Raw genomic sequence first — 115,343 nt, forward strand, 5'->3', positions numbered from 1 at the left:
GCTGTGTTGGTGATAGTCCAGTCCGACGTGATAGGTTATTTTCGACATTGCTCGTTGCTCCGAGTGAAATCAGGGGAAGTTAGATATCACTTGGTTTTACTCTGCAGCGAGCATTTCATCCCCATCTACGTTAGTTATGATCCCACGATGCTTAGTGAGTGAGGCCAGAACCATCGTAGAGCTCACCATGTCGGCCACGACGGGCATCTGGGTCCACAACACTTAAAGTTCGGTGACCGCCCTTAGGATTTTGGCAGTCACCGACGATCTTGCCGATCACGGCCAACATCCGCAATCGTAGACTGGCCAGCAGTACTATGGTTGAGGGCACGGCGATGTTGGCGATGACATGCGTGGCCTCTTTAAGACGAAGTCGATCCTCGCAAAGTATCGAAGGACCTCTAAATTGAACATTCGCAGTGGTGGTATCGCTGGCTGCCCTTGGTCACGACTGTAATACTATTCCAACTCGGGAGCGAAACTTTCTCACGGGATCAATTCCAAGGCATCCAACAGGGGATGCTCGTTGGATAGCAATTGATTGCAGTACTCAACATCCCGCAGACCGAGATCCTCAAACCAGCCACAACCGTCCCGAAGCATTCTTATAACTCCAGACCGCCAACCTAAGAAAGAACTCGGACGCCTGATGTAATTCCACCCACCACAATACAGAAGACTAATTCAGCAGTCTCCTACGGCGTCGGAAAGCTCTCTTGCTGTTAGCTGACCGTAGGTGCGCTATCGTGCTGCGACGGCTGATGGCTTGAAATCCCTTCCGGGATAGAGAACGACCTGTGTCTAGCTGACAAGCTTTTGCTTCAGGCTACGAATAATCTGGGCTAGCTCATTCGCTTGATGATGGCCCGGCAAAAATCGGGCAGATCATCCGGACGCCGGCTGCTGATGTGGTGTCCATCGACGACCACAGCGGCATCTTCGTAGCTCGCTCCAGCGTTGACCAAATCGTCTTTGATCCCAGGCGAACCGGTCACGCGAACGCCACGATAAACACCTGCTGAAATAGGAATCCAGCCGCCGTGACAGATGGCCGCGATCGGTTTGAGTGCGGTGTCGAAGTTACGCACCAGCGCAAGGACCAAGGGATCACGTCGAAGCTTGTCCGGCATGAACCCGCCGGGCACGACCAATGCATCGAAGTCGGTTTCGGAAACCTCTTCAAAGGCTTTGTCGCTGATGCAAGGGTACCCGTGTTTTCCGTTGTACAGCGTGTTGGCCTGGGGGCCCGCAACGACGGTGGTTGCACCGGCTTCTTCGAGTCTGAGCTTTGGATACCACAATTCCAAATCTTCGTAGATTTCCCCCGTGAAAAGGAGAACACGTTTTCCGCTCAGCGGCATCGATTCGTTACGATTCATCGTAGATCCATTGTTGTGGGGAAAGTAATGACGTCTTTGAAGAAGGTAGCCTTCGCTTCGAGCAATTCCACTTATCCTCGATGGACTCTCGTCGTCCAGGTGAAACCTAGCAGCAGGTTGTGCCAGGTTTTACCCCGGCCACGTACTTATGGAAAACGCTCAGTGCTTTGTCGCAGGTCCATTTTAGGGTAGTGGATCTTCAACGGCGTGTCGATTTAGTCCGCGTTGCGATCGACACCTCAGCATGTCGCGTCAAAATATCGACCACAACATTGTACGCCGTTACCGTGTACCGTGTCTCAGGTCACGAGTCGCTTGTACGAAATCACAGTCCATCAAGTCCCCGGTGACGTGAATCAAGTGGTGGTCGAAGCGTTCAATCCGTCGAACGACTTGCTCGGCACAGCAAGCTTGGAACTCTCGAACGGTGCGACTCCAACGACGGTAATCAATAGCCCAGGAACTGCGAAATGAATCGATTCACGACACTCTTACTAGTCTCTGCTTTTGCCAGTTGTGACCCTGTTTTTGGGCAGCAAGAGCCGCTTCGGGTTGATGCCGGCTTCTCGGGAAAAGTGGCCGAGGCGATGGTGCTTCGCGATTCGATCAAGAATGGAGCGTTCGAATATGAACTAGAAATATCTCCTCCAGGTGCTACTCAGGTTCAGCAGAAAACGACTGGGAGCTATTATTTTGATTATGAGTCGGAGCGGTCGCTTCATTTGTTGTCAGTTGCAACTCGACAGGAGGGGACCGGCGAAATTGAAACCAGAAGAGGCGTTGGACTTCAGACTCGCGAGACCACTGCGATCCAGGAGCCAGAGAGTACCAAGCTACGCGTGAAAGGTACCGTGCCTGGGCAGAATTACCGAGTCATGATGCCCTTTGAATTTCGAGCATTCGGTTACGCCTTTTTCGGCAACTACCGCAATCGCCATTCCTTTGAAGAAGTTCTGTCATCCTATCTGGTCTGGCATGATCCCCAGATTGTTTCCCAGGAATCCGGTGTAATCCACTACGATGCTGGGGAAGTTAAGTTTTCGATGGAGACCGAGAAAGACTATTGGCTCTCGTCGCATGAGTTCATTCGAAACCGATACGAAATGGTCGATGGAACATCCGATGGAAAAAACTCAACGAAAAACTTGACGACGATACGTTTACCGTCGACAGAGTCGGAATATATCCGTTGCGATGGAACAGGTTCTCCCGAGGGTGACTTCTTGACGGAATCCTTTGATACAGAGGAGATCGACTGTGTTTTGTTTAGATATTGCAAAGCGGATTGTGAGATTCTCTCGGCCGTCGTCGATCCGTCCGCGCCTATTCTAACCCGCTTGGCCGTTTGCAAGTCAAGTAGCCAAACCCCCTTCCCCTCTCTTCCCTTCCGGTCAACGCCATTGAAGACAGCCTCCATTCTACGTCGGGACAAAGCATTAGGACTCTTCGGTTTAGATGGCTTCGCTGCCCCGCTCGCCGGTTCGAATTCGGATGCAGTCGTCCATGGGCAGGACAAAGATCTTGCCGTCGCCAATCTCGCCGGTGTGTCCGCCTTGCAGAATCGCGTCGACCGTCGGTTTGACGAACTCTTCGTTGACCGCAATCTGTAGTTGAACTTTTCGTAGCAGATTGACGCTGAATTCGTGACCTCGATAAACCCCCGTTTGGCCCTTTTGGCGACCGAATCCTTGACAATCCATCACGGTCAAACGAAACACGTCGACCTTGGTGAGTGCCTCTTTGACCGCTTCGAGTTTGCTCGGTTGAATGATGGCGATGATCAGCTTCACGGGACTACTTCGTGCAGGGGAGATCGGAGTGACGACGCATTTTAGTCGTCAGCCTCGCCCCCGGTTAGGGGTTGTCGGTTTGAGCGGGTCGGGAGTAACCAAAAAAGAGCCGGCCTGCTTCTTGCGAAGCGGGCCGGCTCGATCGAGACCCTCTTGGTTGCCACAGGTTGGAAGAAAAACCCCGACCCGTGCCGAATGAGGCGGACATTCGTCACGGGTCATTGGGGCTTCTTCTGGCCCAGGCAAGAGCCAAGAAGTCAACGTTTTGCAAGTTCCTCAAACGTGGAGTTGGGTCCGTTTTTCTCACCGGGCTGCTCCGCCAGAACACAGCCTTGAGATCCTATCTCGTGTGAATCTGGCGGAGCTGCGGTGGTAGTTCGTTCCTCAGCTGAAAAGCCAATCGACTAAGCGATCGCTCCCCCTGAGATTGCGTCGGATGGGTAGGCGTGCATGCCATGCTCCGAAATATCCAAACCGGCTGCTTCTTCTTCTGGCGAAACCCGGAGGAAGCCGATCGCCTTGAGCAAAAAGAATAGCCCACCCATTGTGATGAAGGCCCATGCACAAATCACCAACGTTGCGAAGGCCTGGATTCCGATAAAGGCTCCCACGGATTCCACCCCATCAGGCAGGTCGCCAAAGATCCCGGTGGCGATACCACCCCAAACACCACACAAGCCGTGGACCGGCCATGCACCGACCGGGTCGTCGATGTGAAGCTTATCGAGTAAGACAATCCCGATGACCACCAACGCTCCACCAATCGCACCAATCACAATCGATTCAACTTGGCTGACGCGGTCACAGTTTGCAGTGATCGCAACCAAACCACCGAGGACACCGTTGAGGGCCATGGTGAGGTCCGGTTTGCCGAACAAAGTCCAACCGGTAAGCAAGGCAACGATGGCACCAGCGGCGGCGGAGATCGTTGTCGTGACAGCAATGTAAGTGGTCGCCTCTGCGTTTGCAGCACCCGAGTAAGTCAGTTGGCTACCTGGATTGAAACCGTACCAACCCACCCACAGAATGAACACGCCAAGTGCGGCAAAGGCGATGTTGTGCCCCGGCAAGGGAACGCTTTTTCCATCCGCGGTATAGCGTCCAAGCCTCGGTCCAAGTGCAATGGCACCGGCAAGACCTGCGAAACCCCCAACCGCGTGGACGACGACACTGCCGGCGAAGTCTTGGAATCCCATCGCGTCAAGGAAGCCACCTCCCCATTTCCAGGAACCGCTAATCGGATAGATCAAGCCGGTTAACAATGCACTGTAGATCAAGTAAGCACCAAACTTCATTCGGCCAGCAACTGCACCCGAGACAATCGTCGCTGCGGTCGCCGCGAAAGCAACTTGGAATAAGAAATCAGCAGAGTTCGACGCGTAAGCGCCATCAGAGTAGGCGGGAGCCGATGCCCAGACTTCTTCGCCGTTCACTTCTTCAATCTGAGCATCACGAGAGATGAAGGACCCAGGCGATCCCAAATAGCCCTCCGCGATCCAAGACCCCGGATACATCAGTGCGTAGCCAATCAGCAGAAAGAGCAGCACGCCAACGGCGAGGTCCATCACGTTCTTGGCAAGAATGTTGACGGTGTTTTTGGCAGAGTTCATTCCGACTTCGACCATCGCGAAGCCTGCTTGCATGAACAGAACCAAAACCGCACAGACGAACATGATTAAGGTGTTGATCGCATAATCGTTTGAGTCGTCGTAAGAGAGGTCGGAGACCTTGTCGCCGGCATTCCAGCCGACCGGTGCCGCGTCCTCCGCAGCATCGACTGCGCCCGCGTCGGTTGCCTCCGCAACCTCCGTGACTGCCGCTGGCTCGTCCTGAGCCGAAGCGACCGACGCGAGCGTCAAGCCGACTCCCATCATCCCCAAACACACGAACACGGTGAGCACTGGAGCTCGAAAATGTTGTAACATCGACATCGCCTACTTTCTTCTTTTGAGAGGTGAAACCATTTGGATTGGTGAATTGCGACAGCTGCAAAACGCCAAAAATTTTGAAGCGGCGGACGCTTCTGGTTTCTCACCATCAACTCCTGCCCGGGCCATTTTTCATTGCTCGCGAGCTAATCGCTGAAGAAACAGGATCCGCCGTTCTATGTTTTGCTGGTGAGCAATCGCCGGGCCAAATCAGCGGAAGACGGCTTGATTGATGTCGTAAACGGTTCCGACAAAAGGCTTTAAGATATTGAGGAATTTGCGTTTCGTCGCTGCAACCGGCCCAATGCGCATGACGTGAGCCTCGTGCTTAAGCATCTAGCACAGGCATTGCCTAGTTAGCGGGCATCGCAATTGTGGATTTCGATCCGACCTGGAATGAGACGTTCACCGATGCACAGAACGGCATAGCGATCGCTCCGAAGGACTTCGCCCACCCAAAGGGAGAGAGAAGCGATACGACACGACCTTCGACGGAGGGGGGACTCCTTCGGGGTAAGACGAAAAAAGACGAGCCCCCGCTTACGCAAGAGGCCCGCCTTTTCAGGATCGTCGTCGTTTCGTATCGGAAACTAATAGGTAATCACGGTGTCGATGCCAAACGTGGTCTGGGTGTTGGCGTTGTCCTGAAGTAGCGGGTCCCCAATCGCTGCAAGCCAGTCGCGATTCCCGTAAACCCAGTCATAGCGGATTTCAGGGCGGACAACCACATTCGCATGCGGTCGAACATTGACCCCCAGTGTGAGTGCGTAGACATCGAAATCTTCGCTGGCTGGGTCATACCCTGCTGCGACGATCGCTGCAGCGTCAGCGGGATTCGCAGCATCGGGGTCTGCGTAGCCACGACTGTCCGCTTGAACCTGCCACCATTCCATGCGGGCTCCGATGGAGATGCAGTCGTTGATTTCTCGGATCAAGTACTGGTTGATTCCAAAGGTATCGCGAACAGTCTGCTCATCCCGATCGTCGCTGGTCAGCAAGTCGGTTTGAAAAACGTATTGCAATTTGTCCGTCAGCGCGATGTCGGCAACGACCGAATGCATGTAGCCTTGTTCAAAAGCATCGAGGTTATTGGCGAACACACCGCCAACCGCCGAATAGGTCAACGTCACGTCGTCGTTGAGCGATAAAGAGGCACCACCCAAGAACGCGTCACCATTGTCTTCAAAGCCACTGTCCCAGCCCAGTACATAGCCACCGAACAGCTCTAACTTTTCCATTCCCGAATAGGTCGCTAACGCACCGGTATGGGTGAACGGTTCGCTGTTGTACATCGTGTAGGCGTGGCTATAGAAGAAGTTTCCGGTCGCTTGGACCACTTCCCATCCGATGATCGTATAAAAGTGGCCTGCCTTGACCGACCAATCGCCATAGCCCGCTTCCATGTATAGTTGTGGGATCGCGTGACCATAGTCGGGTCCGTTGTCCCATTGGTTATCCCAATGGTTGTTGTCGATTCCGAATGCTTGCGTATCGGGACCGTCTGTACCGTAAAGGTAATCGATGCGGCCACCGATGTCGAAACCGCACGAGGTATCGATTGCTTTTTCCGCATACAGCCACGCTTGATGGACCTGTGCTTCGTTGGCACGATTGTTGAACAACGGCAAGGATTTATTGTTGTAGCCAACACTGACCCAACCGCCAACGGAGAAGTTTCCGCATTCGCCGAACAACATGCACGGGTCGCCCAAGTTGCACTCGCAAGCGCTGTCAAAAATGCTGCCACAATCGTCTTCGCATCCGACTTCGCAACCCTCCATGCAGCCCGTGCCAAAGCTGGTATCGGCGACGCCACAGTTGCACGCACCTGCGCAACCGCAAACCGATTCGCCGACTTCAAGGTAACCGACCTGAGCGATTGGGTTGGCGGTGTTCGCGTCGCCTACGTCGTAAACGTTCTGTCCTTCGGCGGCAAAGCCAGTGCCAGCGCAAAGCATGGCGAGTAGTGCCAGGTAGTTCTGTTTCATTTTCGCGGACTCCCCCATCCGTAAACCTTGTCCGATCACGATGCAACCATGCAATGTGATACGGTGTTTTGCAAGCAATCGAACCCTTTGACGAAAAGGTTCGTGGTTTTGCCAATCATCGCCGCTGGCTGTCGCGCTATGCTCCAGCCGCACAACGGGTCCTGATCGCCTAGCTGGATTTATCGGCACCACCGGAAGCGAAAGTTGAGGCTCAGCCGTCCCGAATCGAGTATCGGTTAAACCAACCTTCATCATTTGGTAAGATCTGACGGTCAGGCAGGTCGGGTGGGGCTTTGGTGGCGATTCCGTTAGGCTGCCAGCGAGTAAATCGACGTCCGCCCTGGTAACTCGGTGCGCGAGGAATCATACTTGCAGGGCGTCCGGCACCGACAGAATGCCCGGTCGGTGTAGGGATTTTCGCCACCCAGTTGCCCCAAACCTCTCGTTATTCACGTAAACGCGAACATGCCGGAAAAACGAATCGTCATCACCGGTGCGGGAGTTGTATCGCCGATTGGAATTGGGCACGCCGATTTTTTTGATGCGGTTTTGCGTGGGGATTCGGGGATCCGGTCGCTCGAAGACCGGGATGACGACGGGCCGACGCCGCCGGACGAATCGAACGATCCTGGGATTTGGATCGGAGCCCCGGTGATTGGTTTCGATGCAAAACGCTTTGTGAAGCCGCGCAAGGCGATTAAGGTGATGTGCCGCGAAATCCAGTTGTCGTTTGCAGCATCGATGATGGCGGTTGACGACGCGGGGCTGTCGGGCGATTTACCGGCTTCCAGCGACGGTCCAATCCGGCCAGATCAAATCGGTACGGTTTTTGGCAGTGAAATGCTGTTCGGCCCCCCCACAGAGCTGGTGGATGCCTTTATCGATTGCATCTCTGAGAACGGTAGCGTCATTGAATCGCAGTTCGGTGCCGCCGCGATGCGCAAAGTGATGCCGCTGTGGATGTTGAAGTACCTTCCCAATATGCCGGCCTGCCATGTCGGCATCGCGTTGAATGCGCACGGGCCAAACAACACCCTTGTCCTCGGTGACACATCGGCCCCAGCGGCGATGATGGAAGCGATTTCGTGCATTCAGCGGGGCACCGCGACTTGGGTGATGTCAGGCGGTTGCGGGACGCGGATCAACACCACTCGGATGAATTACCGCAACGATTTGCCAACGGCGGATGTCTCGGATCCGATCTCGGCGTCGTCACGCCCCTACGATCAAGCGTCCGCAGGTGTCGTTGGCGGCGAAGCCGCAGTTTCGTTTGTCTTGGAATCGATGGAGACGGCGAGATGCCGCGGTGCAAACCCGTTGGCGGAAGTGGTGGCGATGGCGTCCCGGTTTGTTGCTTCGGGAGGCATGTCCTTGGCGAAACGTTCCAACCTGAATCACCCCAGCGGCATTCGCGGTTCGGCTCAAGCGATCGAATTGGCGGTCGGCGAGGCCATCCGCAAAGCTAACCTTGCTACGGCGGATATCGGGTTTGTCGTCAGCCATGCGATGGGCGATCCGCTGATGGATGAGCAAGAACGCCGTGCGTTGGAGCGCTGCTTGCCGGGGGTTCCTCTGGTGACACCGATCGGTTTGGTCGGACACTGTGGCGCGGCAAGCGGGTCGATTGAAGTCTTGGTGGCGGTCGTGGCGCTTTCTCGAAAGGTCGTACCGCCCTCGATCGTGTTGCCCGAAGCAGGAGCCGCGACCGTCGAGCGGCGTGACGCCCAACCGCTCACTCACGACCACGTTCTTTGCATCAGCCACACGTCCGAAGGGAATGCGATCGCGACGGTGCTCGGCCGAGCGGCTTTGCCGAGTTGAATGCATTTTGGGCGATGAACGCAACGGAGTCGGGGAGCCCGTCGCTTAGCTTCCCTGTTTCGGGCTCGCTTTGGCTTTTGCGGATCCCCAACGGTGTGGACGGCCTAGCAAACGCTCTAAGTCCGCGAAGAATTCCGGGTAGGTTTTCGACGTACAAGAAGGGTCTTCGATCCGAACGGCATCCAGCTTGAGCCCCGCTAGCGACAAACTCATCGCCATGCGGTGGTCATGATAGGTCTTCAAATCGGCCCCCTGCCAACCGGAATCCTGTTGTGGCGGCGTGATCGAGAGCCCATCGTCATGTTCGCTGATCTGGGCGCCAAGCTTGCGAAGCTCACAGGCAAGGTCGCCGATTCGGTCGGTTTCCTTGAATCGGTTGTGAGCGACCCCGCGCACTCGCGTCGGTCCATCGGCGAACAAGGCGACGACGGCTAAGGTTTGGACGGTATCACTGATCGCGTTCATGTCGACGTCGACGCCGCGTAGTGGTTTGCCGACGACCGTGATCGAGTCTGCTTCGTGCAAGACCTCGCAGCCCATCTTTTCAAGCACGTCCACAAACCCAACGTCCCCCTGGATCGCACGGCGAGACAAACCGTTGACCGTGACTCGTCCGCCACTGATCGCTGCGGCAGCCCAAAAGTAGCTTGCCGCCGAAGCGTCCGGCTCGATGCAGTAGTCGCAACCTCGATAGCCGAATCCGCTGGGTTGGGGGAGAGCGGAAATCTCAAACGCAATCGTTTCCCCTTCGGACAATCCCTCGCTCACTACGGTCACGTTGGCGCCGAACGATCTCATGACGTCGACCGTCATGTCGACGTAGGGACGCGATACCAATTCGCCATCGACGACAATCCGCGTTCCGGCGTCGACGGTTGGTTTCGCGGCTCCGATTGGGCGAATCGGGGCCGCCATCATCAGGCCACTCAGGTATTGGCTGCTAACGGATCCCGCAACATGCAGTTGGCCCGGCTTCCAGCCGCCTGAATCGATGTGCACGGGGGGACACCCACCTGGCGATTCGGCACGAATCGATCCGTCCAAGATCGGTTGGATCGCTTGGACCAAGTCGCCGATCGGCCGTTGGTGCATACGCGGAACGCCGGTCAACCGATAGTTGCCACCAAACGCAGACAAGGCTGCCGTCAGAAATCGGACGGTCGTCCCGCTGTTGGCGATGAACAGCGACGCTGTCGCAGGCTTGGATTTCGCAGCAGGAAAGAAAGGCTCTTGTGGGTTTGCAACCTCAATGGTTTTACCCGCGTCATCGACGCGAACCTCCATGCCGATCTTTTGAAGCGCTTCGATCATCACTTCGGTGTCTTCGCTGCGAAGGGCACCGGTAAGTCGCGAGCGTCCCGCAGCGAACGCTGCGCAGATCAGAGCTCGATTGGTCAAGCTCTTGCTACCCGGTGGCGTGATCGAACCCAGCACGGGGCCGCCCGGGACGACTTGGACGTAGGAATCCTGGGCGTCGGAGTTTGAAACGCGGTTTCCCGCGGGAGCCTGATTCATAAATCGGTTCGTTCAGGTAGGATCGAGGGAGGGCAATCGATTAGGTGACCACCCCCGTTTGAGCCGGTACATACAATGCCGCCACGATCATAAAACCGAGCGTTGCGGTGTGAATCAGCCAGGCATCATCGCAATGAATCACCGTTCGAAGCGTGGCCAGCGTCATCACGGCTAGTACGGTAAAAAACTGTCGTTCCGCCCATTTGGCCCAACAGCCATAGCTGACTTTGCTTAAAAACAGAACCGACATGGCCACCATTGGCAAGATGATAGCATCTACGATTCGGAGCAACTGGAGTAGATCGGTCATGAGAAGAGAGTTCCGAGAAGAATCCTTGGGGTGAGCCGCACAGCGGCGTCCATTGCCGCTGGTCGCTTTTCTCATCTTCGGATCGCACAACGATAGGTGAACTTGAGCGATTCTTGAAATTTTTCGAGAAATGGATTCCTTCACCGATGCGAGCTAGGCGGCCAAATTCGAACCCACGTCGGTGCGGTAGGCCGACCAAGCCGGCAAAAACCCGGCTAACAAGGCCAATGCAATCACCAAGGGCAGCACCGCCAATTCGTAGGTGCTGGTCGTGAACATCGTCGCTTGCACGCCGGTTTGCTCTTCGATGTAGCCGCTCGCACACCAAATCGCAAAGTGGGCCAGGAACCAGCCCAACACACCACCGATCAGCGCAATGATAAGACTCTCAGCCAAGATGATCGTCGTCACGGTATCGCGGCGAGCCCCGAGCGCCCGCATCACGGCGATGTCGCGTCGGCGGTCGTTCATCGAGTTATAAATTGCCACCAAGACTCCGACGGCTGCCACGACACAGGTGATCAAGGTGATCGCCAAGAGCGCCTTGAGCAGCGGCCCCACGATCGCGGTCATCAGCTTTGCGATCTCGCCGACGGGTGCCGCAGCTTGTGCTTGCAGCCCTTCATTGATCTTGTTCTGCATCCCGGGTGCAAACATTAAGTTGCCATTGCGGACCAGGATGGACGTGACTTCACGTTGCGGAATTGAAAGCGGTTTGTGTTCGGGGTCGAGCTGTTTCCAATCGTCGTTCTCGACGATCACTTCGTCGCCGGTCAGCGGTTTGGAATGGTTGTTGAGTAAATAGAAACCTTCGAGGTTCACAAAGGTCGCTCGATCGTTGGGGGTTCCGGTCGGGTCAAGGATTCCCACAATTTTGAAACCCTGTCCGTGCCCTTTTCCTTCGGGATCACCGTGCGTTGGATAGAAGACATCCCCGGCGTGCATTCCCATTTCCGAAGCGACTCGCGAACCGAGCACGGCTTCGAAGTAGCCGTTTTCTTGAGTGAATGCTTTGAACGCGCGGCCTTCTTTGAAGGTAAACGGTTCATCGACGTTGGGGCCATGACGCAGCTTTTCAAAGAAATCGGTTGTGGTGCCAACCGCGCGGAATTCCCCGTAGTAATCGCCAAGGGCCAGCGGGATCGCGTAGCCGCCGGCCACGAATCCCACGTACTCGCCGTCACGCTCGCCCAGCTTTGGGTCGCCACCATAGCGGCGAACCATCTCGGCTCGTTCCGGTTTGGAGAAAAATTCCATGTACTCGGTGAACGGCAAGTTCTCGATCGGCTGGCTCAAGTAGTAAACACTGTTGAGCGTTAATTGTAGCGCGCTACCTTTGGGGCCAACGACCAGGTTGTACCCAACGGATGCATTTCGAGAAAACGCTTCGCTGATGATGCCGAAGATCGAAAGGACTAACACGACCAACCCGACACCGAGTGCCAACGACAGCGTGGTCAGCGAACTCGACAAGGAACGGTGACAGAAGTTGCGCCAAGCGATTTGGATCAAGGACATCGGTAGAAGCGGGTGCGTAGGGGGAAGGGGTTTTGAAGGAACGGCTTGAAAGGTTCTCGCGTCCGTTCGCCAAGGGCTTACATCGGATGTGCGAACGCATGGTTGATCTCGTCCAGCTTCTCGATTCGATGGAAACGCTCGGCCACCTCCATGCTGTGAGTCACCATCAACATCGCGAGCTTCTCGTCGATACACGATTGTCGGATTAAATTGAGGACCGCTTCGGCGCTAACCGGGTCGACGTTCGCGGTGGGTTCATCGGCGAGCAGCAATTTTGGTTTTGCCGCCAGTGCTCGGGCGATCGCCACGCGTTGTTGCTGACCGACGCTCAGCTGAGCCGGGCGGTAGTGGGCACGGTCGGCCAGCCCGACCCGGTCGAGCAACTCCAACGCACGGTGGGAATCATGGCGCCCGTGTCCAAACGTCATCCCGAGTCGGACATTTTCGATGGCAGTGAAGGCGGGTAGCAGATTGAAGGTCTGAAAAACGTAACCAATGGTCGAAGCGCGAAATCGGTCACGACCTTGTTCGCTTAGCATCGTCAAGTCCGTTCCCGCCAATCGGATCGAACCGCTGTCGGGTGTGAGCAACCCTGCGATCAGGTGCAACAGCGTTGTCTTTCCCCCACCGCTTTCGCCAATCAATGCAACCTGTTCACCCGATGCGATGGCAAAGTTGGCGACGTCCAAAACCTTCAACCGACCGCCGCCGGGTTGATCGAATGTCTTGACCAGATCGGTGATCTTTAACGTCATGTTGGAGCTTTCCAAGGTCATGGGTTGTTCTTTCTCGGCAGGGGGCAACCGGGGGGGAGCGTTTAGCGACGCCGCATGGCTCGTTGCAGTCCACGTTCGGTATCGCGTTTTTTCAACGTCTCGCGTTTGTCGAAGATCTTCTTTCCTTTGGCCAGCCCCATGACACACTTGGCGATGCCTCGAGCGTTGAAATAGACCCTTAGCGGCACAAGGGTCAAACCCCGCTGCAGCGCCGCACCGGCGAACTTGTCGAACTCACGCGCATGGACCAGCAATTTTCGTGGGCGCCGCGGGTCATGATTCCACATGCCGGCGTTGTTGTAATGAGCGATATCGGAACCGATCAGCCATAATTCGCCAGATTTCACACGAATGTAGGCTTCATCAAGCGACATTTTGCCTTCGCGCATCGATTTCACCTCGCTGCCGATCAACATCAATCCACACTCGACAGAATCGAGGATTTCGTAACGGTGGCGAGCTTTTCGGTTTTCGGTGACGATCGTGAAGCCCGTGTCCGCCTTTTTTCCCGAAGTCGACTTTTTCGATTTTTTGTTCTTTGCCATGGACCCTGTTTTTTCTTTGCATCAAGCCGGGAATTGTAACGCGAAGGGAGGTTCTAGCGCAGACGGGCGGAGCGGCTTCATTACAATGCGATGGTTGTTACCGTTTGGTTCATTCGTTTCGCTCGCATTTCACCCCCCATCCTATGGCTTTTCGCTTACCTGTTGTCGCTGAACCCGAAATGCCTGCCGGAGCGGACCTCAGTGCTTCGGGACGTTTGCCCCGCTGGCTGCGTCGCCCGGTTCCGCGCGGGAATTCCAACCACATGACCAGCGGGCTGCTCGATGAATTGAAACTGGAAACGGTCTGTGACAACGCCAAGTGCCCCAACCGGATGGAGTGTTACAGCCAGCAAACGGCAACCTTCATGATTTTGGGCAACGTTTGCACCCGTCCGTGCGGGTTTTGTGCCGTTCACCGGGGCCGTCCGGAAATGCCGGAATCGGATGAACCGAGTCGAGTGGCCGAAGCTGCCGCTCGATTGGGGTTGAAGCATGTGGTGATTACCAGCGTCACGCGAGACGATTTGCCCGATGGTGGTGCCGAGCATTTTTATCAATGTGTGGTGGCCGTGCGTGAGCAGACCGGGGCGACGACCGAAGTGCTGACGCCCGATTTTATTCACTGCAAAGAATCGCTCGAGCGAGTGATCGAGGCGGAGCCAGACGTGTTCAACCATAATATGGAAACCGTACCGCGGCTGTATCGCCGGGTTCGCGGGCCCAAGAGTGATTATCGTTGGACACTCGAAATGATGCGGCAGGTCAAGCGATACAATGCAGAGGTGGCGACCAAGAGCGGTTTGATGTTAGGGCTGGGCGAGCAGCGTGGTGAATTGCTCGAGGCGTTCGCCGATCTACGCGAGCATGGCGTCGATTTCTTGACGCTCGGTCAATACCTGCAACCGGGCGACAAGTACTTGCCGGTGGTCAGATACCTTCCGCCCGAAGAGTTTGAGGAGCTCGGCGAGATCGCACGCAGCATGGGCTTCAAGCAGGTGGCCAGTGGGCCGTTTGTACGCAGCAGCTACCACGCGCGTGAAATGGCGGAAAACAAGTAGCCGCGGCGAAACCCCTTCACGAAACGAACAGCGAGCAGACCTGGGCGACGTCCGACAAGTCATCGAGAACGACGTGCGGGTTTTCGGCCTCGAGTGCTTGGCGGTCGTAACGGCCGGTGCAAACGCCAATGGTTCGGGCACCGATCGCGTGGCCGCAGCGGATATCCGCTGGTGTGTCGCCAATCACCATCACCTGTTCGGTTGCCTCATCCCCGAAAGCGTCCCGGATGGTTGCCATTGCCCTGCGGGCCAAATCGTCGCGATGGCAATCGTGGTCGCCGCCGACGATCCAGCGAAAATAGCGGCTCAGACCGAAATGGCTGAGCTTGAAAGTAGCGCTTTCATGCAGATTCCCCGTCATTACGCTGACGCAAACACGGGAATCGTCGGCAATGGCGCGGAGCACGTCCATCACGCCGGGAAGTACCTCGCCACCACGTTCGGTGAGCACCGCCGGCAAAAAGGACAAGTAGCGCTGCTGCAATCGTTGGCGGTTCGAATCGCTGGGCGGCAGTTGGTTGCGAATCAACAACTCGTTGAGGATTTGCCGATCGGTCCGCCCGCAAAACGGGATATCGACCCGGGCGGCGTCAAGCTGGAACTCGTCTTCGAGCGCCGATTCCAACGCTCCACGGCCTCCTTCGTTGGTGCGCAGCAGGGTGCCGTCGATGTCAAACAGCAGGGTTCGGATGGTTTGGGTCGGAGAAAGCACGTTTCGGTCAGTTGTGGGGAGTAACAATCATGCGGTCTTTGGAATAGTTTAGAGGTCCGAGTCAAGTCTGTACCTGACCGATCGGTCGGCAACGGACGACGGTTTTCGCCGCGATCGATCGCTCGCCAATGGGGGCATCGCCGCCCCACGCATCTTTCCCGCAACCAGCACATCCTATGACCGCATCGGTTTTCGAACAACACGAAATGGCCCCCATCGACAACGATTCTGCTGACCGTGATTCTGCCGGCGATGATTCCGCCGTGCCCGGCGTTGATAAGAGTGGGACGCGGGTGCGAGAGATGTTTCGTCAAATCGCCCCTCGATACGATGCGATGAACCACCTGTTGTCGCTCAGCATCGACCGCTATTGGCGCTGGCGAGCGGTGCGGCGGTTGCGGATGGAGCCGAACCATCCCGTGCTCGATACATGTACGGGAACGGGTGACTTGGCGATCGCGATCGCCAAAAAGGCACCGCCGTCGGTGCACGTCATGGGCAGCGATTTTTGCACCGCGATGCTGGAAATCGCCTGCCAAAAACGGCGGCCAGGGAAAAGCAGCGAAAACATCGAGTTCATCGAAGCCGATTCGCAAGCGTTGCCCTTTCCTGAAAATACGTTCCAGTGCGTGACCGTCGCGTTCGGATTGCGGAATGTGACCGATACCGATCAGGGGTTACGTGAGATGGTGCGAGTTTGCACCGCTGGCGGCCAGGTGGTGGTCTTGGAATTCTCCCAGCCACGGATGATCGGTTTGCGGCAGCTCTACGGTTTCTACTTTCGCATCATCTTGCCGCGAATTGGTCAATGGTTCGCTCGCAATGACAAATCGGCCTACAAGTACCTGCCCGAGTCGGTGGGCCAGTTTCCTGATGGACAGACGCTCGCCGATCGGATGACAGCCGCTGGGATGGTGCAGGTTCGCTTCACCCCGATGACCTTCGGAGTGGCCACGATTTACGAGGGGAAGAAACCCTCAGTGCGGAACGAGTTGATGAAACAGGGGCAGCCTTGATGTCGGACTTGAATCAAGATTACCCCGTTGTCTTGGCGATGACCGGCGCAAGTGGCGCGATCTACGGGGTTCGCTTGCTGCAGCTCCTCAGCCGCAGCGGGACCGAGGTCCATTTGACGATCAGCCCGAGTGGTGCGGCGGTGATTCGACAGGAATTGGATCTTGAGGTGGATCTCAACGACGCCGACTTGCTGCCGCTTCTTCGCTATGTGCCAAAATGGTCGAATCCGACCGGTGTATCGATGTTGGCGGGTGATTTGCCGGCGGGCGATTTGGCGGCACAGCGTGCGAACATCCACTACCACCGTTACAACGACTATTTCACACCGATCGCCAGCGGTTCGTTTCGCACTTCGGCAATGGTGGTTTGTCCCTGCAGCGGCAGCACGCTGAGTGGGATCGCCCATGCCTCGGCATCGAATTTGATCCAACGAGCGGCGGAGGTTCATTTGAAAGAGCATCGACGGTTGGTGCTGGTGCCGCGGGAAACGCCACTGAGTGTGATGCAGCTGGAGAACATGCAACGAGTTGCGGCGGCCGGAGCGGTGATGTTGCCGGCGATGCCGGGCTGGTATCACGGTGTCGATTCGCTTGATTCGCTCGTCGATTTTATCGTCAGCCGGATTTTGGATCAGATCGGTGTCGACAATTCCCTAATCGGCCGCTGGGGCGAAGCATGAGCACGCGAGATTGGCTTGGGCTGATTCGATTCAGTCACACTCTTTTTGCGCTGCCGTTTGCTGCTTTCGCGGCGGTGATGGCGTTTACCACGCCGCTCGCATCCGCAGACCGGCCGGTATTTCGTGTGCAAGATGCTGTCGGGATTCTGTTCTGCATGGTGTTTGCTCGTAGCGCGGCGATGGCGTTCAATCGTTTGGTGGATCATCGGATCGATGCCGAAAATCCTCGAACGGCCCAGCGGCATTTGCCGGCTGGTTTGTTATCGCGAAACAGCGTGATGGTTTTCACCGTTTTGTGTTCGATCGGCTTTGTTGCTTCCACGCTGTTATTCTGGCCAAACGCGTTGCCACTTGCCGGATCGATTCCCGTGCTGGTTTTTTTGTTTGGCTATAGTTTGGCGAAACGATTTACCGCGGCGTCGCACCTTTGGCTTGGTGTTGCACTGAGTCTGGCGCCGATTTGTGCTTGGGTCGCGGTACGCGGAAACGAAGTGTTGACGAATCCCAGCGATTTGCTGGCCCCCGTTTTGTTGGCGGCGGCGGTAGCGGCTTGGGTGACCGGGTTCGATATCATTTACGCTTGCCAAGACGCTGAGTTTGACACCAAGCTGGGCCTGCACAGTGTACCGGCTCGGTTTGGAGTGGGTGGCGCCTTGCAGATGGCTGCGGTTTGTCATGTGGTGATGCTTGCCTTGTTGGCGTTGTTGCCATGGGTGGCGGGATCCTCGGGGCTGGGCACTTTGTTTTGGATCACGTTGGTGGTCATCACGGTGATGGTCCTGTGGCAACACGCGTTGGTGCGTCCGCACGACTTGGGCCGCGTGAACCAGGCCTTCTTTAATACCAATGCGGCGATTAGTTTGACGTTACTGATTGCAGGCACAGTTGATTGTTTGTGGGTATGAATCGAATGAATCAAGAAACAAAAGCTCGTTTTCGAGAAATCCGAGACAAGGTCGAAGCCGAACAGCGGTTGTCGCTTGAGGATGGGATTTTTCTCTATGATCCCGGGGTCCGGCTTCAAGAAATTGGTGAGCTCGCGAATTGGGTTCGCGAGCGGAAGAACGGAAACGTTGGGTACTACAACATCAACACCCATTTGAATCCGACCAACGTTTGCGTCTATCGATGTCGCTTTTGTGCCTTTCGAAGTGATCTGCGTGACCCCAAGGGCTACGCGATGACCGATGAACAGGTGCTGGATCGAGGACGCGAAGCGACCGAGAACGGCTGCACGGAAATGCACATTGTCGGCGGGCTGCATCACCAAAAAACGTACCACTGGTACCGGAATATAATCGAGCTGTTGCACACGAATTACCCGCAGATTCACTTGAAAGGCTGGACCGCGGTGGAGATCAATTGGTTTGAGTTTCAGACCAAGCAATCGGTCCGCTGGGTGTTGGAAGATTTGATCTCCGTTGGTTTAGGCAGCATGCCGGGTGGAGGGGCTGAGATCTTCCACCCCGAAGTTCGCGACCAATTGTGTGAACACAAAGCGAATACGCACGCATGGCTTGATATTCATCGAACGGCTCACCAAATCGGGCTGCGAACCAACTGCACGATGCTGTATGGGCATGTGGAAAAAGCGTTTCATCGGATCGATCATTTGATCCGGTTGCGTGAACTGCAAGACGAAACCGGAGGCTTCCAAGTCTTCATCCCGTTGGCCTTTCATCCCGAAAATACGAAGTTGTCGGACATCAGGAAACCTTCGGCGCTGATGGATCTGCGGACGATCGCCATCAGCCGGTTGATGCTCGATAACATCCAACACATCAAAGCGTACTGGATCATGTTAGGCGTCGAGACGGCGCAAACGGCCTTGGCCTACGGAGCCGATGATCTTGATGGTACGGTGCGTCACGAGTTGATTTACCACGATGCTGGCGCAACGACACCGGAATGCCTGTCGATTGATAAGATCCGTGGATTGATCAGTGAAGCGGGACGCGAACCCGTTGAAAGAGACACCATCTATCGACGGGTGCACCGTGATTCAAACGATTTCACGAAATGGAACAGCGGCGCTTCGGTCGACGCACAAGCTGCGACGACTACATGAATTGCGTGTTGTCGGTGTGAACGACCATCGCACCGGGCTGCGCCGAATTGGTGCGATAGTAGTCCGGGGCCCAGCGACCCAGTTCCACAAACATGGCGATCACGGCAATCAGCAGAAAGATCACGCTCAGCAGCAGCATGACGGTGTAAACACTCGCTGGCTGTTTGCGACTCTTGGCGGGCTCAGTCGAGGGTAGTGTCGACACGGTCGTTCTCCTGGATGGTTCCTTGACTGTAATCCGGCAAAATCGCGGCGACCGAGTGGTCGGGTTCTACCTTCAGCACTTCCAACTTGCCCACATAGCGACCTTGACGCGTCACTTCGAGCCGGTGACCTTTCCGTAGTCCGTCGTCGTAACCGATGGAAACTTCGACAAGTTTCTTGGGACGATTGATCACAAGAACTGTGCCGTTGCGGTCGGGTGGGGCACCGCCAATGGGCTCGTTGATGTCGATCCCTTTTGCATCGGTGACTTCCTTGTAACGCGTGACCTGGGCCATCAACTGATCGTTGCGATCTTGTTGAATCTGAACGATGCCACGGAGCTTGTTCATGTCGTTGGTCAACTTCAACGTCTGGGTGAACAGTTCATCGCGGTCTTGTTGTTCTTTGCGAATTTGGTCCCGGAGCCGAGCGGTTTCCGAGGTCAACTCTTCCAACTGTTGAGCACGACTGCGATCGGTCTGCGTCAGCACCGTGTTTTGTGCTTCCAATTGTTGAACGCTCGACTCGCTGTTCTGCAATTGGCTTTCGAGTTGATCAAGCTGGGTTTGTAACGCAGCCAGCGCCGTCCGCCGAGCGGCTTGTTCGCGACTCAGCGCTGCACGCGTTCGTTCCGTGGTGTCGCGAAGTTGTTGATTCGTTGATTCGGTGGTCCGAATTTGTGCTTTCAGTCCCGTAGGTCCCATGACCACATCGCGCCAGTTGCGGTGGGATGCATTGACCGCAAGAGCCAACACCATGAAGGTCAAGCTTAGGATCAGGATGATGACTGAGAACGACTTCCCAAGTAGGGTCATTGCGAAGATTCCGTATTACGTTCCGGCCGACAAGAGACGATTGAAGTTTCCGTCGGTCAGGAGCGAGCGATTAACCAAAAACCAGTAAAAGGTCGCCCTTGCCGACAGTATTTGCCTGTTCAGACGAGATTGCCTCACTTAACACGCTATTGAAGTATAGTTAGCGGCGAAATCGAATGTCAACGAATTCATAGGGAAAACCCTGAATCCGAGCTGTGATTGTAAGCGGTGGCCGATTGTACCGGTCGTTTGACGTCTTTGGGTTGCTCGGAACCCATCTCGGCTCCGCCAGAAAAGCACGAAGCCTGGCTCAGTACTCGCCTTTGATCATCCGAATCGATTGCAGGAACTGGTCCATTGTGGGGGTTCGCTCTTCCACCTTTGGCTGAAGTGCCGCCATGATGGCTCGGGCGAGTTTCGGGTCGATGTTGGGGCAATACTGCAACAAATCCTTCGGGGGCGAGGTGTCGTGGTAGAGCGCGGCGCGGCCATTGACCTCATCCCCTTGCCAAGGGTGCTTGAAACTACAAAGGCAATAACAGGTGATCCCGAAGGAAAAAATGTCGACGCGCTGGTCCGTGTGCCGTCGTCGAACGATTTCCGGCGACATGTACAACGGGGTGCCGGTGCGGTTCCCCGGTGCCATGAACGGTGGGGTGGCGGGGATGGTCAGTCCAAAGTCGATCAGCTTGACCCCGCTGATGTCGGGCAGACAAATATAATTGCGCGGACAGATATCTCGATGAATGAAACCGCGAGAATGAACATATTTGAGCGCTTCGCCCATTTCGCGAATGAGCATCAACCTTCGGCCCTCGACCAAGCTCTCCTGCTTTTTGACGATAATGTGCTGTAGACTGGGGCCTTCGATGTATTCCATCACCAAGATCGGCTGGCCCTTGGTCGTCAGGCCGGCTTCGTAGGTTTTGACGATGTGGGCGTGGGACATCCCCATCGCGATTTCCCCTTCGCTCGGCTTGTTCAAGCGTTTGAAGCGGCTCTCGAACAGCTCCATCTTTTCGATGTCGAGCAATTTGACGCCGACGATCCGGTCTTGTTCCCGATCGCGAGCGACGAAGAAGCTACTCATCGTTCCGATCGCGCTGGTGCGCATCCGTTCGAATCTCGCTTCCACGTTGATTCGGCTTGTCGCTTTGGCTGCGGATGCCCCCGAACCGAGCCTCGCTTTAATCGAATCGAAAAGACCCATTGGAATGATGCAACCTCGAAAAAAAACGTTTCAAAGGGGGACCCACCCCCTCTAAACAGCACGACCTCTAAAAGAGAGGGGTCCTTCAGGAAGACCTGCCGAAAGAAACCTACTTTCCACAATAGTCGATGGCGCGAGCAATCTCGGTTTTTAGGCTCTTTCTCGGAACGATCCGGTCGATGTATCCATGTTCCAGCAAGAATTCGCTCGTCTGGAACCCCTCGGGCAGCTCAATCCCGATCGTTGCCTTAATTGTTCGCGGGCCGGCAAATCCGATCAATGCTTTGGGTTCTGCAAAAACCAGGTCGCCGAGCGACGCGAAGCTGGCAGCGACGCCTCCCATGGTCGGATTGGTCAGCACGCTAACAAACAACCCGCAGGCTTCGTCGTAGCGGGCCAGCGCCGCGGTCACCTTGGCCATTTGCATCAGCGACAAGATTCCCTCGTGCATTCGAGCCCCTCCACCGCTGGCGCTAATGATGATCAGAGGCAGCTCCTGTTCGGTCGCAAATTCGACCAAGCGAGTCAGCCGTTCCCCCACGACCGATCCCATACTGCCCATGATGAAGGCACTGTCGGTGACGGCGAACGCAACGCGACGGGCACGGATCATGCCGGTTCCCGTGACCACCGCATCGGTTAAGCCTGTGCGTTTTTGTTCACCCACTAAACGCTCAGAGTATTTCCGTCGATCGGCGAATTCCAGCGGGTCGGTCGAACGGAGGTGCTCGTTCATGGGTTCGAAGGTGCCATCGTCGAGCACCTGCGCGATTCGCTCGTGGGCAGAAACGTAGAAGTGGTACTCGCATTTTGGACAGACATTCAAACGCTGCTCGACCTCTTTTTTATAGACCGAAGCGGAACAGCCTGGACATTTGACCCACAAACCTTCGGGGACGCCGCGTTTCTTGGATTGGCTCATGGGTGTCGAAGTCTCAGCAAGAACGGGGGATTGGGAATGGACGGTTGCCATCGGAGCGGACAGGGGCGACATGGGAAATCGAGGAAAATCGGAATACCGAATGTACTTTATCGAGTTGGCTCGATCGATGCCGCCTCAAATTTTGGCGCTCTGGCGGGGCTACGGCAACAGCTCGGCTGCGACGGCATCGGCGAATAGCAGCCCTGACGGGGTCAATCGAATCCGGTCTTCAGATCGCTCGAGCCAGCCGACCGTGATCGCTTGCTCGATTTCCGCGGCACACTCGCTCCACAGATTGACCCCTGTGTCTCGGCCGATCTCGGTCAAGTCGATCCCATCGATCATGCGGACGCCAAACGCAGCTCGCTCGCGAGCCGATTGCCGCTGCGTCAAGGTTTCGGTTTCTGCGACGGGACTTTCACCTCGTTCCATCCGGTTCAAGTAGGTCGTGGTGCTGCGGTGGTTCACTTCGCGTCGTCCCTCCGAAAACCTCGCTGCGCCGGGGCCCGCTGCGAACCAACCGCGGCCTAGCCAATACGCCATGTTGTGGCGACTGTGAAATCCGGGCAACGCAAAATTGGAAATCTCGTATTGGGCCATGCCCGACTCGGCGGTCAGATGTCGCGTCGATTCGTACATCTTGATTTCCGTTGTTTCACTGACGCTCTTGATTTGGCCGTGCATCCGAGCGTTCCAAAACGGCGTTCCCTTTTCAAAGGTCAAGGCGTAGGCCGACAGATGTTGGACCGGTAAATCCAACACAGTCCGCAAATCGGCTTGCCAATCCCGCAACGTTTCCCCCGGCGCGGCAAAGATCAAATCGATCGAAACGTTGCCAATCACCTCGGCCGCCTGTTCGACCGCGCGAGTCGCTTGTGTGGCAGAGTGGTTACGTTCGAAACGCTTCAGTTTTGCTGTCTGAAACGACTGCACCCCGAGACTGATTCGGTTGACGCCGTACTCCGACAGCACGCGAAGCTTTTCTGTATCCACGTCCTCGGGGTTTGCTTCGGACGTCCATTCGACCGCATCGTCAAAGCGGAAACGTCGCTGCAGGATCTCGAGCAATCGTGCGAGCCGATCGTTTGGCAGATGAGTTGGCGTTCCTCCGCCGAGATACAACGTGTCGACGACGGGGCGATCGAGCGGGGCCAATTCTCGATCGATTGCGTCAAGGAATCGATCGATCAGATCCTCTCGACCGGCGATCACGCTGAAATTGCAGTACCCACAACGATGACGGCAAAAGGGGACATGCACATAGGCAGATCGAGGAATCGGCCAATCGCGGTCGGGTATCGTCAAAGCCAAAGCCTCATGCGACCTTGCATCAGATCCGGCAGCACTTTGCTGACCATTCGTTTCACCTGATTCGTATTGTACCGCGTACTCAAATGCGCCGCGATGATCAATTCATTTTTGAATCGGTCGGCACGTTTGCGGTAGTCGTCGACATGCATGTGCCCATGTTTGTGGATCTTGTCCTTGCGATGCTCCGGTGCAACGAAAGTCATCTCGGTGACCAATACATTTGCCTCATAGAACACGGGATTTTCGTCGAGTCCTGGAGGGGAGGTGTCGCCCGTGTACGCGAACACTGGGACGCGAGTCTCTTGGGTGATCTCGGTCCCCGAGAGTTTCAGATCGCGCAGCTTGTCGCCGTCAAGGCCAACAAATTCAGGTTTTAGTTTGTGCCGTCGTTGGTGCACAACAAACCCAAGCGATTCGATCGTGTGACGCGTCGGCAGTGCCGTCACGACATATTCGCGGCTGATCGACGTTTCGTCGCCTGGTAGCAAGCCGATCAATTCACAGGGCATCGCTCCGCGATCGAGTCGCCGGAACATCTGTAACATGTCCCAGGCGGTATCGACTGCGGAATCGGGTAGATAGATGACTGGGGGATCCATCTTCATCATTCGTCGCCGCGACACGTATGCCGGCAATGCAGCGATGTGATCGAGGTGGGTATGCGAGATAAACAGCGTCGACGTGCCCATGAAGTCCCAGGGCTGAATGCCGCAGTCGAACAAGACCTTGAGTTCGTTGACTCGCCAACACGTTTGCACCGCGGCACGCGAGTAGCCTTCGATCGTCAGACCGTCGTGGTGATGAGAGAGGACGGGAGCGTTTTCAACCATGGAGCGAAACAGGGGGGGATGGACGGGCGATGCGAAGCAGGAAAGGTCGACGGGGCGCGTTGCCAGCGGATGAAGATATCGCGAAGTCACGGTTTGCTGTACCAGACTGCCGCTATCGCATTCGAACCGGCATGTTGCTCGATTCGATTTTGGCCGCACCGTAGTTGTCGACTTCGTTGACATTCAATTGGTCGGAATAGTTCGCCGTCCGCACGACGACGACCTCGCCATGCTCGTCCTGCTCCACCGCCGCGCCGTGGTGCCGGGTCAATTCCAAGGTGGCCAAGAACCAACCGATGAGCGAAGATTTATGAATCCCGCCGGTGACCAAATCCATCAGCGGTACGCGTTCGTGGTCCCGCAAGGAATCGTGGATGCGTTGCATGTAAACGTGAATCGGAGTGTCGTCGTACACGACTTCGGTTACCGGTGGCCCCGCGGATTCTCGCATGATCCGGCCAAACGCACTGACCAAGTCCCAAATTTCCAAATCGACGATCGGTTGGTCGCCCGGATCGATCCGCCGGTTGGGCAAATCGTCACTCATCCGCTCGTATCGCTGCTGCCAGCGCTGCCCCATTTCATCCAAGACTTCGGCCGCATCCCGGATTTCTTTGTACTGCAGCAATCGCTCAATCAATTCCGACTGAGGATCGAGGAGCTCTTCTTCGTCCGATTCCTCGACCACTTTGGGCAGCACCGACAAGCTTTTCATCTCGACCAACGTGCTGGCGAGGTCCAAGAAATCACCGACGTCGCCCAGATCGAGCTCTTTCAAAATGTCCAAATACTCCAGGTATTGATCGACGATCTTCGCCAGCGACATCTCCGCCAGCGACACTTCTTGGCGCCGAACGAGGTAAAGCAGTAGGTCGATTGGACCTCGATAGGCAGGCAATTCAATGCGAAAACTCATCCGTCGGTGCTGCTTTGGGAATAGGGCCAGGGGGAGAGAACGGGTCGCCAGCGGTAGTATAGACCAAAAATCGCTTGAACCTGGAAGCGGAAAGGGTGGTCATGGTGTTGATTGCAAAACCACTTCCTCGGTCGTGCGACGGCTCTGCCAAGCGGTCGAAACGACCCGCCGACGGCCTCCGAGGGCCATCGTCCATCGACCCCATGGCGGTCGATGGACCGATTCCGTGGTCGCGATATCGCCCGATTCCCGCAAAAAACGACTCCAAACGACTCGATTGGTCCGCAGCGGGCCTTGTTGGGGGTTTGTTCGAAAATTATCATGCTCCGCTTGCCCCATGCGGCGTCCGTCTCCCTTTTTCAAGTAATCGACATCCAAATTCGATGAGCAATCCCAATCAAGGGCCAGGGCCCAACCCACCGCAGGTGTCCAATCAACGGCATGTGCTCTGTGCGCTGGTGCAGAACGTCCCGGGCGTTCTTGCCCACATCTCCGGCATGCTCGCTTCGCGCGGATTCAATATTGATTCGCTGGCGGTCGGTGAGACCGAGGATCCGAATCTGTCTCGCATGACCTTTGTCGTGGTGGGCGATGTTCATGTGCTCGATCAAGTCGGCAAGCAGCTCGAAAAGATCGTCACGGTCGTGCGAGTGCTCGACGTCAGCAGCCGCGATTTTGTGGAACGGGATTTGTTGCTGTTGAAGGTCAAAGCGCCCGCCGGAACGGTTCGCTCGGAAATCCGCGAATTGGTCGATATTTTTCGCGGCAAGATTGTCGACGTCGGTCCCGACGAGGTGATGATCGAAATCAGTGGTCGAGAGAATAAGGTCCAAGCGTTTATCGAACGCATGCGACCCTATGGAATCACCGAACTCTGCCGCACGGGCCGCATCGCGATGGTACGAAGCGAAAACCGAATGCCCAGCATCAACGACCTTGCTGCGGGCCTTGCTTCCGCGTAACGGCTCTGGCACCGATCCGAAACCTCATTTCACAACCCATTTCAAAACTCAATTCAACCGAAAGACGGTATCCCAACGATGGCTGCAACAATTTACTACGAAAACGATGCAGACCTTTCCCACCTGAAAGGCAAAACGATTGCGATCCTCGGCTATGGCTCGCAAGGTCATGCTCAGGCTCAGAACCTGCGTGACAGCGGCTGCGAGGTCGTGATCGGTCAGCGTCCTGGATCGGCCAACTACGATTTGGCCGTTTCGCATGGTTTCAAACCGATGCCCATCGCCGATGCCGTGAAAGCGGCCGATGTGATCAATGTTCTGCTTCCCGATGAAGTGCAAGCGGATATCTATCGCGACCATATCCGCGACAACCTGAAAAAGGGCGACATCTTGATGTGCTCGCACGGCTTCAATATTCATTTTGGCCAGATCGAGCCACCGAAGGGAATCGACACCTTGTTGGTCGCGCCCAAAGGTCCGGGTCACCTGGTTCGCAGTGAATACGAAAAGGGGGGAGGCGTGCCGTGTTTGATCGCTTTGGGGGAAGGAGCCTCCGAAAAGACCAAGCAGGTCGGGTTGGCTTATGCCAAAGGCATTGGCGGAACTCGCGGTGGTGTGATCGAAACAACGTTTGCCGAGGAAACCGAAACCGACTTGTTTGGCGAACAGGTCGTCCTTTGCGGTGGTGTCAGCGAGTTGGTCAAAGCGGGTTTTGAAACGTTGGTCGAAGCAGGCTATCAGCCGGAAATGGCCTACTTCGAGTGCATGCACGAGCTGAAGCTGATCGTCGATCTGCTCTACCAAGGTGGCTTGAGCTACATGCGTTACAGCATCAGCAACACCGCCGAGTATGGCGATTATGTTAGTGGTCCGCGGATCATCACGCCGGAAACGAAGCTGGAGATGAAGCGTATCTTGACCGAGATTCAAACGGGCGAGTTCGCACGCAAGTGGATTTCCGAAAACCGCGCCGGTGCTCCCTTCTTCAAAGCGACCCGTCGTCGCGAACGACTCCATGGTGTCGAGCAGATCGGATTGGGACTGCGACGCATGATGACGTGGATCGACGAAAAGGAAGTCTAATTGTCTTCAAGCCGCCCAAGGCCTATGGAAAAATCGCCGATCGGTGTTGCGCCGATCGTTGTTGAGCACCTGACGAGGCTACAAACGGAAGCGGTTGAGCGTTGGCATCGCGAACCGATCGACGATCCCTACTCGGGATTCGAGTCGCTCGTCTGCCAACAACACCAGCAAAATTTTCGTTTGTGGCACGCAGAAGATGAGGCACGCGATCGGTTGGCCACAGACAGGCAGCTTGCCAAGGTCAAGCGATCGATTGATGGTTTGAATCAAGCTCGCAACGACTTGATCGAAAAGCTCGACGATGCAATCACTGCCATGCTTCACGAAGGTGGCGTGTCGGTTGACGAGCAAGCGTCGATCAATACCGAAACTCCGGGCAGTGTGATCGATCGGCTCTCGATCATGTCACTCCGGCGTTTTCACTATCGGGAACAACTTGATCGAGACGACGTGGATGCCGACCATCGACAAACGGTGACAAATCGGGTCACGCTTTGCGAGCAGCAACACCATGATCTCGCCCATTCGTTGCAAGAATTGCTCGATGACCTGTTTGCGGGTCGAAAACGTCACAAAACGTATCGGCAAATGAAGATGTACAACGACCCGTCACTGAATCCCGCGATTTATCGGTCCCGTCAGGCTGGCTCTTTAGATGTCAGACGACTCTGACAGCATACCTGATTCGTAGCACGGAAGGTGTTTTTTCATTGACGTTCTACATCATTTTGATTGCGTTTTTCTCCTTGTTCGGAACTGCGGAATCTGTCGCAAAGACAATCTTTTTGAGTAGCTCTGGCAATGATGCTGACAGCGGCGCGGATGAAGAACACCCGGTCTTAACTCTTCACCGGGCGAAGCAACTCTGCGCAAGTTCTTGCGACCCATCATTTGAAATCTTGTTGAAAGGTGGGGAGACATTTACCTACTTCAAAGCAGTAACCGTCACCCTCTATAACAGTGATGAAACGACCTTCGCTTTTGTTTGGGATATCGATAAGCCGCTTAAAATATCGACGTACGGATCGGAAGATAAGGCACGCCTTTCTGGCGCAGGTTATTTTCATCACAGCGGGGGACCCGGACAGGCTATCCTGATTGTTGAGCCCAGCAGCAAAGATGTATTGATCGAGAATCTCCTTTTTGAGATGTGGGAACTTGGAACGATCATGACCTTCAATACGGAAAACGTGCACATTCGGAATGTAAAGATCGACAAGGTTGGCCCCTACTATTTTCCTGAAGAACAAACCTCCGGGATCTTTTGCGCTGGAGTTCTTTATCCGAAAAACTCAACACGCATCCTTATTGAGGATGTCGTGATGACAAACTGCCACAACAATTATGAGCAAGTTGGCGAGTTGCATGGTTTTTATTGTACGCGCTTAAACCATTCGGAAATACGGAATTGTTTTCTGCAAAATATCAGTGGATCGCCATTCAAGTTCCGACGGAAAGACGCCAATAATTGCTACATCCATGGCAATCAATGCTATTACACGGGTGTCTCGACGCAGACACCAAATCAGGTCCAGTTCGGCTTCTTGCGATACAGCGGCGATCCAGGCGGCAATTGCCCTTATGCGTTGACATTTGAGAATAATATCTTTCACTATCCTTACTGCTGGATTGGAAAAGAAGATCCTCAAACTTGTATGGCTGTCCGATCGACAATTAGTAATGTTGATTCATGCGGAAGCGACGCATCCGAAAATCCCGACAGGGTGAGATGGATCAACAATGATTTCGAGTTTCATTGGAAGATGTCCAAGTACTGGACCGGGCCGGACGTCAACAAGGACGAATGATGCGTTCACCAGAATGCTGATCGTGGACGTTCGTTGCGCTCTCCTTGGACTCCGCCTCCACATTCTTTGAACACGGTTCACTGGGCTATTCGGAGACAGGCACAAACGGCCGTTTCGATGGGCTTGAACTGAAATGCGAGGGCTGGCGGGTCGAAGCACTCGAAATGGAACGAATCGAATCCAGCTACTTCGGCGATCCGTCTCGATTCCCAGATGGGACCGCAACCTTTGACTGTGCGCTGTTGATGCGAGATACTATCCATGCATGGCACGGACGCCCCGATCTGTGCTGCAGTGCAACCGGAGTGTAACATGGAAAAGCACCTGAGGAAGACATGTGGGGCTGGCTCGCTGCGCACGATCACGTTTTCCTCCTGCCCGTTTATCGTGCTCATTGAACCGTCGCGCCACGTCTCCAATCAGGCCGAATCATGAAATACCTCGTTCATCAACTGCGTCCCTTCCTTCTTTGTGCGGTTCTGGCTTCGATTGCCAATCATGCCATCAATCAAGATGTCAAGGCTGCCGGATCTGACCTGGCCTTGCTGCTCTCGCCGAACCGCGATTACGCAGTGGTAAGTGCCGTGCGAAGGCTCTTTTGTCGCAGCAGAACATTGCGATGCTTGAAGCCAATCCCGAGAAACAAGAATATCTGAAACGGCTGCGTGATGATGCAGCGATTAACATCAAGACCACTCGTACCTGGCTGAATCTTGCGCATGCTATTGCGATTGCGGATGTCCCCCGTGATCTTGCCGCTTATGATGACGTGAAGTTGAGGGTCAAGTCGGTGAAGGTGAACGAAGCCAAATAGAGCAAAACACCACTGTCAACGTTTCGTGGGTCATTTCAAAGGTCACCGTATCGCTTGACCTGACGCCGTCGGGCGTAGGATGAGTGTCGATTTCGCTGGGGCTTGGATCTTCACTTCCAGGCATTCTCCCCACCACGGATGATCGACCTTATTGACGCTTTGCATCGTAACGCCTTTGCTGAAGATTGGCTGGAGTGTCAATCCTGGTAAGTTCCACGTTTCACCCAAGACCTGCTCCTCATCGATCCGTGGCGCTGCAACGTAAAACAGCATCGGATCCTTGGATTCTCCGGTCCGCTCGATCTGCAGCGATTGTCCCACAATCGCTGGTGCCACGTGTTCGGTTGTTCCGTGCATCATCAACCAACCGATTTCTGACCCGACCTTCCAATGGATCGTCGCGGGGAAGTGTTGCTCCCAGCGGCGTTCGAGCTGCATGGCTCCCATCATCAAGTTCTTGTCGATCCATGCGGTCACGATTCCGCGACTACAAACACGCTCCAAGGCTCGCGGTCCGCCACGGAATTCCGCCAACCGGGGCAGAACCTCAGCGGGCACGACGGGCTTGAGGATCGCGATGACCGGCGAGTAGCTCCGTTCCTCGCTCTTGCGACCGGGTCCCTGGGGAAGAGGAGCAAGCTGCTGTTCTCCGAGGGCCATGCCAATCCAAATGCCCGTGATGGCCACGTATTCCGACATGTCCATACCATAGGAACGAACGAACGGCCCGCACATATTTCTCATCTCGGCATGATAGAATTCACCAACATCGTGCCAGAGGTCAGCCTCCATCTGTGCACCCATGGAACGCATCGAGTCCCAACATGCATGCTTACGCCACATCCCCAGCGCCATGAAGTTGACGCCGTAGTAGGTCGGCGAGTTGTATTCGTCAAAGGTCTTGTGTTGATAGTAGCTCTCGAAAATCGCCGCCGCATTCTTGCGTGCAAGTGATTGCAAATCGTCGCGATGCTCGTGCGTGCCAACGTAGTCCATCAGAAAGGCACTCATGATGGCGATATTCGTGTAGCCGGTTCCGACATTCCTTTGTTTCGCTCCCTGCGCTGCGCGAAGCAACGCCTGTCGAATCTCCTGCACCAGATCCGTGGGCAGTTGGTCACCGAATTCTTCGAGCGTCAAAATCAGTGAGCAGCCAACGAACTCGCGCCAGTTGTAGTCCACCTTTGTTTCGTTCAACCGTGTTCTCCAAACACCGTGCTTCGCGTTGCCGGGTCCATCGGTGTGCTGCAGCTTGACAAGCTCTCGCAGAATGGCAATCGCCGTCGCCCGGTCGTGTTTTTGATTCCGCCAGAGCAATCCCAGCGCAACATACGAGGCCCCACGCGTCCCACTCTGGGCGTACGCAGTACCATTCGACGTCGCCGTCGTTTTCGGTAGCGCATCCTCAACCTGCTGGCGGATAAACGGGTTCTCTGGCCATGGCGGGGCGGCTTCGCTTGTGTTGGTAACAAGGGTCTGCGTCGCGAGCAAACAGAGAATGAGCAGAAATGGAGGTCGCATGGGATGATCCAAAATCGTGGGGTCAACAAACCAAAATCGCAGTGATGGTCAATGATATCCGAATATTTGGTGGATTGACGTGGGCTCGGTTTGTGCACGGCAGTCGACAGCAAGCGTCGTTTGCATCGGCTGGGGCGACGTCAACAACGGCAGACGATTGGTGAGCAACGACCGGGAGCATTAATCATTGACCGAGAACGCCGCTGGCTTGGAGTGCCACGAGGGCTCGCTGGATCGCTGCGTCAAATTCCTTCTGATTTTCGGCGGCGGCCGCTTCTTGGAACCTTTCGGCCAAACTCATGTAGCTGGCGTCCTTGAAACCACGTGCCATGCTGGTCCCCACGATGCGTCCCTCCAGGGCAGCTTTGGAAAGCGATTGAACCTCCTTGGCCTTCGCTCGCTGCGCCGTAGGTATCGTCAACAGGCTTTCCGCAAGAGGCCGCGGCATCCATCGCCCGTTGATGCGAACCAGCGGAAACGTCTTCCGCTGACCCGTTGGATAGACCAGGGTCAATGTCCCACCCTCTGCCTCCTCCGTAATGACGAAGCGATCCCAGAATGACTGCAGTTGTTCCGCTGGAGCCAACGCAAGGAGCGTCGCGACGTGTGTGCCGACGCGGTCGCAACGGTGACGAAAAGCGGCATCAAATCCGTCTCCTCGGATCTCGTCATCGATACTGCCAACCAATTGGGTGAACTCATGGAGCAAGTCGGTGGCGGGCTCGTAGACCCTCGCGAAAGCATCAACGTTCGGCTGATCCTCAAGCAGCATCTGGACGACCGGATTGTTTAGCACAAAGGCTCGACGCTTGCGCAGTGCAGCGACCAATTCCTTGAGGAAATGCGCCTGCCCCAGCCCCTTTGAACTGACCTGATCCAGGACCTTGAGGGCGTCGCGATGCTCCTGACTAGCAAGGTAATCGCGAAAGTCATCCGGGACCCAGTCCCAAAAGGCCTGCAAATTGCCACGCGTGGCCTGCTGCTGCAGGTAATCGAGTGTTTCCTGGGGCGAGAGTCCTTGTGGAAATTTGGAATTCGTGTCTGTCGATCCCTCGTAATGTGACAGGTCCATCGTCGTGACGGTGGGTTGGGGCGTCACTGCCAAGTTCGCCGGAACGGGTTTTGCCGAAGAGTTTGTGGCTGGCTTCGTCTTGTTGGTCACGGAGGACACGGACGAAGGCGCAGCCGGATCCGTGAGGCTTCCAGGAATCACCGCGGTGTCGTCTTCCCATCGCAACTGATCGGCCGTCCGCCACTCGTCGGGTGAAGAGTCCCATCCGTCATAATCAAACCGAAATCGCTCGCCATCAACCTCTTCGATTACGCCTTTCCACCAAGAATTGCCCCATTTGATTTTCACGCGATCACCGACCTTAGGCAGCACGGGCGCTGTAGCAACTTTCGGCTTCGCTCGCTGTTCTCGGTACCATGCGACCGAATGCTCCTGGTCCTCGTCTGAGAACAACGCATAGGGCACCTCAACAACGTCTCCGTCGCTTTTCCGAAGCTTGATCTTAGGACCTGCTTCGCTGCGTTCAACGCCCACGATGGTGGCGCTGAGCGAAAAAAAACCTGAGCGATCGCGCCAAACACGCATCGCCCCGTCCTCTGCCAGCAACGTCGGAGAGGACACCAGACACAAAACCAAGACAAGCTTGGGGCAAACAGAAGGATTCATTTTTTCGAGTCGAAAGGAAACGAAGGAGCGCTTGACTAGCTGAAACGAGGGAAAACCACCTGAGCGGCGAGGTCGGGCATTCTTGAATGGCAAAACCCTCAGCGCCGCCGGGTGATCCTGTCATCAGTCTCGATGAATGACCGTTGGATTGCAACCTGTATCCTCTCGCGACCCGTATTGCGTCAAAAGACGCAGGCAGTAGGGGCGTTCATTTTGTAAGATGGAAATCGAACGCTCCGAGACCATGGATCCCCTGACGGTTCCGTTGCCAATCTAACGGGTCCGCAGTGCCCAACAGGAACCTACCATGCAAACCACCACGCGATTACTGATTGTCTGCTTTTCGATTCATTGTTGTGCCACCAACTTGTTTGCACAGGCGAAGGATTTCTCTGCGGTTCGTGCCGGTGTCTTCTTTGACAATCCGCTGCGGACCTGGGATGGATTCGGATTCAACTATGTCGAAACAGCACATTCCTATGACATGTCGAAATTCAACCAGGAGTACGGCGGATTCAGCCTGCTCGATGAACAGGAAAAGCAGGAGATCGTTCAATTGGTCTTTGGCGAGGAGGGTTTAAAGGTTGGCTTGGTGAAGATGTTTTTGGGCGCCAATCACCAGCAGGAACCCGGTGGGTCCTATGACCATGAATCAACCACAAGGAATATGCGCTATTTCGTCAAGGAAGGGCTGAAGCTTACTCGGCAGCGTGGAGACGATTTGCAGATCATCACGACCCTGTACGGGCCTCCCGGTTTCATGACGCTTCAGAAGGCCAATCGAGGACGCGACCTTGATCCCAAGTTCAAGAAGGAACTCGCGCTCTACATGATCGACTGGGTCAAGTTCCTCAGGGAAGAGGAACAATTGCCAGTGAAGTATTTGTCCTTACACAACGAAGGCGAGGACTGGCATCGTTGGAACCACGAAGGACTGACCGAACGGCGCAATCATGATTACAACCTTTACTGGCCCGTTGAACAAATCAACGAGTTCCTAAAGTTTATGCCCGCGTTGTTGAAGGAACATGGATTGGATGACGTCGGCATGACACCGGGGGAACCATCGAATTGGTATCGCTTTGCCGCTTGGGGATTGGCGCACGGAATCGCCAAAGACACCGATGCAGTCAACGGGCTGGGTTTAATCACGTCTCATGGGTTTTATCGTGGTGCGTACGGACATTGGTTCGGAGAACACAACAGCGTGACCAACGACTTGCTGCGAGAACAGCGTCCTGGCTTGCACTCCTGGGTTACATCCACCAGTTGGTCAGCGATGGACGCCAGTTTCGTCAAAGAGATTCATGGCAATATTTATACCTCGAAGGTCAACGCAATCATCCCTTGGGCAGGCATTCAACGTCCGACCCACTGGGTTGGCGGTGACCCGAACCCGGGTTCTGCAATTAAAGTGGATGAAGACGGCAACTACGAGGTGCGCAAAGGATACTACTTCTATAAACAGGTATCGCGTGCCGGTCAGCCCGGTATGGGCGTGGCCGAAACGTTTGCAATGAACTCCGCAGTCGCCGTGATTGGCTTCAGCCGCGAACAAACTGACAACGCCGATGCATTTGTTGTCGCGAACTTGAGCAAGGGAACGAAAAACGTGTCGGTTCAAATATCGGGAACGGATTCGAAGTCGTTTTCGGCCTTCATCACCACAAGCGGCGACGAGAACTTCAGCCCAGCCGGAAACTACGAGGTTCGTAACGGGGCGGTATTTGTGGAAGTTCCGTCGGGAGCCGTCATCACTTTCTTGGGACAGTAGCGGATCAGCAGGCTTCAAATCACCCTTCAAGTGTCGTCATACCATCGACGTATCCCTTGATGACATGACCTACACGCAGTCCAGTGAATATGACGCACATGGCAACGTCGTCAAACAAGTGGATGGCAACGGAAATGTGACGCTGTACGAGTACGACCTCTACGATCGTCCGACAAAACGCATCGAAGCTGCGGGGAAACTCGATGCAACGACCGAGTATGCCTATGCGTATGGGGAAATGTCGGTTGATGCTGCGGTTCCGTTCGATTCGTCGTACACCTACCGTTACGAAAAGAATTCAGCTGGCAATGTTTCGCTGTTGGTGGAAAACAAGTTTGGCCAACCGATGATGGTGGTAGATGAAATCGGACGGCTGACGAGGTATCACGTCAACGCGGCTCAGCAAATGGTCGGCATCACGATGCCCAACGGTGGGAATATTGTCTTCAACGTCGATGGACGCGGACGGCAAATCAGAAAAACCGGACCGACGACGGAAGAAATCGTGACGGTCTATGATGACGCAAACCGCCAAATCAAAACGATCGTAACCAATCCAGCGACAGGCGATCAGGTTTCCACAGCCGTTTACAACTTGTTCGACACGATTGCCGAGACGTCAAACCCCCTTGGAGTCGTGACACGCTTCGAACATGACGCCGCCAATCATCCGATTCGTGTGATTGAAAATGTCGAGGGAGAGGCAAAGCGAACGACCGAGCATGAATTGGACGAGCGCGGGCGAGTGATCCACACAACCGTTAACCAACTGGCGAGCACGGACAACGAGTACTTCCCCAGCGGGCGACTCAAATCGGTAACCAATGGACGAGCGGCCTCGGTTACAATGGTCTATGACGAACGGGGACTGCTGGTCACGCAAACGGATGCAGGAGGCGGAATCACTCACCATGTCTATGACGGTAACGGAAACCGCATCGCAACTGTCGACCCCCGTGCGGAAGGCGATCGTGACAATGCGGTGTTCCGACAAACGTACGAGTACGACGAGTTGAACCGGTTGATCACCAGCATCAATCCGCTCGGTGAGACAACTCGATACGAGTACGATTTGCTGGGCAATCAAACACGGATCATCGATCCGCGATCGACCGAGGATACGCCGATCGAGACGCAGTTCGAGTATGACCGAATCAACCGTCTAACGAAGACGACCAACGCACAAGGTCGCTCCACCCGCTACGAGTATGACTTAAGTGACAACGCGACGAAGATCACCCGACAGCGACTGACACTTGAGGGAATTGTCAACGATGTCACGGAGTACGTATACGACCTCAGCAGCCGATTGCAGGAAGCGAGCGATGCTGCGGGATACGTGACCACGTACCAATACGACGCGACGGGCAACATGACCAGTATCATCGATCAACGTGGCTCGGCGGCGCGAACCGATTTCACTCATGACAAGTTGAATCGAGTGGTCAAACAGACGATGGCGGCTGGATCGACGATCGCAGCGTCAACGCAAACGATCTACCACCCATTGGGAATGGTCCAAGAGACGATCGATCCAATGGGCCAACGCGTCGTCACCACGTTCGATTCGCTGCTGCGCCCCGAAACAACGATTATCGCGAAAGACTCGACGAAGCCAGCCGTGACGACGTACGAATACGACGTAGTGGGAAACTTGATTTCGCTGAGCGATCCACGGGGCGACTTCTACAAGCGATCGTTTGAACACGACAAGATGAATCGCCAAATCAAAGAATCAGGGAACTCGGGAACCGTGGCTTCACCGAAACCCTACGAAATCGTTACGGAATACAACGACGTGGGGCAGCCCGTTCGGCAAACCGATCCGCGCGGTGGTGGTTTAGAAACAAGAATGGACTATGACGCCGCTGGACGTTTGACCGTGCAATACGACGCATTGGACCAAGAAACTCGCTACCAGTACGATGCAGCGGGTAACACGACGCGAATCGATACCCCTTCGCTCGATGGAGTCAGCACCGCAGCGCTGGAATTCCAATACGATGCTCTCGGTAATCGTACGTCGATGCGAGACGCTTTGGGCAACACGACCTGCTTCGTGACGGACGACAGCGGTAACGTGTTGCTGACGGTGGATCCACGAGCGAACTTGACGACCTGTAACATCGATGATCGCGACAACGCATTCGCAACACAGATGTTCTATGACGCACTGGGTCGGCGAATTGCGGTGGTGGATACAGGCGGCTATCGCGCAGAAACGGAATATGACGCACTTGGTAACATCACAAAGCAAATCGACCCAAGAACCTTTGACGCAGCGACACCCGGCGAATTTGTTACCGAATATGTCTATGATCCACTGGGGCGGCTGACCGAAACGCATTCGCCGATTGGCATGATGGGCAGCGACGAAATCGCGATTGAAAAATTCAGCTACGACTTGGCGGACAATTTAGTCCGTTACGAAGATCCGCGTGGACCAGAGTATGCGACGACGTATGAATACGACCCGCTCTACAATCGAACGGTCAGTCGACAAAATGTCGTTGTCGCGACGACGGGACCGACGGTGCTTGAGACGATTTCGGAGTACGACTTGGTGGGCAACCTTGTCCGTTCCGTCGATCCACGCGGTGCGTTTCATGCTGTTGAGTTTGAATACGATGGCGGCAATCGCTTGGTCGCGATGATCGAACCGACCGGGACCGAAGCGGACCCGGGGCCGCTTGCAATCACTCGCTATGAGTTCGACGAAGCAGGCAACCTGATCGCCGAACAAGACCCACGGGGTGAGTACTATACGGTTCGTAGGGTGGTCGATCCGCTTGGGCGAGTCGAATCGCAATCGGTTCCTCGAGGCTCAGCCGATCAACCGCTCGCCGCCGCCGTTACCACTTATCAGTATTTCCCCGGCGGAACAATCAAAGCGATTCACAATCCTCGTGAAAACGCTGGCGAAGACATTCGGGCAACGGTATTCAGCTACGACGTCGCCGGCCGTCAAATCTCGATGATCGACTCACTCGGTGCGGTCACGCAGTACGAATTGGACGCGATTGGAAATGCACTTACCATCACCGAAGTCGGCGAGGGTGCGACGCCGACGCGTACCACGCAAATGGAATACGACCGCTTGAATCGCATGACCAAGGTGATCGATGCGACTGGATTAGAAACGATCACCGAATATGACGCGCTCGGAAACGCAGTCCGCGTCACGGGGCCACTTTCCAATGCCAATGGGCCATCGGTGATCGAGCGAGTTTACGATGGTCGGTCGATGGTTCGCAGCGAGACGAATGCGGAAGGTGACACCACGACTTACGAATATGACTTCGCAGGAAATCGAATTGCAATCGGGGATCCTCGCGGCGATTGGGCCGACACAACGATGGAATATGACGGAGCGAACCGGATGATTGCCACTCACTATGCAACCGGTTCTGCAGCCGACCCCGGTCAACTGGTGACGACTCGAATGGAATACGACGGAATCGGCAATGTCACTCGTGTCATTGACCCACGCGGTGACGACTTTGCAACGGAAACGGTCTTTGACCATCGCGGTCTTCCCATCGAAGTACGCTACAGCGCGGGTCGCGAGGAGAACCCAACAATCGAAGTCGACCGGTTTGAGTACGATCTTGCCGGAAACCTCGTTCGCAGCATCGACCCTCGCGGTGACGACTATGCTACGGCGCACACGGTCAATGCCGCTGGACAGATCACTTCGACGACGTATGCCGTGTTGGCAGCGAGCGGCCCGTCACACCTTACCGAAACGTTCGCCTACGACGCCGAAGGAAATCGGACTCTGCATATCGGTATTGGCGGCAACGATTACATCACTCGGCACGCGTACGATGCGGTTGGCCGTGTCACATCGACCACCGACGCAATCGGGGAACAAACGTCTTACCGTTACGATCGGTATGGCAACGTCTTGGCGGTCACCGATGTCTATGGCACCACGAACAACACCTACGATGCTTTGAATCGTCTACAAACAACCACCAACGCTGAAAATGAAACGACCGTTTATGAGTACTCGGGCACGGGACTTGAAGTCACCACAAGGGATCCGCTCGGTCGTACGTCGCAAACCATTCGCGACCGGTTGGGCCGTGTCGTCGAGTCCATCGATGCCGCCGGGCAGTCGAGTTTCCAAGAATACGATGCCGTCGGGAACGTTGTCCGAATCATTGACCGTAACGGTGTCGTTAGCGAATCGATCTATGACGCGAGGAAGATGCCTCTCTCGGTCACTCGAGCCGTCGACACCCCGCAAGAAATCACAACGCGATACGAATACGATTCACTCGGGCGACAAGTTGCGCAAATCGATCCGCGAGGCGACTACTATCGAACCGAGACGGTTTACGATGCTCGTAATCGCATGATCGAGCAGCGTCGACACGCCGGAACACCCACGACCCCCGGCATCGGATCACCGGACGCAGAAGAGGATTGGATCGTTGAAAAGTATGAATACGATTCCGTGGGACATTTGATCGCCATGACTCCCGCTCGTGGAGATTTCTATACCGTTTACACCGAAGTCGATGGGCTTGGCAGGGTAACCCAGATCACTCAGCAAGTTGGCACACCCGCCAATCCGGCGGAAGCGGTCCAAAAGTTTCAGTACAACAACGCCGGCCAGAAAGTTCGCGTTGTCGATGCACTCGGCCATGTGATTACTCGGGATTACGACCTCGTCGGTCGAATGGTTTCCGAAACCGTCGAGCGTGAGGGTGCAGACGACCTGGTTACCCATTGGAATTATCTCGATACTGATGCGGGGTATCGAATCGAACAGGTCGATGCGGCAGGCAATTTGTCCTTGGCGACCGACTACGACAAGGTTCAACGGGTGGTGACGATTCAGCCGCGATCGGGGGAAACCGAAAATCGCAGCTACGACGATGCCGGCAATCTGGTGACCGCAACCGTCGGCGATATCCGACGTGAGTTCGAATACAACGAACTGAACCGCCTGGCACGCGAATCGGATGGGCAGGATCACAACTACACCTATAGCTATGACGCTGTTGGAAATCTGTTGACCAAACAAGATGCTCGACAAAGCAATCCTGTGGTCTACGTCTACGACGCATTGAACTTGCAGCGATCGATTCGACAGTCCGACGGTGGTTTGACACAGCTCGAATACGACAAGGCTGGCAACCTGAGTCGAGTGATGGACGCGGAAGGAAACGTGACGAGTTTTGAATTTGATGCGATGCACCGAATGGTTAACGACACCAACAAATTCGGCAGTCGCACTTACACGTATGATCCGGCCGGGAATCCAACGCGTTACGTGGACCGCAATGGACGTGTGACCGTTCGCCACTACGATGGAAATTCGCGTCTCCTGCAAGAAGATTGGCTTGATGCAACTGGAAGCACCACCAACAGCTTGTCGTTTACCTACGACGTGCTGGGGCGGATGACAAACGCTTCAAGGGGAGAGGCATCGAACACGTTTGCCTTTGCCGATGATGCGACTTCGCAAGTCACTGCCGTCACAACGTCGATCGCCGTTGGCGTCGCCCCGTTGGCGATCAACTACGAAAGAAACAAACTTGGCCAGACGACGAGCTTCACTGCGTCATTGGGATCGCAAGATGGCATCATTCAGGAAGCATACGCCTACGGTACCACCGATGATCGTTTGGTTGAAATCGAGCAAACCGGTACAGCGGTGAACCGCAAGCGAGTTGAGTTTGAGTACCACGATGGCGTTTCGGTCTATAAAGAGATTCGCCGGTACGGAAGCGATGATGCGAGGGTCTTGACGACCACCACATTGCTGAACGACCGGCAATTGATTGACCAAATCCAACACCGTTCGGCGACGACTGGGACGATCAATCAATACCGTTATACCTACGACGCTGACGCGCGCATTACATCGATTGCAGATGAATACGGCCGCGCCACTTACCAATACGACGCGAGTGGTCGGTTGATCTCCGTATCGAACACCGATCCACAAATGGCGGATGAATCCTTCACGCTTGATGACGTCGGGAACCGCACTGCGAGCAGTGAGCACGGGGATGGCTACAGTTATGTCGAGCAAAATCGTTTAGCCAGCGACGGCATGTTTTACTACGACTATGATGCCGAAGGAAATTTGATAACTCAGACGGCGATCGAAACCGGTGAGGTCATGCACTACCAATGGGACCACCGCAATCGGTTGCTCGCCTCGATCACCGAAGACGCCAACGGCAATCTGGTCGAAGTCGTCGAGATCGGCTACGACGCTCTGAATCGACGTGTCTGGAAACGCGTGGATCCGGATGGCGTGGGGAATAAGCCTGTCACATGGCGCGGCTATCTTTACAACGCAGATGATGTGCTGTTCGAGGTCGTTGACGTTGGCGGATTGGGCGTCGGAGCCGGTCCGGTGGTCGATGTGGTTTACTTGCATGGAGCGTCCGGGGACACGCCATTGGCACAAGACCACCAAGGCAGCACGACTTGGTTGTTGCCCGATCATCTCGGCACGGTCCGTGATTTGGTCGGTGCCGATGGTCAACGATTGGATCACCTTCGCTATTCGGCCTATGGGGCGATTGTCTCGCGGCTCGATCCCAACGTCTTCAATCGCTACTTCTTCACGGGCCACAGCTACGAACCGGAACTCGGCTGGTACAACTTCCGCGCCCGATACTATGACCCAACGAACGGACGCTTTGTGAGTATCGATCCGATCGGATTGTCCGCCGGCGATCCGAACCAATACCGCTATGCCATGTCGGATCCAATCAACATGGCCGATCCGACCGGACTATCGGGAATCCCATCGGCGATGGCCAACCCTTACTTCGACCAAATGAGGTCGGTTCGCGATGCGGTGACCGATAGCCGGTTGGCGTTTGAGAAGAACATGTCGGTTGGCAACTTCAATGTCATGACGTTTGCGATGGGGACGATCAGTAGTACCAATATTGCAGTCGAAGCACTCGCGACCATTGCAGCGACGGTTGCGTTGTCGACCAACCCGGTGACCGCCCCTTACATGGTCTACTACACGGCATACGCCACCGGGAAAACGGCCTATGGCCTCGTCAAGCAAAGTCAGCAGCCAGGACGTGAGGGATTTGAACTTTGGGACGGCGTGAAATTGCTGCTGACGGTTGGCGCGTCTGCGATTGGACCCACTGTTGGCACCTACGCCAGTGTTGCGCTCAACTCGGCTGACGTCTATGTTGCGCTCGCCTATGAGAAAAACCTCAATGCAATGGACAGTCGGCTGATGGGATCGACGACGGGATTGATTGGCGACGTCGCTTCCTATCACGCAACGACCGGCTTAAGTACGACCTCGAAAGGTGTCAAGGGCGACTTCGCAGTCATGAAGGCGGAATGGTCAGGAACCGTTGGCCAGGTCCGAGACGGAACGATCCCGTATTTGTTAGGAGTTGGGAAAAACCTCAAAGGCCTCGCTTCGGATGTGACTCGATTGCAGCAGTACCAAGCGGATGTCCAAACCTATCGACAATCGCTCGCTGGCAACGCCGACGCGATTGCGATCCGCAATCAGATCAAGCCGCCCGATTTCCAAACGAATACGTTCAAGCAATTTGCCCGACTGATCGATGCCGCACAAGCCGCAAAGCTAGGATGGCACGGCAGCTTGGATCATCAAATCCGCTCGGTTGCCGTGAATCGGATCGGAGAACGGGGCGAGTTGTCGATGAAAATGTTGCAAAAAGACATCGCGAAAAATCCTGAGCTGGCGGAGATGACCCCCGCACTGGTCAAGATGGAACAAGATCTGATCTCGGCAGCAACGTCAGCCAAATGGGATTACCCGCTGGATTTGAACACGCAAGGAAACCGCGCATGCAATGCTGGCCGCGCTTTCATCGACGAAATCCGAGGCACTGGTTACACCTCTCGAATTGAAGCGACACAGAATCGAGTGATTCAATTCAACGCCGAACACAACCCGGTGTACCGCAAACTGATTGGCCAAATGGTCGATGCCGAAATCAATCGTAGCGGTGCCATGTTGACATCAACAGCGAAGGCTTCCCTTCGCGAGCAAGCGATCGCCTTGCATGCATCGACGCTGATTCGGGTCAACAATCCCGCTGCGCCAACCCTGTCTGCGCCGTTTTCCCATTTGGGCATCAAAAACAAGCTGCCAAAGATGATCAATCGTGTGAAGGGAGAAGTTCTCAATCGCATGTATCCCACCTTGGAAAAAGCGATCGCTCAACACGAAGCACTGAAATTCTACATCAAGACAGGCGATACAACGCAGCAGACCAAGAACATGGAGTCGCTGTTGCGAAGCCATGTGGGAACGTTGCAGAAACAGCGGGCTGGGTTGCGAGCGTATGAACGGGGGATGAAGGAATTGTTCCCAAGTGGACGACAACCGATGGATGTCGTTGGCTACACGCGCTACCAGCAAGCCCAGGCGATGAAGAAAATTCTCACCGATCATCCCTACTCGTTCGAGGGGCCGTTCAACCACTTAGCGGACCGGCTGATCACCGCTGCACCTTCTGAATTCGCTGAGATTCTGGATCTTCCTTTCACGACTCGGCAAGATGTCCAGGATCTTGCCGACGTTGCTCGTGCCATCAATAACGGCAAGCTCGAGGTTCCAGGTATCAACAAAGGTGGAGTCGTCGCGCTGATGCTGCAAGGAACAGCCGGTGCGACGTTGAGCCAGATCGCATTTCGTGCGGACTTCATCAAAGACGTTTACTCGGGGAATTTCCAGCGACTACACGGCACCCTGCAAAAACCCTTGGAGGCATGGAGGACGCTAGCCGATATCACCAAGAGTCCGATGATGGAAGGGACCACGGATGTCGATATGGGACTCATCGTCAAGGGCGGTGGCAATAACCTGCTGAGCGTCTTCAAAGAAGCTCAGGTGACGTTTCCCAACGGCAAAATTCAGCGACTTCCCGGCGGAGACGCAATTAGTGCCATCGTCAAGTATTCGGATCCACAATCTTTCATCGGCAGAACCGCTCGCAAGACCGGTGTTGAAGTGCCGGTGGAATGGTATGTGTACCAAAATCAAGAACTGGCACAGATCGCCGACGCCGCTGCGGCACGAAGCACGCCGATCGATCGCGGTGGCATTAGCGTGATCACCAATGGCAATTCATTCGATGTCGTTGCCCACTACTCGCCTCACCTGGACCCTGCTGCGCAACTAGGTGGAGCCTCACGCACAATCCTCAGCGGTATGATGCACTCGGCAGTGGTCCAGTCGTCGACATCGCGAAGCATCGTCACGGCGAACGAGCTTGGACCTGCACTGATCGAAGCGATGAGCCGTTGGCACTCGACCGACTTGGACCTCCCCGAACCCACGATCCATTTGCGAGTCGAATCGCTTGGTGGCACGCGGCTTGGATACACGACGCTTGACAGAATCGATCAGAACGGTCATCCGATCGAAGCGACCATCGTCATTGATGACGACGCCGCCGGCCATGGTTGGTTCGTTGACCCAACACCATCGAGCGATACCGAGTTTTTGGTCGACACAGACGGAATCATGAAAGCCAGCGAGGATCCAGCGATTGGCCGCTTTGACGTCTTGTCGGTCATGCAACATGAACTGGGGCACCTCTACGGCTTCACGGAGTCCTTTGATGGGTTCGATTTGAATCAAGCGTCCAATCGCCAAGGCAGGCAATATGTCGCCACATCGACCGAGACGCTATGGTTGGATCCGAGCGGTAGCGAATTGGATTCCAGCCGACACGCGTCGTTGCTGATGGCCGGATCGATCCAGCTCGGGGTGCGCAAAACGCCGTCCCCCGCGGAAGTCGATTCGATCGCCGCGGCGCTAGATTCAAGTCAATTCGGATTCGCGAGCCTAGCGGTTGATGGCGACTTGACTGCGGCGGTGATTGGTTTCACCCCCATTCGCGAAGCCTTATTGGCCGCCAATGATGGCATCTCGCATGGGGTGACCAATGGAAGGTTCACGCAAACCCATCCCGATGCAGCCGATTTCGGTTGGACGATGGTCGGCGATATTCGAGTTGCGGACAACCAAGCAACGATCAGCGAAAGTGTTGGCATGATCAGCGACCTGTCGCAAACGTTCGTTGTGCCGCAAGGTACCCGCTCCGTCTCATTTACGCTCGGCGGCATCACCTTGGATGTCGGCCAAGGCGATCATCCCAGCGAGGCGTTCGAAGTTGCGATTCTATCCACAAATACAATCCAATCGATCAGCGATGAAATGGTTGGACTTGCAGGTGGTGACGCGATACTGAACATCGCACCCGATGGCACGACTCGGTTTGCCTCGGGCGTCACTGTGGAGGGAATCACGGACAGTGGCGACAAGATCACGGATCTGGCCGCTCCGATTCGTGTGACAGCAGCACTGCCCGAGTTCATATCCGAAACGGCCGTCACTGTATTCTATGATCTGATCGGATTCGGTGAAGACACCAGTCGTACACAGGTCAGCAATGTCTTGCTTGAAAGCACGAACACGCTGACATGGCACAATGCCGACCTGTCGGTCGATGTAAGCGGCGACGGCAAAATCAGTCCCTACGACGCACTGCTGATCATCAACGAGCTAACCGACCGTCGCTACAGTCATCACCTAACAGGCACCCTTGTTACCGTCACATCCACCGTTCACCCACCACCCTACTTCGATGTTACTAATGATGGGAAGCTCACGGCCGAGGATGCCGTGCGAGTGATCAATGCATTGTCAATGGTGCCACCGCCGCTCCTTGCTGGATGGCAGAACCCGAGGCTACATGAAGACATCAATGACGACGGGAAAGTGACTGCCGGCGATGCGTTACTCCTCATCAACGAGCTTGTCGATCGCTACTTTAGCGATCCCGAAACGGGCAAGCTTTGCGAGATTGATGCGACGCACCATCCCGCGCCCTACTACGATTGCAACGGCGATGGAAAACTCACTGCCGTTGACGCGCTGATGACGATCAACTACCTCAGCCGTCAGCAAACAGGCGAAACGGAGCAAGCCGTCACGGAGGGGCTCATCAACCTTCTCAGCCAACAGCAACGAGAGACAGCATTCTAAGCACGTCATCATCGGCGTTGTAGGCAACAAGTTGAATATCTGGATCTCGGCTTTGTGGTAACATCGACGACGGTTTGTGTGCAAATCTAGGGCCAGGGATCGGCCAGAAGCCGTGTTGCTCGACGGCATCGACTGTAACGCTCCCTGACTTGGTGTTGCGGTGCCAAAACCTCGCATCGCATGTCCAATTCAAAACTCTTGAAATTTTCTTGGGAATAGAACTCGTTTTTGATCGTAGTAGTGGGCAGAGACGGCAAGTTGCCGTGGGCTTTCCAAAACGGCAGACCTGAAATGGACCACATCGCAACGTTATCGAACGAGGATCTGAAAGATCTGGGAAACCAGGGATTCACGTTGGCGCTGCGATTGCTAAGTCATCGAGAAGATGCAGCGGATGCGGTTCAAGACGCGATGCACCAGTTGTTCCGCAAGCATGCTTCGTTCGATTCGGGACGCGGATCCCTCAAGTCTTGGTTCTTACGGATCGTCAAGAACCGCTGCATGGACATGCGACGCAAGGCACAGCCCGTTTCCGCTGGATCAGATTTTGACCCACTCGATCGTTCTTCGGGGTTGCCCCAAGACAACCTCGTTAAGAAGGAAGGGGTGGACATTGTCCGCGACGCATTAAACCAACTTTCCGAAGAATCGCGAGAGATCTTATTGTTACGAGATTTTCATGGACTCCGCTATGCAGAGATTGCGGACGTGCTCGGTATTTCGCCGGGCACCGTCATGTCACGGCTGCATCGTTCGAGAGAAAAGTTGCGAGAACAGATTTCCCACACAGGGGGACGAGACAAGCATGTCCAGTTGTAACCAAATCAACGAACGCCTCTCCGGCTTCCTGGATGGTGAATTGACTCAGGGCGATCACCAACGCGTTGAGGTGCATTTACGTTCCTGCGAAAGCTGTCGAGAAGAGCTGGCGGCAATGAAAGAAATCAAAGCGGCTGTTTCGAATGGTTATGTTGTATCCGAACTGGATCACGAAAGATGGGAGAAGATGATGAATGACCGACCTGCACGTTTGAGCCGTGGAATCGGCTGGACGCTGTTGATCTCTGGGATCGCTTGGATCTTGAGCCTAGCGATCTGGGAGTTCGCAATCGATAACGATGTACCCCTTCACATCAAATTGCCCATCAGTGCGATTTGGTTCGGCGTCCTGTTTCTATTCCTGTCGGTTGCGCGGCAGCGGATCATTTCCTATAAGACGGACAAATACAACGAGGTAAAGATCTAATGAATGTGGTAACAACCGAACAAGTTGCCGGTCGAACCATCACGGAATCTCTGGGGCTTGTCCGTGGCAACACGATACGCGCTCGGCATATCGGAAACGATATCATCGCAGGATTCCGCAACATCGTCGGTGGCGAAATTCACGAGTATGCCAAGCTGATGGGCGAAGCTCGTGAACAGGCGATCGATCGGATGGTTGCCGAAGCAAAGGAACTCGGCGCCGATGCGGTCGTCAACGTTCGCTTCTCGACTTCGGTCATTATGGGCGGAGCAGCGGAGATGCTCGCCTACGGAACGGCCGTGAAGCTGGATGAAGCGGACCACTGATCTGGTGCATTTTTGTAAATGATGTGGGAGCTGATCGGAGAAGGGGGCAGGTACGAATAGCCAAGTGGGCTGAAGGGTGCTTCGCACTATTCGTGCCTGCCCCCTTTACCTTGCGTTTGAGACCGATGTCCTACCTAAAAATACTCTAAAACGGGAACGTCTCGTCGAGTTCGGATGCTGCCAATTCCACCAAGAAACTTGACAAGCGATCCACCATGACTTGCATCAGCATTTCTCCCTTTTGGGCGGATGCGGGATGCGGGTTTCCACAACCGGTGTTGGTTGTCAACAAATGCCATGGACGCGAAAGGTTGACCCAGCCTCGCTGGATTGCACGAAGCCGCGCTGGTTTGACCGATCCCTCGTCGGCCGCCAACGAACCGTCGTCGTTCCTGCGGACCAAGTGACCAAAATAGGCCAATCCGAGGGACGTTTCCATCTCTCCGGCGTGGTCACCTGGATCGTCAAAGATCTCTGGCTGCACATCTGCGGTGAGTTCCCGAAACCAATTGCAGAGGAAGAGATGCGATGAGGTTTGCCCCATCAGTTCACGAATCAGCGGTTTGAATTCATTGCCACCATGGCCATTGAGCAGGACCACCTTTTTGATGCCATGTCTCGATAGCGATTCGACCAAGTCGCGAATCACCAAGCCGATGGTGCTGGGGTTCACGTTCATGGCCAAGGCACACTTCGCCATGTTGGTCTCGGTACCATACGGAAGAGTTGGCAACATGAAGACCTTTGCGTCTTGCTTCCAGGCAGCCTCGCAAGCCAGCGTTGCAATCGCATCGGCCTCGAACGTGTCCGTTCCGTAGGGCAGATGCAGATTGTGCGGCTCGGTCGCTCCGAACGGCAAGACCGCGACTTCGTACTTCACCTGCGAAACGTTCGCGTAATTGGTTTCGGCTAAGATCCATGGTCGCATGAGCAGGTTCTCGCTCGTTTTTGAGTAGGGTAGCAGCCAGAAAGGTCCAAAGCCAACTATTTGACGACTAGGTTCACCAACCGTCCTGGGACGACGATTTGTTTGATGATCGTCTTGCCTTCGATCAACGCCGCAACCTTTTCGTCTGCCAGTGCGATTTTGGCCAAGTCGTCTTTGCTGATATCGGGAGGTACGTTGATTTTGGCCTTGATCTTCCCGTTGATTTGAACGGGGACTTCGATGCTGCTTTCGACTAACGCCGACTCGTCCCAGACTGGCCAAGCTTGCTTCGAGATGGAACCCTCTTGGCCTAACAACTGCCAGAGCTCTTCGCACAAATGGGGAGCAAACGGTGAGAGGAGTTTAAGAAAGGTCAGCATCGCTGTTTTGGGGCGTTTTTCGCTTCGCGTAAAGAAATTGGTGCATTCCATCATCTTGGCGATCGCCGTGTTGAAACTGAGTGATTCGCAGTCTTCGGTGACCTTGCGGATCGTTTGATGCAGCACTCGTAATTGGTCTTGGTCGCAGGGCTCCTCCACGATCGCGTCGACGACCGTCAACTCGTCTGCGTCTTGATCGATGATCATGCGCCACACTCGGTCGAGGAAGTTGCGCACGCCACCAACACCTGTCATGGCCCACGGCTTCGTCGCTTCCAAGGGCCCCATGAACATTTCATAGAGCCGCAGCGCATCCGCACCGTATTCACGGACGACCAAGTCAGGGTTCACGACATTGCCTCGGCTCTTGGACATCTTGTGAGCACGGCTGTCGACTTTGATCTGCTTTTTGGACTTCAGCACAAAGCCTTCGCCTTGCTTTTCCACGTCGTCTTCGTCGACCACGACCGATTCAACGGGTTGTCCGTTGACACTGACATGACCTCCTTCACGATCACGACGCACATCGGTTGAAGACACCGGTTCACCATCGCCATCGACATAGCCGGAAAATTCGACTTCGCCAAGAATCATGCCTTGGTTGATCAAACGGCCGAACGGTTCTGGCGTGCTGACGTGACCACGATCATAGAGCACTTTGTGCCAAAACCGCGAATACAGCAAATGCAGCACGGCGTGTTCGGCGCCTCCGACATACAAATCGACGGGCATCCATTGCTTTTCTTTTTCCGGATCGACGAAGCACTGATCGTTGTTGGGATCAATGTAGCGCAGGTAATACCAACACGATCCGGCCCACTGGGGCATTGTGTTGGTTTCGCGGCGATAACGTACGCCGTCAATCGTGACGTACAACCAATCGTCATCAGCTTTGGCAAGTGGCGGTTCGGGGCGACCGTGTGGCTTGAAATCTTCAAGCTCCGGAAGGCGTACGGGCAAATCGGCTGGATCAACTGCACGTTTCAGCCCCGTCGCGTTCCCATTCGCATCAAGCTCGTGCAGGATCGGGAAGGGCTCGCCCCAGAATCGCTGGCGACTGAACAACCAATCACGCAGTTTGTAATTGACCGCTTCGGCCCCCATCCCCGCTTGCGCAAGCGACGCGGTGACGCTCGCTTTGACCTCGGCCGTAGTCTTTCCGTCAAACTCCGCGCTGTTGATCGCTTTGCCCTCGGCGACAAAGCACACATCCCCGGCGAGAATCGCCTCACGGTTGGGATGGTCGACCGCTGGGTCAACGACGGGGATCACCTTCAAATCATATTGCTTGGCGAATTCAAAGTCGCGTTCATCATGAGCAGGCACCGCCATGATCGCTCCGGTGCCATAGCCCGCAAGCACGTAATCGGCGACCCAAATCGGGATCGGTTGTTGATTGACGGGGTTGATCGCATGCGATCCGGTGAAGACACCTGTTTTTTGCCGATCGCCTTCGGTCCGTTCGCGGTCAGATTTGAAGGATGCCTTTTCACAATACGCTTTGACTTCGTCGGCTTGCTCCGCCGTAGCCAAACGCTTGATCAGCGGATGCTCTGGGGAGACCACCATGTAGGTTGCTCCGAAAAGCGTGTCGGGCCGTGTCGTGTAGACACGTAGCGCCGAGTCAATCACGGTGTTAGGCATTCCCGATGCTGTGCGGCTTGTTTTCCAAGACTCAAACTCGGACAGATCGCCGAGAAAAAAATCGACTTCTGCGCCGGTGCTGCGACCGATCCAATCTTGTTGAAGCTTTTTGATTCCGGTTGGCCAATCGAGGTCATCCAGCCCATCAAGCAGGCGCTCGGCGTAGGAGGTGATTCGTAACATCCATTGTCTTAACGGAATGCGTTTGACCGGATGGCTACCTCGTTCGCTCTTGCCGTCTTGGACTTCTTCGTTGGCCAGCACCGTGCCGAGAGCAGGGCACCAGTTGACCAACGCATCGTCTTGATAGGCCAAGCGGTGTGAATCGCGATAGCCTTCGACCGCCGTGCGGCCTGCGCTCTGAACGTCTTCGGGAATCGGCAACTCGGAGATCGGCCGACCCTTCTGAACCTCGTTGTCGAACCACGTATCGTAAAGGACCGTGAAAATCCACTGGGTCCAGCGAAAGTAGGCTTCGTCCGTCGTCGCCAAAACGCGGGTCCAGTCATAGCTGAACCCGAGCATTTTGAGTTGCCGCGTAAACGTGTCGATGTTTCGCTGAGTTTGGATTCGCGGGTGTTCGCCGGTGCTGATCGCATGTTCTTCGGCCGGCAAGCCGAAAGCGTCAAAACCCATCGGATGCAGCACCGATTCACCTCGCATCCGAGCAAACCGGGAAACGATATCGGTCGCCGTATAGCCTTCGGGATGCCCGACATGCAGCCCATCACCGCTGGGGTAGGGAAACATGTCCAAAACGTAGCGTTTCTTGCCCGTGGGGACCTCGGGAGTGGCGAAGGTGCGGTTTTCGTCCCAGAAAGCTTGCCAGCGAGGTTCGATTTCGGCAGGATTGTATCGGGGCATGGCGAGGATCGCTTTGGCGAAATAGTATTTGGAAAGGGGTTGTGAAGTGGCAGATTCTAGGAAAAGGAGGGGCTGACCTAAAGGAGTCACGCGGACGACTACGGTTGACTCGTTGGTGGATGGAACGCTACAGGTCGTTCATCATGCAAATCCTCCGCACGATTGTCGATTTTCTTCGGTTGCCCTTGGCGCCTCTTTCGTGTGCGCTCGTTGTTTTGTTGCTCAGTGGCTGCGGCGTGCGCGCTCCGATCCATTTTTGGCAGCCTCCGATCGTTCAATCCGCGGTCGGTAAACGGGTGGCCGTCTCCAAAGTGGCGGGGCCAGAGGAGATCGCCGACCGAATCCACGAAAGACTACTGGCCTCCCCCCCCAATGATACCGGCCGGCAACTGAAACTGGTCAATACCGAAAAATTGCAAGCAAAGACCGCGATTCAGCTGGTGTCGGCCATCGACGATCAGACCAGCGACGTGGCATTGGCATCGGTCGCCCGTCGTGAAGGCTATGACTACATGCTTCGCGGCGAGGTTCTGACCCAGCGCGACTATGGGCAAAAAAAAGACTCAATCGACCGGCTGATCATGTCTTGGCGTTTAACCTCGATGGACAACCAAAACCCCTCAAGCGGCCGGCCCGTTGTGATTGACGAGCAGTTCGCGATCGAACGATATCCCGACTTGGTCTTGATGCCCGATCCGACCGATCGGCTGGTAACGGCTGCGGTCCGCGAAACTTACCGGCTGATTACCCCGTCGATCGAACGAGAAAAAGTGCCCTTAGCGGTGCCAAGGTGGATGCCGGGCAGCCAAGCGGTTCGCCGCGGGAATGCGGCAGCACGAACCGGCGATTGGGCTGGGGCAGAGCAGATTTGGAAGCAAGTGGCCGAGCAGCACCCGATGCAGTCCGCGGCGGTTCACAACTTGGCCTTGGCCGCGGCCGCGGCTCAAGATTTCTCGCAAGCTAAAAAACTCGCTCGTCAAGCGATTCGCCAACATCCAACGCCGATGTATCAAAAGACGATGGTATGGATCGAACAAAAACAGCGTGATTACCACGAGGCCTTCAACCTGCCCGACCCACCCGAAGGGTGGTTTGTAACGCGGCGGTAAGCATCGCGTGAACAACAAGTGACGACTTTGGTAGTGGACGAGGCCACGAGTCCCGTGTTGCAGGACTCGTGGCCTCGTCCACTTCTATGAAATGTTTGCTGCTGTCAAGTGACTGTTGTGTTGGGGTGGTTGTTGATTGAGTTTGCGTTTAAACGATCCGGTTCCCCATTCTTCTATCCGAGCTCTGATGGCCCAAGTCCCCGACGAGAGAATTAAACTTAAGTTCTAGTCCTTCAATAATATGTGCGTCTTGCATCAACGCATTATCGACGAAATAGGTGTTTTTCTCCTATAGCAGTTCGATACTTTATTTGCGGACGGTCCCCTAGAAGGAAGTCACTGCTCATTTACTCACCTTCAAATTTGCAAGTATTGGCTCAACAAGAGTGATGGAATCAGAAAAGCAAAGTACGAGATTTGAGATCATCGCCAAAGGAATCACCATTTGGGTGATCATCATCCTTGCCGAGATCATTCACGGCATCCTTCGAGCGATCATCCTTGTCCCAAATGTCGGTGAGTTTCGATCCAACCAGATCGGTGTTTTCACGGGTTCCGCCATCATCCTTGCAATCGCCTACTTCACCATCCGCTGGATCGGAGCCAAGAGCCGCTTGGAACTACTCATGGTGGGAGCCATCTGGCTCTTTTTTACCGTGACGTTCGAGTTGTGTTTTGGACGACTCGTTGTGGGATTATCGTGGGAACGGCTGGGTGCTGACTACAACGTGCTGAATGGTGGGTTGATGCCAATCGGACTCTTGGTTCTGTTCTTCAGCCCGATGATTACAGTGAAGCTTCGTGACGTTAGAAAGTGATTAACATCATTCGCCGGGATCGTCTTGACTGTTTTTAACCGCAGTTTCGTAAACCGTAACTGCCGCTTTTGCCATCAAGTGCATGGTTTGCCGTGATGGTACCAGCACAGAAGCGTTCAACGAAACGATGATCGCAAATTCCGAACGCCGCAAGGCCGCCCGAGTGCCGCCTTGCCGTTCTGCCTTGCTAGGCAAACAAGGATCACAAACGACGAACTGAATCTCGTGTTGGTCTGCCAATCTTTTAAGTTACTAGAAGCCTCGCTGTCACCCAGCGAGGCTTTTTTGTTTATCGTATGTGAACCCCGTGCAAGCCGAGAAGCGATTGGCAACGACTTAGGATTGTTTTGGCTTTTGATCATCGACCAGTCTTAACACCATTGTTTCTCAAGCTATTTTGAATGCAGCAATACCTCTGCGATTTCTCGCACACGATTCATTGTAATGCCTTTGCGTTGCTCGACATCAGACTAACCAGCGATAGATCGTAGTGACCACTGACCGCGGGGTGGTCGATGATGCTGCTGGGGGTTATTGCTCATGGTGTTGCTTATCCGTGGGAAGCAGATGGTTTGTAAATACAAGGCCCTAGAAGCTTTCACTCACTTGGATAGACTGGAACATTCAATTCAGCCGGAAGAGTTCATGATAACCGATTCACAGAACCAACAAACGATTGCTCTATCTGACATTGGCATGAAATCGCCTCTCAGGAAGCAATTGGCTGCGGTTTGGAAAGAGGGCAACTTCACCAAGTCAGCTATCGCCTTCCTCACTAAAGGGGGCATGGACTTTTTCAAGAATAAATGCCTCCGTAGCCAATTGGTATTGCTGGAGGTCGCTTGATCACGAGAAAAACAAAGTGCAAGCCGGAAATGCGCAAGGCACCATTTGATTCGCTCGTTTTCGATATACTTTTCTCGTCGCATCAGGCAGGCAGACCAGAAGATCGAAGGAAAGGCAATCGGAAGTTCCAATGCTGTGTCCGCAACCCAATGGCTGAAAATGGATTGCCCAGAACTGCAACACCCCACCTCGAACAGGAATAGAACAATGAAACCATTCCATCTGATCCTTGCTGTTTCAATTGCCGCCGTATCATTTGCTTCTTCAACGACTCTCGCAGAGGAGCCGCCTGAGATGTCTGAACCATCGTTCGTTGTTCATCCCATTGGGCATTTCAAGAGTACTGATGGCCAGACTCGAATCGTCGTTGATAAGAAGTTCCAAGCTGGTTTGCTGGGACTGGGCGGCTATTCCCATATCCAAGTTTTTTGGTGGTTCAGCAACAATGATACGCCTGAGAAAAGAGCGATCCTCCAGGTTCATCCGAGAGGCAACAAAGACAATCCGCTTACCGGTGTGTTTGCAACTCGATCCCCTTTTCGACCGAATCTCATCGCCTTAACCCTCTGTAAAATCTTGTCGATCAAAGACAATGTGATCGAGATCGAGAAAACCGATGCCTTCGATGGCACACCCATCCTAGACATCAAACCGTTCATACCCGGTTACGACACGGTAGAAAACGCCAAGGTCGCTGAGTGGCTGGGGACGACTGGAAGCTAACGGATTCATGTTCACTTCGTCACTACGCCACGATACATGAACCCATGAGTCTTTGGCGTCTGGGCCATATAAAAACTGTCGATCTGAACGGAAGTGAATGGTTGAGTCGAGAACAGTTCAGGTACGTCTAGCGTCAACGTGCAACCATCGCCGAAAAATCGCTGAAGTCCATTCAACCGTCTTTGCCAACGTGAAACCTTTTCGTCGGGGCTGATTTGCATCCGACTGAATGACCTTTGGGATCTTGCCGTCATACTCGACTTCCAGTGTCAACCCGCTCTCCGTCGCGCGGACCGCCATGATACTTCGCACATCTTCGATCAAGCGGTAAGGTTCGAAACGTCCGATCACTTCTTCGCGACGCGAACGAGCGATTTCGAGCGAGCGGTCATCGATTTCCAGCAAGATCCCATCCTTGTCAATAACGCCGACAAACTCCTCAACATGTGCGGCATACCGCAACCGTTCCGCCGCAATCTCACGGGGACGACAAACGTGATCGGCAACGCCAGTCGTGGCGGCACTGCGCGGCATGCTGTCGAACTTCGCCGAGGCGGAATCTTGGGCGAACGTCAGCCCTCCGGCGTCACTGATCGCCTTCAGCCCAACGGTGCCATCGCTTCCGGACCCAGAAAGCACGATGCCAACAGCACGCCCAGCCTGATCTTCGGCTAGCGAATGAAAAAAATGGTCAACTGCGGTGAGCGGACTCTCATCGGTGTCGGGCACGACGGGCCGAACGGCACCATTCTTTATTTCAAGGAACTGTCTAGCAGGAGCGATGTAAACGCAGCCCGGTTTCAATTTTCTTCGACCGGCGATTTCGATCACTCTCGTTTCGGTCGCCGTACGGAGCAATTCACGAAGCAGCGAACTACTGGATGGATCAAGGTGCTGAACAAACACCAACGCCAAGCCTTCACATCGTCCAAGATGTTGCAACAGTTCTCCGAACGCATCAAGCCCTCCCGCAGAGGCACCGACGCCTACGATCAGCGGAGCACCTTTGGGTCCGTTTGCTTAAGATTTCTTTCCCGGCATGGGCCGCTCGGTGGTTGTGAAAGGATGGAAACAAATGAGTTTGGGCCTGACGGTTGGCCGTGACTCTCTTGTGTCATCAGTATATCGAGTTAACAGTCGGTCGGTAGTTGGGACGCACGCCGATCGACAGCGCAGTTGGAACGGGTACTGCACCGCAAACGGGACACGATGTCGCACTGGGGCTAACGCGCGGCGAGCGGCCATTTTCGGGGAGGGGAGGGTTGAGGTAGAATCGTGCCTTCATCGGTCACCCAAAAAAACCGCGAGTGACGCCGGAAAACTTTAGCATTTTTGTCCAGCAACTTGATTAGATTGGAGCTAGGGTTGTTGGACAAGGACTTGCCCCACCACGCAACAGATCACGATTTGAAGAGCCTAACAGGATGGCGCCACTTGAAGAGCGGATGGGTGCACCAGCGTCTTGCCGCTCACAATTGGAAATCCGATAGTTGTTTCTCGCACGATGCCGACTGTGATTGTTGTGAAAGAGAAGAGAATGAGTAAGCGATGCCCTCCCTGTGGAAAAAAACTTACTAAGTCCCAACGCAATTGGTACGAGTTACCCATCGCGGTATTGTGGCTGCGTCCTTGGCGATGTCCCCATTGCTTTACTCGATATTGGCGATTTTTTTGACGATCGCGATCCGTTGGCAAAGTTGTCGGCTTTCCTTTGCAGCTTTGTGTTTCTCGGGATCAAGCAATCTCCAGCAAGATCAACTTGCAGCCGAAGCGTAGGTTCGCAAGAAGCCGGGGTCGCTGAGTGGTTGGGGAAATCTGCAAGATAAGCGATTCAATGTTCACTTCGTCGCCGCTCCGCGGCACCTCAGGCTTTGGCGTCTCGTCCCTGTAGAAGCTGATCATGATCACTCAATTGCTCTTGCTGTGGTTGTCGATCGGAATCACACGGACGAGAATCGTCTGAATCCGATCCAGAGTTTCTCAGAAAGTTGCAACCATGCCGTTTCGAATAACCGGGAAGTACGATCTCGTCATCTGTGACATCGACGGCTGTCTGTCGCCGGAGTCACACGCCCCAATCAACATTTCGGGACTGGGGAAGATTGCCGAAGAGTTTCAGAAGCGGAACTGGCCGATTCGAGTCTCGATGACGTGGCTCTATATCAATTGCGATCTAGAGCACATCAGTAAGGCGACGGCGATCGATCGATTGATGATTCAGACGGGGATTCAACCGGAACGAACAGCAGGGATCGGCGATACGATGGGTGATCGGTTTATCGCTGAGCGTGTTTCGTGGTTCGGATGTCCAGCGAATTCTGAAGCCGAAATCACCAAGGCAGCCGCCTATGTTTCGCCACACGAGGAAGTTGAAGGCGTACTGGACATTCTTCATCAATTAGTTCACTGAGACGAAATTGACGCCTCAAACAGTACCGCTTTGGAGTGCTCGTCCGAGGCCATAACGCCACCGAACATGTCCAGTGTTCCCCAGTTGGCTGCTGAAGCAAGTGTGCCTTGGATTTCCTCAACCGGGCAAGGCCAGACGTTTTTGAAGCGTTCAACACGATCTGGGTTGCTGTCGTGTTTTGGATGGTCAGGATCATTCCTTGAGGGTGGTGTTTCTGAAAAGTGTCGATTTTTCCCTACCTCTCCGTCAGACAGTACAACTTCGTCAGCGTCCGAATCAACAATCGTCCGCCAACCACACTCGGAGTCGCCATGCAAAACTCATCAAGTGGGTTGGTATTCAAAATTTCAAATTTGTCACCGGCCTTGATCACATAGGTCCGTCCTTCTTCGCTCAGGCAAAAGATTTTGCCGTTGTATGCCCAGGGCGACGAAGTAAACGAACCGCCCGGTGAAAATCGGTGCTTCCCGTAAACCTCGTCCCCTGTTTTGGCGTTGTGGCACGTCATGAAGCCCTGGTCATAGACCGTGTAGAGATAGTCGCCGTACACGAGTTGGGAGGTGTTGTAGGCTGACGCGGTTGGTTGATACCACTCGATGAACTCGTTTGCTGCAAAATTGCTCTCCGGCTTCAAATCGCCAGCCGCTCCTGGACGTATCGCGAACGTAGGTCGGTGCGAATCGCCAACGTATCCCGAGGCAAGGTAACACATACCATGCGCGGCGAAGGGCGACGGAATGACCAAGATGGACATGTCGCCATCAAATTCCCAAAGTAAGTCGCCGTCCAGAGAATAGCTGCGGTTCATCCGGTTGCCCGGCACAACGATCTCGGTCCGTTGGTCGTTTCCCCAGACCAGGGGCGTGGCCCACGAATGGGTTTCGTTGCGTTTCGTCCGCCATTTTTGTTCGCCTGTTTTCGCATCGAATGAGGCGATCCAGGAATCTTCCAGGTTGTCATAGACAACGAAAACTTGTCCGTCATGCACAACTGGCGATGCCGCTGCACCATAATCCATGTTTGTCTTTTTCGGTTCAATCGGGTTCGACCAAAGCAGTGTTCCGTCGAGGTCGTAGCAATACAAGCCAACGTCGCCGAACAAGACGTATAGCCGCTCGCCATCGCTGGTAGGGGTCTCAGCCGCATAGGAACTCTTCGGGTGTCGCGGCACGACCGGACGCCCCGCCTTCGCTTCGTGTTTCCAGAGTTCTTTGCCATCGGTCAGGTCATAACAATAAACCATCCAGTGATGAATTCCTTTCGCCGGATCACGGACGCCTTGACCCAAATACAATCCCGCCTTCGGCTTGACGTTCTCTTCGTCCGCAACCACCGACGAAACAAACACGCGGTCGCCAACGACGATCGGACTTCCCCATCCCTGTCCAGGAACGTCGCTTGACCAAGCGACGTTCTTGGTTCTGCTCCACTGCGACGGCAGTCGAGGATCGTCACTCGCGACACCGGTTGCGTCGTCGCCCCGAAAACGAGTGAAATCATCCGCCAAACCAACGGAGACAGTTGCAATGCACAGGATCAGGGCAAGTGGCAAAACTCGCCAATCGCGATGCGATCCAGGGCCAGTGAATCGTCCACAGGCCCTCGCGTGACCATCTACATCGAAATACATTGATTGTCTCTAATCAGGGGTTTCAAGACGCAGTCGCAATGGCAGCAGGCTGGCCATATCGTTCGCTGGTCCTTTGTTCGATTGTATCCGCTGCGTAGCCTTTGTGCAGCATTCGGTTGGCAGTGCCGGGTTGCCAGCGACTTACCGATGCCTCGGCTGAGTTACGGGTTGGCATTCTCGCTTGATTAGGCGATAACCACGATAGACTCTTGCCAAACTGGCTAGAACCTTCTGCACGTATGAAAGGATCCCTACGATGAAACTGAACGACTTTTACAACGAAGTGTCCCGTCGAGTTGACACCGAGAAAACCGCGATCTCGGCTGCGGAAACGAAGCGAGTCTTGAGCGAGGCCTTTCTGGTGCTTGCCGCAATGGATGCGACCGAGTCCGCCGAGACGATCTCGAAAGGATTGGTGACGGCCAAAAAGAAACTGTCGAAATAAGGCGGTTGGATAGCAAGGGTCATGTCTACCTTGTCAGAAAGATGGAACCGAAGCAGATCGCTTCGGTGATCGGGGAACGGATGCTCCGACAGCCGACGTTTCAACTAGGCGTTCGTACTGTGTGCACGCCAACGATGCCTCCGACACGAGATCAATCAATCATTCAATCAACGACTTTCGCGATCGTCGCTCTCTGCCTTGCCAACACCGTGTTAGCAGCAGGCAATTCCGACCCACGCTCGGACTTGTTGCTTGACCCAACCGAGTTGGCCAAGTCACCGGATACCTACCTTGTGTTGGATGCTCGGCCACAGGAAGACTACGAGCAATCCCATATTCCCGATGCAGTTTGGGTCGATCACGAAACCTGGAAAGATGCCTTCGGGATGGGAGACGATGCAACGGCTTGGTCCAAACGCATTGGCAATCTTGGGATCGGCCCCGAGTCTCAGGTTGTTGTCTATGATGATCATTCGAGCAAGAACGCTGCTCGAATTTGCAAGTCTGCCGACGAACTCAGCGAACTGTTCGCGTTGGCAGGAGTCGATCCGCAACGACCGACTGCAACCCATTGCCAATCAGGCGGACGAGCATCCGTGATGGCTTTCGGACTTGAACTGATGGGCATGAGGAACGTCAGCATTTACTACGCTGGTTGGAACGATTGGGGAAACGCCAAAGAGACGCCGGTGATCGAAAAGAAGCAGAAGTCGCCTGGGTTGTCGCCGAAGTAGTGTCCAGATGCCATTCCAGCTTTTCCAAAAGGCAGAGTTTGCCTGATTGGCGAATGCCGTTCACGATTCAGGTTTCTGGTTGGAAATGATCCGCTAACTCCAGCACAAGGCCGCTCACGGGGTATTGTTTAATATCAACAGCGAGTACAACTTTGCAGCGATCGAAGAAACAACAAAGGGAGGGGCAAGTGCTTGATCCACCAAGTTTTTTAGCCGGGCGACGACTGGCCCGTCGCCACGACCATTTCTGTGTTCCTTTTTCAATCCGAATCTGGTTTTGATGTTAGCCTAACGATACGAAAAGGAGATCGGCTAACACCGGCATCAGCGAAGTTCGTTCGACGTGGATGATCGCTATGCGTGAACGCCGCGAGGCCGTAATAGTGCCGCCTCGCCGTTCTGCCCTGCTGAGGAAAGACTGATCACGACCGAAGAACCGAATTCCGTGTTGGTCCGCTAACCTTCCATGCTTAGAAAAGCCTCGCTGCCAAGCAGCGAGGCTTTTTTCGTTTCTGCTCTCTGAGGTTCCGCGTTTCGTCACGGAACAACCTTTCATCAAACGTACGACCTCCTCAATAGGAGCTGCCGTTCCAAGCCGAAGGGCAAAACCCGATTTCCCCTTGGCAATCATCCCGTTTGCATTTCTTTCTCCACATGAAGACAATCGTTGGAAAAGATCTTTTCAGATTACCTTGAAATTCGCATCCAACAAGTTCATCGGAATCAACACCACATCGAATGGGATCAATGAATAGCAACCATCAACGATTGGGCCGCCGATCTGTGCTGCAAAACGGAACGTTAATCATGGCGACAGCGGCAGTCGCTCCTTCCACGCTAATTGCCGAGGAAATCGACTCGACATTAAAAATTGGACTTCTCACCGATTTGCACTTTGCGGACAAGCCACCGGCGGGGACTCGACACTATCGCGAAACCCTAAACAAGCTCGAAGAAGCGGCATTGCAGTTCGAACAGGACAAACCTGCATTTGTTGTCGAGCTGGGGGACTTGATCGACGCTGCCGATTCCGTTGAAACCGAGCTGCGTTATTTGAGCACGATTGATCGGCCGTTTTCGGCCATCGCACGGGACCGACATTATGTGCTGGGGAATCATTGCGTTGACACCCTCCGTAAGGAAGAGTTCCTTGGCAGCGTCGGTCAGGAAAAGTCGTACTATTCCTTTGATCGAGGCGGCGTTCACTTTGTCGTTCTCGACTCTTGTTTTCGCAGCGATGGCCAACCGTATGGACGCAAAAATTCGGTCTGGACCGATGCCAATGTCCCGGCTGCTGAGCTTGAGTGGTTGGAAGCGGACTTGAAGTCCGCCTGCAATCGAGTGATCGTTTTCGCGCATCAGCGACTCGATGTGACCAGTCACCATGGAGTCAAGAACGGTGCTGAGGTGCGCCGGGTGCTCGAAGCTTCAAACAAAGTATTGGCGGTATTCCAAGGACACAGTCACCAGAACGACGTGAAGGACATCGGAGGGATTCACTACTGCACGTTGGTCGCCATGGTCGAAGGCTCTGGAGCCGACAACAACGGCTATTCGACCCTCAGTCTGAAGGCAAACGGGACGATTTCAGTGCAAGGTTTTCGCCAACAAGCAACCTACGGTTGGGAATCATGACGGCAAGCTACAGTTGAAGGTCGCCTGTGCTGTCACCGCCACGACCAGCCAACAGAATGGGCGATGTAAAAAGCGTTGAACCGTTGGTGTCAAACCCTTCGCCACCCGCTCCGTCGGATGGAACTTCCAACCGTGGATCAACCTCGATACCAACCACGTCCCGTACTGCATTGAGGTATTCGGTTTGCGTGAGCCGCCGACACATCACATACCCCGCGTACCATGATGTCGTTTCGTCCGTTGCCAACTGAGTGCACAAGTCTTGGCTGGGGCGTGAATCAAGCCATGCATGAAAGACCGCGAGATCCAAGCCGCCATCGGCGTCGTCACCCGTGTGACAATCGATGCACCGATCGCGGAGGATGGGCATGATTTTCTGGTCAAATTCCGTCTGCCAATTCTTCATCGCAAGATCCTCGGCAGACAGCAGCGGAGAGCAAGGCAGCAAAAGAGCAAGGCCGATCCACGTCAAACGCGAGCTAACGAGATTCCGGTACATGTGAAGCTGCGGGCAAGGAGGGGCAGCTTTCGGAGGCGAGCGAATGACACGATTGTAACCCTGTCAGGGCTGGCCAAGGAAATCCATTTCCCAGGTTTCCTCAAGCTTCTCGAAATCGCGACGAAGAAGAAAATCATCTTCCTCGGCCATCTGTTCGAGTTTGCGGACAAGCAAACGAGTTCGCTTGGCAAGCGGGTGCTCGATCAAGAAAACCATCGCTTGATGCTTTTCGCTGAATCGATCGCTCTCCAGTAGGGTCATCACTTCGTTCAGTTCCAACCGCGTTGGTTTGCGTTGGGCCTCTCGCGAAAGTCGCTCTTGTTCACGGCGGTGGGCGGCTTCCACCCGGTCGGCCTTCTGGGTTTCTTGTCGATCGGCGGCTTGTTGTGCACGGTCATAGAATGCTTGCAGTTCGTCGGCTTGGGCTAAGTGGTAATCCAACTTGACCTTTGCGATTTCAAGCTTGTCTTGTACGTTTACGCGAAACTGGCCAATTAAGTTGAGTGACGTTGGTTTCATCGTTTCTCGATCGACGACCCATTCTGCTTGCCCAGCACCATCGAAAGGCAACTTCACCGCTGCGGATTGTAATTGATACATCTTCGCAACCAGCAACTCGTCTGCTCGCCGGCTCATGACTTTGTACTTGATCGTTTGCGTTGCGGGGATCAGATCGAAGCGTTCGTAGCGCCGCACCGGAATCATGTTCGCCATCATCTGCTGATGCCTCTGCATCGACTGCTCGAGCCATTTCTCGCCAGGCCGCTTGGGTTCATTCGTTTCCGGCTCGGACTCATCAGGCGACGGCTCCTCTTTCACGAGGATCGAACCGACAGGAACCGCACGGGTCACCTCCCAGGCAGGCTTCCCTGTGATCTCGAGAGGTTCAAAAACGATTGTTCTCAGATCGCCAAAGTAGAAGGGCAGCGCCGCGGGTGATGCGTCGTTGTCCTGTTCGATTTGGCCGCTACTTGATAACCAGAAAGTGGACTCTTGGGACTTCAGGCCGGGAAAATCGTAGTCTCGATCCCGACGTCCCTTCTCGATGGCGTAACGATCTCTCAGATCAAAGCTTCTCGAGGCTCGTTCCCGTGCCCGAATCTCAATGGAATCCTCATGATCCGAGCTGTTCATTTGGCCCTTGAACTTGAGCAGCATGGAATCGCCTGCCCGTTGCAAGACCTCGTATTCGACGACGCCATTGTAATAGTAAAGATGGGCGTCGTAGTTAATTTCGCCGTGAAGCCGATAGCCAAAGGTCTCACCAACGGGAAAGTCGTACTGCAACTCGGTACGCTGAGCGATTGCGGGCTGCAGCATCCCCAGCGACGCCAACACGATCAATAATGTTGACGACGTTTTCACAGGCATACTCCTCGCAACAAACCGAAACCATCGCGATCGACCATGCCCGCCTGCTTATCGTGGCGGCGTGCGTATCGCTTCTGAGACCAGGATATGGGGTGTGTTGACACCACGCAAGTAAGTTTGTGTGCCGTGGATCTGAATCTCGCTATTGAGGTGCATTCTCAAATTCACTCCGGGGGCCGGAGTTGCATAGGCCACCGTGCGGCCGCGGTTGTCGGTGATGGCAAACGGTGGGCTGTCCTTCCGCGACGAATAGACTTGAACCAAGAATCCCGATTCTGTCGCGCCGCTTGGACTCGGCAACGTACCGAGCGACGGAGTTTGGCCAAGCGTTGGTTGAGCGATTGCCGCAGCGGCGGTCGGATTCATCGACACCGGCGATGTAGGAATCGGAAGCGATCCCCCATTTTGAACGACGGTGTGACCGTCACGCCGCTCGGCGATGCGCTGGTATTGCTCAACCCGTTCGGCAAGCAATTTCGCTCGGCCGGCAATCAGGGGATCGGCACTTGTCGTAGCCACTCTGCGGGTTGCTTCGGCGATGGGGGCGACCTCCGCAGCCGAAGCACTCGCTGCCATCAATCGCGAAAACATTAAACTCAACTGTTCGGCATCGGCCCCTTGGACGCCGTCATGGACCTTGGCGACCGCGTCCGCCGAGACGTAGCGAGTGGTTTGGGGGAGGTAGTTCGCGATGGGGGCGTTGGTTTGTAACGAAGCGGGAGGGCGGATGGGTTGTGTGATCGGTTGCTCGGCCGAAACCTGGACCACCGATGCGGAGGAGAGGGCAGGGCTTCGATCTCGTGAGGATCCAACCACCCAGTTCTCTTCGGCTGCGGTCATCGATTGGCTCGGTGCGGTCGGTCCACCACGGTCGGTTGTATCGATGTCCGACAATCGCGGGCGACCCATGAATTCAACGGCGGCCATCGCGCTGTTTTGAAGATTCGCAGCAAGGTTTGCACCTTGGCCAGAAACCTTGTCACGCCATGTCTGGCTTACGCCGCTGCCGATTGGGGCGTCGGGTCCCTCATACCTCGAAGGGGCTCCACGACGAGGATCCTGTAGTTGAGGGGGCTCGTCAAAGGAAACGGGGGAAAGCGTTGAATTTCGCTCGGTCCGACGAGAGGATTCTTGCCGAGGTGGACGGGATCCGTCGTCGTGACCCACATCATTTGTGGCAACATCGGCAACCGAAGCCCTTGATGGATCGCGGCCATCGAAACCGTCGCGAGCCGTCGTGGCACCAGCCGGTAAGAATTCCGTTTGCGTGTCACGGGGTGAGGGGGCCGATTGTGAGCGACGCACCCTTGCAACCAGCTCTTCAGCACTCTCGGCGACTTGAGTGTTGTGTACCCAGCGAAACTCGCCACTCGGTGGTACGATGCGATACCACAACCGTGGCCCGTCGGCGCCCTCCCGCTCGCTGCGGCCAATCACGGTCAAGGGTTCTCCTTGGGCCAGTTGAACTTGCCATCGAAAGGAGCGAGCACGGCCAAGATGAGTCCCAATCCAGGCAACCGTTCGGTCTTCGGTGACAACGGCGGATTCGCCGTCGCTGGCGATTTCGACCGCGTCCGCCGGAACCCAACAAAAACTGTTTTCCGGCGGCCGAACGCCCAACCACCCATCAGCGGTTTCAACGTAAACCTCCAATTCTTGTCCGTAGCGAAGCGGATCGGTTCGATAGTATTCGTCCGCAGGCCCGCATCGTGTGTACGTGTGCTCTTGAGCGATAAACACGACATACGGTTCGGTCGCCATGCTTCCATCATTTCCAAACGCCGGTTTCGTGGCGTGAGAAAACACCGTTGCAATGACCGCAACGACGCTTAGCAGACGAGCAGTTTTTCCTAGTCCCATGGGGAAATCTCTTTCAACGAATCCAAAATTCCGGCAGTTAGACCTCGTGGTAGCGTGGTAACGATTTTCGCCTCTCGGAAACAAGAGGAATCTCGATTTGATTGCAAAACGGGCGATCGCCGTCACCAACCGGTGTTCCAAACCGAGTCCCAGGCAGATATAGTGGAACGAGAAAGAAGAAACCCTCCCCCACCTTTTTCGCACGCAGCTTTCTGTGCGACTTTCCGTCTCTCAAGGAACCCCTGCCATGAGACGAAATCGATGCTTCGTCGTCGTCACGCTCGTCCTGTTTGCCCTCCCGGTTGTTGCAGAACCGAAACCGAATGACCGGCCGCCAAACGACCGTTCACCCGTCGATTTGGTCGTTGCTGCGGATTCGCGGACGGTGTACATCAGTGATCGAACCGCCGGATGTGTGGTCGTCGTCGATTTGGAATCCCAGCACACCATTGGCGAAATCCCCCTACGAGGCAAACCACAAGGGCTTGCGTTGTCCGAATCGGGGGACACGTTGTATGTAAGCGAACACGGCGCCGGGACCGTCGCCGTGATTGATGTGACAACGCATCAGGTGAGCTCGCGAATCGAGGTCGGGAAGTGGCCGACGGATGTGGCGTTGTTGCCGAGTCGTAACCGTCTTTACGTCACCAACCAAGACAACCATCGCGTCTCGATCGTCGAACTCGATACAGCCCCCGCGACTCCATCAAGCGAAGTTGCTGCGATACGTGAACCGTACCGCGTGGCCGTGGCTCCTAACCAAAAACAGGTCGTCGTCGTTAATCAATTGCCACTCGGCGCTGGCACCGACCATGACTTGGCAGCCGAGGTCAGTATCGTCAACGTGGACGGGGATGCCGACGAAGCAAACGTCGTCCACGTCAAATTGCCAGCTGGCTCCTCTTCGGCAAAGGGCATCTGCGTCAGCCCCGACAGCCAATGGGCTTATGTCGTTCACAATCTCGGACGTTTCAATTTACCGGTCACGCAACTCGAACGCGGCTGGGTCAATACGACCGCGTTGTCAATCATCGACATCGCTGCCGCAAAGCGGAAGGTAACCGTGCTACTTGATGACTTGATGCAAGGTGCACCGGACCCCGACAGCGTCGTCGTTTCTGAGGATGGATCTCAATTATGGATTAGCCATAGCGGCGTCCACGAGGTTTCCTGTGTCGAAATTGGGAAGCTTCATCAACTACTTTCCGGTGAATTGCCTGCAGATCTCGCTGCAATGCGTGACGGGAACCAACCCAACGTCTGGGTGCGAATCAAGGAGACCCCGGCGCGGTTGAGCGATCTGGAAAATGATTTGACGGCACTCTACCTTGCTGGAATTATCCATCGTTATCCAACCGGTGGCATTGGGCCACGTGGCATCGCACTGTCGCCGGACCAGTCCAAACTGTTCGTAGCCAATTACTTTTCGGGAACTGTGGGGGTGTTGGATACAACGACGGGACAACTGCAGGCGACGATTGCTTTGGGGGATAGCAAGGAGCCTGATTTGGCGCGCCAAGGTGAAGTCGTTTTTCATGACGCTCGGTTGGCGTTCCAGCGATGGCTCAGTTGTGCGAGTTGCCATCCGAACGACGGACGCACCGACGCGCTGCGGTGGGACTTCATGCGAGATGGTATCGGCAACGCCAAAGACACCCCCAGTTTGATTCTCGTCCGTGAAACTTCGCCGCTCAATCGTCGTGCAACGCGACAAACGGTTCGCGAATGCGCGCGGACCGGCGTGATGGTCAGCCATCGAATCATGCCAACCGATCATGAAGTCGATGCCCTGACCGCCTACATGAACTCGCTCGACCCAGCGGTGAATCCAAACTTAACCGTTTCGGGATCGCTGGACGAAGCAGCGGAGCGGGGAAAAGAACTGTTTTTTGGTCGAGCCAGTTGTCAACACTGCCACCCGGGCCCTACGTTTACCGACCGACAATCTCACAACATCGCAACCGCCAGCGCGCACGAGGACGATGGGCTCTACGATACGCCGAGTTTAGTGGAACTGTACCGCACGGCCCCCTACCTGCATGACGGACGCGCGGTCACGGTGAAGGATGTCTTTCGGGTTCATGATCCCAGCGGTGTCCATGGAAAAGCGGAAGCGTTGAGTGATTCGGAGCTTGACGATTTGGTGGCTTTCTTAATGTCGCTTTAGGCGCCAACACTCGCCAGCGGAATTTTCGTTGCGCCCGCTGACGCTGCAGCAGATGCGTCGACGTGCTACACTGTTTCGGCAGCGTCGACCACAAGGATCCACGCTGCAACCTTTTTCTTCTCTGCATAGCTCGCCTTTCGCGATTCTCGGGTGTTATCCAATGACGCAGTACAAAGTGGTCGGGATCAATTTTGACCATTTCCATATGGGTGACTTGCTTCGGATGGCGTTTAATCATCCGCAGGTGGATCTCGTCGCAATCTGTGATGAGCAGCCGACCCGAATGGCCGACGCGATCAAGGCGTTTTCCATTTCGGGGGAGCAGGTTTACACGGATTATCGCAAGTGTCTGGATACGACGAAACCTGACTTGTGCATCCTCTGTCCCGCGGCCGCAGAACATGGAGACTGGGTTGAGCGAGTTGCCCCGTTCGGCTGCGACATCCTCGTTGAGAAACCGTTTGCGGCCACCTTGGGGGAAGCCGATCGAATGATTGCTGCGGTCCATGCGACCGGTCGGCGTTTGGCGATCAATTGGCCATTGGCATGGGTGGAATCGCACTGCACGGCGAAACGAATCCTCGATGAAGGCACGATCGGAGAGGTCATCGAGTTTCATCACTATGGCGGCAATCGAGGTCCGCTATGGCATGTGGCAGACAAAGTCGAACGGACGGCCGAGCAAGTGGCGCAAGAAAAACCGGCCAGTTGGTTCTACAAAGCCAGTGCCGGCGGTGGATCGTTGCTCGACTATGCAGGTTACGGCACGACACTTGGCACATGGTACATGAAGGGGCGCAAACCGATCGAAGTGACATGTGTCGTCGACCAACCAGCGGGCTTAGAGGTCGATGAACACAGTGTCATTGTATGCCGCTACAGCACCGGGCTTTCGAAAGTGGAAACGCGATGGGGGACCTTTACCGACCCCTGGACGCATCAACCACAACCGAAGTGTGGATTCGTGATTGTGGGTACAGAAGGAACGATTTCTAGCGAAGATTACGCCGATTCGATTCGCGTCCAAACGCGATCCTGCCCCGAAGGAAGGGATCTGCCTGCGGATGCGTTGGCGGCCCCCCATCGCGACCCGATTGAGTACATGGTTGATGTGATGCATCGCGACGGGCAGGTCGAAGGCATCTTGAGTATCGAGATCAGCCGCATTGGGCAGCAAATCGTTGACTCCGCGGTGTTAAGCGCCCAACAGAAAAGTACGGTACCGTTGGTGGAATAGGGCTGGAAAGACGCCGATCGATCCTCCGCTTTCACAAAGCAGAAAAAGAGCCATGAGTAGCGACGAACGCAACTACGACTTGAAGCCGACGGCTTCCCATCCGATGCCACCCCGAGCGTTGTCGTACCAGCCGCCGCGGCCCAAACAGCGGCATCGGATTGGATTGATTGGGTGCGGAGGGATTTCCGAGTCGCACTTGAAGGCTTACCAGCACGCGGGGCTCGAGGTTGTTGCGTTTTCGGATCTCGATTTTGCCAAGGCGTCGGCCCGACGCGATGCGTTTTATCCATCGGGCAAAGTCTACCCCGACTACCAGTCCCTGCTCGACACGGCCGATGTGGACGTGGTCGATGTCGCCACGCCGGTCGAGCCACGGGTGAAAATCATCGAAGCAGCACTTCAGCATGGCAAGCACGTTTTAAGCCAGAAGCCCTTTGTACGGGACCTTGCCGAGGGATTGCGTTTGGCCGACTTGGCCGATGCATCCGGTTGTCGCTTAGCGGTCAACCAGAATGGCCGTTGGGCGCCCCACTTTTCGTTTATCCGCAACGCGGCTGCCATGGGATGGGTCGGTGACGTGGTATCGATCAACGTCGATATTCACTGGGATCACAATTGGATCCAAGGGACCCCCTTCAACGAAATGCAACACGTTGTGCTGGAGGATTTTGCAATTCATTGGTTCGACTTTGTTGCCTCCATCGTCGCGGGTGTTGCCGAGGATGTGTACGCAACGGCCATGCAATCTGCCTCTCAAACGGCCAAACCGCCACTGCTCGGTACCGCGATTCTGCGTTACATGCGAACCCTCGCTGTTTTGAACTTCGATGCCGACACGAAATACGGCGTGGAAGATCGAACGGTTGTGCGAGGCACCCAAGGAACGATGGTGAGCGCCGGGCCCAGTTTGACAGATCAGTCGGTCAAGGTCTTTACGGCCGAAGGATGGTTCCAGCCACCTCTCGAAGGCAACTGGTTTCAAGAGGGCTTTATCGGCACGATGTCCGAACTGCTTTGCGCCATCGAAGAGGACCGCCCACCGCTTCATGACGCACGTGACAACTTGCGCGGTTTAAGCATGTGCTTCGCCGCAGTGGACAGCGCCAATTCGGGAGAGCGAGTCTCGATTCAAGCTTAGCAACGCGCGGACAATAAGTGAGTGGAATGCCGCTCAGCCTTGGACATCCGACAGATATTTCTCGCACGATGTTAAGCGTTAAAATCGATATGCGGCGGTGACGGGGTTGGCGGATCATGACCCTCTTCGTCAACGGCGTCGGGAGAGACTTCGTTTTCTGGTGGATCTTTGGAACGCTCAAAGGTATCGTACATTTGTCGTCCATCGCCGCCACGATCGCTCGTTTGTTCCCCCGCATCGATTGCGCTCGATTCGGACGACTTGCCGGCCGGTTGCTTCGTGATCGCCTGTTTGCTGGCTGCATCGGCGGCTTTGGCATCAGCCTCTCCACCTCGAGCGGCCGCCCGAGCGGTGCCTGCAATCGAAGCGGCTGCAGCATTGGGTTGAACATTCATCGACGATTCTCCCATTGGCAAAAACGATGAAGCGATCGGTCAATTAAACCAAGTTTTGATCCCTTGTGTTGGCTTTTCCGCCGTATTTTGTCGTGCGTTCATCCCAGGCAACAGCAATTCCAAAGTCTCGCTGACGCCTTCAAACGCGCGGCGTTCGATGGTGGGGGCGTGCACGGGGCCTTTCACATCGATGGTCCAGAACGTGTATTTCTCGCCTCGCAGCGGCCGGATCACTTTCGTAAAGACGTTCTGTGGGCTGACGCCCGTATCGAACGTCAGATTCAATTCACGTCGCCCATCGAGCGTCCCCGCACCTTGCAACGCCACCCAATCGCCCCATAACGTCAAGTCATTGAAGGTGATCAAGTCACCGAACATCGTGAATTCCACAGTCCCGTCGGTAAACGCCACATCCTCGCTCGGCGTGATCCGCAGTTGGTTCAGCACCTGCATGATCAAGGGCAATTGATAAATGTTTGCACCGGTCACTTTGGCCGAACCGGATCCCTTCAAGAAATCCATCGTCCCAAGGCTTCCGGCAAACCTAGCTTGACCGCTGAGTGAACCCGTGAAGTCGCTATCCGAATGGCCCAGGTCGGCGAGCAGGGTTGGTACCGAGGCATCGTGGACCGCCATATCCACATCAAAACTGCCGGTCGACAATTGCAGATTCCCCTGCATCCCAATCGATCCATCAAACACCCGGCCTTGAATCAGCGGTTGATCTTGAATCAACTGCTGCTCGGTCGTCAGATTCTCGGGGTTTGCGGTGACTCCGAAGGTCAAGAGTTCATTGACAACATGAAACGGTCCACGAATCTGAGTGATTTGCAGATCGTTGACATGCATCGAGTCGATCTGGATGTCACCCGATGCGCGGATTCCCTGTTCATCACGACTGCCATTGACACGGATTTCACCACGAAGTGAATGCACCGGCCCAACATCGGCAATTCGGTTTCCTTCAAGTTGAAGTGAGACATTCCAGTCGAAATTGGGTTCTGGGTGTCGTGCATCGGGCAACGTCAACCGAGTTGCGCCGCGGAGGCTGATGGCGCCTCGTAATTGCAGTCGCCGCATCGCTTCACGCATCGTGATGGGCAGTGCATCGATCAACTCCGCATCGGGATTCAAACGACTTCCCTCTTTGAGGTTCAACGTTAACTCCCAGCGTCCACTGTTTCCTCGCACGCAATACCCATCCGCCGCCAAACGCGATGCAGCATGTTGTCCGCTAAGGGAATCAATCGTGACCTGGGTTCCATCGTAGCGCACGGTCCCACCCGCGATATCGATCCGGTAGGGCAAGGAGCAAGGACGCAGACTGAGCGTTCGGTGGCTGACCGTCGTGCTATACAGTTGCCGGGCGGTCAAGTCGATCCCGAGCTCATCACCACTCTGGGCTTGGGTCAAATGGATTTCTGCCTGATCTAAGATGCCGCTTGGAGCTACTGAGTCCCAGGTCTGTTGAGCAGCGGATGGCAAGGAAGACCGAAGTGCTTCGTCCATGGGAATCGCTGAAGCCGTGAAATCAAGCGTCAATTGAGCAGGGACCTCGTTGAGCGAACCCGAATTCGCGAATCGAAGCAGATTCGGTTCCGAGGATGGCAAGGGAATCCGATAGACCCCTCCACAGTGGACCTCTCCCGAGTTCGCGCTCATCCCATGAAAGTCAACTAATCGGACAAGGTTTCCGTCCACGTCGATTTTGCCTTCGACGTTGTACAACGGGTAGGCAAATTTCTCGTAGCGTAGTTGTCCATCGATAATTCGCAGGTCGATTTTTCGTGTGGCGTGACCATTGACGTCGGTGCCAAACACGACACTGGCCAAATGCACGGCACCCTTTGGACGTAGCGTTCGCACGAACGATTCAAGTTTCGATTGCGTTTCCCCGCGATGCGTCATCGCCTTGATCAGCGTGCCGTCGATGGTCACAGGGCCGTCTGCAGCCGCGACAAATGTCTTCTCGTTCGTAATGCCGGGACGGATCGGCAGCTGAAATTCGCAGTGAAGACGATGATTGTCAATCCAGCCGGTCAATCGGCTGCTGGTCGCAATTCCTGCTTGGATCTCAATCTGACCGATGACTTGACGCACGGGGTATGGAAACTTCTCGTAGCGGACATCGACCCCATTGCAAATGACCGTTCCACTCGCGTCCCATTTCCCACCGCGACACGTGACGTTGCCATCCGCATTGATGCGTCCCACGGGCCGCAGTTTGTCCCATGCTTCTCGAAGCTTTGAGGGTAAAGTCGCCGCAAAGGACTCGTCGATCAAAAAACCGACCGTGTCCACTTCAAGATCTGCATCACAAGGAAATTCGTATCCATGGACTCGACCGCTCACCCCCACGATCGCATCCCCAAACTTGATCTGTGATTCTTCGATCAAAAGGGATTGAGGCGTCGCGGTGACAACGCCCTGAATCTGGGAAACGCTGCGAGGCAGTTTGGGGTGAGCGAATTGCCCATCGTGAATGGTCGATCGGACTCGATAGTTGATTGGCAAACCCGGCGATTGAAAAACGGCAATCGTGGCGTCACCGGAACAATCAAGTCCACGGACCTCTTGCAGCGATTGTTGCAGCGTCGCGGGCAACGCGTCAAACAATTCGGTGTGAATTCGAAAACCGCGAACGGCACAGCGAATGTCATTCGCGCCAGCGGAGGTTTCGATCTCTGTATGGAATGCGTCGGCAAATTCGGCAAAGCCCTTGATCGAAATCGTTCGATCGACCGTTCCGTCGATCCGTTGTTGGTTGCGAACCGCAAGTACCGAAATCTGGGCCGTGACGGGACGCCGGTTAGCGACGTGGCTAAACAGGTTGATCTTGGCCCGGTAGACATCGATCACCGGGCACTCCGGGCCAAATTGTGGCAGCGGTATCAGCTTCGCAAGGGAAGGTGTTCCGTCCTCGCTTAAGGTCAGGTTTGCCTCGACTCCCGACAGCGCCACACGACGGGTCGTGAGCGGAACCTCTTTGTCGAACAACTTCTCGGGGTGGACGTTGGCAAAAACCACCATCCGCTCGATTCGTATCATTCGCCTTAGGGACATAGAGGAAGCAGATGGATCGCTGATCCGAATGTCGTCAAACACGATCCCAACATCGGGCTCAAACCGCCCCCGATGAATCGAAACATCGAGCCCCGCATAGTGCTCACGAAGCTTTGCTAAGAAATGACGACGTGCTTGCTCGCCCAGGGTGTCGGGAGCGAGCATCCGAAACACAACAACCAATGCGGCCAAAATCAGCGCAGCCCACAGCCATTTCGAGCCAGAACTCGAATGCGCGTCAGTCGAATCACCCCTCGACGACTGATTCGTCGGCGATGATGAGCAAGCGGTCGGTGACAATCGCCAAAGCCAAGGAAGAAATCGCGGAAAAACCCGTGCTTGCTTCCACTCCATCGCCCAATAACCACGATGAAATCGAAGGCAAACTCCGCCGCGATAGTAGTCCTCTCATCAGCCTGCAATCCAGCCCAAAAACGACCAGAACTTGTAGATCCATGGTGATTGCCAGGGAGAATTTAACGCCATCGACATCGAAAAAATGCTAATCACCAGCATCGCGATAAAAATCCCCCGGCCTCGTGGCCGCATGGCGAGCCGGTCGATTACCGAGGCAATCGTTGCTAGCCAAAGAGGCGTGAACCACAAAACCCAGCGAAAACAACAACTGACGCCACCATAGTTGCGATCAATCATCGGTCGGGCGAGATAGAATGCGATGCAGGTAATGCTAGCAATCAAGACCGCGAGCGTGAACCGGCGCTCATTCGAAGGCACATAACCCAATCCGTTCGCAAAGCCCATCGGCAAGAGCAGCCAAATGGGGGTCAGCGAAAAGATCCCATAGGAACCGATGGTCATGTTGAAAAAATAGACCCACCGTGATGGTTCACCGATATCAACGCCACGTCGATGCCCAGTTTGCCAATAGCTTCCAGGGTATTCGTACCAGTCATCCCAATGGGACAGCGTCCACTCGTTTGACGAGCCACGCAGGAGCGCGAAGAGTTGATCGTCGTTGGATCGCACCAACCAACGATTCTCTTCATCCGACGGTTCGACGCTGACTTCCGAGTTGACCGCGATGGCCTTCTTTGCAAACAGCGCTGCCTGAACCGCGTCAACCGAGGGCGTCTCGGGTTGGACGCCGAGTTCTGCCACCATCGCTCCAACGCCACGGTGAGCATAGGCGGGACGCAAGCTTTGGTGAGCCAACCAATTGGTTCCGAAGAACCCAGCCGCCACGATCAAGGCGCCACCGAGAAACGGCGCGATCGACCGCGAATCGACTTTGGCAAACAACGCGAACCAAAGGACGAGCATCGACAGCGCGGGCAACTCGTTTGCCGCGGTAAAGGCGGCCGCCAATCCAGCCAGCGCGTACCACTCCAACCGCACCTTCGTCGAGCGATCTTCGACGCTTGAATACGATTTATCGCTCGCGAAAAGGTAGATCCAAACCACCAACGACGTGCAAGCCACGGCGACCAGGTGATTGTTGAGCGTCATCGAAAATGGTATCGCCATGGTACCAAAGATCGTGGCCAGCGACATCGCTTGACGCGCCCACATGCTCGCCGACAAGCGATCAATCGAAGCGATCATGGTGACGAAAAACAGGCCCAGGAGCGGTAAATTGACCAACGCCAGCACCACACGCGCCGCATAGATCGGCTGGTCGGTCAGCGTCAGCCCCGATCCAGTCCGCACGGCGTAGTAGACGCCCGCGACCATCGTAGGAAACAGCGGTGGTTTGCTGCTGTAGTAGTGAAGCTTGCCATCCGCTCCACGATGTCGAACCATGTCGATGGAATACCACGGGCGGCGGTTCCGCTTTTCGCCGTAAATCTCGGTGAACCGATCAATCGCGTAGCTGCCGTCTTCGACAAGCGCTGCGACGGTGCACCATCGGCTGCGATCATTGGCACTTAAAAATGCCGTGTCCCCTTCGCGACTTGTCACCGAGGCGATCCGCCCCGCCGCCAATGCCAGTCCGACCAGTATCAATACGAGGTATCGATCGCGGCGTTTCTTTCGTTCTTTCTCATCTTTGTGCATCAAGGTCGTTCACCGTTATCCATACCGTCAGGGGGGGGACTGCGTCACCGAATGCTCCGAAGCGGTGCTCAGCTTACTTCGAGGTGGAAGGGGATTCCAACCCAACACAATCGGAAATGCTGTAAGGCTCATTGCGGTCACGGGAAAGGGAAACAATCAATTCCGCCAACAATCCAGACAGCAGAAACTGGGCCCCCACAATGATCGCTAAGATGCAGTAATAAAAGATCGCCCTTTCATGCAAAACCAAATCATCGATCGATGCGGACATCCGTGTAATGACCCACATCGCGGACAGGTAGAACATGCCAAGTCCGCCGAGAGCAAAGCAACCCAGGCCAGCGGCCCCAATCAGGTGCAAGGGACGCCCTGAGAAGGTGGTTAAGAAATAGATCGTCAACAGGTCCAAGAAGCCTTTGACCAACCGCGATACCCCGTATTTTGAACTTCCAAATTTGCGGGCATGATGCTCGACTTCGATCTCACCGACGCGCCATCCTTTTGACGCCGCCAAGACCGGAACGAAGCGATGAAGTTCGCCATACAATTTCACCTCGTCGAAAATCTCGCGACGATACGCTTTGAAACCACAATTGTGATCATGCAACTTGACGCCCGTCAGCCGGCTGACCAACCAATTGAACACGCGGCTGGGCAGCACTTTGTGCCAAGGATCGTGCCGAACGCGTTTCCAACCGCTGACCACGTCGCAGCCGGAGGCGAGTTTGGCCAGAAACCGTGGAATCTCTCTCGGGTCGTCTTGCAAATCCGCATCCATCGTGATCAGGATCTTGCCAGCGGCGGCATCGAAGCCGGCCGATAAGGCGGCAGCTTTGCCAAAATTGCGTCGCAACTTGATCGCGACACAATTGGAGTTGTGTTCAGCAAGTTTCCGCATGATTTCCCAGGAATCGTCCTTGGAACCATCGTCGATGAAGACAACCTGATGAGTCAGATGTTCGGCGGTACAAACCTCCGCAATCTGAGCGTGAAGCGTTTCGAGTGTGTCGCGTTCGTCCATTGCGGGAATCACAAACGAAATTTCGGGGGAATCCACGACGGCAGGCAAAGGCGAGGCAGGAAGGGTGGAGTTTTCAGACATGGCATCACCCGGGAGGGGAGGGAAGGCAGGCAGTGAAGGAGCTTGCATTCGTGCGGAATCCGCAAGCATCGGGTTCTACTATAATCATTGCTTCCACGTTTGACGGGGGCCCGGCGGACACTTTGGGATGAAAAACGGACATTTCAACTCCAACGGGATGAGGGACGCGGCTGCGTTACGCGGCGGTGAACCCGACTTCCCTCTGTGGAGAAAAATGGCGGTTGACATAGGCCCAAGCCGCCAACGCCATCACGCACTCGACCGCAATGAACACCAATCGAGCCATGATGGCGGCTAATAAGGCATGGGTCGGGCCGACAGCGAACGCGAGGATCGTCGTTAAAACCAATTCTCGCACCCCCGCCCCACCTGGTAAGAGCGATGCAAATCCGATCACCATCGCTAACGAGATCGCGGCGGTTGCAACCGCCCAAAGCATTGCACCGGATATCGGAGGGCGGGGATCGGAAAGCCCCGATTCGGGAATCGCCGTGATCAACATCGCGAAGGAACTGCCAATCAAGAGCCATGACAAAATCGACCAGGCCCAGCCTTGCAGGCATGCTCGCCATGCTTGCTTGCCCAAGTGCGAGTCTTTGCCGAGCAACCGCGAAGTGACTTGTCGAAGCACCGGTGGCAGTGTCGGCAGACTGGCCGCGATCGATCCGGCGACCGCGGCGGCGAGCATCCAGTTTGGGACCGGTAACCAACAGATCACCACACCGGCGACAGCGGCACCGACGGCCATCATCATGAACGTTTCCAGAAACACGCTGAGGGTCGCCGGAACGATGGGAATCGAATACTTGGCCAATACACCCGCACGCACCACCACGACCATCGCTTTACCGGGAACGTACTTACCGATGTGCCCAAGGGTTTGGGCGGCAATGGCCAATAAGATCGGAGGCCGGAAACCCAGCACCGCCAACCAGCCGGCAAGGACCATCGCGCTGGGCAACAATCCCAACGCGTAGAAAGCTGCGGCCACCGCGACGCGAGACCAACGTAGATTGGCAAGGCTCGGAATGCTGCGCGCCAACGATTGCCGTTCCCGCGTCCATTCTGCGATCGCCTTCCGATCCTTGGAGGAAGCGACTTTGGCGTCGAGTTCGACAATCCGCTCGCGCACCTTGGCGGTCTCTCGTTTCCATTGGTCGATCGCTGATCGTGTCGCCAAAATCAGCCCGACCACGACAACGACCGCGATGATCCATTTTGCAACGGTCTTGATTCGAGACAATGTTCGATTTTTGTTGCCACCCGAAGGGTAATCGTCGGTTGTGCCCGGATCGCTCGTCGAGTTCAATTCGTTGGCATGCATTCGATTTCGTCTCCCCTGTCGAGCAGTACTGATGACAAAACGTCGATCAAAACGGCCAACCCCTCCTCTTCCGGAACCCGAAAAGCGGGTTTCAGAAAACCAAGCTCCACCCCCGGACGTGAAAGGGCCGTCGGCCGATGCAGCGGAGTCCAACCCGAGCCGGTCAACGGACGGACAGCCGTCCGACGCCAAGAAGCCACTCTTTGCGAAGCTTCCGTCGCTCTCACGAATTCTGTCGGTGGTGATGCTGCTACTGGGCATCGTTGCAGTCGGTGCCTTGTTCTACAAGGTGATGGCCGGCTTCTTTGTCCCCTTGTTCTTGGCAGCACTGCTGGTTGTCATCTTTCGCCCCGTTCACGATTGGATCTTCAACCGAATCGGCCAGCGAAAGCAGTTGGCGGCGGCGGCAACAACCTTGATGGTGCTCTCAACGGTTCTGATGCCCGTTGTGGTCGTTTTGTCGGTCGCGACCGGCCAGTTTACGGCCATGGTGAGTCAGATGAACTTCAATAATCTGACGGGCGCCCTTGATCGGGCACGGGATCAAGTGGGTATCTCGTTGCCGCACGCAGAACAATTCCGGCGTTTGGATGAGTTGACGGATTCGCTTGATACATCGACCCTCGCCCCCTCAACTTGGTCCGAAATCAACGAAGACACTTCGCTCGTTGATTTCCTGCGTGTTTTATCGGAGATGCTTGATGACCCGCAAAGTCGCGTCCAAATTCGCGGCAAGATCGACGAGTCGATCAAGCTGATCACGTTTTTACAAAACGAAGTCGAGGGTCCGGTCACGGCCGCCGCAGCCGCCACCACGGCGACCGATCAGCTGGAAAAGCTGCGGCAATCACTCAACGATCCTGTCGTCGAAGCCATACTGGATCCGCCCGCGGACGCCGCAGCGATTGCCTCGGAGACAACCGGCGAAGCCAGCGAGGACGAAGCCAGCGAGGACGAAGCCAGCGAGGACGAAGCCAGCGAGGACGAAGCATCTGCGGATGAGTTTGAAGTCGTCGAACAGCTCGATGCCGAAGAGCAGTTTCACCAACAAAGTGTGGTCGCATCGGCAGCGATCCGGTCTTGGATGAAGACGCTGCTTGGCGGCACCTTCAAAAGCCAACTGAAATTGGTCGCCAACCCGAGTGCCGAAGATTTCCGAAGTTTGTTGACTCGGGCACGTGAGTCGCTTCAACCCCGCTTTGTGAGCTTGACCAGTGCAACCGGAAGCATCTTCTTGCAACTGCTAATTGGGATGGTGGTCCTGGTTGTCGCGATCTATTTTTTCTTGGTCGATGGTGCCGGGATGATTCGCACCTTGATGCGGTTGAGCCCGCTGGACGACAACTACGAACGGCGCCTGCTGCTGGAATTCGACCGAACGAGTCGGGCGGTGGTGCTCGCGAGTGTGCTTAGCGCGCTGGTGCAGGGCGTTTTAGCAGGGCTGGGCTTCATTGTGCTGGGATTCGATTCGGTCGTCTTGCTTTTTCTCGCAACGACCTTGATGGCGTTGGTTCCCTTCCTCGGAGCCGCATCCGTCTGGGTCCCCTGTGTTGTCTGGTTGGCCATGGTCGAGCAGCGATGGGCCGCTGCGTTGGTTCTGGCGATCTACGGTGTGGTAGCCATTTCTTCGATTGACAATGTGATCAAGGTCTATGTTTTGCACGGTCGCTCGCAATTGCATCCACTGTTCGCACTGTTGAGCGTGCTGGGGGGGATCAAGGTGTTTGGTCCGATCGGCATCCTGGTGGGGCCGATGGTGGTTGTGTTCTTGCAAACATTATTGGAGATTCTAAACCACGAACTTGATGGCAACGCAAAAGGAAATCCAACCACCGACCTAGGAAAAAGCGAATGACATTGGATCAAAAGAAGTGGAACACCGTCTGTGATAAAGCTCGCGAGGCGATGCTCTTACAGACTGTAGCGGACACATTGGAATGGGACGAGCGAACGGGCATGCCACGCGGCGGCGGAGACTACCGTGCGGATCAAGTCAGTTACCTTCGTGCGATGGTTCACCGGATTCGTACCGAACCGGCACACGGCGAAATGCTGCAGCAACTATCCGAACAAGTAGGCGAGCTTGATCCGCAGGACGATCTTGCCGCGACGGTTCGCGGGCTGCGGCGAAATTTCATGCGTGACCATCGTTTGCCGGAGGCCTTGGTCGAACGAATCGCGCGCGCGACCGTCAAGGGGCAACAGTGTTGGGATGCAGCTCGACGAGCAGACGATTTCTCACTTTTCCGAGACTCGCTTTCGGAAGTGGTTGAACTCAAACGCGAAGTGGGTCAGCGGATCGCGGAAGGCTCGGAAAAGAGTCCTTACGAAACGCTGTTGGATGAGTACGAACCCGATGCTCGCGTCGAGTCACTTCAAACGATGTTCAACGACCTACGCGGTCCGCTTGTTCAGCTGATCGAACAGATACGCGAGGCGCCTCAACAACCGGATCGCAGCCTCCTGCAACGCGACTATTCGGTTGCTGCACAACGTGAATTCAGCCGTTTTGTTGCATCCGCGATTGGCTTTGATTTCGACCGCGGTCGGCTCGATGAAACGTCTCATCCGTTTTGCACGACGCTCGGTCCAAGTGATTGCCGTATCCTCACACGTTATGACGCTCGTTGGTTACCAAGTGGATTGCTTGGCACGATGCATGAAGCGGGACATGGAATGTATGAACAAGGATTGCGACGCGAATGGTTCGGTTTGCCGCCGGGATCCTACTGCTCGCTGGGAATCCATGAATCACAGTCTCGGTTGTGGGAGAACCAAGTAGGACGAAGCCGATCGTTCTGGTCATGGGCGTTCGATCACGCGAAAAAGGCCTTTGCTCCGACGCTTGACAATGTAACGGCCAACGGCCTCCATTTTGCAATCAACCAAGTTCAACCCTCATTGATTCGGGTCGAAGCCGACGAGGCAACCTACAACTTGCATATCATCATTCGTTTTGACCTGGAGCAACGCTTGATCGATGGAACGTTGTTGGTTGACGATTTGCCGGACGCGTGGAACTTGGCTTACGAACGCGATTTGGGGATTCGTCCCCCATCGGATGCGAATGGCGTTTTACAAGATGTCCACTGGAGTGCCGGGCTGATCGGCTATTTTCCGACCTACACCATCGGGAACCTGGCCAGCGCCCAATTGTTCGATGCGGCAGCGGCGGAACTCGGCGATCTTGACCTCGCTTTTGCTCGTGGCGACTTTCTGCCTCTCCAGCAATGGTTGAGAGAAAAGATCCATCGCCGTGGGCAATGCGAAAGTGGCGAATCTCTCGTCCAAAACGCAACGGGACGACCGCTCTCGGCAGACAGCTTGGTAGCCTACCTAAGAAACAAGCTAGGCAATTTGTACCGTTTCGAAATGCCGTGATCTCAGGCTGGTGACGTTACCATTCGCAAGCTGCTGCTCAGCTGCGAATCGTCGCCCGCAAACGAGAATTCGCTTGAGAACCGATGGAGGTCGCCCCCTCCATTTTCGGGCTCGGGGAGGTACAATCGATTGGGTAAAGCCGACTCCATTCGCAAGCCCGTCTCCTAATCTTGGACCTGCCAGGGACCCATAAAGCCATCGAATGATCACTGCTACTTGTCCGCGCTGCACCGAAGTTTATCGCCTGCCCTCTTTGGACTTGCCCCCCGACGCATCGGCACAGTGTCCTTGGTGCGGTGAAATCTATCCCGCCAGCGAGATACTGAGCCAACTGCCACCGATGGTTCAGCTGATCTCGGTAGATGGGCGGCCGCTCTTTTTAGATTCCCCCCTGCAAGCATCGCCCGGGCACAAGCGGATCGATAACGACTCGGAATCGATCGTCGATTCAGTCAGCGATGAGGAAGCTACGATTGGCGAGGATGGCGAGTCGGATCTGAATGAAACGTGGAGCTTTGATGAGGAGAAAACGGTCGACGATCTCTCGAGTTTTGCTCCTGACTCCGTCGACTCAACGGATTTCGAAACATCGGACGTCCATGCAGACGATTCCGCATCCCATGGGTCGGAAGAGCCGGGATTGGAAACGATCGAAGCGGACGATGCATCGTTCGAGATGGAGAATCCAGACGAAACCGATGATCAGTGGAACATGCAATTGGCAGACACGTCGCTGGGGAGCCTTGGCACGGTCGCTGCGATGAAGGTGAAGACTCAGCCATCGCCTCAACGCAAGAAACATTCGATTTGGAAGACCGTTCGTGGTCCCATTCTTGGTTTTTTGTTAGCCATCCCGCTGGCAGGATTGATTTTGCTGCCGTTTGGCCGGGCGCCAAATCTTGGATTTTGGCCGTTTGATGGCTCGTTTGACCGGGGGCTGGTTTCCCCCTCGAGGACCGCGAGCCCGCAGAGTAAAAATGAGTCATCGTCGGCGGAAAGGGGGGATCGCCCCAAAGCATCCGGAGATGACGAATCGGGGCCGGGACGTGCAATGCAATCGGTACCCAATTCGCTGGCAAAGTATGAAAACGATTCAGCCGTTGCGGCCGAGACCGACACCGAACCAGCGGAGTTGGTGTTGCCGGGGGCTTATTTGCAATCCGACGGCGACTCGGCCCTCGACTCCTTGTCGCCCGGTGAAGTCGCCTACCCATCAACAGCCGCCGATGATCCGCCGAGGGAAGCCCTGCCAGCTTCGGACGCCGCCCCCGATGCCGAAGTCGCCCATCAGGGGTTGGCAATGACGCTGCCTGAAATGACGCTGCCTGAAATGACGCTGCCTGATGTGACGCTGCCTGATGTGACGCTGCCGAGTCTGGGGATGCAAACGACCGAGTTAGAGGCAAGCGAAGATGCCGGCTTGAAACAAGAAGCGAATACCCTCCGAGAACCTGGAGCGGAATTGCCGCAGAGCCTTCCGCAGCCACCCTCGATGGCGACCGACGCGTCGGAGATCGAGACGCCAGGCGAAAACGGAGCGAGTGATGAGGGGGAAGAAGATGTCGTCGATGCCCCGTCCACGCCGGCATCGACATCGCCCACTCCACCTCTGCCTGCACCGCCGTCGCCTGTCGATACGGCGGTCGGCAAAGCAAATCGGTTGTTGGCACAGTTGATGAAATCCAAAAGCACAGGGGTTCCACCTGACCGACTGTTCGCTGACTCGTACGCTGCGGTCGCTGCGGTCGCTGCGTCGCCGAATGCCCAGTCCGACGAAAAGGTGGCGAAACTCATCAACAACATCGGCCGATCCCCCTTGGTTCAGGATATTGGTGATGCTGCCAACCAGTGGCTTGATTTCCCAGAACGGACGTCCGACGGGGCCGTTTTGGTCGGTCGGCCAGAGTCGAACGTCGAGGGAAAAGTACTGATGATCAACGTTCCGAATGGTAATGAACGCAAAGTCATGGTCAGCGGCATGGAGTTGCCGGCCGCAGAAAAAGTGCTGGCGTTCGGGAAAATCATTGACGACGCATCGGGCCAGCGAGTGGAACTGATCGCCGTCGAACCGCTTGAGTAAGGCCCTCGCAGGGCGTCATGGATCGGTCACGGGGGGCTCGTGCGGGCTATTCGCTGGCTTGCGTCGGTCCCACCGCCGTCAGCGTGCCGGTCACCATGCAGGTTGCGGATTGTTCACCCGGCAAATCGGTGACAATCTTCACTTCCTGAGCAATGCGGCCCGCTTTTCCGTCACCAAGAAATCGCATCTTAATGAAGTGAAGCTTCTTGCTGCCGACCGGGATTTCAAACTCGAAACGCTGGTCACCACACACAACGTCCTTGACCTCGAAGGGTTCGTCTCCTTTGACCACCAGACGTTTGTCGATCACTGCATCCGCTGCACTGGTGCCGAGCGTGACCGCAGCGGGCGAAACGCTGACCGCCGACCGGGCTCGGCCCGAAATGGCCATTTCGGTTGTGGGGAATTCACGGTCATTGCTGATCAACGTCAATCGCTCGTGAAGCTCGCCTTCGGGAACGTCCTCCTTCATGCTGACGAGCATGCGATAGCGAACCAACCCCGGTGACAGCTCTGGCGGATTGAGGCGAACTTGCAAGCTGGTGCAGTGGCTGCGGACATCGGTGATTCGCCAATTGCTGTTTCCGGTATGCGAAATGGTAATCTCGCGTTGCTGAGGTTCGCCTGCACGAAATTCACCGAACGCGACCTCCGCGGGATCAAACGTGATATCGGTACGGATATAGCCGCTGACCTTCAACTGAGTTTCCGCGTAGTACGGTTTGTCAAAAACCACCGTAAAGGTAGCCCCTTTTTGACCGATGAACGTGTTCGTGTTGAAGGTGGCCACCACGGCACCGGTCTCGCGAGATTTCAGCGTTTCCTTGGTGATTGAAGGGGTCGTACATCCGCAACTGCTACGGACCGCCGAAATGTGGACGTCTTCTTCGTAAGGATTTGTCAATTCGAAATGAAACTCACACTTCGCCCCGCGACCCACCGTTCGGAAATCATGCGAATGCACCTTGAACATCTTGTCCGCCCAATCCTGCGCCTCAAGACGAGGGAGCGAAAAAAATGTGGACAGGATCAAACAACTCGTGATTACGGAAAGACGACGCAACATGACATCCAGGCCAATCGGGGGAGTAAGAGGGGGGGCGAGGGCTCCATAAAACCCTAGTGAGAAAACCAATTAACGCTTGAGAACCATAGCAAGATTGGCTAGCGAGACAAAGGCGAATTCCCGCCATCCGCGGCAATTCGTGTCGCGATTGAGTCAAAACGTTCAAAAAGATCGGCCAGCCGTTCCATCGGCAATCCGACAACATTGGATTCGCTGCCGTTTTCCAAAATTTCCAGCCAATCATTTCCATCTTGATAGCCGAATGCTCCCGCTTTACCCTCCCACAGCATCGAATCGAGGTAATCCCGCAGCATGGTCTCGCTGAGCGGTTCCATTTGCAGTTCGGTCCGCACCACATCCACGACGCACCGCTGTTCCACAATCGACCAGACGCAGATGCCGGTAAATACATCATGTCGACGTCCGCTCAGTTGTCGAAGCATCGCTTCGGCGTGTTCGATATCGTGCGGCTTCCCCAAAATCTGGCCATAGCAAGAGGCAACCGTATCGGCCGCCACGACAAGGCCGCAATCGTTTTTCGTCGCTATGTCGGCCGCTTTTCGATAGGCATAGCGGGCAACCAATTCCGGTGCAGTTTCGCGGCTACACATGCCACATTCCGCTTCGTCGCTGGCGGGTTGAACCGAAAACTCATATCCAGCCGCCGACAACAACTGGGCTCGCCGTGGCGAACCACTCGCCAAGATCATCGGCTCCTCGGTCGGCAAGGAGGCAAGCGGCAAACCTTGCATCAACGGCAAATCACTCCTGAACTTCATCGTCATCGGTGCGATCCGACCCTTCGTTGTTGTCGAGATTCGGTCCCGGGGGCAAACTGTCTGGGGAATCCTGCGGCCCCGCTCCACCACCTTGTTGGCGTTGCTCCAACTGCTTGACCGCGCCACGCAGCGATTCGAGTAACCGCGGGACCTGGCCCGCGGCAACGAAAATCCGAGCGCTAACCGCGGATTGCGGAAAGAAGCTGGTCAAAAAATCCAAGCCAAACTCGCTCGCTCCATGACCGATCATCACGCCATTGGCATAGACTCCACTGAGGACGCTGTCGGGCAGTTTCAGGTCGTCGTAAATCTCTTGCGGAGTGGGCCGACGCTGCTGGTCCTGCTGGGGCGGTTTGGGCGGCGCTGGCGGATCGCCAAACCGATTGCGATACAGGTCCAAATTCGTATGGAGTGCGTCGATAAACTGAGGCATCACCGCGTGCGGAATCACGACGCGCGTGGCAACTCGATGCGGCCGACCAATGGTCTGCAAAAAGTCGACGATAAATTCACTTGGCCCCGTCATCACGATCGCTCCGGTGCTGAAACAGCCGTCCGCAACGTGGTCAGGCACGCGGGCACGCAATGCGGGGTTCCCGTCCACGGGATCAGGCTGGTCGGGGGAAGATTCAGATTCGTGATTCATATTGCAAAAGGTCTCAATAACGAGCAAACCATTCAGGAAAGGGGAACCTTTACTATACCGCATCGCGGTTGATAGAGTAGTGACGACCGATTTTCTGCTTCCCTTCCCTCGCCAACCGTTTGCGTGATGAAACAGGACGATTCGCTGATCACCGGCAGCGACGATCTTCGCCGTTGTTGGTGGTGCGGCTCGGATCCGCTCTACATTCAGTATCATGACCAGCAGTGGGGATTTCCGGTCGACGACGACCGAAAACTCTTTGAGAAGATTTGCCTCGAAGGCTTTCAAGCGGGTCTGAGTTGGTGGACCATTTTACGCAAGCGAGAATCGTTTCGCGAAGCGTTTGCCGGTTTTGATTTTGAACAGGTCGCAACCTTCACCTCTCGCCATGTCGACCAACGGGTCCAACAGCCTGCAATCGTTCGCCATCGAGGAAAGATCGAATCGACGATCAACAATGCCCAGCAAGCGATCGCACTGGTAGAGGAGTTCGGTTCGTTGGCAGCCTACTTTTGGCAGTATGAACCGAAGCGAAAAAGTCCACCCAAAACGCGACAGCAAATCGTTGCCTCCACACCGGAATCGACCGCGATGAGCAAGGACTTGAAGCGTCGTGGGTGGTCGTTCATCGGCCCCACCACCTGCTACGCCTTCATGCAAGCCATGGGGCTCGTCAATGATCATCTGAAAAGCTGCTGTCGATACGAAACGGCCAAGCTGGCGAGAGATGCCTTTACCGTTCCACGCTAAGTCCTTTGTCACAACGAAGCATTAGGGTAAGAATCTTTCGTGGCTGTGGTTTCCAGCCGCAGCTTACTGGGGCAAGATGCCCCAGCCACCATTTTGCCAAGCCTAAAATTAAGCTGTGCCAAATCACGAGGTTGGCGTTGAGCAATCAGAACCGGGTCGAACCAGCTCCGTTACCATGGTCGGCCACTTTCACCCCATGGCTTCCTCACCCTCGAATCGGAGCGTTGCCATCGGCGAGCGGCCATTATGGTTGAATTGCCAAATGCTGATTGGCCTTGCAGTCCAGAGCCCTGTAGAATGGCGGTGGGGTGTGAGTTGCTTTGCGGAGGTCAAAATGGGCAACGGGCCGACGTCGTTCCGCTATTGTCGGGCAACCATGGGGGCAGACGGTCGCCGAGTGACTAGAATGGACCGATTCCGCCCCTTTTTCTCCGCATCTCCCTCCTCCGGACACGGAACCTTCGCGAGTCTCAGCGGTTTAATTAATCATGAACGCAAAACACTCACTCATCGCCGTCGTTTTTGCCCTCTTGGCAACCGTTTCCTTGTCAGCCCAGCCCCCAGGGCGGGGTGGCGGTGATCGTGGAGGTGGTGATCGCGGTGGCGGTGGTGGTTTCGGCGGCGGACCCGGTGGTGGTTTCGGCGGCGGACCTGGTGGTGGTTTCGGTGGCGGACCCGGTGGTGGCCGAGGTGGCGGCGACCGGGGCGGTGGCGGTGGTGCACCCGGTGGCGGTGCGCCCGGTGGCGATCGCAGTAGCCGCGGCGGCGGGGGAGGGTTTGACCCTTCGTCGATGCTGCAACGGTTTGACACCAACGGAAACGGTGTGCTCGATCCCGATGAGCAAAAGGCCGGCCCGGGGCAGTTCATCGTCAGCCGCGCCGCGCAGATCGACAGCAGCATTGTTGCGGGAAAAGCGGTGCCCCTTAGTAAGTTGGGCGAGGCCTTCCAGAAAATGCGCGAAGGGGCCGGGGACCGCGGCAACAGCGAGCGAGGACGAACGCCTAGCGATCCCGATGCGGGACTGACGGCGGAATTGCTCGTCCCCGGGTTTGGGAACGAAGAGACGCTCGCGCCGCTGCTGGGCTTCGGACCGAACTCGGAAATGATGTCGGTGACGATCACCGACGAAGACAAACGCGAGGCCCAGGAGCGAATTCGCCAATATGATCGCAATGGTGATTCTCAATTGTCGAAAGAGGAACTGCAACGAGGCCGTTTTTCAGGGAATCCTCTCGATTTTGACACCAATCGCGATGGCAAATTGTCCGCGACCGAATTGTCCGTTCGCTATGCCCGACGGCGAGAGGTCAAGGAAGAGGAGGAAGCGACGCGTCGCCGCGACAATCGCAACCGCCGTGGTGACGAAAAGAAAGAGGAATCGGTGACCGATTACTTCAACGGCCGCAAATCCTATCGCATCAATGCGGAACGTTCGCTTCCCGAAGGCATCCCCGGTTTCTTTGCCGACAAAGATGTCAATGGTGACGCCCAAGTGTCGATGGTCGAGTTCGCGAGCGAGTGGAGCGATGAAGTGCTGACGGAGTACTTCAAATGCGACTTGAATCGAGATGGTGTGATCACGGTTCAAGAAGTCGTGCAGGCTGTCGAAGAGGGAGCGCAAGTGAACGCGCCGGCGGGCCGATCGGAAATGGCATCGACCTCCTCGGCCGCCGCTACGGGCGAAGCGTCAGGCTCAACGGCCTCCACCGCGGGTGGGGGCGCAAGGCCTGATGAAAAGCTGATGAGCTATGCCGAGCGGATTATCGAACGCAACGACAAGAACGGCGACAAAGCGCTGACGGCGTCCGAGTGGGAAGAGATGCTGCTCAATCCAGCACCGGCCGACGCAGACCGCGACGGGCGAATCACGATCCTGGAATACGCACAGTGGATGCAGTCGCGTTCCAAATAGGAGCCGCCTCTTCACCCCAAATGCAGCGAGGCGCGCGCGAGTTGCAGCCAACTCGTGCCCGCCGCGTCGACGTTCATGTCGTAGTCCTTGGTCGGGATGTACGCGCGGCGATTATCGACGACGCGAATCGGAATCGAGGTGTGGCGACTCAATTGTTCGATTCGGGCTCGGTCGGTGTAGTGCAACACGATGAACCTTGCGTCGCTTGTAATGGTCGCGATTTGCCACGCCGCTGCATCCAGTCGTAACTCCGCCAATTCCAGCATTCGCTTCGCAGGATCGGGTAAGGCTCCGAACCGATCGCGCAGTTCTGCCCGCAAACCTTTGATCTCAGAGGCTTCATTGATTCGGGCAATTCGGCGATACAAATCGATTTTGTGTCGCAGGTTGGGAACATAATCGTCCGGCAAGTAGGCTTCGACCGGCAAATCGATGTCGACGTCCGCCGATAATTTGGGAGGCAGTTTTTGAATTTGGCGAACCGCATCTTCGAGTAGTTGGCAGTACATCTCATAGCCAATGGCGGCGATATGGCCGCTCTGCTGACTGCCCAACAGATTGCCAGCACCGCGAATTTCAAGATCGCGCATCGAGATCGCGAATCCCGCGCCCATTTGGCTGTATTCCTCGATCGCCCGCAATCGCTTCGTCGCCTCGGGCGACAAGTGTTTGTGCTGGGCAACCATCAAATAGCAGTACGCTTGATGTTTGTATCGCCCCACTCGGCCACGCAATTGGTGCAAATCACTCAGCCCATAGCGATCCGCATCGTCAATGAAGATCGTATTGGCATTCGGGATATCCAAACCACTTTCAATGATCGTGGTGGCCAACAGCAGATCGAACCGGTGTTCGATGAAATCGACCATCACGCGTTCCAAATCACCTTCTCCCATTTGTCCGTGCCCGATGCCGATCCGGACTTCGGGGACAATCCGGCGAATCTTGTCGGCGACCGAGTGCATGTCACCGATGCGATTGTGGACAAAGAAGATCTGCCCCCCTCGGTTCAATTCACGAACGATCGCACGTCGGATCATGGCATCGTCCCAACGACTGACGTTGGTTTCGACCGCCATGCGTTCCGCCGGTGGCGTTTCCAGATTGCTGATATCACGAACTCCGACCAATGCCATGTGCAGCGTCCGGGGGATCGGAGTCGCCGAGAGCGTCATCACATCGACGTTGCTGTGCAACGTTTTGAGCCGTTCTTTTACCGCGACACCGAACCGTTGTTCTTCGTCCACGACCACCAAGCCGAGGTTTGAAAACCGCACGTCTTGGCTGGCGATTCGGTGGGTGCCCACCACGATATCCACTTGCCCGCGTGCAAGGCGTTTGACCGTTTCACGCTGCTGCGCCGCGGTGCAGAACCGGCTCAGCTTAGCGATTTCGACCGGAAACTCGGCCATCCGGTTACAGAAATTGTGGTAGTGCTGCTCGGCCAACACGGTCGTGGGGACCAACACCGCGACTTGATGACCGCTGGTCACCGCTTTGAAAGCCGCTCGCATCGCCACCTCGGTTTTCCCAAAACCGACGTCGCCGCAAATCAACCGATCCATCGGCTTGGGCAACTCCATGTCTAACTTCGTCGCGTCAATGGCCGTCACTTGATCGGGCGTTTCCAAGTAGGGAAAACTGGCGTCGAATTGGCGTTGCCATGCATTGTCCAGGTCAAACGTAATGCCTCGTCGCGAGGTTCGCTCGGCCTGCATTTCCAACAACTCACTCGCCATATCGGTTACCGCCGACTCCGCTGCTTTGCGTTGTCGCTGCCAGGACTGTCCACCGATTTTCGCTAAGCGTGGTTGCGTTTTGGTTCCGCCGACGTAGCGTTGGATCAAACCGATCCGAGAAGCCGGAACATAGATTTTCGTGCCACCGTCGAACTCGATCGTCAAATGCTCAAGATGCTGACCATTTTTTTCGATGTTGTGCAGGCCGCGATACAATCCGATGCCGTGCGACAGATGAACCACGAGATCGCCCGCTTCGAGTTGCAGCAAGCTGTCGATGGGTTTGCCGCGGGCCCGGGTGCGCCCGCGGCGCACCGGACTGCGGTGAAACAATTCGGCGCCGGTCAGCACCAAGACCTTGGCGTCGGTCAAACGGAAACCACCACTCAACTCGGCGACCGTTAGGTGCAACCGGCCCTGTTGGTTCGCGTCGGTATCGCGAAGCAGTTCTGACAATCGTTCGCTATCGGCTGCGGTGTCACCGACGAGAATGATCTGATGGTTGTTGGCAACCGTATCGATTCGCGTGCACGTCTCATCAAGTTGCACTGCAAAATTGTCCGCCGTCACCGCTTGTAGATCGACGACTTTGGCGTCGGTCGATTCACTCAGAGAACTTGCGGTCACGACGGGATGATCCGAAAGAGACTGCAACAGATCGTCGTAGCTCATGAAACGCGGGTCCGCCCCGCTACGGCGTTGGATCGCCGCAGCAGAAGCTTGGCAATCTTGCGGATCGATCACGACCACCAACGTATCGGCCGGCAAATAATCGGTGAGTAAACCAAACGCGTTTTGCTTTGCGTCGGTCTGTTCCTCGGTGTCTTCGCCACTGATCGCTGTTACTTCCACTTCGCGGATCGATTCGATGCTGCGTTGGCTTGCCAGGTCAAAGCGTCGGATGGATTCGATTTCATCGCCAAACCATTCAAGACGAAGCGGATTGGGCTGGTCCGCCGAATAGACGTCCAAGATCCCGCCACGTGAGGCGAATTCTCCGGGGAACTGAACCGCCGTTGCGGAGGCGAAACCGGCTTCGGCAAGCCAACGCCGAAGCGTTTCGGGTTCAATGGCCTGACCCACTTTCAACGTCCGCGTTGCCTCCTCGAGACGCGCCGGTGACGGCACTCGCTGCATCGCGCCCCCAATCGACGCGGTCACCAACAACGGCTCGTTAGCCTCGCCAGTGATTCCGGCCTGTCTTCGATCGGCCAAGCGCTGCAGCACCTGCAACCGGTCAGCAAACTCCGCGTCGCGGTGGTGGTGATGGCCGGTCGATTGGCCCCCGGATGACAATGGCAATGAGACGCTGTCTCGAAGCCCAAAGGCAATCGCATCGCCTGCGACAATATCGGCGTCGGCTGCTTGCGGCAAAAGCACGAGCAGGTTCGACGCGTGACGGGCCAACACGGCGGCAACCAACCCGCGGAGTGATCCCCAAACATTGTTGAACACCAACGGTTTCGGTTTCCGCCCCCGTTTTCCGGGTTTCTTGGCCGCCAGCACACGGTCTAACTGCGCAGCAAGACCCATTGCCTCGTCGAGCAGCCGAGGCAAATCCATGAGATCTTTCGCGATTCCAACGGTGGCACGAGCCAAGGGGTTACCGAAACCAAAGCGGAAGCCGATGCGACTTCCTTGAATTCCACGGCGAGCAAAAAAACGCTATCATGTCCGATCTGCCTCGTCTGAAGGCGATTCACAGAGGCAAACCGAAAACGTATCGTGGTGAGACGCGTCTGGGAACACCACTTCAAGCATATCCAAAAAGGGCTCTGAGCGATGACAGTTGGAATTGGCATTATTGGTTGCGGCATGATCGCCGGTTTTCATTCCAAAGCGATCGCGGATGCCGAAGGCGCCCGTTTGGTCGGCTGCGTCGACCGTAGGATGGACCTGGCGACTGCGTTCGCTGAAAAGAACAACATCAAGGCTTACGAGACCCTCGACGCGATGTTGGCCGATCCCGAAATCGATGCCGTTTCCATCTGCACGCCAAGTGGAGTCCATATGGATCCGGCGGTTGCGGCAGCCGAGGCCGGGAAGCACGTGTTCGTAGAAAAACCGCTCGAGATCACAACCGAGCGCTGCGACAAAATCATCGCTGCCTGTGAAAAATCGGATGTTCGGTTAGCGGTGACGTTTCAGAGTCGCTTTCACGAATCAAGTCAGTTGGTCAAAAAAGCGATCGAAGAAGGTCGCTTTGGGACGATCACGATGGGCGATGCCTACGTCAAATGGTTTCGTACCCAAGAGTATTACGATAGCGGCGCTTGGCGCGGGACGTGGGCGCTTGATGGTGGCGGAGCGCTGATGAATCAAGCGATCCACAGTGTCGATTTGTTGGTTTGGTTGATGGGCGATGTCCAGGAAATCAACGCGATGACCGCCACCGCGACTCACGAACGGATCGAAGTGGAAGATGTTGCCGTGGCAACGTTGCGGTTCGCGAACGGGGCTCTCGGCGTGATTGAAGCGACCACCACCGCCTTTCCTGGATCACTCAAACGAATCGAGATCAGCGGTAGCAAGGGGACAGCGATCATTGAAGAGGAAGACATCAAGATGTGGCAGTTTGCAGTCGAAACCGAAAAGGACGAAGAGATTCGTCGCACCATGATTGGGAAAACCGAAACGGGCGGTGGCGCAGCGGACCCCTCGGCAATCGGACACCATGGTCACACGCTTTTGTTTGAGGAATTTGTCGCCGCGATCAATGAAAAACGTGCCCCGATGATCGACGGACACGAAGGTCGACGAAGTGTTCAAGTGATCGAAGCCATCTATGAGAGCGCAAAGGGCGCCCAAATCATTGCATTGCAGTAGTCTCCGGTCCCCCCCCAACGTGCGATCGATGCGGATATTCCAACGCCTGCTTGCCTTCGTCTTCGTCTGCCCACTCGGATGTTCACCGAACTACCGAGACGATCTCGACTACTCCTACGAGGTGGTGCAAACATGGCCGAACGAAGACATCCACTTCGGCGAGATCGTGCAATTTGCTGGCGTTCCTTTTGAACCCGACGATACGGCAAAACTGCGCAAGATGATTGTCGATGATGCGATCGTCAGCAACCGTGACGTGCTGCAGATTGGTATCGAGACAGGGTTGCTTGCCGTTCTGTGCTTGCAAAACGATGCGGGACAAGTCGTTGCGATCGACGCGAATCCCGCTGCCGTCGAGAACACGCGATACAATGCTGCAACGCTCTCGAGCGAAGACAAACTCGACGTCCGACAGATTCCTGCAGATGCCGTCTCCCCCTTCTCGGTGATCAAACCAGGCGAGAAGTTTGACCTGATCCTCTGCAATCTGCCTTGGATCCCGAGTGAGGAAGGCAAGCGATCTTCGGAGGCGGTTCAAGATGCGATCCTTGATGAACTCCCCAATCATCTCAGCGCCGGCGGGAAGTGTCTTTTCGTTTACGGAAACCAAACCGCGATTGAGCGTCTGCAAGGCGAATCGGAACAACGGAACCTTGCATGCAAGCAACTCGACGATCGCACGCTCGATTCCCTTGATCAAGAATTCCGACCGGGAATGTTGCTCGAATTACGCTTAGCATTACCGACACCGAAGGTTTCCGACGCGGATACCATCGAATCATCGTCCGAATGAAGGACGCAGCGATTGCTGCCCTTATGTTTTGATGGTGGTCGAAGTGTCACTAAGCCGATGCAAGGTCCGTTGTCAAGACAAGAAATCCCTGTTGAAAAAAGTCGGTGTTATTTGACTTGCGACCACTACCCCTACGTCACTAATATAGAGTTATTGCACGACGTTTTCTAATTCGCTTTTTATTCACTCGATGGCGTTGTCGCCGCGAACGCCTGCGATCCCTTCCTTTTCCATGGTAGGACACTTGATTCATGATCCATTACACCTGCGATCGCTGCAAACGAGAAATCGACGCATCCTGCGAAACTCGGTACACCGTTCAGATTGAAGTGCAAGCCAATGGAGATTCCAATCGCAGCGACTTTGACGAGGACATCGATCACCTCACCGAACTGCATCAAATTCTCGAAGGCATCGCGGATGATGACTTTGATTTCCAACTTTCCGAAGCCAACCATCGTGGCAGCTATGACCTGTGCCCTGATTGCCATCGCCAATTTCTAAAGAACCCGCTCGGCCGTGATGCGGTGCTGGCATTGGGATTTAGCAACAACTAGTCCTCAAGGGGCGCTTCTCGACTCGGCGTCCCTTTTCGCAAGTCCAAAGAAGGTGTAGGGGTCGACAACTTCCACATCGGCCTCGGGGTAGTCATCCTCCACTCGCTTTGATACTTCGGCGTACCAGCTGGGCGGCTTCAAAATACTTCGCCCCCAAAGAAATCGCGGTCCCTTGTTGACCTTGTTGGCCTCTGCAGCGATCAAGGCGGCTGCATCCGCGGCGGAGCTTGGCAAGTCGCGATGCGGACAAACGGGGACACCCGAGATGATCGTCGGTGGCGCTGGCCAACCATGATGACACCCACACCCATCGGGACTGAAGTCGCGGTAGGCTTGGAATTCCAATTCCGTCGAACCGCCTGCGGCCCCATCCAAAACAAAACCGGTGATCGTCATCCCCCAGCGTTTAAAGAATGTGCGGTTGTGGTCACGCCAAAATGCTAGACCCGACGGCAGCATGGAGTCGGGCCGTTGGCTGAGTGCCCGCGGATTCAGGTATCCCGCACCCGAATCACCAGCAACAAAGAAGTCGTTGTGCGTTGCATGTTGGTACGCATACACCATCGCTTGTGGCGCGCGATCGGAAAGGTTGGGATCGAAGGCCCATGCCAAGGGAACTTGGCCTCGTTGTGGGTCCGAAAAAAAGGCAGGGACGGCCTTATACAACCATGCTGGTGAGTCGTAGTCGCCCACGTAGTGCCCGACGAATAACTTCGCCGCCACCTTGCCATCGTCGCCGATGTACCCCGCGCGTTGCCAGTCGCGGGCCGTTGGCCGGGCGTTCGGCTGAGGGTAAGACTCGCGCAGCGGATAGTGAGCAAAGAACGACGCATTCGCCATCGCGCCCGGAGCGGCGGCGTCGGCTTCGTGGTAAGCGTTGTACTGAGAAATCAATCGTGTGAATTCCCATTCCGTAGGCACACCGCCGTGCTTTCCTGCACCGCCGTGTGTCGTGTACTTAAACGGCCAAGGAGGAAATCCTCCTATCTTGAGGATGCTTTTTGGAGCGGCCAACTGTAGCGCAGAAAGCACTTCGATTAAGACCTGTTTATCGAGCCCCATCGGTTGCGATGGCTCATCGACCGGGGCTTCATCGCCCCAGGGGGACAAGTCGAAAAAGAACGCACGATGCGAAACAAAATAATCGTGGTTGGTCAACGTGTGCATGTCGCGAGTCGCTTGGCTCGGGCGTGTTAACCAGAAGGCATCGACGTAGTAAGCACTGAAGAGGGGATCGCATTTCCCCGACTCGATGAACTCGCGAATCGCCCATCGATACGCTTCGGCCTTGCTGGCAAACATCGACGAGCCATCCGGATGGATCAGCCACAACTTCACCGGCAGACCGAGTGTTGTCGTCAATTGCACATACAGCGAATCGGGGTCGCGGCTAAATCGGACCGGGATCAGCTTCTCGCACCCCGCAGCCGTGGACGCAACGTTGGAAGTTGCTGGAACCGCAGGGTCGTAAACGACAACCCCGTCGATCTGGCTGCGAAATGTCTCCACGGCCTTGGCAAGCGAGTCGATTGCGACAACAGAACGGTTGCCTAACCAACCATCGTCGTGTCGCAACCAATTCAACCAGAACCGGTCGGTGTCGACGCCGAACTCGCGGCAGTAGCTGAGATACAACCGGGGCTCGTCGCGATTGACGATGCCTTGCAACGCAGCGAAGGCGTGAAGCGTGTCCCACACTCGATTCGCGTTCTCGGTCTGTGACAAATCCAACCCGCGCAACGATTTCGCATCAAAAAGATGGACGCTTTGGGGGCTGCGGTCCTTGGCGATCGCGACGCCGACGATCATGAGCGAAAGAAACAGGCTCGTGACCGTCGTTTTGGGCTGAGTCATTTGTTTCGGTGGGAGATGGAGGCGGGAAAGGGGTGCGGCTGATTGTCTCAGTCGCTGACCCGATTGCGTTATTGGTGAATAATAGAGGTCAATCATCCCACCGACGCAATCATCCCGCCAAGACAACAAACGAGCTTTCCGCCGTGAAGCTGCCAACGGTCCTTCGATCCCTCACGCTCGCCGTGCTGTGTTTTCCGATCCCCCTTGGTGCGGAGCAGACAAGCATGCCGGCCGTTCCGTTGGACGAACTTGTTCGTGACTGGGTGATGCAGGATTTCGGCCTGCAAGACGACAAGTGCTTTTGTAGCGACAGCGATGGCACGATCGAGGCGGCAATGGTTCGACGTGTTCTTGACGAGCTACAAGGGTCGGTCGATCCGTTGCGACGGCGGTTGCGGGAGTATCAACAACAAGGTGTCTCCGCCTCCGACCCGCGATGGAAATCGCTGTACGTCGATGCCTGTAGCAAACGACGTGAACAACGATTGCAGATTGTGATCGCAAAGGCACCGAGAATCGTCTACACTCGCCATCACAACCTCGGTGGGTCACACTATGCGTACACCGAGGCTCAATCGGACGGGCAAGCCGAACGCAACTTTCGGCCCGGCGCCGCCTTGTGCATCGTCGATGTCGACGCCGGCCTTGGAAGGGTTCGTACGCTCCTTGAGGACCCACAGGGAGTGATTCGCGATCCTGATGTATCTCACGATGGTCAGCGAGTCCTGTTCGCCTGGAAAAAATCGGATCGCTTGGATGATTATCATCTCTATGAGTTCGACCTCGAAACCGAACACGTGCGACAACTGACCTTTGGCTTGGGGTTTGCCGACTACGAAGGCATCTACCTTCCTGATGGGAATGTCTTGCTCAATTCCACTCGCTGCGTGCAGACGGTCGACTGCTGGTGGACCGAAGTGTCAAATCTTTACACCTGCGATCTCAGCGGCCACAATCTGCGCCGCATCAGCTTTGACCAGGTGCATACGAACTATCCGCAACTGCTTGAAGATGGCCGAGTCATTTACACTCGCTGGGACTACAACGACCGCGGACAAGTCTTTCCCCAACCGCTATTTCAAATGAATGCGGACGGCACGAATCAAACTGAGTTTTATGGAAATAACTCGTGGTTTCCGACGACGGTCTTGCATGCTCGTGGCATTCCCGGCACACAGAAATTGGTTGCGGTCTTGTCGGGGCATCACTCGGATCAGCGAGGCAAACTGGCGATCATCGATCCGAGCAAAGGGACGCAAGAGGCCGAGGGTGTTCAGTTGATTGCACCGGTGAGAGAAACGAAGGCCGTCCGTATTGATTCGTATGGTCAAGAAGGCGATCAATTTCAATATCCGTTTGCACTAAGCGAAACCGATTTCTTAGTCACCTACGATCCGATTGGAAGCGGCAATCATCGCTACAACCGACCCTATGGCGTGTATTGGATGTCAGCCGATGGTCGCCGCGAACTGCTGGCGTGGAATTCGGAGCTTTCCAGCAATCAATCGGTACCGTTGCAAGCGAGGCCACCGCAGCGCATTCGACCAAACGAAGTGGACTATCGAAAAGACGAAGGCGTCTACTACTTGAAAGACATTTATGCGGGGCCAGGGTTGAAGGGAATTCCACGAGGCACGGTGAAGCGTTTGCGAGTCGTGGCGTTGGAATTTCGTGCGGCCGGCATTGGTGCCAACGGCAACCAGGGACCAGCCGGTGGTGCGTTGGTCAGCACGCCCGTCGCCATCAGCAACGGTAGCTGGGACGTCAAGCGAGTCTTGGGGGAGGCGAATGTCTATGAGGACGGATCGGCGTGTTACCGAGTGCCTGCGCGAACGCCCGTTTACTTTCAGGCTTTGAACGAAAAAGGGCACGTGGTTCAAACGATGCGAACATGGTCAACGCTGCAACCGGGCGAGGTCTTGTCGTGCGTCGGGTGCCATGAATCGAAAAGCGAGGCTGCGAGTAGTACAGGTGGCAGCTCGAGTGCACAATTGGCTGGGCCGCAGGACCTCGATCCGTTTTACGGACCCGCACGTGGGTTTAGTTTCAATCATGAAATCCAGCCCATTTTGGATCGCCATTGTGTTCGCTGTCACAACGATCGTCAGACGCTTTGGTCCTCCATTGATCCAACACGAGAAATTGCCAATGCTGACCCGTTGACGTTGAATGGAACAAGTTTTCCGAGTGAGGGGAATACCGAAACATCCATTCTCGCATTCAGTCTGTTGAGTGATTCGACGATTGATGCTCAAGCGAAACGATACTTCAGCGATGGGTATTTGGCGTTGACCCACGCAGTAATGGGGACCCGTCGCGGCGGCTTGGCTGGAACGCCCAATGCATGGGTCAATTGGATTGACATTCAATCTTCGCCTGTCATGTTGCCACCGTATCATGCGGGAGCGGCCAACAGCCGACTGTTCGATTTGCTCGAGCAAGGGCATTACGAAGTCGAACTAACCCGTGAGGAACTTGAGAAAATGGCATGCTGGATTGATTTGCTTGTTCCCTACTGCGGCGACTACACCGAAGCGAACGCATGGAGCGATGCGGAGCAACAGAAGTATTCGCATTTCGCATCGAAGCGTCAATGGATGGCTGACCAAGTCGATCGCAATGTAGCCGCATTACTTGGCAATGAGCCGACAGTCGTTGCCAAGCCAAACAACACCTATCGAAACCTTGCGATCCACTCGCGAGCTTCCGATCATCCTAAGCAATCTGCTTCCCAGGACCCAGACAAGCAACAGAACGTGTGGTGGCAAATGCACTTCGGCAAGCAGGTCACGACAGATCGAATTTCGTTATTCCTCCCCACGGATGCTGCGCGCGAGACGCAGGGGTACACCGCTACGCTTGAGTTCTCCGATGGCAGTCGTGAGCGGATCCGGATTGCCAAGACCGCCGAACGCCAGGACTTTACGTTTGCTCCACGCACGATGACATCGCTGCAAATCACGACTTTGTCTCCAGCCCCACTGCCGGGCTGGCCCGGTTTCAACGACATCGAGATTTGGGGACGCGACGCTGAGGACGTGCCGCCTTCATGGAAGGCGCGCAACCCGTAGTCTCACTCAACGTGATACAACCCATGGAGTGGAACGTCTCTCGTGGCCAAGCGAGTGAGGCACCCCGTGCTTCCAGTTGAACAGAACGACACCATGCTCTAGCCCGGATTATTCATCCGTCCAAACCTATTCCCCGTAACCCTTTGTATGCAATCAGCTTACATCGATTGAGAAAAAACAGACTGCGCACGTTGGAGTGGTAGGCTTTAGCCGATTCAGCAAGGATCCAGCACGCAATCGGCTAAAGCCTACCACTCCAACGAATCATCCGGGCTAGCCCTCGGCGACCTCGTCTACGGACGGACAGGTGCAGATCAGATTCCGATCCCCGTAGGTGTTATCGATGCGCCCAACCGTGGGCCAGAACTTCGCGTCTCGCAGCCACGCCTTGGGCCATGCCGCTTGCTCTCGCGAATAGGGATGCGTCCATTGATCACTGCCGATTTCGTGAACCGTGTGGGGGGAATGCTTCAAGGCATTGTCTTCACGATCCATCTCGCCACGCTCAATCGCACGAACCTCCTCGCGAATCGATAACATGGCGTCACAGAAACGATCGAGTTCGTCTTTTGATTCGCTTTCGGTCGGTTCGATCATCAGCGTGCCGGGCACCGGCCACGACATCGTCGGACCGTGAAATCCGTAATCCATCAACCGCTTCGCGATGTCTTCGATCTTGACGCCCGCCGACTTTTCAAACGCCCGACAATCGACGATGAACTCATGCGCAACTCGTCCGTTTTTGTCGGTGTACAAGATGTCAAAGTCGCCACTCAATCGTTTTGCCATGTAGTTTGCATTCAAAATCGCCACTTGCGTTGCCTTCTTCAATCCCGCCGATCCCATCATCGCGATGTAGACGTAGCTGATGGTCAAGATGCTGGGACTGCCATAGGGGGCAGCGGACACGGGGCCAATCGCAAACTCACCGGCAGTATCGGGACGTTCCACAGGGTGGCCGGGAAGGAAGGGGACAAGCTGATCCGCAACGCCGATCGGCCCCATCCCCGGTCCGCCACCACCGTGAGGAATGCAGAAGGTTTTATGGAGATTCAAATGGCAAACGTCCGCCCCACATTTGCCAGGACTGGTCAAACCAACTTGAGCGTTCATGTTCGCACCATCCATGTAGACCTGGCCCCCCGCGTCGTGAACACACTGGCACACCTCGCGGATCGTCGACTCGAACACACCGTGAGTCGAGGGGTAAGTGATCATCAACGCGGATAATCGATCACCGTACTGAACCGCCTTGGCTTTCAAGTCGTCGACATCAATATCGCCTCGCTCGTTGCACTGGATCGCAACGACCTTCATACCCGCCATCACGGCCGATGCCGGATTGGTTCCATGCGCCGAGGTAGGAATCAGACAGACGTTGCGGATATTTTCGCGACCTTCCTTCTTGGCCATGTGCTCATGGTAGGCTCGGATCACCAACAAACCGGCAAACTCACCCTGGGCACCCGCGTTCGGTTGCAGGCTGACAGCGGCAAACCCGGTCACTTCGCAAAGCCATCGTTCCAATTCGCGGAACATTTGCGTGTAACCTCGCCACTGCGTATCCGGTGCAAACGGATGCAATTCAGAAAACTCGGGCCACGTCACCGGAATCATCTCGCTGGTCGCATTCAACTTCATGGTGCACGAACCGAGCGGGATCATCGAATGTGCCAGCGACAAGTCGCGGCTCATCAGCTTGAATAGATAACGCAGCAGTTTGGTTTCGCTGTGATAGACGTTGAAAACCTCTTGCTTCATAAACTCGCTGCTGCGCGTCAGCGAACCAAAGTCAAGCATGCCCTCGGCTTCCGCTTCGGCCATCAATTCATCGATATCGAATCCGGTGTAGTGACCGAAGTTGAATGCCGCCAACAAGTCCGCAACCAAGGCTCGGTCGGTCGCTTCGTCCAGTGTGACGCCGAGTGTCCCGTCGGCATACTCTCGCAGATTGATGTTTCGCTCTCGAGCCGCATCGGCGACTTGGCGGGCGGCGTGGACGCGACCTTTTCCCAAGCGAATGCGAATGGTGTCGAACACGGGGCCGGCGTCGAGGGTTCCGTGGCCAAGTCGTTCGAGTCCCTTCACAAGCGCCGACGCATAGCCTTGAGTTCGTCGGGCGATTTGCCGAAGCCCCTCGGGTCCATGGTACACACCATAGAACGAATTGATGATCGCCAACAACGCTTGCGCGGTGCAGATGTTACTAGTTGCCTTATCTCGGCGAATGTGTTGTTCGCGAGTTTGGATCGCCATCCGGAGTGCTCGGTTGCCTTTCGCATCTTTGGAAACACCGATGATTCGGCCGGGAAGTTTCCGCGCGAATTTTTCATGGGTCGAGATGAAGGCCGCATGGGGTCCACCGAGCCCCATCGAAACGCCAAAACGTTGGGCCGACCCGACGCAGATATCCGCTCCCCACTCGCCCGGAGGCGTCAAGATCGTCAGCGCCAAGATGTCCGCCGACGCGACGACCAACGCCCCGTGCTGCTTCGCTTGAGCGGCCAATTCACGATGGTCTTCAATGCGTCCGTCGGTGGTCGGGTATTGCACCAGCACACCACAAAGGCCACCGTCGCCATAGGAAAAATCGATGTCGCGCGTGGGGCCGACTTTCAGATCGATGCCGAGACAAGTCGCGCGGGTTTGCAGCAGCGCCAAGGTTTGCGGGTGGCAATCGTCACTCGCCCAAAATCCGTTCTTTTTGTTCGAAGCGATGGAAAAACACATCCCCATCGCTTCCGCAGCCGCGGTGGCCTCATCCAACAAACTGGCGCCGGCAAGCGGCAAGCTTGTCAGTTCCGCGATCATGGTTTGGAAGTTCAACAGTGCTTCGAGTCGGCCCTGAGCGATTTCCGCTTGGTAGGGCGTGTACTGGGTGTACCAACCCGGGTTTTCCAACACGTTGCGCAAGATCACCGGCGGCGTGATGGTTCCCGTGTAGCCCATCCCAATGCACGAGCGGTAGACCTTGTTCTTTTCTGCGATCAGCTTCAACGACGACAGAAACTCGTGTTCGCCGCGTGGCGTCGGAATGTCAAGCTCGTGATCGAGTCGAATTTCCTTGGGAACGGTCGCGTCGCTGAGCTCATCGAGTGAGCCGAAACCGAGCAAGCTCAACATCTCGGTGATCTCGGATTCCGAGGGGCCGATATGCCGGCGGATGAACCCGTCGACAAAATCCAAGCGGCTTTGAGGATCCGCATCCCCGAGATGATTCGCGGGGGAAGTCGAATGGGGCTCAACAATGCTCATGTCTGTAAGGTTCTGATCGAAGGGGATAGCGGAACAGGCCGTGGTCCGGCGACGCCATTCGCAGGAGAGCAAATGGTAAGGGGAGAACCGGCAAGCTGTCACCGGGCGAAACCGAGAAAATCGACGTTTTCCGACCCAACGGAGCAGATCGCGGCGTTGCAGACGCAACATCTCACCCGAACGATTCGCGGGGACGCATTCACCCAGGTATGACCTTGAAAGGATCGAAGAGAGTAGGCACCGGTAAACGCAGCGCCACCCATGGAAACCGAGTCACCCTACCGCCTTCGCCCCCGCCCAGCGGCCGTGCAGGTTTAAATTGTGAAAAACATGCGTTTGCGAACTCCACCCTGCCTGTGGCGCGGCCTCATGCGAATCCTGCCTGCGTGGCAAGTTGGGGGTGACTTTGCAAACTCCGTTTCACCCGAGATTCTGGCTCCCTTCTCCCCCGGTTTTTCGACGTCGTGCAGTTTTCAAGTTGTAAATACTGCAGTGTTTAGGTATCCAACCACCCCTGCCCGCGCAGCGGGAGGGGTCGAGCGCAGCGAGGGGGAGGGCCGGTATAGAAACGGTGTTGGAATTTCACGCTGTATTCGCAGCCGGTTTTCCCTCTCCCTCGCTTAGCCTCGCGAGGGTGCAGCAACCGAAAACCCTCTCCCGGCGTTTAGACGCCGACCTCTCCCAAAGGAGAGGTAACGGTACCGTTACTCCCCGATAAACAACAACTTAAAAACTGCACAACCTCGAAAGTCAGGGGAGAAGGGAGCCAGAGAGGAGAGGTGGAGGTACCCATACCTTTGGGAAAGGTCGGCCTCGAATCATAGGGTGCGATAGCCCAAGCTTTTTTTTTGCAGCCGGCATTGTTCCAACACCACCGTTGTCTCGATGTTTTCGAAAACATTGAAACACCAAATGGCGAAGGAATCACCCTGATCATCGACCAGCGTCGGTGGACGCCAACATCGCGGGCAAGCCGGGAACCACCTGCAAGGTCGGGCTCAACTCGGTAGCGTCGTTACTGAGAATCCGCTCGGCGCCGACAAAGTAGGTGTGGAAGTCGGCGACGACCAAGTTGTATGTCTCGGCCGGTTCGGCGACGTCTTCGATCGCCTTGATCCGTGTCGTCCCAGTCGCATGATGCAACATCATCCCAACTTGCAGCTCCTTCGTACGCAGCCAACCTTCACCGGCAACCCACCAGTAATGGCCGAGTGTCGCTTCGATCGACCCTCCCTTGGTCACAAACCGCAACGTTTTTGCCGGCGGCCGAATCGTCGTTCGAAGAACCGGCTTGAGCGTCAATTCACCGGTTTCAACGTCTTGCGACGGCACCAAATCCCCACAGCGAATCGTTTCGATGGCCCTGGGCCCAAACTCCGTTTGTACTTTCGTCCCCGCAATCAAGCATTCGCAGGATTGGCGCACATTGACGACGGTTTCGTTGATGTAGGGGGTCTCGCTGCGGTCTTCCTTGTATCGGTAAGCGACCGGTTTTTCCCCATAAGTGATTTGCTCGTTGTAGCGATCCCACCAACTCCACCACGCCTGAGGCGATTGGCCGTTGTCGTCTCCAGAGAGCGCCTGCAGCACGTTGAGAATCCGTCCATCCTCAATCGATCGAGTTGAATTCAATTGTTCGGTTTCGCCTTTGATCCGTTGAATTTCTCGTTGGCTATCTCGCTGAACCACCTCGCGAGCGATCGGCCCCATTGCGTTCGGCCGGTAGACGCTCGCTGCCAAGCCGGATCTTCTTGTGGTCGTTTGAAACACGGTCACATTCGTTCCAAGCATTACCTTATCGACCACCTCGACCTGCTGCAAATCTTGCAGCTCTCGCGATTTCACCGTCCGCAGGACCTGTTCACCAGTGGGACGAGTGAAGACTTGATGCTGCAGTTGGATGTTGGTTGATAACGATTGAATCATCGGTGGAACGTAAAACTCCATTCGATACTGCTTCAAACCGTCAATCGCTGCTTGCCCTCGTTTCGATCCCGGGTCGGCAATGGCGATCTGTGCCAGCGCATCGCATGCTTGGCGACTACGTAGGCTCTTGATGGAATCAACAAAGGGCAGTGCGGCATCGCTTGGTAATTGCAGTGCCGCCAGTTTAATTGCATCGATAGCGGATGGATCGTCGATGGCCTGGATCGATTCGATCGCTTCCATTTTGCGTTTCGCGTTGGTACCCAAAAGTGAATTCGCCCAAGTCTTCATTCTCGGCAGCCATACTCGCGTCTGCCTTTGTCGTTCGAGAAAAAGCTGTTCGGCTTGGCGGATTTCCTGTTTGGTCAACCACTCGCCGTTGACCCGTTGGTAACCGAGTCGTGATCGCGCGATGCGATCATTGGGAACCGCGGCCAAGACATTCTGCCAATGTGCATGGGCCTGTGATTCCAAACCATGCGTTTCAGCCCACATCGCCAAGCGGCGATGTCCATCGGCATCAAGCTCTCCATCACCACGCTGCTCAGCATACTTCGCGGACGCGCGAGTCAATCGCTGCTGGCTCAGCTCGCACATGTTGACCCACGTCCCGTCAACGTAGACTTGACCGGCATGCCAGCGGGCTGCGACCGGATCCTTGGCTTGGTCGAGATCCGATTCCGACGCAGTCCGATCGATCAACTTGCCGTCGGCTTCCGCGTTCAGCGTGTTTCGCAGAGGGTCATCGACCGATTTCAACTCGACCGCCAAGGCCGGAATCGTCGCCAGCGCAACGATCAACGCCACCCTGCATCCTAAGACGACTTGATCGATACGTGCGGAGCCCATGGCGAAGTTAAACATGGCAAATTGCCTCCTCGAAGACGGTTCGTTCATTAGAAAAGAGTTGAGTGATGTCTAGGTTCAAACAGGGTCAATTCGCCGCCAAATCCACTGGCAAACCGGGCACGACTTGCAGGGTCGGACTTAGATCGGTTACATCGTAACTGAGAATCCGCTCGGGGCCGACGAAGTAGGTGTGGAAGTCGGCGACAACCAAGTTGTAGCTCTCGGCCGGCTTCGATGCTTCGATCGCTTCGATCTGGGTCGTTCCGGTTGCATGATGAAGCACCATACCGTCCGTCAGCTCTTTCGAACGCAACCATCCTTTGCCGGCGACCCACCAGTAGTGCCCGAGGGTTGTTTCGATTGGTCCTCCCGCGGTGACGAATCGTAGCGTCTTTGCCGTTGGGCGATGCGTCGTTGCGAGCACCGGTTTCAGGGCCAATTCCCCCGTTCGAACGTCTTGCGACAAAACCAGATCACCCGCCTGGATCGTCTCGATCGGCTTGGCGCCAAATTCGGTTTGAACCCTCGTTCCCGCGGTCAAGCACGAATGCGACCTCCATACGCGTGCGATAAATGGCTGCGTGTAGACGGTATTCTGTCGATCCTCGTCATAGCGAACCTCGTATGGTTTATCGCCACTCCGAACGCGTTCATTGTAGCGATCCCACCAGCCCCACCAATCCGCTGCCGTTTCACCAACCTCCTCCGAAACAACTGCTTGCAACACGTCAAGGGTTCGCGTCTCCGCGGTAGGTTTCATCAAGTTGTTGCTCTCGTTCCACAGTCTGGCCCGCTCAAGCTCCTGCATCGCATCCTGCCTAGCAATGTCGCCAGCTACAGGGTTGCCAAAGCTGGCTTGGAAGATGACCCGCCGGCGACCTGGACCTTGTGCTTGCCCAGTATGTTCGCTGAACCGCACCAGCGGCACACGCTTTGCCTGAACCACTCGATCAATCACCTCGATCTGATTGACATTTTGAAGATCCCGCGATTTGACCAGACGCAAAATCTCATCGCCATTCGGGCGTGAAAACACTTGGTACCGAAGTCGAATGTCGCTCGACAACGAGCGAATCAGTTTCGGAACGTAAAACTCCATTCGATAGTCCTTCAGTCCTTCTATTGCTGCCCGCCCACGTTTCGATCCCGGATCAGCAATGGCGATCTCAGCCAAAGCATTGCACGACTGGTTGCAGCGGATGCCTCGAATCGCGTCAACAAACGGTGACGCCACCTCGCCGGGAAGTTGTAGTGCCGTCAATTGCAAGGCATCGATTGCTGACGGATCGTCGACGCTGCCAATCGCTTCGATCGTCTTGATTTTGCGTTTTGCATCGGTGCCCAAAAGGGAATTCGCCCAAGCTTTCATCTTCGGGATCCAAGCCCTCGTTTGCCTGGCGCGATCTTTTCGAAGTACTTCGGCTTGGCGGATCTCCTGCTTGGTCAACCACTCGTCACCGACTCGCTCGTACCCCAAACGCGACCGAACGATTCGATCATTCGGATTTTCGGCCAATGCGCCTTGCCAGTGCGCATCGGCATGCGTCTTCAGTCCGTTCAAGTCGGCCCAGGCGGCAACACGACGATGTCCATCGGCATCCAGGACCTCCTCACCTCGCTGCTGGCGATAACGCTCCAACACTGGCGTGATCCGAGCTTCGCTCAATTGGTCGATCTTGAGCCAAACGCCATCGACGCAGACCTGGCCCGCGTGCCAGCGAGCGGATTCAGGATCCTGAACGGTGCCAATTTCCGATGCCAGCAGGGTCCGGTCGATCAATCGGCCTTCCGCCTCGGCTTCCAGTGCGGCCCTTACCGGGTCATCGATCGAGGTGGATTCGGCCGACCAGGCCTGGGACAAGAGGGGGGCGAAAAAGACTGCTGCCCCAACTCCAAAGCTGACTTGATTGACGCTCGCCCAACGAGTTGCTAACGTGAACATTGTGCGGTGCCTTTCGGAAGACCGTTGATCGCCTTGAGCTAGGAACCTTCGATGTTGAGATTCCAGTCGTCAATTGTATGGCTATGCGGTTGTGAATTCAAACGGTTTTCTAAGTACCCCCTCGTGGGATGTCTCTGTTTTATCCTCACGTTCTGCCTGTGCTACTGCACGTCAATCGGCTTTTCGGACGACCCCATCTTGGAAGGTCAGACGCCGGTCGTGGATGAAGTCACCACAAAGATTCCGAACGACACTCCTAGAGTGAACGGAGCGACCGACCGACCAACGGACGAAGTCGAGGTCAAACGTGAAACCGTTAGCGCAATTGAATCGATTCACCGCGAGCTTGCCGAGCATAGCCAGCGGAAGCAACTGCTACAAAGAGAATTTGAACGCATTCGATCCAACTTTGTCGAAACCGACCGTGACATGGAATCGGTTCGGAAGGAATCGCTTCGGAAGCAAATTAGCATGGCGTTCTTCCAGCAAAGGCTGTCCATGAATTGGTCGACTTTGGAACGTGAAATCGATCAATTAAGAGCGAATAGACCAATGGGATATTTTGACCCATTACGTGGCGCGGCATCGAGATCGCTGCTTGACCGACAAACACGAGCATTTGACATCACCTTGGACCAGAACAGTGTGATCGCAACGGATCTCGAACTCTCACACCTTAGCGTAGCGTCGCAATTGATCGTGCGCCGTCGTACGCAGGCGTTCCAAGATGCTGCCGCTTGGCAACGCAATTCCCTTGTTTGGTTAGACGAACGCCCGATGTTTTTTGTTCGTTATTGGCGGTTTACCGATCCAAATCGGATCTGGACACAAGCCGAGTGCGAAGCAATGTTGTCGACCTTTCCAACCGAAACCGAACCGGATGATTATCCGGCCGTCATTGCGAGGGCTTTGCTCGAAGAACGATTGGGGTATACCGATGCGGCACTGAAATCGATCAGCAAGGTGCTCGACAACCAGACGCCCTTGCACTTCGTTGCCTTGGCAACTCGCGGCATCATTTACGCGTCGAGCGACGAGCCCACCAAGGCACGCAAGGATATTTTGGCGGCCTACAATGCCGACAGCGAGAACCCCTACATTCGCTTCTTGCGAGCGAGGTATCACACACTGGCAGCAGAATGGCGATTGGCCGAAACGGAACTGAACGCGCTGCTCCGATTCCCCGACTTGGAACTCGATTCCCGCAGGATGTTGTCGGTGATCTACGCACTCGGAGCCGATCGGGCGCCCGCGTACGCCTTCAAGGCCAAACAACACGCAAAACTTGCCAACGGTTTGAGCAGCGAATCGCCGTGGTATGGTCACTTGATGATGGCGTTGGCCTTAAGCGTCTCGGACGCACCCAACGAGGCAATCTTTTACGGCCAAAAATCGGCCTACTTGGCCAGTGATGAGCAAAAGGCCTTGGCCGATTCGATCACCGACACCATTCGTGCGGGTGAACCGCTCTCTTGGGATTTCAATCGCAAGTGAGACCCTTTCAGGGTTAGGGGTTTTACGAAGAACCGCTCGTGCACCCGAAGGCAACCCTCACCATGTCGATCGCGGATGCCGGGCGTGTTTGTCGAACACCTTCGGCGTTTTAACGTGGTGGATCGCGGCCATCAACCCAGGGTGCGCCGCTTCGCGACGACCCTGGGCTTCGGAATTTAACCGCTTCGCGGTAACAATCGCTGATTAGCCTCCACGCGCCGACAAGCCTTCCCTACGCCAACGGCGTTGTACCCCACAGCCCAGGGTCGCGACGCGGCAACGCCGCAAAGCGCACCCTGGGGTGACCCATCGAGTCAAATCACAAACCCTGAAGGGGTTTTACGAAGAACCGCTCGTGCACCCGAAGGCAACCCTCACCATGTCGATCGCGGATGCCGGGCGTGTTTGTCGAACACCTTCGGCGTTTTAACGTGGTGGATCGCGGCCATCAACCCAGGGTGCGCCGCTTCGCCACGACCCTGGGCTTCGGAATTTAACCGCTTCGCGGTAATGCTCCTTACGAAAGTGCGATAGCCCAGCAGATTGGCCATCAAGTTCCCGAGCGCGCACGAAAAAACCCACTTCGGCTGGCGACAGTCCGAAGTGGGCTTTTCGTTGATGTTTAGTGATGAACAACAGTCCGAAGACTGAAAATCTGTTGAGTGCTGTGCGAGAGTCGCTTCCACGGATCCGGTAAGTCTGTCACCAAACTTACCCTATTCTAAGAATCCTTAGAAAGGAGGTGATCCAGCCGCAGGTTCCCCTACGGCTACCTTGTTACGACTTAGTCCCAATTGTCGAGCTGACCTTAGGCACCTGCCTCCGCGAACGGTTAGCTTGGTGACTTCGGGCCCTCCCAACTTTCGTGGCTTGACGGGCGGTGTGTACAAGGCTCAGGAACACATTCACCGTAGTATGCTGACCTACGATTACTAGCGATTCCGGCTTCATGCAGGCGAGTTGCAGCCTGCAATCCGAACTAGGGCACGGTTTTTGGGATTTGCTCCACCTCGCGGTATTGCGTCCATTTGTCCGTACCATTGTAGGACGTGTGCAGCCCTAGACATAAAGGCCATGAGGACTTGACGTCATCCCCACCTTCCTCCGGTTTGACACCGGCAGTCTCTCTAGAGTCCCCGGCATTACCCGCTGGCAACTAGAGACAAGGGTTTCGCTCGTTAAGGGACTTAACCCGACATCTCACGACACGAGCTGACGACAGCCATGCAGCACCTGTGCAAGAGCTCCCCGAAGGGCACTCTCTACTTTCATAGGGATTCTCAAGCATGTCAAGTCTAGGATAAGGTTCTTCGCGTAGCCTCGAATTAAGCCACATCCTCCACCGCTTGTGTGAGCCCCCGTCAATTCCTTTGAGTTTCAGCCTTGCGACCATACTCCCCAGGCGGAACACTTAACGCTTTCGCTACGGCCGAGAGAATGTGGAAGTTCCCTCAACCCAGTGTTCATCGTTTACGGCTAGGACTACCGGGGTATCTAATCCCGTTCGCTACCCTAGCTTTCGTTCCTCAGCGTCAGAAAAGACCCAGTGATGCGCCTTCGCCACCGGTGTTCCCTATGATATCAACGCATTTCACCGCTCCACCATAAGTTCCCATCACCCCTGTCTTCCTCGAGCCTAGTGGTTTGAAACGCAGTTCCACAGTTGGGCTGTGGGCTTTCACATCTCACCTTCTAGGCCGCCTACGAACGCTTTAAGCCCAGTGATACCGAATAACGTTTGGACGGTTCGTCTTACCGCGGCTGCTGGCACGAACTTAGCCCGTCCTTCCTCTGAGGATCGGTCAAACCATGGAGAGTACCCCATAGCACTTCCTAACCTCTGACAGCGGTTTACAACCCGAGGGCCTTCATCCCGCACGCGGCGTCGCTCGGTCAGACTTTCGTCCATTGCCGAAGATTCTCGACTGCAGCCATCCGTAGATGTCTGGGCAGTGTCTCAGTCCCAGTGAGCCGGGCCATGCTCTCACACCCGGTAACCATCAATGCCTTGGTGGGCCATTACCCCGCCAACAAGCTAATAGTACGCGGTCCGATCCAGAAGCGGAATCACACCTTTGATCCAAAGATATTATTCGGTATTACTAGCAGTTTCCCGCTACTATCCCGAACTTCTGGGCACGTAACCACGCGTTACTCTCCCTTTCGCCGCTGTCCCCTCTCATAGCAAGCTAATTGAGGTTCTCGCACGACTTGCATGCCTAATCCACGCCGCCAACGTTCATTCTGAGCCAGGATCAAACCCTTCAATTTTGTATTGATTCACCAGCCAGCAAGCTGACCGGGAGAAAGCAAAGTTAAACCGAAAGTTGATACTAGCGGGGGTCCTCGGTAAAAAGACCCCAGCGATTCGCCATTTAGTTTTGTGCTGCATGCTGAAGCCCGAAAGCTTCAAAACATTACAACCAAATAGCAACCTCGCACTGCTGAACTCAACAGAAGATTCATCACCAAATTGTCAAAGATCTATGCGTCTGACTTGCAGACAATGCTCCCAGAAAACTAGCACCAGTGTGCTCATTCCGCCAGGGGCAGTTTTGTTTTGCTTGAAACAAAACACTGAGAGAAAGCGAACAATCACCGAAGTGCGTCGCTTTCGTTTGAGGCTTGTAATCCTAAAGCCTCGCGGTGTTCAGTCAACCCCGCTTGCAAAAAAAGTTATTGAAAACTTAATTCGCGGTTCGCCGTTTGTTCAGTCCACAATCTTAGGATTGCGGACTTCGCGACTCGCGTCGAACGCGTGTCACTCATCGAGCGAGGCGGAAAGATAGAGGGCATCGCCGTGGTTGGCAATAGCCTTTTGACGAATTCCGCAAAATTCTTTTCCAGATGCAGTTTCGAGCCGACATTTGGAAGCTTAGGAAAGCGTTTTTCGCGGACGAACTCATTTCGAGTCGGCTTGACCGCTTGAATGGACGTCATCATCGCCACTGCGATGCCGGCGATGCAGGTACATTTTGATCGGCACCTCGCCGTAAGGTAAATGGTCTCTTAGCACGTTGATCAAGTAGCGCTTGTAATCATTCGTGAACGCTTTCGGTTCGCTACACATCAAGACCACGGTCGGCGGCTCGGTCGAAACTTGGGTCGCGTAATAGATTTTCGGTCGGCGGTTCTGGTTCATCGCGGGAGGATGAGCGTCGATGGCAGCGCGGATCACACGGTTCAGTACTCCGGTGGAAACCCGCTCGCGAGCTTGCTTGAACAGCATGGTGGCATGGTTCAGCAGTGTCTTGACGTTCTTGCCCGTTTGCCCCGTGATAAACGCGATCGGCGCGTAGGCCAGCGTCGGAAATTGGGCCCGAATGTAGTGAACCCAGCGGTCGGTGGGGACTTTTCCGTGATATTGGTCCCATTTATTGATCACGAAGATGACCGGCTTGTGGTTTTCCATCACATAACCCATCAATTGCTTGTCGACCTTGCTGACCGTTTCGGAGGCGTCGAAAAACATCAACACCACATCGGCTCGGCGAACCGACCGTTGGGCGCGATGCATCCCATAATACTCGAGGTCGGTCCGTTGGCTCTTGCGTTTGCGGAGCCCTGGCGTGTCGATCGCCATGAACGTCTGATCGTCCACTTGGAACATCACATCCACGCTGTCGCGAGTCGTCCCGGGGACCTCGCTGACAATCATTCGGTCATCTTCGGCAAGCGTGTTGACGAAGGTGCTTTTCCCCACATTTCGCCGTCCAACAATGGCGATTTTCATCTGGGGATCGCCGGTTTCTTCGTCGTCGGTTTGTTCCGGTAAGCGGTCAACGATCAATTCCAGCAACTCATCGCGATTCCGGTTCTGTGTCGTGCTGACACATACCAATCGGCCACGGCCGAGTCGCTGGAAGTCTTCGGCCAACACATCCTGGTGAGATTGGTCCGCCTTGTTGGCGACCAAAATCACGGGTCGCTGAATCGATCGCAGCCTCTCCGAAACCTCTTCATCGAGCGGCATCACCCCCTGCTGGGCGTCGACCACCAAAATGATCACATCGGCGACACTGAGCGCCATTTCAATTTGATGCCGCACATCGGCGGTCAAATTGTCTGCGTCCTCGACCCCCATTCCCCCCGTGTCGATCAGTTCAAAAAACCGGTCGTTCGCTTCGATCAATGTCGTCATTCGGTCTCGGGTGACCCCTTCGAAATCATCGACAATGGCCAAACGCCGACGCGCGATCCAGTTGAACAGGCTGCTTTTGCCTACGTTAGGGCGACCGACTATTGCGACTCGAGGGACGGGCATTTCAACGAACTTTGAGGGTTTTGAGGGATTTCAGAAAAGAAAATCCTATTCCGCCCAGCGAAAAACAAATAGCCCTAAAGCCGATTTGACCCGGAAGACGTCGCCACGTCGTTTTGATAAAACCAAGGCGCATGTTGCTGATCGACCCCCTCGATTCTGGACGGAATGCGAATCCATCATGACTGCTGAAACAGCGTCGCCCGATCCCGAACCGCTTGACCGCGATGCGATCCTCTTGCAAGCGGCCGCAGTCGCCGATCACCTGCAGCGATCCGGCGTGGTGTTTGTGCCCAAGCCGAATGAGCAAGCGGTCGCGGAGCTCGTTTCGCGTTTCGAAGTGGCCAAGCCTCAGGTCGCGCAACCGAAAGAGCCGCCCGCGGCATCCGCACCGTCAACGAAAAATGTGACGACACCGCCGCCGAGAAAGCCGTCCCAATCGGCCCCATCGCAGCTCGCCCCTGCATCCAAACCCTATGCAGGCGATCCGCTTCCGATCGCCGATCGCGTGAGTTCTTTGCAAGCCTTGGCCGCCGACGTTGCCGCCTGCATGCAGTGTCCCGAACTGGTCCGCTGCCGAAACCGCACGGTGTTCGGCGAAGGCGACCCAGCGGCACGGGTCGCCTTTTTTGGAGAAGGCCCCGGAGCGGACGAGGACCGCAGCGGGCGTCCGTTCGTCGGCAAGGCAGGCCAGTTGCTGACGAAAATGATCGAAGCCTGCACCTTCCGCCGCGAAGAGGTCTACATCCTCAATACGGTCAAATGCCGTCCCCCGGGAAACCGTAACCCGGAGCCAACCGAATTGGCGAACTGTCGAGCATATTTTGAAAAACAATTCGAGATCATTCGCCCCGAGTACATCGTCTGCCTGGGCGCGGTCAGCAGCCAGGCACTGCTCGATTCGAAACTCTCCGTGGGTCGGCTGCGTGGAAAGTTTCACGCCTATTTTGATTCGAAAGTGGTCGTCACCTATCACCCCGCCTATTTGCTGCGCAACCCAGCAGCCAAGAAAGCAGCCTGGGATGACCTGCAAATGATGCTCCGTGACGCGGGACTGAGGCCGTAAGCCGCCCCAAAGCGACAACCCCTCGTGCGGGTAGCCAAACCCTCGATCCCCACCGCCCGGCATTATAACGCCGACGTTGCCCAGTGGTTGGCATCAGCCCCCTTCCTTTCCGGCCCCTTTCCCCGCGAGCGCGCGGGGAAAGGGGCCGGGGGTGGCCTGACGAATCGATGTGAAGACGTATCGAAAAGTTGGCCGCGCGTTCTGGGCCCTCCCGCTGTGCGGCTCGTTGTACCCCACATCCTAATCCGGTGAAATTTTTTTGGCTCCTGGTCCGAATGTGTTCCATGCGTTGGACAGGTCGTGGCAGCGTTGCATTCCGATCCACAAGGTCTGCGTCGCTTGTCCGATTTTTGCGAAGGTGTAAGCTTGCTGAGGCTCTTGCGCACCTAGGTTTTTTGGCTCATCCGGCGGAAGCGTGCGCAGGAGGTTTTCGAGGCATCTCTCCGGTGTCCCATCATTGCTGGCAGGAGCTATTTTCACTTGTTATCGTGCAGTTGCCGGTAGAATCGTGCAGTTGCCGGTAGAAACGGAGTCGAGCTCTGCAGAGGTGCAACTTGACAAGGGATATCCCGGTCGACGGTGCGCCAAGGGTGCTATCGGTTCCCGGCGGACGACCGACCGTCGGGGACTCTTTTCTAAGAGATCATTGGACACCGGAGCCATACCTCCAAAAAACCTTGAGTCTGGGTTTCGCGCGCTTCGGTCGGATGAGCCGGTTTTTTGACCGAGGAGTCCGAGAGCCACCGCACCCATGAACCGCACCTCCGTGCAACAGGCTTTCCCATGTTCGCAGCACCAGCGCGAACCGCAAGGCAGCAATCATTCGCAGCGGTTTGTCGAAAGTCCAGGGCGAAATCTCGTCACCTACCCCGCAGATGTATTAGACACCACCCGAGATGTGGGGTACAACGAGCGCTGTGCGGGCAGGGGTGGTTGGATACCTAAACACTGTATTCGTCACAACTTAAGAACCGGACGACCTCAAAAATCGGGGGAGAAGGGAGACAGAATCTATCAGCGTGACTTGGACAGATCTCCACGCCGCTTCGATGGGTGCCGGTAACAGGCACGGCCCCGCAAATCGGGGAAGCTGGAGTGTGTCCTTTCGAAATGCACTCGAAAAAAGGTGTCGTTTGTCCAATCGAACACATTTTCATCCTCGCAGCCGAAGGTCCCAACCGGGATCCACTTTTCCTTATTC

Annotated in this window: 82 protein-coding genes and 1 rRNA gene; 41 read left to right on the plus strand and 42 right to left on the minus strand. The window is 55.4% G+C overall.

The window, feature by feature from the left end:
* Nucleotides 1-842: 842 nt before the first annotated feature.
* On the minus strand, nucleotides 843-1,379 hold the full coding sequence (locus tag Poly41_RS24415; RefSeq protein ID WP_146529853.1) for a type 1 glutamine amidotransferase domain-containing protein: 537 nt from the start codon (nucleotides 1,377-1,379) through the stop codon (nucleotides 843-845).
* Between the two features lie 294 nt (nucleotides 1,380-1,673).
* Between Poly41_RS24415 and Poly41_RS24420 the strand changes: the two genes are divergently transcribed.
* Entirely contained in the window at nucleotides 1,674-1,853 is a 180-nt protein-coding gene (locus Poly41_RS24420) for a hypothetical protein (RefSeq protein WP_146529855.1), read from the plus strand.
* A gap of 977 nt (nucleotides 1,854-2,830) precedes the next feature.
* On the opposite strand, the gene Poly41_RS24425 is transcribed toward Poly41_RS24420, so the two are convergent.
* The 3 genes from Poly41_RS24425 to Poly41_RS24435 form a co-directional block, all read right to left on the minus strand.
* On the minus strand, nucleotides 2,831-3,169 hold the full coding sequence (locus Poly41_RS24425) for a P-II family nitrogen regulator (RefSeq protein ID WP_146529857.1): 339 nt from the start codon (nucleotides 3,167-3,169) through the stop codon (nucleotides 2,831-2,833).
* Nucleotides 3,170-3,573: 404 nt separating this feature from the next.
* Nucleotides 3,574-5,043 (minus strand): ammonium transporter, encoded by a 1,470-nt coding sequence (locus Poly41_RS24430; protein ID WP_146530205.1) that lies wholly within the window; start codon nucleotides 5,041-5,043, stop codon nucleotides 3,574-3,576.
* A 644-nt stretch (nucleotides 5,044-5,687) separates the two neighbouring features.
* Nucleotides 5,688-7,085, minus strand: coding sequence for a porin (locus tag Poly41_RS24435; RefSeq protein WP_146529859.1), 1,398 nt, complete (start codon nucleotides 7,083-7,085; stop codon nucleotides 5,688-5,690).
* A gap of 465 nt (nucleotides 7,086-7,550) precedes the next feature.
* Here Poly41_RS24435 and Poly41_RS24440 point away from each other — a divergent pair, with 465 nt between their 5' ends.
* A complete protein-coding gene (locus Poly41_RS24440) occupies nucleotides 7,551-8,906 on the plus strand; it encodes a beta-ketoacyl-[acyl-carrier-protein] synthase family protein (RefSeq protein WP_146529861.1) in 1,356 nt (451 codons plus the stop codon).
* A 45-nt stretch (nucleotides 8,907-8,951) separates the two neighbouring features.
* Here the strand turns inward: Poly41_RS24440 and aroA are convergent, their stop codons facing one another.
* From aroA to smpB, 5 genes are all read right to left on the minus strand, one after another.
* Nucleotides 8,952-10,421 (minus strand): 3-phosphoshikimate 1-carboxyvinyltransferase, encoded by a 1,470-nt coding sequence (gene aroA, locus Poly41_RS24445; RefSeq protein ID WP_146529863.1) that lies wholly within the window; start codon nucleotides 10,419-10,421, stop codon nucleotides 8,952-8,954.
* Nucleotides 10,422-10,461: 40 nt separating this feature from the next.
* Nucleotides 10,462-10,731, minus strand: a complete 270-nt coding sequence (locus Poly41_RS24450) for a hypothetical protein (protein ID WP_146529865.1) — start codon at nucleotides 10,729-10,731, stop codon at nucleotides 10,462-10,464.
* Nucleotides 10,732-10,884: 153 nt separating this feature from the next.
* Entirely contained in the window at nucleotides 10,885-12,249 is a 1,365-nt protein-coding gene (locus Poly41_RS24455) for an ABC transporter permease (RefSeq protein ID WP_146529867.1), read from the minus strand.
* Between the two features lie 77 nt (nucleotides 12,250-12,326).
* Complete coding sequence (locus tag Poly41_RS24460) at nucleotides 12,327-13,025, minus strand: ABC transporter ATP-binding protein (RefSeq protein ID WP_231615902.1); 699 nt, start codon at nucleotides 13,023-13,025, stop codon at nucleotides 12,327-12,329.
* Between the two features lie 41 nt (nucleotides 13,026-13,066).
* Nucleotides 13,067-13,570, minus strand: a complete 504-nt coding sequence (gene smpB, locus Poly41_RS24465) for an SsrA-binding protein SmpB (protein ID WP_146529869.1) — start codon at nucleotides 13,568-13,570, stop codon at nucleotides 13,067-13,069.
* Between the two features lie 143 nt (nucleotides 13,571-13,713).
* Between smpB and lipA the strand changes: the two genes are divergently transcribed.
* Nucleotides 13,714-14,628, plus strand: a complete 915-nt coding sequence (gene lipA, locus Poly41_RS24470; protein WP_146529872.1) for a lipoyl synthase — start codon at nucleotides 13,714-13,716, stop codon at nucleotides 14,626-14,628.
* 16 nt (nucleotides 14,629-14,644) lie between these two features.
* Here the strand turns inward: lipA and Poly41_RS24475 are convergent, their stop codons facing one another.
* Nucleotides 14,645-15,340, minus strand: a complete 696-nt coding sequence (locus Poly41_RS24475) for an HAD family hydrolase (RefSeq protein ID WP_197231600.1) — start codon at nucleotides 15,338-15,340, stop codon at nucleotides 14,645-14,647.
* 176 nt (nucleotides 15,341-15,516) lie between these two features.
* Here Poly41_RS24475 and ubiE point away from each other — a divergent pair, with 176 nt between their 5' ends.
* From ubiE to mqnE, 4 genes are read left to right on the plus strand one after another with little or no spacing between them, the layout of a single operon-like run.
* Nucleotides 15,517-16,356, plus strand: coding sequence for a bifunctional demethylmenaquinone methyltransferase/2-methoxy-6-polyprenyl-1,4-benzoquinol methylase UbiE (gene ubiE, locus Poly41_RS24480; RefSeq protein ID WP_231615903.1), 840 nt, complete (start codon nucleotides 15,517-15,519; stop codon nucleotides 16,354-16,356).
* Nucleotides 16,356-17,036: a UbiX family flavin prenyltransferase gene (locus Poly41_RS24485; protein WP_146529876.1), complete on the plus strand. Its 681-nt coding sequence runs from the start codon at nucleotides 16,356-16,358 to the stop codon at nucleotides 17,034-17,036. The genes ubiE and Poly41_RS24485 overlap by 1 nt, the downstream gene beginning before the upstream one ends.
* Nucleotides 17,033-17,941: a UbiA-like polyprenyltransferase gene (locus tag Poly41_RS24490; RefSeq protein WP_146529878.1), complete on the plus strand. Its 909-nt coding sequence runs from the start codon at nucleotides 17,033-17,035 to the stop codon at nucleotides 17,939-17,941. The genes Poly41_RS24485 and Poly41_RS24490 overlap by 4 nt, the downstream gene beginning before the upstream one ends.
* A gap of 5 nt (nucleotides 17,942-17,946) precedes the next feature.
* Nucleotides 17,947-19,104, plus strand: coding sequence for an aminofutalosine synthase MqnE (mqnE, locus tag Poly41_RS24495; protein ID WP_146529880.1), 1,158 nt, complete (start codon nucleotides 17,947-17,949; stop codon nucleotides 19,102-19,104).
* Here the strand turns inward: mqnE and Poly41_RS24500 are convergent.
* The 7 genes from Poly41_RS24500 to Poly41_RS24530 all read right to left on the minus strand — a co-directional run bounded on the left by Poly41_RS24500 (nucleotide 19,097) and on the right by Poly41_RS24530 (nucleotide 25,312).
* Complete coding sequence (locus tag Poly41_RS24500; protein ID WP_146529882.1) at nucleotides 19,097-19,309, minus strand: hypothetical protein; 213 nt, start codon at nucleotides 19,307-19,309, stop codon at nucleotides 19,097-19,099. The two genes, mqnE and Poly41_RS24500, sit on opposite strands and share 8 nt — an antisense overlap.
* A complete protein-coding gene (locus Poly41_RS24505; protein ID WP_146529884.1) occupies nucleotides 19,287-20,123 on the minus strand; it encodes a hypothetical protein in 837 nt (278 codons plus the stop codon). Before Poly41_RS24505 ends, Poly41_RS24500 begins: the two co-directional genes overlap by 23 nt.
* A gap of 310 nt (nucleotides 20,124-20,433) precedes the next feature.
* The gene (locus tag Poly41_RS24510) at nucleotides 20,434-21,333 is read right to left on the minus strand and encodes a serine/threonine protein kinase (protein ID WP_146529886.1); all 900 of its coding nucleotides are present in this window, start codon (nucleotides 21,331-21,333) and stop codon (nucleotides 20,434-20,436) included.
* 109 nt (nucleotides 21,334-21,442) lie between these two features.
* Nucleotides 21,443-22,327, minus strand: coding sequence for an acetyl-CoA carboxylase, carboxyltransferase subunit beta (accD, locus tag Poly41_RS24515; protein ID WP_390621480.1), 885 nt, complete (start codon nucleotides 22,325-22,327; stop codon nucleotides 21,443-21,445).
* 87 nt (nucleotides 22,328-22,414) lie between these two features.
* Nucleotides 22,415-23,560 (minus strand): radical SAM family heme chaperone HemW, encoded by a 1,146-nt coding sequence (gene hemW, locus Poly41_RS24520; RefSeq protein ID WP_231615904.1) that lies wholly within the window; start codon nucleotides 23,558-23,560, stop codon nucleotides 22,415-22,417.
* On the minus strand, nucleotides 23,557-24,396 hold the full coding sequence (locus Poly41_RS24525) for an MBL fold metallo-hydrolase (RefSeq protein ID WP_146529888.1): 840 nt from the start codon (nucleotides 24,394-24,396) through the stop codon (nucleotides 23,557-23,559). The genes hemW and Poly41_RS24525 overlap by 4 nt, the downstream gene beginning before the upstream one ends.
* Before the next feature lie 112 nt (nucleotides 24,397-24,508).
* Entirely contained in the window at nucleotides 24,509-25,312 is an 804-nt protein-coding gene (locus Poly41_RS24530; protein ID WP_146529890.1) for a segregation and condensation protein A, read from the minus strand.
* Nucleotides 25,313-25,695: 383 nt separating this feature from the next.
* On the opposite strand from Poly41_RS24530, the gene ilvN reads away from it, so the two are divergent.
* The 6 genes from ilvN to Poly41_RS24560 all read left to right on the plus strand — a co-directional run bounded on the left by ilvN (nucleotide 25,696) and on the right by Poly41_RS24560 (nucleotide 29,979).
* Nucleotides 25,696-26,274 carry an acetolactate synthase small subunit gene (gene ilvN, locus Poly41_RS24535; RefSeq protein WP_146529892.1) on the plus strand — a complete coding sequence of 193 codons (579 nt, stop codon included), beginning with the start codon at nucleotides 25,696-25,698 and terminating at the stop codon, nucleotides 26,272-26,274.
* A gap of 78 nt (nucleotides 26,275-26,352) precedes the next feature.
* On the plus strand, nucleotides 26,353-27,357 hold the full coding sequence (gene ilvC, locus Poly41_RS24540; protein WP_146529894.1) for a ketol-acid reductoisomerase: 1,005 nt from the start codon (nucleotides 26,353-26,355) through the stop codon (nucleotides 27,355-27,357).
* 24 nt (nucleotides 27,358-27,381) lie between these two features.
* The gene (locus Poly41_RS24545) at nucleotides 27,382-28,029 is read left to right on the plus strand and encodes a DUF4254 domain-containing protein (protein WP_146529896.1); all 648 of its coding nucleotides are present in this window, start codon (nucleotides 27,382-27,384) and stop codon (nucleotides 28,027-28,029) included.
* A 38-nt stretch (nucleotides 28,030-28,067) separates the two neighbouring features.
* Nucleotides 28,068-29,165 (plus strand): right-handed parallel beta-helix repeat-containing protein, encoded by a 1,098-nt coding sequence (locus Poly41_RS24550; protein WP_146529898.1) that lies wholly within the window; start codon nucleotides 28,068-28,070, stop codon nucleotides 29,163-29,165.
* Between the two features lie 44 nt (nucleotides 29,166-29,209).
* The gene (locus Poly41_RS24555) at nucleotides 29,210-29,476 is read left to right on the plus strand and encodes a hypothetical protein (protein ID WP_146529900.1); all 267 of its coding nucleotides are present in this window, start codon (nucleotides 29,210-29,212) and stop codon (nucleotides 29,474-29,476) included.
* A 308-nt stretch (nucleotides 29,477-29,784) separates the two neighbouring features.
* A complete protein-coding gene (locus tag Poly41_RS24560) occupies nucleotides 29,785-29,979 on the plus strand; it encodes a hypothetical protein (RefSeq protein WP_146529902.1) in 195 nt (64 codons plus the stop codon).
* A gap of 42 nt (nucleotides 29,980-30,021) precedes the next feature.
* On the opposite strand, the gene Poly41_RS24565 is transcribed toward Poly41_RS24560, so the two are convergent.
* On the minus strand, nucleotides 30,022-31,500 hold the full coding sequence (locus Poly41_RS24565) for a hypothetical protein (RefSeq protein ID WP_146529904.1): 1,479 nt from the start codon (nucleotides 31,498-31,500) through the stop codon (nucleotides 30,022-30,024).
* A gap of 184 nt (nucleotides 31,501-31,684) precedes the next feature.
* Entirely contained in the window at nucleotides 31,685-33,178 is a 1,494-nt protein-coding gene (locus Poly41_RS24570; protein WP_146529906.1) for an SHD1 domain-containing protein, read from the minus strand.
* 307 nt (nucleotides 33,179-33,485) lie between these two features.
* Here Poly41_RS24570 and Poly41_RS24575 point away from each other — a divergent pair, with 307 nt between their 5' ends.
* From Poly41_RS24575 to Poly41_RS24595, 5 genes are all read left to right on the plus strand, one after another.
* Entirely contained in the window at nucleotides 33,486-34,952 is a 1,467-nt protein-coding gene (locus tag Poly41_RS24575) for a glycoside hydrolase (RefSeq protein ID WP_146529908.1), read from the plus strand.
* Between the two features lie 64 nt (nucleotides 34,953-35,016).
* Complete coding sequence (locus Poly41_RS24580) at nucleotides 35,017-45,984, plus strand: dockerin type I domain-containing protein (RefSeq protein ID WP_146529910.1); 10,968 nt, start codon at nucleotides 35,017-35,019, stop codon at nucleotides 45,982-45,984.
* Nucleotides 45,985-46,275: 291 nt separating this feature from the next.
* Nucleotides 46,276-46,803, plus strand: coding sequence for an RNA polymerase sigma factor (locus Poly41_RS24585; protein WP_146529912.1), 528 nt, complete (start codon nucleotides 46,276-46,278; stop codon nucleotides 46,801-46,803).
* Entirely contained in the window at nucleotides 46,790-47,230 is a 441-nt protein-coding gene (locus Poly41_RS24590; protein WP_197231601.1) for an anti-sigma factor family protein, read from the plus strand. Before Poly41_RS24585 ends, Poly41_RS24590 begins: the two co-directional genes overlap by 14 nt.
* Nucleotides 47,230-47,556 (plus strand): YbjQ family protein, encoded by a 327-nt coding sequence (locus Poly41_RS24595; RefSeq protein WP_146529916.1) that lies wholly within the window; start codon nucleotides 47,230-47,232, stop codon nucleotides 47,554-47,556. The genes Poly41_RS24590 and Poly41_RS24595 overlap by 1 nt, the downstream gene beginning before the upstream one ends.
* Before the next feature lie 145 nt (nucleotides 47,557-47,701).
* Here Poly41_RS24595 and Poly41_RS24600 read toward each other — a convergent pair whose 3' ends face one another.
* Together Poly41_RS24600 and leuS are read right to left on the minus strand one after the other, a co-directional pair.
* Nucleotides 47,702-48,484 carry a creatininase family protein gene (locus Poly41_RS24600; RefSeq protein ID WP_146529918.1) on the minus strand — a complete coding sequence of 261 codons (783 nt, stop codon included), beginning with the start codon at nucleotides 48,482-48,484 and terminating at the stop codon, nucleotides 47,702-47,704.
* Nucleotides 48,485-48,540: 56 nt separating this feature from the next.
* Entirely contained in the window at nucleotides 48,541-51,372 is a 2,832-nt protein-coding gene (gene leuS, locus Poly41_RS24605) for a leucine--tRNA ligase (protein WP_146529920.1), read from the minus strand.
* Between the two features lie 143 nt (nucleotides 51,373-51,515).
* On the opposite strand from leuS, the gene Poly41_RS24610 reads away from it, so the two are divergent.
* The 4 genes from Poly41_RS24610 to tsaA all read left to right on the plus strand — a co-directional run bounded on the left by Poly41_RS24610 (nucleotide 51,516) and on the right by tsaA (nucleotide 54,868).
* Nucleotides 51,516-52,481 (plus strand): tetratricopeptide repeat protein, encoded by a 966-nt coding sequence (locus Poly41_RS24610; protein WP_146529922.1) that lies wholly within the window; start codon nucleotides 51,516-51,518, stop codon nucleotides 52,479-52,481.
* Between the two features lie 386 nt (nucleotides 52,482-52,867).
* On the plus strand, nucleotides 52,868-53,299 hold the full coding sequence (locus Poly41_RS24615; protein WP_197231602.1) for a hypothetical protein: 432 nt from the start codon (nucleotides 52,868-52,870) through the stop codon (nucleotides 53,297-53,299).
* Nucleotides 53,300-53,839: 540 nt separating this feature from the next.
* Entirely contained in the window at nucleotides 53,840-54,145 is a 306-nt protein-coding gene (locus tag Poly41_RS24620; RefSeq protein WP_146529925.1) for a hypothetical protein, read from the plus strand.
* Nucleotides 54,146-54,439: 294 nt separating this feature from the next.
* A complete protein-coding gene (tsaA, locus tag Poly41_RS24625) occupies nucleotides 54,440-54,868 on the plus strand; it encodes a tRNA (N6-threonylcarbamoyladenosine(37)-N6)-methyltransferase TrmO (RefSeq protein ID WP_197231603.1) in 429 nt (142 codons plus the stop codon).
* Nucleotides 54,869-54,985: 117 nt separating this feature from the next.
* Here tsaA and Poly41_RS24630 read toward each other — a convergent pair whose 3' ends face one another.
* Nucleotides 54,986-55,864: a chemotaxis protein CheB gene (locus tag Poly41_RS24630; RefSeq protein ID WP_146529930.1), complete on the minus strand. Its 879-nt coding sequence runs from the start codon at nucleotides 55,862-55,864 to the stop codon at nucleotides 54,986-54,988.
* 1,000 nt (nucleotides 55,865-56,864) lie between these two features.
* Here Poly41_RS24630 and Poly41_RS24635 point away from each other — a divergent pair.
* Complete coding sequence (locus Poly41_RS24635; protein ID WP_146529931.1) at nucleotides 56,865-57,278, plus strand: HAD family hydrolase; 414 nt, start codon at nucleotides 56,865-56,867, stop codon at nucleotides 57,276-57,278.
* Between the two features lie 235 nt (nucleotides 57,279-57,513).
* Here the strand turns inward: Poly41_RS24635 and Poly41_RS24640 are convergent, their stop codons facing one another.
* Nucleotides 57,514-58,908 (minus strand): outer membrane protein assembly factor BamB family protein, encoded by a 1,395-nt coding sequence (locus Poly41_RS24640; protein WP_146529933.1) that lies wholly within the window; start codon nucleotides 58,906-58,908, stop codon nucleotides 57,514-57,516.
* A gap of 3 nt (nucleotides 58,909-58,911) precedes the next feature.
* On the opposite strand from Poly41_RS24640, the gene Poly41_RS24645 reads away from it, so the two are divergent.
* The 4 genes from Poly41_RS24645 to Poly41_RS24660 all read left to right on the plus strand — a co-directional run bounded on the left by Poly41_RS24645 (nucleotide 58,912) and on the right by Poly41_RS24660 (nucleotide 61,722).
* A complete protein-coding gene (locus Poly41_RS24645; protein ID WP_146529935.1) occupies nucleotides 58,912-59,097 on the plus strand; it encodes a hypothetical protein in 186 nt (61 codons plus the stop codon).
* A 67-nt stretch (nucleotides 59,098-59,164) separates the two neighbouring features.
* Nucleotides 59,165-59,353, plus strand: coding sequence for a hypothetical protein (locus Poly41_RS24650; protein WP_146529937.1), 189 nt, complete (start codon nucleotides 59,165-59,167; stop codon nucleotides 59,351-59,353).
* Nucleotides 59,354-59,487: 134 nt separating this feature from the next.
* Nucleotides 59,488-60,087 (plus strand): sulfurtransferase, encoded by a 600-nt coding sequence (locus Poly41_RS24655; RefSeq protein WP_231615906.1) that lies wholly within the window; start codon nucleotides 59,488-59,490, stop codon nucleotides 60,085-60,087.
* 747 nt (nucleotides 60,088-60,834) lie between these two features.
* On the plus strand, nucleotides 60,835-61,722 hold the full coding sequence (locus Poly41_RS24660) for a metallophosphoesterase family protein (RefSeq protein ID WP_146529941.1): 888 nt from the start codon (nucleotides 60,835-60,837) through the stop codon (nucleotides 61,720-61,722).
* A gap of 7 nt (nucleotides 61,723-61,729) precedes the next feature.
* Here the strand turns inward: Poly41_RS24660 and Poly41_RS24665 are convergent, their stop codons facing one another.
* The 3 genes from Poly41_RS24665 to Poly41_RS24675 form a co-directional block, all read right to left on the minus strand.
* Nucleotides 61,730-62,128, minus strand: coding sequence for a DUF1587 domain-containing protein (locus Poly41_RS24665; protein ID WP_197231604.1), 399 nt, complete (start codon nucleotides 62,126-62,128; stop codon nucleotides 61,730-61,732).
* A gap of 156 nt (nucleotides 62,129-62,284) precedes the next feature.
* On the minus strand, nucleotides 62,285-63,586 hold the full coding sequence (locus tag Poly41_RS24670) for a hypothetical protein (protein ID WP_146529944.1): 1,302 nt from the start codon (nucleotides 63,584-63,586) through the stop codon (nucleotides 62,285-62,287).
* Between the two features lie 54 nt (nucleotides 63,587-63,640).
* On the minus strand, nucleotides 63,641-65,452 hold the full coding sequence (locus Poly41_RS24675; RefSeq protein WP_146529946.1) for an SH3 domain-containing protein: 1,812 nt from the start codon (nucleotides 65,450-65,452) through the stop codon (nucleotides 63,641-63,643).
* A 247-nt stretch (nucleotides 65,453-65,699) separates the two neighbouring features.
* Between Poly41_RS24675 and Poly41_RS24680 the strand changes: the two genes are divergently transcribed.
* From Poly41_RS24680 to Poly41_RS24690, 3 genes are all read left to right on the plus strand, one after another.
* A complete protein-coding gene (locus tag Poly41_RS24680) occupies nucleotides 65,700-67,619 on the plus strand; it encodes a beta-propeller fold lactonase family protein (RefSeq protein WP_146529948.1) in 1,920 nt (639 codons plus the stop codon).
* A gap of 160 nt (nucleotides 67,620-67,779) precedes the next feature.
* Nucleotides 67,780-68,856, plus strand: coding sequence for a Gfo/Idh/MocA family protein (locus Poly41_RS24685; RefSeq protein ID WP_146529954.1), 1,077 nt, complete (start codon nucleotides 67,780-67,782; stop codon nucleotides 68,854-68,856).
* A 52-nt stretch (nucleotides 68,857-68,908) separates the two neighbouring features.
* Complete coding sequence (locus Poly41_RS24690; RefSeq protein WP_146529956.1) at nucleotides 68,909-69,994, plus strand: Gfo/Idh/MocA family protein; 1,086 nt, start codon at nucleotides 68,909-68,911, stop codon at nucleotides 69,992-69,994.
* A gap of 71 nt (nucleotides 69,995-70,065) precedes the next feature.
* On the opposite strand, the gene Poly41_RS24695 is transcribed toward Poly41_RS24690, so the two are convergent.
* The 6 genes from Poly41_RS24695 to Poly41_RS24715 all read right to left on the minus strand — a co-directional run bounded on the left by Poly41_RS24695 (nucleotide 70,066) and on the right by Poly41_RS24715 (nucleotide 77,894).
* Nucleotides 70,066-70,389: a hypothetical protein gene (locus Poly41_RS24695; protein WP_146529958.1), complete on the minus strand. Its 324-nt coding sequence runs from the start codon at nucleotides 70,387-70,389 to the stop codon at nucleotides 70,066-70,068.
* A 39-nt stretch (nucleotides 70,390-70,428) separates the two neighbouring features.
* On the minus strand, nucleotides 70,429-73,617 hold the full coding sequence (locus tag Poly41_RS24700) for an AsmA-like C-terminal region-containing protein (protein ID WP_197231605.1): 3,189 nt from the start codon (nucleotides 73,615-73,617) through the stop codon (nucleotides 70,429-70,431).
* Between the two features lie 82 nt (nucleotides 73,618-73,699).
* Nucleotides 73,700-73,864, minus strand: a complete 165-nt coding sequence (locus Poly41_RS34350; protein ID WP_197231606.1) for a hypothetical protein — start codon at nucleotides 73,862-73,864, stop codon at nucleotides 73,700-73,702.
* On the minus strand, nucleotides 73,864-75,468 hold the full coding sequence (locus Poly41_RS24705) for a hypothetical protein (protein WP_146530210.1): 1,605 nt from the start codon (nucleotides 75,466-75,468) through the stop codon (nucleotides 73,864-73,866). The genes Poly41_RS34350 and Poly41_RS24705 overlap by 1 nt, the downstream gene beginning before the upstream one ends.
* A 73-nt stretch (nucleotides 75,469-75,541) precedes the next feature.
* On the minus strand, nucleotides 75,542-76,570 hold the full coding sequence (locus Poly41_RS24710; RefSeq protein ID WP_231615907.1) for a glycosyltransferase family 2 protein: 1,029 nt from the start codon (nucleotides 76,568-76,570) through the stop codon (nucleotides 75,542-75,544).
* A 175-nt stretch (nucleotides 76,571-76,745) separates the two neighbouring features.
* Nucleotides 76,746-77,894 carry a lysylphosphatidylglycerol synthase domain-containing protein gene (locus Poly41_RS24715; RefSeq protein ID WP_146529964.1) on the minus strand — a complete coding sequence of 383 codons (1,149 nt, stop codon included), beginning with the start codon at nucleotides 77,892-77,894 and terminating at the stop codon, nucleotides 76,746-76,748.
* Nucleotides 77,895-77,925: 31 nt separating this feature from the next.
* Here Poly41_RS24715 and Poly41_RS24720 point away from each other — a divergent pair, with 31 nt between their 5' ends.
* From Poly41_RS24720 to Poly41_RS24730, 3 genes are all read left to right on the plus strand, one after another.
* Complete coding sequence (locus tag Poly41_RS24720) at nucleotides 77,926-79,749, plus strand: AI-2E family transporter (protein WP_146529966.1); 1,824 nt, start codon at nucleotides 77,926-77,928, stop codon at nucleotides 79,747-79,749.
* Entirely contained in the window at nucleotides 79,746-81,275 is a 1,530-nt protein-coding gene (locus Poly41_RS24725) for a carboxypeptidase M32 (protein ID WP_146529968.1), read from the plus strand. The genes Poly41_RS24720 and Poly41_RS24725 overlap by 4 nt, the downstream gene beginning before the upstream one ends.
* 202 nt (nucleotides 81,276-81,477) lie before the next feature.
* A complete protein-coding gene (locus Poly41_RS24730; RefSeq protein WP_146529970.1) occupies nucleotides 81,478-83,355 on the plus strand; it encodes a hypothetical protein in 1,878 nt (625 codons plus the stop codon).
* A gap of 46 nt (nucleotides 83,356-83,401) precedes the next feature.
* On the opposite strand, the gene Poly41_RS24735 is transcribed toward Poly41_RS24730, so the two are convergent.
* From Poly41_RS24735 to Poly41_RS24745, 3 genes are all read right to left on the minus strand, one after another.
* The gene (locus Poly41_RS24735) at nucleotides 83,402-84,328 is read right to left on the minus strand and encodes a DUF1573 domain-containing protein (protein WP_231615908.1); all 927 of its coding nucleotides are present in this window, start codon (nucleotides 84,326-84,328) and stop codon (nucleotides 83,402-83,404) included.
* A 191-nt stretch (nucleotides 84,329-84,519) separates the two neighbouring features.
* Nucleotides 84,520-85,200 (minus strand): Maf family protein, encoded by a 681-nt coding sequence (locus Poly41_RS24740; protein WP_146530211.1) that lies wholly within the window; start codon nucleotides 85,198-85,200, stop codon nucleotides 84,520-84,522.
* Nucleotides 85,184-85,846, minus strand: coding sequence for a DUF3467 domain-containing protein (locus Poly41_RS24745; RefSeq protein WP_146529974.1), 663 nt, complete (start codon nucleotides 85,844-85,846; stop codon nucleotides 85,184-85,186). Before Poly41_RS24745 ends, Poly41_RS24740 begins: the two co-directional genes overlap by 17 nt.
* Nucleotides 85,847-85,972: 126 nt before the next feature.
* Here Poly41_RS24745 and Poly41_RS24750 point away from each other — a divergent pair, with 126 nt between their 5' ends.
* Both Poly41_RS24750 and Poly41_RS24755 read left to right on the plus strand, forming a co-directional pair.
* The gene (locus Poly41_RS24750; protein WP_146529976.1) at nucleotides 85,973-86,596 is read left to right on the plus strand and encodes a DNA-3-methyladenine glycosylase I; all 624 of its coding nucleotides are present in this window, start codon (nucleotides 85,973-85,975) and stop codon (nucleotides 86,594-86,596) included.
* A gap of 488 nt (nucleotides 86,597-87,084) precedes the next feature.
* Nucleotides 87,085-88,509 (plus strand): EF-hand domain-containing protein, encoded by a 1,425-nt coding sequence (locus tag Poly41_RS24755; protein WP_146529978.1) that lies wholly within the window; start codon nucleotides 87,085-87,087, stop codon nucleotides 88,507-88,509.
* Nucleotides 88,510-88,520: 11 nt separating this feature from the next.
* Here the strand turns inward: Poly41_RS24755 and mfd are convergent, their stop codons facing one another.
* A complete protein-coding gene (mfd, locus tag Poly41_RS24760; protein ID WP_146529980.1) occupies nucleotides 88,521-91,811 on the minus strand; it encodes a transcription-repair coupling factor in 3,291 nt (1,096 codons plus the stop codon).
* 219 nt (nucleotides 91,812-92,030) lie between these two features.
* Here mfd and Poly41_RS24765 point away from each other — a divergent pair, with 219 nt between their 5' ends.
* From Poly41_RS24765 to Poly41_RS24775, 3 genes are all read left to right on the plus strand, one after another.
* Nucleotides 92,031-93,074 carry a Gfo/Idh/MocA family protein gene (locus Poly41_RS24765; RefSeq protein WP_146529981.1) on the plus strand — a complete coding sequence of 348 codons (1,044 nt, stop codon included), beginning with the start codon at nucleotides 92,031-92,033 and terminating at the stop codon, nucleotides 93,072-93,074.
* Between the two features lie 28 nt (nucleotides 93,075-93,102).
* A complete protein-coding gene (locus Poly41_RS24770) occupies nucleotides 93,103-93,867 on the plus strand; it encodes a methyltransferase (RefSeq protein WP_197231607.1) in 765 nt (254 codons plus the stop codon).
* A gap of 251 nt (nucleotides 93,868-94,118) precedes the next feature.
* Entirely contained in the window at nucleotides 94,119-94,424 is a 306-nt protein-coding gene (locus Poly41_RS24775; RefSeq protein ID WP_146529985.1) for a hypothetical protein, read from the plus strand.
* 3 nt (nucleotides 94,425-94,427) lie between these two features.
* Here Poly41_RS24775 and Poly41_RS24780 read toward each other — a convergent pair whose 3' ends face one another.
* Nucleotides 94,428-96,278 carry a GxGYxYP domain-containing protein gene (locus Poly41_RS24780; protein ID WP_197231608.1) on the minus strand — a complete coding sequence of 617 codons (1,851 nt, stop codon included), beginning with the start codon at nucleotides 96,276-96,278 and terminating at the stop codon, nucleotides 94,428-94,430.
* A 143-nt stretch (nucleotides 96,279-96,421) separates the two neighbouring features.
* On the opposite strand from Poly41_RS24780, the gene Poly41_RS24785 reads away from it, so the two are divergent.
* Nucleotides 96,422-99,349, plus strand: coding sequence for an HzsA-related protein (locus tag Poly41_RS24785; protein WP_146529990.1), 2,928 nt, complete (start codon nucleotides 96,422-96,424; stop codon nucleotides 99,347-99,349).
* Between the two features lie 273 nt (nucleotides 99,350-99,622).
* Here the strand turns inward: Poly41_RS24785 and gcvP are convergent, their stop codons facing one another.
* From gcvP to Poly41_RS24800, 3 genes are all read right to left on the minus strand, one after another.
* Nucleotides 99,623-102,604 carry an aminomethyl-transferring glycine dehydrogenase gene (gene gcvP, locus Poly41_RS24790; protein WP_146529991.1) on the minus strand — a complete coding sequence of 994 codons (2,982 nt, stop codon included), beginning with the start codon at nucleotides 102,602-102,604 and terminating at the stop codon, nucleotides 99,623-99,625.
* A 933-nt stretch (nucleotides 102,605-103,537) separates the two neighbouring features.
* On the minus strand, nucleotides 103,538-105,394 hold the full coding sequence (locus Poly41_RS24795; protein WP_197231609.1) for a polymorphic toxin-type HINT domain-containing protein: 1,857 nt from the start codon (nucleotides 105,392-105,394) through the stop codon (nucleotides 103,538-103,540).
* A gap of 70 nt (nucleotides 105,395-105,464) precedes the next feature.
* On the minus strand, nucleotides 105,465-107,321 hold the full coding sequence (locus tag Poly41_RS24800; RefSeq protein ID WP_146529995.1) for a polymorphic toxin-type HINT domain-containing protein: 1,857 nt from the start codon (nucleotides 107,319-107,321) through the stop codon (nucleotides 105,465-105,467).
* A gap of 123 nt (nucleotides 107,322-107,444) precedes the next feature.
* On the opposite strand from Poly41_RS24800, the gene Poly41_RS24805 reads away from it, so the two are divergent.
* Nucleotides 107,445-108,815: a tetratricopeptide repeat protein gene (locus Poly41_RS24805; protein WP_146529997.1), complete on the plus strand. Its 1,371-nt coding sequence runs from the start codon at nucleotides 107,445-107,447 to the stop codon at nucleotides 108,813-108,815.
* Between the two features lie 735 nt (nucleotides 108,816-109,550).
* Here Poly41_RS24805 and Poly41_RS24810 read toward each other — a convergent pair.
* A 16S ribosomal RNA gene (locus Poly41_RS24810) occupies nucleotides 109,551-111,086 on the minus strand.
* Nucleotides 111,087-111,717: 631 nt separating this feature from the next.
* Nucleotides 111,718-113,079, minus strand: a complete 1,362-nt coding sequence (der, locus tag Poly41_RS24815; protein WP_146529999.1) for a ribosome biogenesis GTPase Der — start codon at nucleotides 113,077-113,079, stop codon at nucleotides 111,718-111,720.
* Nucleotides 113,080-113,257: 178 nt separating this feature from the next.
* On the opposite strand from der, the gene Poly41_RS24820 reads away from it, so the two are divergent.
* Nucleotides 113,258-114,142 (plus strand): uracil-DNA glycosylase, encoded by an 885-nt coding sequence (locus Poly41_RS24820; RefSeq protein ID WP_146530001.1) that lies wholly within the window; start codon nucleotides 113,258-113,260, stop codon nucleotides 114,140-114,142.
* The last annotated feature ends 1,201 nt before the right edge of the window (nucleotides 114,143-115,343 follow it).

Origin of the sequence: Novipirellula artificiosorum (assembly GCF_007860135.1) — a bacterium.
Classification (GTDB): Bacteria; Planctomycetota; Planctomycetia; order Pirellulales; family Pirellulaceae; genus Novipirellula_A; species Novipirellula_A artificiosorum.

Excerpts from the sequence above, each read along its gene's own strand:
- Poly41_RS24415 (WP_146529853.1), bottom strand. The coding sequence starts at position 1,379 with ATGAATCGTAACGAATCGATGCCGCTGAGCGGAAAACGTGTTCTCCTT.
- Poly41_RS24430 (WP_146530205.1), bottom strand. The coding sequence starts at position 5,043 with ATGATGGGAGTCGGCTTGACGCTCGCGTCGGTCGCTTCGGCTCAGGAC.
- Poly41_RS24435 (WP_146529859.1), bottom strand. The coding sequence starts at position 7,085 with ATGAAACAGAACTACCTGGCACTACTCGCCATGCTTTGCGCTGGCACT.
- Poly41_RS24440 (WP_146529861.1), top strand. The coding sequence starts at position 7,551 with ATGCCGGAAAAACGAATCGTCATCACCGGTGCGGGAGTTGTATCGCCG.
- aroA (WP_146529863.1), bottom strand. The coding sequence starts at position 10,421 with ATGAATCAGGCTCCCGCGGGAAACCGCGTTTCAAACTCCGACGCCCAG.
- Poly41_RS24450 (WP_146529865.1), bottom strand. The coding sequence starts at position 10,731 with ATGACCGATCTACTCCAGTTGCTCCGAATCGTAGATGCTATCATCTTG.
- Poly41_RS24455 (WP_146529867.1), bottom strand. The coding sequence starts at position 12,249 with ATGTCCTTGATCCAAATCGCTTGGCGCAACTTCTGTCACCGTTCCTTG.
- Poly41_RS24460 (WP_231615902.1), bottom strand. The coding sequence starts at position 13,025 with ATGACCTTGGAAAGCTCCAACATGACGTTAAAGATCACCGATCTGGTC.
- smpB (WP_146529869.1), bottom strand. The coding sequence starts at position 13,570 with ATGGCAAAGAACAAAAAATCGAAAAAGTCGACTTCGGGAAAAAAGGCG.
- lipA (WP_146529872.1), top strand. The coding sequence starts at position 13,714 with ATGGCTTTTCGCTTACCTGTTGTCGCTGAACCCGAAATGCCTGCCGGA.
- ubiE (WP_231615903.1), top strand. The coding sequence starts at position 15,517 with ATGACCGCATCGGTTTTCGAACAACACGAAATGGCCCCCATCGACAAC.
- Poly41_RS24485 (WP_146529876.1), top strand. The coding sequence starts at position 16,356 with ATGTCGGACTTGAATCAAGATTACCCCGTTGTCTTGGCGATGACCGGC.
- Poly41_RS24490 (WP_146529878.1), top strand. The coding sequence starts at position 17,033 with ATGAGCACGCGAGATTGGCTTGGGCTGATTCGATTCAGTCACACTCTT.
- mqnE (WP_146529880.1), top strand. The coding sequence starts at position 17,947 with ATGAATCAAGAAACAAAAGCTCGTTTTCGAGAAATCCGAGACAAGGTC.
- Poly41_RS24505 (WP_146529884.1), bottom strand. The coding sequence starts at position 20,123 with ATGACCCTACTTGGGAAGTCGTTCTCAGTCATCATCCTGATCCTAAGC.
- Poly41_RS24510 (WP_146529886.1), bottom strand. The coding sequence starts at position 21,333 with ATGGGTCTTTTCGATTCGATTAAAGCGAGGCTCGGTTCGGGGGCATCC.
- accD (WP_390621480.1), bottom strand. The coding sequence starts at position 22,327 with ATGTCGCCCCTGTCCGCTCCGATGGCAACCGTCCATTCCCAATCCCCC.
- Poly41_RS24525 (WP_146529888.1), bottom strand. The coding sequence starts at position 24,396 with ATGGTTGAAAACGCTCCCGTCCTCTCTCATCACCACGACGGTCTGACG.
- Poly41_RS24530 (WP_146529890.1), bottom strand. The coding sequence starts at position 25,312 with ATGAGTTTTCGCATTGAATTGCCTGCCTATCGAGGTCCAATCGACCTA.
- ilvN (WP_146529892.1), top strand. The coding sequence starts at position 25,696 with ATGAGCAATCCCAATCAAGGGCCAGGGCCCAACCCACCGCAGGTGTCC.
- ilvC (WP_146529894.1), top strand. The coding sequence starts at position 26,353 with ATGGCTGCAACAATTTACTACGAAAACGATGCAGACCTTTCCCACCTG.
- Poly41_RS24545 (WP_146529896.1), top strand. The coding sequence starts at position 27,382 with ATGGAAAAATCGCCGATCGGTGTTGCGCCGATCGTTGTTGAGCACCTG.
- Poly41_RS24560 (WP_146529902.1), top strand. The coding sequence starts at position 29,785 with ATGCTTGAAGCCAATCCCGAGAAACAAGAATATCTGAAACGGCTGCGT.
- Poly41_RS24565 (WP_146529904.1), bottom strand. The coding sequence starts at position 31,500 with ATGCGACCTCCATTTCTGCTCATTCTCTGTTTGCTCGCGACGCAGACC.
- Poly41_RS24570 (WP_146529906.1), bottom strand. The coding sequence starts at position 33,178 with ATGAATCCTTCTGTTTGCCCCAAGCTTGTCTTGGTTTTGTGTCTGGTG.
- Poly41_RS24575 (WP_146529908.1), top strand. The coding sequence starts at position 33,486 with ATGCAAACCACCACGCGATTACTGATTGTCTGCTTTTCGATTCATTGT.
- Poly41_RS24580 (WP_146529910.1), top strand. The coding sequence starts at position 35,017 with ATGACCTACACGCAGTCCAGTGAATATGACGCACATGGCAACGTCGTC.
- Poly41_RS24585 (WP_146529912.1), top strand. The coding sequence starts at position 46,276 with ATGGACCACATCGCAACGTTATCGAACGAGGATCTGAAAGATCTGGGA.
- Poly41_RS24590 (WP_197231601.1), top strand. The coding sequence starts at position 46,790 with ATGTCCAGTTGTAACCAAATCAACGAACGCCTCTCCGGCTTCCTGGAT.
- Poly41_RS24595 (WP_146529916.1), top strand. The coding sequence starts at position 47,230 with ATGAATGTGGTAACAACCGAACAAGTTGCCGGTCGAACCATCACGGAA.
- Poly41_RS24600 (WP_146529918.1), bottom strand. The coding sequence starts at position 48,484 with ATGCGACCATGGATCTTAGCCGAAACCAATTACGCGAACGTTTCGCAG.
- leuS (WP_146529920.1), bottom strand. The coding sequence starts at position 51,372 with ATGCCCCGATACAATCCTGCCGAAATCGAACCTCGCTGGCAAGCTTTC.
- Poly41_RS24610 (WP_146529922.1), top strand. The coding sequence starts at position 51,516 with ATGCAAATCCTCCGCACGATTGTCGATTTTCTTCGGTTGCCCTTGGCG.
- Poly41_RS24620 (WP_146529925.1), top strand. The coding sequence starts at position 53,840 with ATGGTGTTGCTTATCCGTGGGAAGCAGATGGTTTGTAAATACAAGGCC.
- tsaA (WP_197231603.1), top strand. The coding sequence starts at position 54,440 with ATGTCTGAACCATCGTTCGTTGTTCATCCCATTGGGCATTTCAAGAGT.
- Poly41_RS24635 (WP_146529931.1), top strand. The coding sequence starts at position 56,865 with ATGCCGTTTCGAATAACCGGGAAGTACGATCTCGTCATCTGTGACATC.
- Poly41_RS24640 (WP_146529933.1), bottom strand. The coding sequence starts at position 58,908 with ATGTATTTCGATGTAGATGGTCACGCGAGGGCCTGTGGACGATTCACT.
- Poly41_RS24650 (WP_146529937.1), top strand. The coding sequence starts at position 59,165 with ATGAAACTGAACGACTTTTACAACGAAGTGTCCCGTCGAGTTGACACC.
- Poly41_RS24655 (WP_231615906.1), top strand. The coding sequence starts at position 59,488 with ATGCCTCCGACACGAGATCAATCAATCATTCAATCAACGACTTTCGCG.
- Poly41_RS24660 (WP_146529941.1), top strand. The coding sequence starts at position 60,835 with ATGAATAGCAACCATCAACGATTGGGCCGCCGATCTGTGCTGCAAAAC.
- Poly41_RS24665 (WP_197231604.1), bottom strand. The coding sequence starts at position 62,128 with ATGAAGAATTGGCAGACGGAATTTGACCAGAAAATCATGCCCATCCTC.
- Poly41_RS24675 (WP_146529946.1), bottom strand. The coding sequence starts at position 65,452 with ATGGGACTAGGAAAAACTGCTCGTCTGCTAAGCGTCGTTGCGGTCATT.
- Poly41_RS24680 (WP_146529948.1), top strand. The coding sequence starts at position 65,700 with ATGAGACGAAATCGATGCTTCGTCGTCGTCACGCTCGTCCTGTTTGCC.
- Poly41_RS24685 (WP_146529954.1), top strand. The coding sequence starts at position 67,780 with ATGACGCAGTACAAAGTGGTCGGGATCAATTTTGACCATTTCCATATG.
- Poly41_RS24690 (WP_146529956.1), top strand. The coding sequence starts at position 68,909 with ATGAGTAGCGACGAACGCAACTACGACTTGAAGCCGACGGCTTCCCAT.
- Poly41_RS24695 (WP_146529958.1), bottom strand. The coding sequence starts at position 70,389 with ATGAATGTTCAACCCAATGCTGCAGCCGCTTCGATTGCAGGCACCGCT.
- Poly41_RS24700 (WP_197231605.1), bottom strand. The coding sequence starts at position 73,617 with ATGCTCGCTCCCGACACCCTGGGCGAGCAAGCACGTCGTCATTTCTTA.
- Poly41_RS34350 (WP_197231606.1), bottom strand. The coding sequence starts at position 73,864 with ATGAGAGGACTACTATCGCGGCGGAGTTTGCCTTCGATTTCATCGTGG.
- Poly41_RS24705 (WP_146530210.1), bottom strand. The coding sequence starts at position 75,468 with ATGCACAAAGATGAGAAAGAACGAAAGAAACGCCGCGATCGATACCTC.
- Poly41_RS24710 (WP_231615907.1), bottom strand. The coding sequence starts at position 76,570 with ATGTCTGAAAACTCCACCCTTCCTGCCTCGCCTTTGCCTGCCGTCGTG.
- Poly41_RS24715 (WP_146529964.1), bottom strand. The coding sequence starts at position 77,894 with ATGCATGCCAACGAATTGAACTCGACGAGCGATCCGGGCACAACCGAC.
- Poly41_RS24720 (WP_146529966.1), top strand. The coding sequence starts at position 77,926 with ATGACAAAACGTCGATCAAAACGGCCAACCCCTCCTCTTCCGGAACCC.
- Poly41_RS24725 (WP_146529968.1), top strand. The coding sequence starts at position 79,746 with ATGACATTGGATCAAAAGAAGTGGAACACCGTCTGTGATAAAGCTCGC.
- Poly41_RS24730 (WP_146529970.1), top strand. The coding sequence starts at position 81,478 with ATGATCACTGCTACTTGTCCGCGCTGCACCGAAGTTTATCGCCTGCCC.
- Poly41_RS24735 (WP_231615908.1), bottom strand. The coding sequence starts at position 84,328 with ATGTTCAAGGTGCATTCGCATGATTTCCGAACGGTGGGTCGCGGGGCG.
- Poly41_RS24740 (WP_146530211.1), bottom strand. The coding sequence starts at position 85,200 with ATGAAGTTCAGGAGTGATTTGCCGTTGATGCAAGGTTTGCCGCTTGCC.
- Poly41_RS24745 (WP_146529974.1), bottom strand. The coding sequence starts at position 85,846 with ATGAATCACGAATCTGAATCTTCCCCCGACCAGCCTGATCCCGTGGAC.
- Poly41_RS24750 (WP_146529976.1), top strand. The coding sequence starts at position 85,973 with ATGAAACAGGACGATTCGCTGATCACCGGCAGCGACGATCTTCGCCGT.
- Poly41_RS24755 (WP_146529978.1), top strand. The coding sequence starts at position 87,085 with ATGAACGCAAAACACTCACTCATCGCCGTCGTTTTTGCCCTCTTGGCA.
- mfd (WP_146529980.1), bottom strand. The coding sequence starts at position 91,811 with ATGGATTTGCCTCGGCTGCTCGACGAGGCAATGGGTCTTGCTGCGCAG.
- Poly41_RS24765 (WP_146529981.1), top strand. The coding sequence starts at position 92,031 with ATGACAGTTGGAATTGGCATTATTGGTTGCGGCATGATCGCCGGTTTT.
- Poly41_RS24770 (WP_197231607.1), top strand. The coding sequence starts at position 93,103 with ATGCGGATATTCCAACGCCTGCTTGCCTTCGTCTTCGTCTGCCCACTC.
- Poly41_RS24775 (WP_146529985.1), top strand. The coding sequence starts at position 94,119 with ATGATCCATTACACCTGCGATCGCTGCAAACGAGAAATCGACGCATCC.
- Poly41_RS24780 (WP_197231608.1), bottom strand. The coding sequence starts at position 96,278 with ATGACTCAGCCCAAAACGACGGTCACGAGCCTGTTTCTTTCGCTCATG.
- gcvP (WP_146529991.1), bottom strand. The coding sequence starts at position 102,604 with ATGAGCATTGTTGAGCCCCATTCGACTTCCCCCGCGAATCATCTCGGG.
- Poly41_RS24795 (WP_197231609.1), bottom strand. The coding sequence starts at position 105,394 with ATGTTTAACTTCGCCATGGGCTCCGCACGTATCGATCAAGTCGTCTTA.
- Poly41_RS24800 (WP_146529995.1), bottom strand. The coding sequence starts at position 107,321 with ATGTTCACGTTAGCAACTCGTTGGGCGAGCGTCAATCAAGTCAGCTTT.
- der (WP_146529999.1), bottom strand. The coding sequence starts at position 113,079 with ATGCCCGTCCCTCGAGTCGCAATAGTCGGTCGCCCTAACGTAGGCAAA.
- Poly41_RS24820 (WP_146530001.1), top strand. The coding sequence starts at position 113,258 with ATGACTGCTGAAACAGCGTCGCCCGATCCCGAACCGCTTGACCGCGAT.